The 115,343-nt window shown below is 38.1% G+C and carries 113 protein-coding genes (1 of these 113 only partly in view); 50 read left to right on the top strand and 63 right to left on the bottom strand.

All coding sequences use genetic code 11. From position 1 onward, the window contains the following. Positions 1-715, bottom strand: partial view of a phospholipid ABC transporter ATP-binding protein MlaF gene (mlaF, locus tag H4J62_RS07590; protein WP_182202505.1) — the 5' portion only. Its footprint begins 92 nt before the window's first position; only the first 715 of its 807 coding nucleotides appear in the window; its start codon is at positions 713-715; its stop codon lies beyond the left edge, outside the window. A gap of 316 nt (positions 716-1,031) precedes the next feature. Between mlaF and H4J62_RS07585 the strand changes: the two genes are divergently transcribed. The 12 genes from H4J62_RS07585 (at position 1,032) to mgtE (ending at position 10,438) form a co-directional block, all read left to right on the top strand. Beyond that, entirely contained in the window at positions 1,032-2,015 is a 984-nt protein-coding gene (locus H4J62_RS07585) for a calcium/sodium antiporter (RefSeq protein ID WP_182176370.1), read from the top strand. A 43-nt stretch (positions 2,016-2,058) separates the two neighbouring features. Beyond that, positions 2,059-3,024 (top strand): KpsF/GutQ family sugar-phosphate isomerase, encoded by a 966-nt coding sequence (locus tag H4J62_RS07580; protein ID WP_182176371.1) that lies wholly within the window; start codon positions 2,059-2,061, stop codon positions 3,022-3,024. Position 3,025: 1 nt separating this feature from the next. After that, entirely contained in the window at positions 3,026-3,571 is a 546-nt protein-coding gene (kdsC, locus tag H4J62_RS07575) for a 3-deoxy-manno-octulosonate-8-phosphatase KdsC (RefSeq protein ID WP_182214627.1), read from the top strand. Further along, positions 3,568-4,134 (top strand): LPS export ABC transporter periplasmic protein LptC, encoded by a 567-nt coding sequence (gene lptC, locus H4J62_RS07570; RefSeq protein WP_182214628.1) that lies wholly within the window; start codon positions 3,568-3,570, stop codon positions 4,132-4,134. Before kdsC ends, lptC begins: the two co-directional genes overlap by 4 nt. Further along, positions 4,115-4,657 carry a lipopolysaccharide transport periplasmic protein LptA gene (lptA, locus tag H4J62_RS07565; protein WP_070374881.1) on the top strand — a complete coding sequence of 181 codons (543 nt, stop codon included), beginning with the start codon at positions 4,115-4,117 and terminating at the stop codon, positions 4,655-4,657. Before lptC ends, lptA begins: the two co-directional genes overlap by 20 nt. Beyond that, positions 4,654-5,385, top strand: a complete 732-nt coding sequence (gene lptB, locus H4J62_RS07560; protein ID WP_070374882.1) for an LPS export ABC transporter ATP-binding protein — start codon at positions 4,654-4,656, stop codon at positions 5,383-5,385. The genes lptA and lptB overlap by 4 nt, the downstream gene beginning before the upstream one ends. A 79-nt stretch (positions 5,386-5,464) precedes the next feature. Continuing rightward, positions 5,465-6,973 carry an RNA polymerase factor sigma-54 gene (locus tag H4J62_RS07555; protein WP_182214629.1) on the top strand — a complete coding sequence of 503 codons (1,509 nt, stop codon included), beginning with the start codon at positions 5,465-5,467 and terminating at the stop codon, positions 6,971-6,973. A gap of 23 nt (positions 6,974-6,996) precedes the next feature. Next, positions 6,997-7,284, top strand: a complete 288-nt coding sequence (gene hpf, locus H4J62_RS07550) for a ribosome hibernation promoting factor (protein ID WP_146798691.1) — start codon at positions 6,997-6,999, stop codon at positions 7,282-7,284. A 45-nt stretch (positions 7,285-7,329) separates the two neighbouring features. Then, positions 7,330-7,785 carry a PTS IIA-like nitrogen regulatory protein PtsN gene (gene ptsN, locus H4J62_RS07545; RefSeq protein ID WP_182214631.1) on the top strand — a complete coding sequence of 152 codons (456 nt, stop codon included), beginning with the start codon at positions 7,330-7,332 and terminating at the stop codon, positions 7,783-7,785. A 31-nt stretch (positions 7,786-7,816) separates the two neighbouring features. After that, positions 7,817-8,671 (top strand): RNase adapter RapZ, encoded by an 855-nt coding sequence (gene rapZ / locus H4J62_RS07540; protein WP_182176378.1) that lies wholly within the window; start codon positions 7,817-7,819, stop codon positions 8,669-8,671. A 13-nt stretch (positions 8,672-8,684) separates the two neighbouring features. Continuing rightward, positions 8,685-8,960, top strand: coding sequence for an HPr family phosphocarrier protein (locus H4J62_RS07535; RefSeq protein WP_182214633.1), 276 nt, complete (start codon positions 8,685-8,687; stop codon positions 8,958-8,960). Between the two features lie 119 nt (positions 8,961-9,079). After that, positions 9,080-10,438 carry a magnesium transporter gene (gene mgtE / locus H4J62_RS07530; protein WP_182214634.1) on the top strand — a complete coding sequence of 453 codons (1,359 nt, stop codon included), beginning with the start codon at positions 9,080-9,082 and terminating at the stop codon, positions 10,436-10,438. A gap of 103 nt (positions 10,439-10,541) precedes the next feature. Here the strand turns inward: mgtE and pmbA are convergent, their stop codons facing one another. After that, positions 10,542-11,909, bottom strand: coding sequence for a metalloprotease PmbA (gene pmbA / locus H4J62_RS07525; protein ID WP_404842431.1), 1,368 nt, complete (start codon positions 11,907-11,909; stop codon positions 10,542-10,544). 107 nt (positions 11,910-12,016) lie between these two features. On the opposite strand from pmbA, the gene yjgA reads away from it, so the two are divergent. After that, positions 12,017-12,541, top strand: a complete 525-nt coding sequence (yjgA, locus tag H4J62_RS07520; protein ID WP_182214636.1) for a ribosome biogenesis factor YjgA — start codon at positions 12,017-12,019, stop codon at positions 12,539-12,541. Positions 12,542-12,694: 153 nt separating this feature from the next. On the opposite strand, the gene efp is transcribed toward yjgA, so the two are convergent. Beyond that, complete coding sequence (gene efp / locus H4J62_RS07515) at positions 12,695-13,264, bottom strand: elongation factor P (RefSeq protein ID WP_070374890.1); 570 nt, start codon at positions 13,262-13,264, stop codon at positions 12,695-12,697. A 56-nt stretch (positions 13,265-13,320) separates the two neighbouring features. Between efp and epmB the strand changes: the two genes are divergently transcribed. Both epmB and H4J62_RS07505 read left to right on the top strand, forming a co-directional pair. Next, positions 13,321-14,337, top strand: coding sequence for an EF-P beta-lysylation protein EpmB (gene epmB / locus H4J62_RS07510; protein WP_182214808.1), 1,017 nt, complete (start codon positions 13,321-13,323; stop codon positions 14,335-14,337). Between the two features lie 38 nt (positions 14,338-14,375). Then, the gene (locus H4J62_RS07505; RefSeq protein ID WP_070374891.1) at positions 14,376-14,687 is read left to right on the top strand and encodes a hypothetical protein; all 312 of its coding nucleotides are present in this window, start codon (positions 14,376-14,378) and stop codon (positions 14,685-14,687) included. Between the two features lie 90 nt (positions 14,688-14,777). On the opposite strand, the gene H4J62_RS07500 is transcribed toward H4J62_RS07505, so the two are convergent. The 4 genes from H4J62_RS07500 to H4J62_RS07485 all read right to left on the bottom strand — a co-directional run bounded on the left by H4J62_RS07500 (position 14,778) and on the right by H4J62_RS07485 (position 17,042). Then, positions 14,778-15,287 carry a DUF3016 domain-containing protein gene (locus H4J62_RS07500; RefSeq protein WP_182214638.1) on the bottom strand — a complete coding sequence of 170 codons (510 nt, stop codon included), beginning with the start codon at positions 15,285-15,287 and terminating at the stop codon, positions 14,778-14,780. A gap of 111 nt (positions 15,288-15,398) precedes the next feature. Then, positions 15,399-15,932 carry an RNA polymerase sigma factor SigX gene (gene sigX, locus H4J62_RS07495; protein WP_182214639.1) on the bottom strand — a complete coding sequence of 178 codons (534 nt, stop codon included), beginning with the start codon at positions 15,930-15,932 and terminating at the stop codon, positions 15,399-15,401. Between the two features lie 19 nt (positions 15,933-15,951). Continuing rightward, complete coding sequence (locus H4J62_RS07490; protein ID WP_182214641.1) at positions 15,952-16,776, bottom strand: mechanosensitive ion channel family protein; 825 nt, start codon at positions 16,774-16,776, stop codon at positions 15,952-15,954. Beyond that, positions 16,776-17,042 (bottom strand): hypothetical protein, encoded by a 267-nt coding sequence (locus tag H4J62_RS07485; protein WP_182214642.1) that lies wholly within the window; start codon positions 17,040-17,042, stop codon positions 16,776-16,778. Before H4J62_RS07485 ends, H4J62_RS07490 begins: the two co-directional genes overlap by 1 nt. Before the next feature lie 261 nt (positions 17,043-17,303). Between H4J62_RS07485 and H4J62_RS07480 the strand changes: the two genes are divergently transcribed. The 5 genes from H4J62_RS07480 (at position 17,304) to H4J62_RS07460 (ending at position 23,308) form a co-directional block, all read left to right on the top strand. Continuing rightward, positions 17,304-18,377 (top strand): OmpA family protein, encoded by a 1,074-nt coding sequence (locus H4J62_RS07480; RefSeq protein WP_182214644.1) that lies wholly within the window; start codon positions 17,304-17,306, stop codon positions 18,375-18,377. Positions 18,378-19,231: 854 nt separating this feature from the next. Next, positions 19,232-20,209 carry a DUF1852 domain-containing protein gene (locus H4J62_RS07475; protein ID WP_182214645.1) on the top strand — a complete coding sequence of 326 codons (978 nt, stop codon included), beginning with the start codon at positions 19,232-19,234 and terminating at the stop codon, positions 20,207-20,209. A 54-nt stretch (positions 20,210-20,263) separates the two neighbouring features. Next, positions 20,264-21,298 carry a methionine synthase gene (locus tag H4J62_RS07470; RefSeq protein ID WP_182214646.1) on the top strand — a complete coding sequence of 345 codons (1,035 nt, stop codon included), beginning with the start codon at positions 20,264-20,266 and terminating at the stop codon, positions 21,296-21,298. A gap of 166 nt (positions 21,299-21,464) precedes the next feature. Then, on the top strand, positions 21,465-22,295 hold the full coding sequence (locus H4J62_RS07465; RefSeq protein WP_182214647.1) for a sulfite exporter TauE/SafE family protein: 831 nt from the start codon (positions 21,465-21,467) through the stop codon (positions 22,293-22,295). 128 nt (positions 22,296-22,423) lie between these two features. Further along, positions 22,424-23,308, top strand: a complete 885-nt coding sequence (locus tag H4J62_RS07460) for a LysR family transcriptional regulator (RefSeq protein WP_182214648.1) — start codon at positions 22,424-22,426, stop codon at positions 23,306-23,308. 386 nt (positions 23,309-23,694) lie between these two features. Here H4J62_RS07460 and groL read toward each other — a convergent pair whose 3' ends face one another. From groL to H4J62_RS07445, 3 genes are all read right to left on the bottom strand, one after another. Further along, on the bottom strand, positions 23,695-25,338 hold the full coding sequence (gene groL, locus H4J62_RS07455; protein ID WP_070374904.1) for a chaperonin GroEL: 1,644 nt from the start codon (positions 25,336-25,338) through the stop codon (positions 23,695-23,697). Positions 25,339-25,458: 120 nt separating this feature from the next. Further along, a complete protein-coding gene (locus H4J62_RS07450) occupies positions 25,459-25,752 on the bottom strand; it encodes a co-chaperone GroES (RefSeq protein WP_070374905.1) in 294 nt (97 codons plus the stop codon). A gap of 117 nt (positions 25,753-25,869) precedes the next feature. Next, on the bottom strand, positions 25,870-26,382 hold the full coding sequence (locus H4J62_RS07445; RefSeq protein WP_182214649.1) for an FxsA family protein: 513 nt from the start codon (positions 26,380-26,382) through the stop codon (positions 25,870-25,872). A 158-nt stretch (positions 26,383-26,540) separates the two neighbouring features. Between H4J62_RS07445 and cutA the strand changes: the two genes are divergently transcribed. Continuing rightward, on the top strand, positions 26,541-26,852 hold the full coding sequence (gene cutA / locus H4J62_RS07440; protein ID WP_182214650.1) for a divalent-cation tolerance protein CutA: 312 nt from the start codon (positions 26,541-26,543) through the stop codon (positions 26,850-26,852). 5 nt (positions 26,853-26,857) lie between these two features. After that, a complete protein-coding gene (locus H4J62_RS07435; protein ID WP_182214652.1) occupies positions 26,858-28,684 on the top strand; it encodes a protein-disulfide reductase DsbD in 1,827 nt (608 codons plus the stop codon). A 57-nt stretch (positions 28,685-28,741) separates the two neighbouring features. On the opposite strand, the gene H4J62_RS07430 is transcribed toward H4J62_RS07435, so the two are convergent. From H4J62_RS07430 to H4J62_RS07420, 3 genes are read right to left on the bottom strand one after another with little or no spacing between them, the layout of a single operon-like run. Beyond that, positions 28,742-31,204, bottom strand: coding sequence for a bifunctional diguanylate cyclase/phosphodiesterase (locus tag H4J62_RS07430; RefSeq protein WP_182214654.1), 2,463 nt, complete (start codon positions 31,202-31,204; stop codon positions 28,742-28,744). Between the two features lie 13 nt (positions 31,205-31,217). Further along, positions 31,218-32,402 carry a hypothetical protein gene (locus tag H4J62_RS07425; RefSeq protein ID WP_182214656.1) on the bottom strand — a complete coding sequence of 395 codons (1,185 nt, stop codon included), beginning with the start codon at positions 32,400-32,402 and terminating at the stop codon, positions 31,218-31,220. A 1-nt stretch (position 32,403) separates the two neighbouring features. Beyond that, entirely contained in the window at positions 32,404-32,802 is a 399-nt protein-coding gene (locus tag H4J62_RS07420) for a hypothetical protein (protein WP_182214657.1), read from the bottom strand. Positions 32,803-33,220: 418 nt separating this feature from the next. Between H4J62_RS07420 and aroQ the strand changes: the two genes are divergently transcribed. From aroQ to H4J62_RS07395, 5 genes are all read left to right on the top strand, one after another. Beyond that, positions 33,221-33,676, top strand: a complete 456-nt coding sequence (gene aroQ, locus H4J62_RS07415) for a type II 3-dehydroquinate dehydratase (RefSeq protein ID WP_182214659.1) — start codon at positions 33,221-33,223, stop codon at positions 33,674-33,676. Between the two features lie 79 nt (positions 33,677-33,755). Beyond that, positions 33,756-34,193, top strand: a complete 438-nt coding sequence (accB, locus tag H4J62_RS07410) for an acetyl-CoA carboxylase biotin carboxyl carrier protein (protein WP_182214661.1) — start codon at positions 33,756-33,758, stop codon at positions 34,191-34,193. Between the two features lie 31 nt (positions 34,194-34,224). Beyond that, entirely contained in the window at positions 34,225-35,571 is a 1,347-nt protein-coding gene (gene accC, locus H4J62_RS07405; RefSeq protein WP_070374912.1) for an acetyl-CoA carboxylase biotin carboxylase subunit, read from the top strand. Between the two features lie 137 nt (positions 35,572-35,708). After that, on the top strand, positions 35,709-35,906 hold the full coding sequence (locus H4J62_RS07400) for an oxidoreductase-like domain-containing protein (protein ID WP_182214663.1): 198 nt from the start codon (positions 35,709-35,711) through the stop codon (positions 35,904-35,906). 30 nt (positions 35,907-35,936) lie between these two features. Continuing rightward, positions 35,937-36,107 (top strand): oxidoreductase-like domain-containing protein, encoded by a 171-nt coding sequence (locus tag H4J62_RS07395; protein WP_083277942.1) that lies wholly within the window; start codon positions 35,937-35,939, stop codon positions 36,105-36,107. On the opposite strand, the gene elbB is transcribed toward H4J62_RS07395, so the two are convergent. From elbB to H4J62_RS07380, 3 genes are read right to left on the bottom strand one after another with little or no spacing between them, the layout of a single operon-like run. Next, positions 36,104-36,757, bottom strand: coding sequence for an isoprenoid biosynthesis glyoxalase ElbB (gene elbB, locus H4J62_RS07390; protein WP_182214664.1), 654 nt, complete (start codon positions 36,755-36,757; stop codon positions 36,104-36,106). The two genes, H4J62_RS07395 and elbB, sit on opposite strands and share 4 nt — an antisense overlap. A gap of 1 nt (position 36,758) precedes the next feature. Next, positions 36,759-37,961, bottom strand: a complete 1,203-nt coding sequence (locus tag H4J62_RS07385) for a multidrug effflux MFS transporter (protein ID WP_182214666.1) — start codon at positions 37,959-37,961, stop codon at positions 36,759-36,761. Next, on the bottom strand, positions 37,958-39,406 hold the full coding sequence (locus tag H4J62_RS07380; RefSeq protein ID WP_182214667.1) for a PLP-dependent aminotransferase family protein: 1,449 nt from the start codon (positions 39,404-39,406) through the stop codon (positions 37,958-37,960). The genes H4J62_RS07385 and H4J62_RS07380 overlap by 4 nt, the downstream gene beginning before the upstream one ends. Positions 39,407-39,603: 197 nt before the next feature. On the opposite strand from H4J62_RS07380, the gene H4J62_RS07375 reads away from it, so the two are divergent. The 3 genes from H4J62_RS07375 to H4J62_RS07365 all read left to right on the top strand — a co-directional run bounded on the left by H4J62_RS07375 (position 39,604) and on the right by H4J62_RS07365 (position 42,738). After that, positions 39,604-40,500 carry a DMT family transporter gene (locus tag H4J62_RS07375; RefSeq protein ID WP_182214669.1) on the top strand — a complete coding sequence of 299 codons (897 nt, stop codon included), beginning with the start codon at positions 39,604-39,606 and terminating at the stop codon, positions 40,498-40,500. 218 nt (positions 40,501-40,718) lie between these two features. After that, a complete protein-coding gene (locus H4J62_RS07370; protein ID WP_182214670.1) occupies positions 40,719-41,480 on the top strand; it encodes an ABC transporter substrate-binding protein in 762 nt (253 codons plus the stop codon). Positions 41,481-41,628: 148 nt separating this feature from the next. Beyond that, a complete protein-coding gene (locus H4J62_RS07365) occupies positions 41,629-42,738 on the top strand; it encodes a M28 family metallopeptidase (protein ID WP_220465976.1) in 1,110 nt (369 codons plus the stop codon). Between the two features lie 68 nt (positions 42,739-42,806). Here the strand turns inward: H4J62_RS07365 and H4J62_RS07360 are convergent, their stop codons facing one another. Then, positions 42,807-45,239, bottom strand: coding sequence for a zinc-dependent metalloprotease (locus H4J62_RS07360; RefSeq protein WP_182214672.1), 2,433 nt, complete (start codon positions 45,237-45,239; stop codon positions 42,807-42,809). 222 nt (positions 45,240-45,461) lie between these two features. Here H4J62_RS07360 and H4J62_RS07355 point away from each other — a divergent pair, with 222 nt between their 5' ends. The 4 genes from H4J62_RS07355 to H4J62_RS07340 all read left to right on the top strand — a co-directional run bounded on the left by H4J62_RS07355 (position 45,462) and on the right by H4J62_RS07340 (position 49,628). After that, positions 45,462-46,430 carry a class 1 fructose-bisphosphatase gene (locus tag H4J62_RS07355; RefSeq protein WP_182214674.1) on the top strand — a complete coding sequence of 323 codons (969 nt, stop codon included), beginning with the start codon at positions 45,462-45,464 and terminating at the stop codon, positions 46,428-46,430. A 392-nt stretch (positions 46,431-46,822) separates the two neighbouring features. Beyond that, positions 46,823-48,013 carry a chromate efflux transporter gene (gene chrA / locus H4J62_RS07350; protein WP_182214675.1) on the top strand — a complete coding sequence of 397 codons (1,191 nt, stop codon included), beginning with the start codon at positions 46,823-46,825 and terminating at the stop codon, positions 48,011-48,013. Between the two features lie 152 nt (positions 48,014-48,165). After that, entirely contained in the window at positions 48,166-49,086 is a 921-nt protein-coding gene (locus H4J62_RS07345) for a manganese-dependent inorganic pyrophosphatase (RefSeq protein ID WP_182176428.1), read from the top strand. Between the two features lie 2 nt (positions 49,087-49,088). Continuing rightward, positions 49,089-49,628 carry a GNAT family N-acetyltransferase gene (locus H4J62_RS07340; protein WP_182214677.1) on the top strand — a complete coding sequence of 180 codons (540 nt, stop codon included), beginning with the start codon at positions 49,089-49,091 and terminating at the stop codon, positions 49,626-49,628. A 438-nt stretch (positions 49,629-50,066) separates the two neighbouring features. Here H4J62_RS07340 and fadA read toward each other — a convergent pair whose 3' ends face one another. The 7 genes from fadA to H4J62_RS07305 form a co-directional block, all read right to left on the bottom strand. Beyond that, positions 50,067-51,230 carry an acetyl-CoA C-acyltransferase FadA gene (gene fadA / locus H4J62_RS07335; RefSeq protein ID WP_070374925.1) on the bottom strand — a complete coding sequence of 388 codons (1,164 nt, stop codon included), beginning with the start codon at positions 51,228-51,230 and terminating at the stop codon, positions 50,067-50,069. Positions 51,231-51,245: 15 nt separating this feature from the next. Beyond that, positions 51,246-53,414, bottom strand: a complete 2,169-nt coding sequence (gene fadB, locus H4J62_RS07330; protein WP_182214679.1) for a fatty acid oxidation complex subunit alpha FadB — start codon at positions 53,412-53,414, stop codon at positions 51,246-51,248. Positions 53,415-53,834: 420 nt separating this feature from the next. Then, positions 53,835-55,070, bottom strand: a complete 1,236-nt coding sequence (locus H4J62_RS07325; protein ID WP_182214680.1) for an ABC transporter permease — start codon at positions 55,068-55,070, stop codon at positions 53,835-53,837. Continuing rightward, entirely contained in the window at positions 55,070-56,281 is a 1,212-nt protein-coding gene (locus H4J62_RS07320) for an efflux RND transporter periplasmic adaptor subunit (RefSeq protein WP_182214682.1), read from the bottom strand. The genes H4J62_RS07325 and H4J62_RS07320 overlap by 1 nt, the downstream gene beginning before the upstream one ends. After that, the gene (locus tag H4J62_RS07315) at positions 56,278-57,435 is read right to left on the bottom strand and encodes an HlyD family efflux transporter periplasmic adaptor subunit (protein ID WP_182214684.1); all 1,158 of its coding nucleotides are present in this window, start codon (positions 57,433-57,435) and stop codon (positions 56,278-56,280) included. Before H4J62_RS07315 ends, H4J62_RS07320 begins: the two co-directional genes overlap by 4 nt. Next, complete coding sequence (locus H4J62_RS07310) at positions 57,428-58,399, bottom strand: HlyD family efflux transporter periplasmic adaptor subunit (protein ID WP_182214685.1); 972 nt, start codon at positions 58,397-58,399, stop codon at positions 57,428-57,430. The genes H4J62_RS07315 and H4J62_RS07310 overlap by 8 nt, the downstream gene beginning before the upstream one ends. Then, the gene (locus tag H4J62_RS07305; RefSeq protein ID WP_182214687.1) at positions 58,384-59,067 is read right to left on the bottom strand and encodes an ABC transporter ATP-binding protein; all 684 of its coding nucleotides are present in this window, start codon (positions 59,065-59,067) and stop codon (positions 58,384-58,386) included. Before H4J62_RS07305 ends, H4J62_RS07310 begins: the two co-directional genes overlap by 16 nt. A 173-nt stretch (positions 59,068-59,240) precedes the next feature. Between H4J62_RS07305 and H4J62_RS07300 the strand changes: the two genes are divergently transcribed. Beyond that, a complete protein-coding gene (locus H4J62_RS07300) occupies positions 59,241-60,419 on the top strand; it encodes an MFS transporter (protein ID WP_182214689.1) in 1,179 nt (392 codons plus the stop codon). A gap of 76 nt (positions 60,420-60,495) precedes the next feature. On the opposite strand, the gene H4J62_RS07295 is transcribed toward H4J62_RS07300, so the two are convergent. After that, on the bottom strand, positions 60,496-62,718 hold the full coding sequence (locus H4J62_RS07295) for an EAL domain-containing protein (RefSeq protein WP_182214690.1): 2,223 nt from the start codon (positions 62,716-62,718) through the stop codon (positions 60,496-60,498). A gap of 268 nt (positions 62,719-62,986) precedes the next feature. Here H4J62_RS07295 and H4J62_RS07290 point away from each other — a divergent pair, with 268 nt between their 5' ends. Beyond that, on the top strand, positions 62,987-63,901 hold the full coding sequence (locus H4J62_RS07290) for a TIGR03899 family protein (protein WP_182214692.1): 915 nt from the start codon (positions 62,987-62,989) through the stop codon (positions 63,899-63,901). 408 nt (positions 63,902-64,309) lie between these two features. Here H4J62_RS07290 and H4J62_RS20380 read toward each other — a convergent pair whose 3' ends face one another. From H4J62_RS20380 to H4J62_RS07275, 4 genes are all read right to left on the bottom strand, one after another. After that, positions 64,310-64,438, bottom strand: coding sequence for a hypothetical protein (locus H4J62_RS20380; RefSeq protein ID WP_259364607.1), 129 nt, complete (start codon positions 64,436-64,438; stop codon positions 64,310-64,312). Positions 64,439-64,699: 261 nt separating this feature from the next. Beyond that, positions 64,700-65,476: a phosphoadenylyl-sulfate reductase gene (locus tag H4J62_RS07285; RefSeq protein ID WP_157470904.1), complete on the bottom strand. Its 777-nt coding sequence runs from the start codon at positions 65,474-65,476 to the stop codon at positions 64,700-64,702. Then, the gene (gene cysI / locus H4J62_RS07280) at positions 65,469-67,217 is read right to left on the bottom strand and encodes an assimilatory sulfite reductase (NADPH) hemoprotein subunit (protein WP_220465204.1); all 1,749 of its coding nucleotides are present in this window, start codon (positions 67,215-67,217) and stop codon (positions 65,469-65,471) included. The genes H4J62_RS07285 and cysI overlap by 8 nt, the downstream gene beginning before the upstream one ends. Continuing rightward, entirely contained in the window at positions 67,217-69,016 is a 1,800-nt protein-coding gene (locus H4J62_RS07275) for an assimilatory sulfite reductase (NADPH) flavoprotein subunit (RefSeq protein ID WP_182214693.1), read from the bottom strand. The genes cysI and H4J62_RS07275 overlap by 1 nt, the downstream gene beginning before the upstream one ends. 213 nt (positions 69,017-69,229) lie before the next feature. Here H4J62_RS07275 and H4J62_RS07270 point away from each other — a divergent pair, with 213 nt between their 5' ends. Then, positions 69,230-70,339: an NAD(P)/FAD-dependent oxidoreductase gene (locus H4J62_RS07270; RefSeq protein ID WP_310733504.1), complete on the top strand. Its 1,110-nt coding sequence runs from the start codon at positions 69,230-69,232 to the stop codon at positions 70,337-70,339. A 132-nt stretch (positions 70,340-70,471) separates the two neighbouring features. Here the strand turns inward: H4J62_RS07270 and fkpA are convergent, their stop codons facing one another. Then, on the bottom strand, positions 70,472-71,227 hold the full coding sequence (fkpA, locus tag H4J62_RS07265; RefSeq protein WP_070374931.1) for an FKBP-type peptidyl-prolyl cis-trans isomerase: 756 nt from the start codon (positions 71,225-71,227) through the stop codon (positions 70,472-70,474). A 131-nt stretch (positions 71,228-71,358) separates the two neighbouring features. Between fkpA and H4J62_RS07260 the strand changes: the two genes are divergently transcribed. Together H4J62_RS07260 and H4J62_RS07255 are read left to right on the top strand one after the other, a co-directional pair. Then, positions 71,359-72,357 (top strand): hypothetical protein, encoded by a 999-nt coding sequence (locus H4J62_RS07260; protein ID WP_310733505.1) that lies wholly within the window; start codon positions 71,359-71,361, stop codon positions 72,355-72,357. Between the two features lie 12 nt (positions 72,358-72,369). After that, positions 72,370-72,606 carry a SlyX family protein gene (locus H4J62_RS07255; protein ID WP_182214695.1) on the top strand — a complete coding sequence of 79 codons (237 nt, stop codon included), beginning with the start codon at positions 72,370-72,372 and terminating at the stop codon, positions 72,604-72,606. A 67-nt stretch (positions 72,607-72,673) separates the two neighbouring features. Here H4J62_RS07255 and H4J62_RS07250 read toward each other — a convergent pair whose 3' ends face one another. Next, positions 72,674-72,868 carry a YheV family putative zinc ribbon protein gene (locus H4J62_RS07250; RefSeq protein WP_070374933.1) on the bottom strand — a complete coding sequence of 65 codons (195 nt, stop codon included), beginning with the start codon at positions 72,866-72,868 and terminating at the stop codon, positions 72,674-72,676. A gap of 102 nt (positions 72,869-72,970) precedes the next feature. Between H4J62_RS07250 and H4J62_RS07245 the strand changes: the two genes are divergently transcribed. From H4J62_RS07245 to H4J62_RS07220, 7 genes are all read left to right on the top strand, one after another. After that, positions 72,971-74,878 carry an ATP-binding cassette domain-containing protein gene (locus H4J62_RS07245; RefSeq protein ID WP_182214697.1) on the top strand — a complete coding sequence of 636 codons (1,908 nt, stop codon included), beginning with the start codon at positions 72,971-72,973 and terminating at the stop codon, positions 74,876-74,878. A 67-nt stretch (positions 74,879-74,945) separates the two neighbouring features. Beyond that, positions 74,946-75,668: a tetratricopeptide repeat protein gene (locus H4J62_RS07240; RefSeq protein ID WP_182214699.1), complete on the top strand. Its 723-nt coding sequence runs from the start codon at positions 74,946-74,948 to the stop codon at positions 75,666-75,668. Positions 75,669-75,824: 156 nt separating this feature from the next. Next, positions 75,825-75,953, top strand: coding sequence for a DUF3149 domain-containing protein (locus tag H4J62_RS20375; protein ID WP_157470907.1), 129 nt, complete (start codon positions 75,825-75,827; stop codon positions 75,951-75,953). 442 nt (positions 75,954-76,395) lie between these two features. Then, positions 76,396-78,771, top strand: a complete 2,376-nt coding sequence (locus tag H4J62_RS07235; RefSeq protein ID WP_182214700.1) for a heavy metal translocating P-type ATPase — start codon at positions 76,396-76,398, stop codon at positions 78,769-78,771. A gap of 1 nt (position 78,772) precedes the next feature. Further along, positions 78,773-79,183: a Cu(I)-responsive transcriptional regulator gene (gene cueR, locus H4J62_RS07230; RefSeq protein ID WP_182214702.1), complete on the top strand. Its 411-nt coding sequence runs from the start codon at positions 78,773-78,775 to the stop codon at positions 79,181-79,183. Positions 79,184-79,512: 329 nt separating this feature from the next. Further along, a complete protein-coding gene (locus H4J62_RS07225) occupies positions 79,513-80,496 on the top strand; it encodes a hydrolase (protein WP_182214704.1) in 984 nt (327 codons plus the stop codon). Beyond that, complete coding sequence (locus H4J62_RS07220; RefSeq protein WP_182214706.1) at positions 80,493-80,738, top strand: YheU family protein; 246 nt, start codon at positions 80,493-80,495, stop codon at positions 80,736-80,738. Before H4J62_RS07225 ends, H4J62_RS07220 begins: the two co-directional genes overlap by 4 nt. Before the next feature lie 46 nt (positions 80,739-80,784). On the opposite strand, the gene H4J62_RS07215 is transcribed toward H4J62_RS07220, so the two are convergent. The 3 genes from H4J62_RS07215 to nudE are packed head-to-tail and all read right to left on the bottom strand — an operon-like array spanning position 80,785 to position 82,806. Continuing rightward, positions 80,785-81,363 (bottom strand): YceI family protein, encoded by a 579-nt coding sequence (locus tag H4J62_RS07215; RefSeq protein WP_182214708.1) that lies wholly within the window; start codon positions 81,361-81,363, stop codon positions 80,785-80,787. 28 nt (positions 81,364-81,391) lie between these two features. After that, positions 81,392-82,216, bottom strand: a complete 825-nt coding sequence (gene cysQ, locus H4J62_RS07210; protein ID WP_182214710.1) for a 3'(2'),5'-bisphosphate nucleotidase CysQ — start codon at positions 82,214-82,216, stop codon at positions 81,392-81,394. A 29-nt stretch (positions 82,217-82,245) separates the two neighbouring features. Further along, positions 82,246-82,806, bottom strand: a complete 561-nt coding sequence (nudE, locus tag H4J62_RS07205; protein ID WP_182214712.1) for an ADP compounds hydrolase NudE — start codon at positions 82,804-82,806, stop codon at positions 82,246-82,248. 99 nt (positions 82,807-82,905) lie between these two features. On the opposite strand from nudE, the gene yrfG reads away from it, so the two are divergent. Continuing rightward, positions 82,906-83,580 (top strand): GMP/IMP nucleotidase, encoded by a 675-nt coding sequence (yrfG, locus tag H4J62_RS07200; protein ID WP_182214714.1) that lies wholly within the window; start codon positions 82,906-82,908, stop codon positions 83,578-83,580. A gap of 79 nt (positions 83,581-83,659) precedes the next feature. Here the strand turns inward: yrfG and H4J62_RS07195 are convergent, their stop codons facing one another. The 12 genes from H4J62_RS07195 to gspC form a co-directional block, all read right to left on the bottom strand. Continuing rightward, positions 83,660-84,403, bottom strand: coding sequence for a type II secretion system protein N (locus tag H4J62_RS07195; protein ID WP_182214715.1), 744 nt, complete (start codon positions 84,401-84,403; stop codon positions 83,660-83,662). Continuing rightward, entirely contained in the window at positions 84,403-84,873 is a 471-nt protein-coding gene (gspM, locus tag H4J62_RS07190) for a type II secretion system protein GspM (protein ID WP_070374943.1), read from the bottom strand. Before gspM ends, H4J62_RS07195 begins: the two co-directional genes overlap by 1 nt. Beyond that, a complete protein-coding gene (gene gspL / locus H4J62_RS07185) occupies positions 84,873-86,207 on the bottom strand; it encodes a type II secretion system protein GspL (RefSeq protein ID WP_182214716.1) in 1,335 nt (444 codons plus the stop codon). Before gspL ends, gspM begins: the two co-directional genes overlap by 1 nt. Further along, positions 86,207-87,235, bottom strand: a complete 1,029-nt coding sequence (gene gspK / locus H4J62_RS07180) for a type II secretion system minor pseudopilin GspK (protein WP_259364606.1) — start codon at positions 87,233-87,235, stop codon at positions 86,207-86,209. Before gspK ends, gspL begins: the two co-directional genes overlap by 1 nt. A gap of 42 nt (positions 87,236-87,277) precedes the next feature. Beyond that, positions 87,278-87,886 carry a type II secretion system minor pseudopilin GspJ gene (gene gspJ / locus H4J62_RS07175; RefSeq protein WP_220465911.1) on the bottom strand — a complete coding sequence of 203 codons (609 nt, stop codon included), beginning with the start codon at positions 87,884-87,886 and terminating at the stop codon, positions 87,278-87,280. An 11-nt stretch (positions 87,887-87,897) separates the two neighbouring features. Continuing rightward, a complete protein-coding gene (gene gspI, locus H4J62_RS07170) occupies positions 87,898-88,296 on the bottom strand; it encodes a type II secretion system minor pseudopilin GspI (RefSeq protein ID WP_083277946.1) in 399 nt (132 codons plus the stop codon). Next, complete coding sequence (gspH, locus tag H4J62_RS07165; protein ID WP_182214718.1) at positions 88,286-88,927, bottom strand: type II secretion system minor pseudopilin GspH; 642 nt, start codon at positions 88,925-88,927, stop codon at positions 88,286-88,288. The genes gspI and gspH overlap by 11 nt, the downstream gene beginning before the upstream one ends. 18 nt (positions 88,928-88,945) lie before the next feature. After that, positions 88,946-89,380 (bottom strand): type II secretion system major pseudopilin GspG, encoded by a 435-nt coding sequence (gene gspG / locus H4J62_RS07160; RefSeq protein WP_182214818.1) that lies wholly within the window; start codon positions 89,378-89,380, stop codon positions 88,946-88,948. Between the two features lie 22 nt (positions 89,381-89,402). Further along, positions 89,403-90,626 carry a type II secretion system inner membrane protein GspF gene (gene gspF, locus H4J62_RS07155; protein WP_182214719.1) on the bottom strand — a complete coding sequence of 408 codons (1,224 nt, stop codon included), beginning with the start codon at positions 90,624-90,626 and terminating at the stop codon, positions 89,403-89,405. 13 nt (positions 90,627-90,639) lie between these two features. Then, on the bottom strand, positions 90,640-92,196 hold the full coding sequence (gspE, locus tag H4J62_RS07150) for a type II secretion system ATPase GspE (RefSeq protein ID WP_182214820.1): 1,557 nt from the start codon (positions 92,194-92,196) through the stop codon (positions 90,640-90,642). A gap of 1 nt (position 92,197) precedes the next feature. Then, on the bottom strand, positions 92,198-94,270 hold the full coding sequence (gene gspD, locus H4J62_RS07145) for a type II secretion system secretin GspD (RefSeq protein WP_259364609.1): 2,073 nt from the start codon (positions 94,268-94,270) through the stop codon (positions 92,198-92,200). Between the two features lie 110 nt (positions 94,271-94,380). After that, positions 94,381-95,334: a type II secretion system protein GspC gene (gene gspC / locus H4J62_RS07140; RefSeq protein WP_182214722.1), complete on the bottom strand. Its 954-nt coding sequence runs from the start codon at positions 95,332-95,334 to the stop codon at positions 94,381-94,383. Between the two features lie 232 nt (positions 95,335-95,566). Here gspC and hslR point away from each other — a divergent pair, with 232 nt between their 5' ends. Further along, a complete protein-coding gene (gene hslR, locus H4J62_RS07135; protein WP_070374949.1) occupies positions 95,567-95,974 on the top strand; it encodes a ribosome-associated heat shock protein Hsp15 in 408 nt (135 codons plus the stop codon). Positions 95,975-95,976: 2 nt separating this feature from the next. After that, the gene (hslO, locus tag H4J62_RS07130; RefSeq protein ID WP_182176457.1) at positions 95,977-96,840 is read left to right on the top strand and encodes an Hsp33 family molecular chaperone HslO; all 864 of its coding nucleotides are present in this window, start codon (positions 95,977-95,979) and stop codon (positions 96,838-96,840) included. A gap of 42 nt (positions 96,841-96,882) precedes the next feature. On the opposite strand, the gene H4J62_RS07125 is transcribed toward hslO, so the two are convergent. The 5 genes from H4J62_RS07125 to H4J62_RS07105 form a co-directional block, all read right to left on the bottom strand. Next, positions 96,883-97,455, bottom strand: a complete 573-nt coding sequence (locus H4J62_RS07125) for a hypothetical protein (protein WP_182214723.1) — start codon at positions 97,453-97,455, stop codon at positions 96,883-96,885. Positions 97,456-97,561: 106 nt separating this feature from the next. Further along, a complete protein-coding gene (locus H4J62_RS07120) occupies positions 97,562-101,527 on the bottom strand; it encodes a rhombosortase-dependent M36 family metallopeptidase (RefSeq protein WP_182214725.1) in 3,966 nt (1,321 codons plus the stop codon). Positions 101,528-101,941: 414 nt separating this feature from the next. Next, on the bottom strand, positions 101,942-102,700 hold the full coding sequence (locus tag H4J62_RS07115; protein ID WP_182214726.1) for a TIGR04219 family outer membrane beta-barrel protein: 759 nt from the start codon (positions 102,698-102,700) through the stop codon (positions 101,942-101,944). Between the two features lie 13 nt (positions 102,701-102,713). Further along, entirely contained in the window at positions 102,714-103,706 is a 993-nt protein-coding gene (locus H4J62_RS07110; RefSeq protein ID WP_182214728.1) for a DUF2333 family protein, read from the bottom strand. Between the two features lie 9 nt (positions 103,707-103,715). Beyond that, complete coding sequence (locus H4J62_RS07105) at positions 103,716-104,195, bottom strand: copper chaperone PCu(A)C (protein WP_182214730.1); 480 nt, start codon at positions 104,193-104,195, stop codon at positions 103,716-103,718. 70 nt (positions 104,196-104,265) lie between these two features. Here H4J62_RS07105 and H4J62_RS07100 point away from each other — a divergent pair, with 70 nt between their 5' ends. Next, the gene (locus H4J62_RS07100) at positions 104,266-105,000 is read left to right on the top strand and encodes an enoyl-CoA hydratase/isomerase family protein (RefSeq protein ID WP_182214731.1); all 735 of its coding nucleotides are present in this window, start codon (positions 104,266-104,268) and stop codon (positions 104,998-105,000) included. 54 nt (positions 105,001-105,054) lie between these two features. Here the strand turns inward: H4J62_RS07100 and H4J62_RS07095 are convergent, their stop codons facing one another. The 12 genes from H4J62_RS07095 to H4J62_RS07045 all read right to left on the bottom strand — a co-directional run bounded on the left by H4J62_RS07095 (position 105,055) and on the right by H4J62_RS07045 (position 115,283). Continuing rightward, entirely contained in the window at positions 105,055-105,390 is a 336-nt protein-coding gene (locus H4J62_RS07095; RefSeq protein ID WP_070374956.1) for a hypothetical protein, read from the bottom strand. An 82-nt stretch (positions 105,391-105,472) separates the two neighbouring features. Then, positions 105,473-105,685, bottom strand: coding sequence for a PspC domain-containing protein (locus H4J62_RS07090; protein ID WP_182214733.1), 213 nt, complete (start codon positions 105,683-105,685; stop codon positions 105,473-105,475). A gap of 156 nt (positions 105,686-105,841) precedes the next feature. Next, complete coding sequence (gene pspA / locus H4J62_RS07085) at positions 105,842-106,504, bottom strand: phage shock protein PspA (protein ID WP_182214735.1); 663 nt, start codon at positions 106,502-106,504, stop codon at positions 105,842-105,844. Between the two features lie 292 nt (positions 106,505-106,796). Beyond that, entirely contained in the window at positions 106,797-107,684 is an 888-nt protein-coding gene (locus H4J62_RS07080) for a sulfurtransferase (protein WP_182214736.1), read from the bottom strand. 109 nt (positions 107,685-107,793) lie between these two features. After that, on the bottom strand, positions 107,794-107,925 hold the full coding sequence (locus tag H4J62_RS20370; protein ID WP_259364605.1) for a hypothetical protein: 132 nt from the start codon (positions 107,923-107,925) through the stop codon (positions 107,794-107,796). Between the two features lie 10 nt (positions 107,926-107,935). Further along, a complete protein-coding gene (locus H4J62_RS07075) occupies positions 107,936-108,214 on the bottom strand; it encodes a hypothetical protein (protein ID WP_182214738.1) in 279 nt (92 codons plus the stop codon). Between the two features lie 276 nt (positions 108,215-108,490). Further along, the gene (dusA, locus tag H4J62_RS07070) at positions 108,491-109,465 is read right to left on the bottom strand and encodes a tRNA dihydrouridine(20/20a) synthase DusA (RefSeq protein ID WP_182214740.1); all 975 of its coding nucleotides are present in this window, start codon (positions 109,463-109,465) and stop codon (positions 108,491-108,493) included. Positions 109,466-109,757: 292 nt separating this feature from the next. Beyond that, the gene (maoP, locus tag H4J62_RS07065) at positions 109,758-110,120 is read right to left on the bottom strand and encodes a DUF413 domain-containing protein (RefSeq protein ID WP_182214741.1); all 363 of its coding nucleotides are present in this window, start codon (positions 110,118-110,120) and stop codon (positions 109,758-109,760) included. 177 nt (positions 110,121-110,297) lie between these two features. After that, the gene (locus H4J62_RS07060; RefSeq protein WP_259364604.1) at positions 110,298-111,146 is read right to left on the bottom strand and encodes an alpha/beta hydrolase; all 849 of its coding nucleotides are present in this window, start codon (positions 111,144-111,146) and stop codon (positions 110,298-110,300) included. A 152-nt stretch (positions 111,147-111,298) separates the two neighbouring features. After that, on the bottom strand, positions 111,299-112,525 hold the full coding sequence (locus H4J62_RS07055; protein WP_182214743.1) for an ectonucleotide pyrophosphatase/phosphodiesterase: 1,227 nt from the start codon (positions 112,523-112,525) through the stop codon (positions 111,299-111,301). Positions 112,526-112,727: 202 nt separating this feature from the next. Continuing rightward, complete coding sequence (locus H4J62_RS07050; RefSeq protein ID WP_182214744.1) at positions 112,728-115,037, bottom strand: hypothetical protein; 2,310 nt, start codon at positions 115,035-115,037, stop codon at positions 112,728-112,730. Positions 115,038-115,127: 90 nt separating this feature from the next. Beyond that, on the bottom strand, positions 115,128-115,283 hold the full coding sequence (locus H4J62_RS07045) for a hypothetical protein (RefSeq protein WP_182214746.1): 156 nt from the start codon (positions 115,281-115,283) through the stop codon (positions 115,128-115,130). Positions 115,284-115,343 lie beyond the last annotated feature (60 nt).

Raw genomic sequence — 115,343 nt, 5'->3', positions numbered from 1 at the left:
GTTGCACCAGTGGTGATGTTTGCTTACTTATCTCTGACGGTGTGCCATGACCAATAATTTTCTTTTCAGCAATAATATAAATGTAATCGGCAATACTCATTACTTCTGTAACGTCATGTGAGACCACAACTGAGGTTAAACCTAATGCTTCATTTAAATCTTTTATTAAGCGAACAATAACACCCATTGAAATAGGGTCTTGCCCCGCAAAAGGCTCATCATACAAAATAAGTTCAGGATCTAAAGCGATAGCGCGGGCAAGGGCAACTCTTCGTGCCATGCCACCAGAAAGTTCGCCAGGTGCTAAATTTCGTGCACCGCGTAAACCAACGACCTCAAGTTTCATTAATACCATTTTTTCAATTAACGATTCTGACAGGGTACTGTGTTCGCGCATCGGAAAAGCAATATTGTCGTAAACACTCATATCGGTAAATAACGCGCCACTTTGAAACAACATGCTCATACGTTTACGCGCTTCATAAAGTGCACTGCGTGATAATGTTGGAATATTTTGTCCGTCAAAAAGTATTTTACCTGAATTGGGTCTGAGTTGACCGCCAATTAAACGTAATAAGGTGGTTTTACCAATACCACTTGGCCCCATTATCGCGGTAACTTTTCCTTTAGGGATCGACAAACTAATATCATCATAGATCACTCGTTCATCACGTTTAAACGTAAGGTTCTGGATATCGACCAAGTTTTCAGGCATAAGATTTATATAACGTCACTGGTTGTTATTATTAAAGTCAGGTGAATTTTACCTGAGCAATCAAAAAACGTCATTAAAATTGCGTTAAAAATGTAAATAAAAATCGTAAGAAAGCGTGTAAAAACGTAATAAAGTGTAAGATTTTACTCTCAGAAGATATATTTTTGCTTTAATGAAATTTTTACTTTGGCTATTTTTTAACAATGGCATGTAAAAAAACCGCCTTTTGGGCACTTTTTTACCAAGATCTGATTATTTCTCTTTGTTTTTGCTTCGCAACCAGCGACAATTTACGCTCTTAATATAGGAGCCCTTAATGTTATTACAGATTCTAATTTTACTTGTTTCACTTGTTACTCTGGTATGGAGTGCTGATAAATTTGTTTTTGGTGCCTCATCATTAGCAAGAAATTTTGGTATCTCACCGATGATTATTGGTTTAACTATTGTTGCCATGGGTTCATCTGCTCCAGAAATGATGATTGCAGCGACAGCATCTTTAGACGGTAACAATAATACAGCTATCGGTAACGCAATCGGTTCAAACATTACTAACATTGCTTTGGTACTCGGTATAACAGCATTATTTCAACCTTTAAACGTATCCTCATCAACGGTAAGACGAGAAATTCCATTAATTTTAATTGTTACCGCCCTAGCCTATTGGATGCTTTCTGACGATTACTTTGGCTTTAACGAAGGCTTATCACTGATGATCGGCTTTTTTGTTTATATATTTGCGTTACTTTTTATCACCATAAGAGCCTCTAAAACTCGGCCAATTGATGATCCATTGATCATTGAAGCTGAACAAGAAGTGCCTGACGCGGTTAGCAAACCTAAATCTTTACTTTGGCTAGTCGTTGGTATTATTTTCTTACCTATGAGTGCTAGCTACCTGGTCGATTCATCCGTTTTTATTGCTAAAGCATTTGGCATAAGTGACTTAGTGATTGGTTTGACCGTTATTGCCGTTGGCACAAGCTTGCCAGAACTTGCTGCAAGTATTATGAGTATTATCAAGAAAGAAGATGATTTAGCGCTAGGGAGTATTATTGGCTCTAATATCTTTAATATTTTGGCCGTACTCTCGCTCGCTGGCTTAATTGCACCGGGCGAAGTAGATTCAGATGCCGCAGCACGTGACGCTCCTTACATGCTTGGCGTTACCGTATTATTATTTATACTGTGTTTTACTCGTCGTGCCGGAAAGTTTTGCATTGGCCGCTTAAAAGGTTTGTTATTAATAGGCGCTTTTATCGCTTATCAAGCGCTACTTTTTAGTCAAATAAAGCAATAACAAACACTATAATAGCAATTTACAAAATAAAAACGGGCTAATAATGAACGATTTCAAACAACTAGCGTTAGACGTTATTCACATAGAACAACAGGCTATTGCAGAGTTAGCCCAGTACATTGATGAGAACTTTGAATATGCCTGTCAGTTAATGTTTAACTGTAAAGGTAGGGTTATTATTGCTGGCATGGGCAAGTCAGGCCATATCGGTGGCAAGATTGCTGCAACGCTGGCGAGCACCGGCACACCTTCTTTTTTTGTTCACCCTGGTGAAGCAAGTCACGGTGATTTAGGTATGATAACCGGTGATGACGTCGTGTTAACTATTTCGCACTCGGGCGAAACCAGTGAAGTGTTAGCAATAGTGCCAGTCATAAAACGTATTGGCGCTAAACTTATTGCGATGACGGGGAATCCAGCCTCAACCTTAGCAAAACTAGGCGATACCCATGTCTGTGTTGCTGTTTCACAAGAGGCTTGTCCACTAGGATTAGCGCCAACATCAAGTACCACAGCAACCCTAGTAATGGGTGATGCACTCGCTGTTGCCTTATTAAATGCTCGCGGCTTTACCGCTGACGACTTCGCACTCTCTCATCCCGGTGGTAGTTTAGGAAAACGCCTATTACTACGTCTTAGCGATATAATGCATAGTGGTGAGCGCTTACCAACTGTAAATGCTAATGCTAAAATTAAGGATGCGTTGGTTGAAGTATCATTAAAAGGTTTGGGGATGACGGCGGTAGTCGACGAGAGTGGTCAATTACAAGGCTTATTCACTGACGGAGATTTACGTCGTATTCTTGATGAACGTATTGATATACATCTTGATACTATTGCATCAGTGATGACAAAAAATCCCACTGTGGCTCATCAAGATATGCTAGCCGCCGAAGGCTTAAAAATCATGGAAGACAAAAAAATTAATGGTTTAATTATTGTTAATGACAATAATATACCTATTGGCGCAATGAATATGCACGACTTACTAAAATCAGGTCTTATCTAATATGCAAACACTCTATGGCGAAATTACTGACACAGCATTCAATACCATGAAAAAAATAAAGCTGCTGATATGTGATATTGATGGCGTTTTTTCTGATGGCCGTATTTATTTGGGTAACGATGGTGAAGAATTAAAAGCTTTTCACACTAAAGATGGCTACGGCATAAAAGCATTAGGCGCCAGCGGTGTCGATGTAGCGGTGATCACCGGGAGAACATCAAATATTGTCGCAACACGTATGTCAGCCTTAAATGTTAAATATATAGTGCAAGGTGAAGAAAATAAATTACCCGCCTTGAAAACGATGGCTAAGCAATTAAAGCTATCCCTCGAGGAAATTGCTTATATTGGTGATGATATGCCTGATTATGAGTGTATCAACGCTGTAGGCTTGGGTATTGCTGTTAAAGATGCCCACCCAAGTATTTTATCTATCGCAAATTACACCACTTTTAACCATGGCGGTTTTGGTGCTGTTCGAGAAATATGCGATTTAATCATGCTTAGCCAAAACACCTTAGCAAATGCTTCGGGTGCGAGTATATGAATCGACTTTATAGTTTAACCTTGTTGTTTTTTCTAATTGCGGGAGGCGTTTACGGTATAATTGAATGGAGAAATTCCTCAGCACCACAATTACAAGCGATTGATAAGACGCTGACCCCTGATTTTATTGCCGAAAATTTACACAGTAATGTTTATAAACATCAAGGAAGCTTAGCTTATGTTGTTGATGCCCATCGTATGGAACATTACCCTGAGTTAAGTATTACCAACTTTGAGTTTCCTCAATACACACTTCATCCAAAAAATGATGCGCCCGCATGGAAAATATCTGCCAATGAAGGCATATTATACAATAACAACCGGGTAAAATTAGCAAAGCATGTCCGCCTGTTAGCAACAGATCCCGATAGCTTATTACAAGAAGTTCAAGGAAAATACTTTGAACTTGATCTAAAAACTAACATCATAAGTTCAGAACAAGAAATTAAAATTATCGGTAAAGGATTTACCATCGATGGTAAAGGTTTAATTGTCGACTTAAACACCAACCAAATGACACTAACTAAACATGTGAAATCAATTTATGAAATTGTTAAAAAATAGCCTACTGTGCTTATTGTTATCAACTCCGCTATTTTCGTCAGCTTTCGCTGAAAAATTTGATATAAAACAAAAGATTGAAATTAACGCTTCAAGACAAGCCGTTGATCTTAAAAATAAAATATTCAGCTATATTGATAACGTGGTGATCACTCAAGGTTCATTAGTTATACGTGCTGATTTAGTACAAGTGCTGACTCAATCTGGCAGTGAAGAAAAAACCTATATCGCTAAAGGGAAGCCAGCAACCTTTAAACAAACCTTAGCCGATGGCACTCCTCTTAGCTTACAAGCAGACGAAATAAGATATGAGCCCGCAAATAATTTAGTGATAATTTCAGGAAATGCGTTATTACAGCAAGAAGGTAGTGAGGTTAGTGGCAGTAGAATTACTTACAATATTGCCACTCAGTATGTTAATGCTGAAAGTAAATCTAACGAACGCACTAAAACGATTTTTCAGCCGAAAGAAAAAATTAAAGCGACAACCACAGACGCGAAAACTCAGGAAAAAATTAATTTATGAGCACTAGCACCCTAATGGCAAAAGGCCTTGCCAAAGCCTATAAAGGCAGAAAAGTGGTTAAAAATGTCAGTATGCAAGTTTCAGCAGGACAAATAGTCGGTTTACTGGGCCCAAATGGTGCCGGAAAAACAACTTCTTTTTATATGATTGTGGGGTTAGTTGAAAGTGATAGTGGCGATATTATCTTAAATGACGAAAACCTGACGTTAGCGCCTATGCATGAGCGTGCGAGAAAAGGCATCGGATATTTACCACAAGAAGCCTCTATTTTTCGAAAACTCAGTGTTTACGACAATATTATGGCTATTTTACAAACACGAAAAGAATTATCAGATGCTGAACGCGAAGAAAAATTAGAACATCTTGTTGAAGAATTCAACATAGGTCATATCAAAGATAATTTAGGCATGAGCTTATCTGGTGGTGAACGCCGCCGAGTAGAAATTGCTCGCGCATTAGCTGCTGAACCAAAATTTATTTTATTAGATGAACCTTTTGCTGGTGTTGACCCAATTTCAGTAGGTGATATTAAAAAAATTATTCTACACTTAAAAGAACGTGGCATTGGTGTGTTGATCACTGATCACAATGTACGTGAAACTCTCGATGTATGTGAACATGCGTATATTGTTAGTCATGGTGAACTTATTGCAGAAGGTACTGCAGATCAAATTCTTGCAAATCAACACGTAAGAGATGTATACCTTGGTGAACAATTCACGCTATAGTAGTCAGTAAATGAATAGTATCTTCGTATGAAAAAAACGAAAATATCCCATTAAAAATAATAGGAAGTTAATGACCTAAATGCGCCCTACTCTACAACTCCGCATAGGACAACAATTAACCATGACGCCACAATTGCAGCAAGCAATCAAATTGCTGCAACTGTCTACGTTAGAGCTTCAACAAGAAATTCAGGAAGCCTTAGAAAGTAATCCATTATTAGAAATGGATGAGTCTTCAAATAATCCCGAAGATAAAAGTACTGACAACCTTGAAGAAGCTCACACTGCCGGTAATGGTGACGTTAAAGAAGCCCCTGCTTCTGATGGTAGCGAAGACGCTACGCCTACCATTGATGAAATCACCACCACTGAAGCCATGGACAAGAACGATATCCCTGAAGAATTAAACATGGATACCACTTGGGATGATAACTACACGGCCGGTGCAGCAAGTTCAAGCTCAGGCCCAGCTTCAGAAGATTATACTTACCAAGGCGAGACTCAAGACTCCATTCAAGATCATTTGCGCTGGCAAATGGAATTAAGCCCTTTTACCGAAACAGACCGCGCTATAGCGACAGCAATTATTGATGCTGTTGATGACGCCGGTTACTTAACGGTATCTAGTGAAGACATTTTAGAAAGTGTTGCCATTGAAGGAGTAGAGCTTGATGAAATTGAGGTGGTACTAAAACGTATTAACCTCTTTGATCCTGTCGGTGTCGCTGCTCGTTCTATTTCAGAATGTTTAATCATTCAACTTAATCAATTTGACCCCGCTACACCTTGGTTAGCAGAAAGTAAGTTAGTTTTGCGTGACCATATTAATCTGCTGGGTAGCCGAGACTATCGTACATTAATGCGTAAAACTCGACTGAAAGAAGAGCAACTGCGCGAAGTGGTGCGTCTTATTCAATCACTTGATCCTAGACCCGGCGATAGTGTGATGAAGAGTGACGATCAGTATGTTATTCCTGATGTGTCTGTTGAAAAGAAAAATGGCCGTTGGGTGGTCGAATTAAACCCTGATACTGCGCCAAAACTTTCGGTGAATCAGCAATATGCTTCGATGTCACGTTCGATGAAGTCGACAGCGGACACACAATTTATTCGCTCAAATTTACAAGAAGCTAAATGGTTTATTAAAAGCTTAGAAAGCCGTAATGATACCTTATTAAAAGTGTCAAACTGTATTGTGCAACGTCAAATTGGCTTTTTTGAACATGGTAATGAAGCCATGCGTCCAATGGTTTTAAATGATATTGCCGAAGCTGTCGATATGCATGAATCAACCATTTCACGAGTGACGACACAAAAGTACATGCATACGCCACGTGGAATTTTCGAACTGAAGTTTTTCTTCTCAAGCCATGTTGGCACCGAAAGCGGTGGCGAATGCTCATCAACAGCTATTCGTGCATTAATCAAAAAATTTGTTGCTGCCGAAATCCCAGCAAAACCACTTAGTGATAGTAAAATGGCTGATTTATTAGCCGATCAAGGGATAAATGTAGCTCGACGCACCATAGCAAAATATCGAGAGTCACTTTCTATTCCACCTTCTAACCAACGAAAAAGTTTACTTTAACGAAAAGATGAGGAATTAAGCTTATGCAAATTAATCTTTCTGGCCACCATGTTGACATTACCGAAGCTTTACGAGAAAACGTCACGACTAAGATGGCAAAATTAAGCCGACATTTTGATCATATCAATAATGTTCATGTTGTTCTCACCGTTGAAAAATCAAATCAAATTGCTGAAGCGACTGTTCACGTTAGTGGCTCTGATTTACATGCAAAAGCTGAAAATGCTGACATGTATGCCTCTATTGATAGTCTTGTTGTTAAGCTTGACCGGCAAATATTGAAGTACAAAGGTAAAACGAATCAGCATTAATGCTGTTTATCGCCTGTTCACTCACCAAAGAATCTAAGTAGTATAATGAAGTTGCAAGATATCCTTACCCTTGATTGCACCCTGTGTGCGATTAAGGGTACAAGCAAAAAAAAACTCCTTGAAATAATTAGCACAACTGCGGCAAAAAAATTCGACAATATTGATACTCATCAATTATTCGAAAGCTTAATGGCGCGTGAAAAGGTTGGCTCTACCGGCATAGGAAATGGCATTGCGATTCCTCATGGTCGATTAACCAACACGTCACAAGTTATTGCTGTATTGCTGACCAGTGAACAAGCCGTTGAATTTGATGCGATAGACAACCGTGCTGTCGATATTATTATTGCGTTATTTGTCCCCGAAGAAAACTGCCAACAACATTTAGATACCTTACAAAGTATTGCGCAAATATTTAGTACTAAACAGTTCGCAAAGCAAGTAAGAAAATGCCAAAATTCGCAAGAGCTTTTTACTTTAATAAAGCATGCTAAACGTTAATAAAATCTAATAATAATCCAGGAAAACTCAAATGAAACTCTTGATAGTCAGTGGTCGCTCAGGGTCAGGTAAAAGTGTCGCCTTACGTGTACTCGAAGATTTAGGCTACTACTGTGTCGATAATATTCCGGTGAATTTATTGCCTGCATTAGCGCATACCGTTATTAATGATTACGACAAAGTAGCGGTTAGTTTAGATGTACGTAACTTACCCAATGATCCTAATGACGTTTCAGAAATATTAGATTATCTACCAAAAACAGTAAAACTCGATATTCTGTATTTAGATGCTGATGACTCTGATCTTATTCGACGTTTTAGTGAAACGCGTCGTTTACATCCTTTGATTAAACAAAATATCCCACTCGACCAAGCCATCTCTTTAGAGAAAAAGCTGCTTGAGCCTATTTCCACGCGTGCGGGTTTGTATATTAATACCAGCCAGTTATCACCTCATCAATTATCTGATTTAGTGCGTGAGCGAATTTTGGGCAAAACCTCGGCATCTATGGTGGTGGTGTTTGAATCTTTTGGCTTTAAACACGGTGTACCACAAGACGCAGATTATGTTTTTGATGCACGTTTTCTGCCTAACCCTTTTTGGGAAACAGACTTAAAAGGTTTTACCGGTTTAGATCAACCCGTGCGAGACTTTCTTGCTAGCCAACCGATTGTCACTAAATTTATCTGGCAAATTAACAGTTTTATGATGACATGGTTACCCCACTTAGAAAGAAACAATCGCAGCTATATTACTATCGCCATTGGTTGTACGGGTGGAAAACACCGATCGGTTTATATTGCAGAAATATTAGCAAACAATCTTAGAAAAGAACGCGAAGATGTTCAGTCTCATCATCGCGACATTAAAATACAAAGCACTTAATAACGGTCACTGTATGCCAAAATATAATAAATCATTAACCATTAGCAATAAACTGGGATTACATGCACGTGCTGCCACTAAACTTGCCCAGTTAAGCCAAAAGCTTAATGCTAACGTTACTATTTGCTTAGAGGGCAAAGAAGCTGATGCCAGTAGTATTATGGGGTTAATGTTACTGGCCGGTGGCTTTGGAAAAACCGTAGAGGTGATTACCCAAGGAGAAGATGCTCAACAAGCACTTGACGATGTATGCCAGTTATTTTCTGATAAATTTGATGAAGACGAATGATAAAAAGACTGAATAAAAAATAAAGTTACGTTATCATTCATTACAACACCTTAGCCAGCGCATCTTGACTAAGATATAAACAATATAATTTTCGTATTACTGCGGCACAGGAAAACTTTATGCCGGAAATATCAGAGCAACAACAAAATCATCAACGCCTGCAACAAGTCAATAAAGCACTTGGTAGCGGTATGTTTGTGCACGTTCGAAAATTACTACAGAACATGCCAGCTTATGATATTGCTTTAATATTAGAGTCATCTCACCCGAAAAGTCGTGCCGTTTTATGGCAACTTATCGACGCTGATAATCACGGTGAAGTACTTGAAGAACTCAATGAGGAAGTTCGAAAAGGTATTTTAAAAACTATCCGCCCTGAAAAATTAGCCGCCGTTGCTGAAGGCATGGATGTTGATGATTTAGCTGAAGTTTTACGTACTCTACCCGATAGTGTTTATCAAGAAGTATTAAGTGCTATGGACTCGCAAGACCGAGGTCGAGTCGAAGCCGCGTTATCATTTGAAGAAGATACCGCTGGCGGTATCATGAATACCGATACCATAACAATTCGTCCCGATGTAACGGTTGATGTGGTATTGCGCTATTTGCGCTTACGGGGTGATTTACCTGAAGCGACCGATTCTTTTTATGTGGTCGATGGTAAGAATCACTTTATTGGCGCCGTTTCTCTAGCGGCGATCATTACCGCTAAACCTGAAATTATCGTCTCAACACTCATTGATAAAGATATTGAAGCAATTCAAGTGCATTTGTCTGATAGTGACGTAGCGCAACTCTTTGAAAAATTTGATTGGTTCTCTGCACCAGTTATTGATGATGAAGGCCGTTTGCTTGGTCGTATCACGATAGACGATGTTATTGATATTATTCGTGAGGATGCCGAACATTCAATGATGAGTATGGCGGGCTTAGATGGAGAGGCAGATACCTTTGCTCCGGTTTTAAAAAGCACGCAACAACGCTCTATTTGGCTTGGCGTTAATCTCATTACCGCACTACTTGCCGTTGCTGTATCGAGTATGTTCGAAGGTGTTTTAAGCCAACTGGCTATTTTAGCTATTTTAAATTCTTTAGTGCCTAGTATGGGTGGTGTTGCCGGTAACCAAACCTTAACACTGGTTGTTCGCGCCATTGCGCTAGGCCATGTTGGCGACTCAAATGCGAGAATACTTATTCAGAAAGAACTTGCTGTTGGTTTTCTTAATGGCGTTATCTGGGCGGTATTAATTGCTGGTGTTGTGGCTATTTGGCAACAAAATTTAATGCTTGGTGGCGTTATAGCCTTTGCAATGTTAATGAATTTAACCGCTGCTGGTATCGCTGGTGTCGCTATCCCGCTGTTTTTGAAAAGGATGAATATTGACCCTGCTCTCGCTGGTAGTGTGATATTAACAACGATTACCGATGTGGTCGGAATATTCGCTTTCTTAGGTACTGCAACTTTATTCCTAACCTAAACTAGATATTGGCTTATTGAGATCTTGATACCTTTTCAAGATCTCAATACTAGCCTGTTGGTTTTAATAATCAAATGTACCTTATTAAAATAACACGATTTGATTAATTGCCGCCAACCTGCATCTCTTCAATTAACAATGAACCCGTTAAAATACTGCCTCGTAAGTCAACATCACTACCGACAGCAACTAAGCCTTTAAAGATATCAGATAAATTACCCGCAATGGTAACTTCTGATACCGGGTAAGCAATTTCACCGTTTTCAACCCAGAAACCGGCAGCGCCACGTGAATAATCACCATTGACTACATTAACGCCTTGTCCCATTAATTCAGTGACAAGAAAGCCAGTACCGAGTTTTTTCAACATGGCATTAAAGTCACCGCCATTGGCAGAACCTTTGGCATTAATTTGCCAATTATGAATACCACCGGCATGGCCAGTAGATTTAAGTCCTAGCTTACGTGCTGAATAACTGGTTAATAGATAGGTCTCTAAACAACCATCGACAATAATTTCACGGTCAACCGTTTTGATGCCTTCACTGTCGAAAGCACTACTCGCTAACCCTTTTAAAATATGAGGGCGTTCACTGATATTTAAAAAGTCAGGAAAAACTTGTTTGCCAATAGCGTCCATTAAAAAAGATGATTTACGGTATAAATTACCACCGCTGATCGCCGCTATAAAATGTCCAAAAATGGAATTAGCAATGTCGGCACGAAACATCACCGGCACTTTTCCTGTCGGTAATTTTTGAGCATTTAATCTCGAAAGCGCTTCTTTTGATGCTTGCACACCAATAGCGATGCCATTATCCATTAAATCAAAATCACGATTAACGGTGTAAGCATAATCTCTTTGCATATCATCACCTTCAGAGGCGATCATTACGCAGCTTAAACTATGGCGAGAGCTTGGATAGCCAACAATCTGCCCATTGCTATTGCCATACACTTTATAGCCTTCAAAGCTATCAAGTGATGCACCATCTGAGTTAGTAATACGAGGATCATACGCTAGCGCACTATCTTCACATTCTTTGGCGAGTTGAATAGCTTGGTCTGTTGTTAAAACTTTTGGGTGATATAAGTCTAAATCAGCAGGCGACATTTCAAGCATGTCCTTGTCTGCTAATCCTGAACAGTCGTCAACAGAGGTATACTTTGCAATATTAACCGCCGCTTGTACTGTTTGTTTTAACGCCGCTTCTGATAAATCTGCGGTTGAAGCACTCCCTTTACGACCTTGCTGGTAAACAGTAATACCCAATGCACCGTCATTAGTAAACTCAACCGTTTCAACTTCACCAAACCGCGTACCAACACTTAACCCTTGTTGGCGGCTTATAGAAGCTTCAGCTGCATCTGCTCCTAGCGATTTTGCTAAGTCGAGTACTTGTGCTACACGTTGCTCAACGTCTCTTAATTGTTCGTTCATCGATTGTTTAGCGTTCATCGTTTCAGTCATAATTTATTGTTTTCTTCTATAAATGCAGGAAATTGGAGAATATGCGCTGTATACCATAAGCACTTACGAGTATAATAGCGATAATTATCACTTTAATAACGAATATTATGCCCGACTCTGCTAACGATATCGATGAATTAGATGAAGAATTAAAAAGTAAATCAGAAGTAAAGCGCGAAATGATCCAGTTACAAATCTTTGGACAGTCGCTTATTGATTTATCTAAGCATCAGCGCAGTAAAATTCCTTTTACTGAGGAGATTAAGGACGCCTTAATTTTAGCTGATAAAATTAAAAACAAACATGAAGCATTACGTCGCCATGTTCGCCACTTGGCAAGAATATTATCAGAATCTGATTTAGAGCCAATTAAACATGCTCTTGATGTTATGGCAAATAAGCATCAACAAGAAACAGCTAAGTTTGTTAAGCTTGAAAAGATGCGTGATGACGCTATTGATGAGGGTAATGACTTTGTTGAAGCTTTACTGAACGAGCATGAGTCGATGGAAAGACAAAAGCTACGTCAATTAGTACGACAAGCGGCAAAAGAGAAAAAATCAGAAAAGCTTGGCAAGTATTACAAAGAGCTATTTGATTATCTAAAACTTCATACTAGACAGATAAACTAGTCGTTTATCTATAAAAAAACCTGCATCAGCAGGTTTTTTTAATACTAAATTTTATTCATTGCTAAGTGACAATAAAGCTAAGTAGCCCAAATGCACTGGCTACTTATTAAGACGCTTATTGAAAATAGCACAGTAGATAATCGTTAAAAGTGCTTATTTACTTGCACGCGATACGTATTCACCCGTACGCGTATCCACTTTAACTGTCTCACCAATTTGAATAAATAGCGGTACACGAATAACCGCACCGGTATGTAAAGTTGCTGGTTTTCCACCCGTACCGGCAGTATCACCTTTTAATCCTGGATCTGTTTCTGTAACATCTAGATCAACAAAATTAGGGGTTGTTACTGTGATAGGTGAACCATTCCATAAAGTAATGGTACAAAGATCGCCTTCTTTTAACCATTTAATACAATCTACAACTGCTTTTTCATCAGCGGCAATTTGCTCAAAGGTATCATTATTCATAAAATGCCAGAATTCACCGTCAGCATACAAGTAAGCTAGCTCGGTTTCCATTACATCAGCGCCTTCGCAAGACTCGCCTGATTTAAAGGTTTTTTCTAAGACTTTATTAGAAATAAGTTTACGAATTTTTACGCGGCTAAAGGCTTGGCCTTTACCTGGTTTTACTAATTCGTTTTCTAAAATGTTACATGGTTCGCCGTCAATCATTAATTTAAGGCCAGCCTTAAATTGGTTTGTACTAAAATTAGCCATATGAATGTTCTCTTATACTCAAACAAATAACGCAGAGATTTAAATTGAAATTACAAATGCCGCAGATAATACCCCAAATAAGCGAACAATTGCACATTTCTTGGCAAAAAGAGTTAAGTAATGTCGTTACAGATCCGAAAAAGCTTTTAGATATGCTAGAAATTGACAGCCAAGATTATCTGCAACACTTTTCAGCACGTAAGTTATTTCCGGTCCGTGTACCCCGACCTTTTATTACAAGAATGAAAAAAGGCGACTTTAACGATCCGCTGCTTAAACAGGTTATGCCACTCTCTGATGAGTTTGTTGTCTCTGATGGCTATTCAATGGATCCACTAGAAGAGCACGACACTGTTGCCGAAGGCTTATTGCATAAATATAAGCACAGAGTCTTGATGATTATAAAGTCAGGTTGTGCAGTTAATTGCCGTTATTGTTTTCGTCGCCACTTTCCTTATGATGAAAACAGTCCCAATAAAGTTCGCTGGCAGCCGGCGCTAAAATATATTGCCGATCATCCTGAAATTAATGAAGTGATTTTCAGTGGTGGCGATCCTTTAATGGCAAGTGATGATCACCTACAGTGGCTTATTGAACAACTTGAGCCGATTAAACATTTGACACGCTTGCGTATTCATACGCGTTTACCCATTGTTATCCCGCAGCGCATAACAACATCATTAGTGAACATTTTGTCTGAAACTCGATTAAAGGCAACCATGGTTTTACATATTAATCACCCTAATGAAATCGATGATGAAGTAAAGCAAGCACTCGAAAAACTTCGTTTGGCAAGAATTCCTTTGTTCAATCAAAGTGTATTATTAAAAGGAGTGAACGATGACGCCAAACTCTTATGTCAACTCAGCGAAACTTTATTTGATAGTGGTATTCAACCTTATTACTTACATATGTTTGATCCCGTACAAGGGGTTGCTCACTTTGATATTTGTGAAGAAGAGGCAAAAATAATCGTCCAAAAAATGATGGCGATATTACCTGGCTTTTTAATGCCAAAATTAGTACGAGAAATTGCGGGAGAAGCTAACAAAACGCCCATCAATTTGGCATAATAGCGGTATATCAAAACAATCGTCAATATAGAGACACTATGAGCGCAACTGTTAGTAAGCAACTCGTTGATAATATTTCAATTATTTTAAAAAAATCGCTAGCCGCTGATGCGACTTTAGCCGATTTAAGAAAAAACAAGCAAGCAAGCTTTGAGGCAATATTTAAAGCAGACGCTGGTTTCAAATGTTCGGCAAATACTTTTCAGCCTTATGTTGAAGAAGTCGCGAACGATTTAATTTTTTGGCAAAAAACATCAGATCAACAAACGCTAATAGATACGGTAAAGAAAATAGAAAAGCTTTTTACCGTTTTAGCGAACTTTGAAAACAGTGCAACGGTTACCCATTAACGGTACCGCTTAAAAGTAAAAATAAAAAGGCCATCTTTATTGCACTATAAAGATGGCCTTTTGCTTTATATAACGTTAAAAATGTGACGCTTATTTATCAACATAGTCTGCAAAAGCATCTTTAAACCAATCATCAAGCAATTTTTTTTCATAGCCTAACGCATTATTTCTATATTTTAAGCGTCCACCCATCATAAAACTCATATCTTTTAAATTAACATTGTCGCTAAGTATTATGACTTTCTCAGCATTTATTAATGTAAATGATAGTTTTATTCTTGGAAAATAAAGGTCTTTAATCACTCTAATTTGATGTAGACCGCTGGCGAGAACGTCACCCGCTAAATCAATGTCTGTTACGTCTATATTAAGTATTTGAGATGCGGGTAATGCTTTAGCAAGTTTGGATAAATGTTTTTCAAATTCGTTAAACATATTTTCTCGAAAGCGTTTTCGACCTTCCGTTCCTGAATCAATATCTCGGTATTTATCAGGCTCCGTCCAAGTGATGTTCACCTCAGCAGCTTGTGCTGTAGGAATCGTTAAGATCAGACTGCCTAGTATTAAAGCAGTCAATAAAGTGAATAGTGGTTTAATCATCATATATCCTTAACCATAAAGTTTATTAATGCCGAGTGATTTTTTTATATTTACCCTGAATAAAAACGGCCCTAAAATTATCTTATCCATAGTTACACAGGTTACCAAACTTTACTGCTTTAATCGCTGTTGTAAAAAATCTACAACCCTTTTATGACGCATTTTTACCGCTGAAATATTGAGGTGACAAATATCGGCTATTTCTTGAAATTCCAAACCTGTGCGGTAACGTAGTAGCATAATATTACGATCAGCAAAGGACAGGTTAACCATTAATAATGAAAGTGCTGTCCCAAAATCTTCGTGGCTATTATCATCATTGGTTATACTTTCAAGATATTCATCATTGTGTTCGATAGTATCCCAACGGCGATCTCTTATTTTATTGATACATTCGTTATGGGCAATTTTAAATAGCCATGCTTTAAAAGATACCGCCCACTTAAAGTTTTTTAAGTGGGCGAGTACCTTTATAATTATTTCTTGTACGACGTCTTCGGCATCAGGCTGATGCTTAAGTAACTTTACACAGTATCCTTTTAAAACAGGTAAATAAGGTGTAATTAGTTGCTGAAAAAGACGCGTATCATAAGGTAGGCTTGCTTGCACTAAGGTAACAAGCTCGCGTTCATTAAGCGTAGTCAAACCGTAAAATAAGCCTCAACTATTGCTTAATAACTTTATTAGCTAATAAGAAAGTATTCGGTATCGTCGTTAGCGACTCATCGGCTGCCATCACTTTACTCGCAACACTGCCAATAACAGCTAAGGTACCCTTAATGTCTGTTACTTCAATAACGTCACCTATTTGGTACATCTCTCGAAGGTAAACGCCAGCAACAATTTCTTGGGCCATGGCTTTAGTGCCGATACCTAAAGAAATAGCCGCCGCTAAACCGACACTGCCAATAAGTACTGTCATGATGTTATTTAGCAGAGAAACATCTATGTCTAATTGCGTAATAGATAAAGAAACAGTAATAACGATAATAATACCGCGGCATACTTCGGCAACGGAACGGCCATAGTCAACACCAGTATTCTTAGCGGCTATTTTTACACCATTAAAAACAATTTGCGCAACAAAGAAGCCACAAATTAAGACAGCGAGTGAAGCAAGTAATTTAGGTAAAAACAACACCAAAGTGTCGATTAAGCCGGAAAGTACGGTTAAGCCTAAAATATCTAGAGCCGCTAATAAAAAGATAAGTAAGAAGAATGTCGAAATAAGACTAGCAACAACTTGGCTACCCGTTAAAGTAACATCCATTTTTTTCAGCAGTGAATCTAGACCCAGTTTATTTAAAAACGTATCAAAACCAATTTTAATTAATGATTTATTAAGAAAGTTTTTAATGAGTGTTGAAATAATCCAACCGACAAGTAGAAATAAAATAGCGACAATTAAATCAGGTAAAAAAGTAACCACTTTATGCCAAACAGTTATTAAGCCAGAGTAAGCTTTATCTGTGATGTTTTCAGTATCCATTATCTATTCTCATTATTAGTTATGCTATTGCTTGTTATTTTTGGGCAAGGTGCCATCTGTTTAAATATCGGTTTTAAAACTTTCATAAATAGGCTAATAAAAACAACCCAAAGTGAAGCTAAGCCCAATGCAACAAGATCTTTTGTACCTTGCTGATTATTTGCTGTTAAGGTTGCGCGCTTAAAAAGCTGATCATCTGATGTACTAAAAGCAACATCTGCATCACAGCTTAATTCTTTCGCTAAACTCTTTTCTATGTCTTTCATCTCATCCTCGAGCAATAGTTTTATCGCTTTATTCTTTAACGACTGAGCCGTTAAAAAGTCACATTAAATCTGTATGTTTTTTATTCTTATTTTTATCTATACACATTAACTTTTTTAAATCGGGTGCATTCTACGCTAAACAATTTTGAGTTTTAGCGTTAATTTAGTAAAATTAAGAAAAATTTGTGACTTTTGAGTTTCTTATCCGTTATAGAGCCAGAAATTACATCACATTACCCGAAACTTAATAAGGATTTATCCATGAAAACTTTTAACATGACTCTGATAGCTGCATTAATAAGCTCTCCACTAGCTGCAGAAACTATTGATAAAACATGGGAGCTTGGTGTGTTTAGCGACTACATCAAGTCAGATACAAACAAAGAAAACAATATTGACTGGCAACAAATTGAAGCGGGCAAAAGCCTTGGTATTGATTTACAAAAAATCATTAATGAGCGTTGGGACATTCGTTTAGAATTAGCTAAAACACGTTACGACATTGAAAATGGCAATGATAAAGATTACGGAACACGTGCCGGTATCGATGCGATTTATAAAGTTGAAGATAGCAGCTTTTACCTTTTCACTGGTGTAAAGCGCTTTAACAATGTTAAAAGCTATAATGCGGCTAATGTAGGTGCTGGTTATAACCTTCAAATTAATGATCGTTTCTCTCTATACAGCGAAGCCGCTGTTTATCGCGATCTTGATTACGGTCAAACAGATCAAGGTATTAAACTAGGTGTAAAATATACTTTTGGCGATGTTAAAAAATCACCTGTTGTTAACAAAGCTGTTGTTAACAAACCTGTTATGGAAACGATGAAGTCAACAACGCCAGTCGTTAAAAAAGTGATGATGGTTGATACTGACAACGATGGTGTTAGTGATAACAATGACCGTTGTGCTAATACACCGGCAAATGTAAAGGTTGATTCACAAGGCTGTAGCTTATATTCAGAAAAATCAGTCGAAATTAAGTTAAATGTTATCTTTGAAAATAACAGTTCATTGGTTAAGCCAGCAATGGTTGATGATGTTCAGCGTTTAGCTGATTTCATGAAAGAATACCAAAACACAAGTGTTGTTATTGAAGGACACAGTTCGGCTTCTGGTAGTGAAGAATATAACCTAATGCTTTCGCAAAAACGTGCTGATACCATTAAAGGCTTATTAATTAATAAGTTTTCTATCGATGCTAGCCGTTTATCTGCAAAAGGCTTTGGTGAAACACAGTTGATTGCTAAAGGAACTTCGCCTGCAGACAATAGTGTAAACCGCAGAGTTGTAGCGAAAATAGAAACTGTCGTTAAAAAAGTGATTACCAAATAAGGCTAAATTGCCTAACTAAAAGGGAAGCCATTTGGGCTTCCCTTTTTTATTACTTTCAATGAAAGTCTCTTGATAAATCAGTTTACTCGATGTGTATAGAGCGCAGTATTAAAAGCCTATATAACTTTGGGCTAATTAATTACAATGACTCAGATAAAGTGATTATCTGAAGGACATAAGACCTCGTCAATATTATGCATTCGCATTATTGGCCGTAAAATTTACAGACCTTAATAAACAAATAAAGCCCAAATATTCCAACTCCCCATCAAAGTAACTTTTAGGCTATCTTTGCTAGCGGTTGCCACAAAGTTCGCTAAGTTGAAGTCTTTATTTATTTCGACTCTGCCCCGCTTAGCTATCAAATCGGTCATTCTCGCGATTTATCGGCACGGCTTAAAAGTGCTATTTTAAGTGGTCTAAATTTATCTACCAACTCAACTTATATCGCAAAAGATAGCTGCTCATTAATACTCACATTTTAATCTCTCCAGATGAGCGTGATTCTTCTAAAGCGATGTTTGAACAATAATCAGTTTAAAACGAAATGTGTTCTCGTATAACCTCGAAATTACGAGTAGGAATGATCCAAAGCTTATCAATAAACAAACACATGAACACAGCTCATAAATTAATGAAATAAAATCAATTTTATTCATACAACGAACCAAGTATAAAACACACTCTGCTTTTAACTTTAAACCATATTACAGTTGTTTCTCAATTAAGCCTTTAGGTATATACCCAAAAGACGATGAAGACATTGACTGGGAAAACCAAAAAATAAAATTAAAAGCCTCAAAGATCACGAAATAAATTTAGGTTTTATCTCAGGAAATAGGATTACGTTCACAATGAATAAAGACTTTACATTTACTATTAAGAGCACTTGTCTTGATGAAAATTATCAGCCCTCAGACAATACGCGTATCACGACCAACTTTGCTAATTTAGCGAGAGGAAACAGCCGTCAAGCGAACTTACGCAACGCTTTAAATATGATTGACAATAGTTTCAATGCGTTGGCACATTGGGATAATCACCAAGCAGCACGTTATTCTGTCGAACTTGAAATCATTTCCGTTGATATAGATATTGAAGGCAGTGGCCAAACCTTCCCATCAATTGAAATATTGAAAACGAATATTGTTGATCATAAAAATAACAAACGCATTGAAGGCATTGTAGGAAATAATTTTTCCTCTTATGTGCGAGATTATGATTTCAGCGTATTGTTGTTAGATCATAATAAGGGTCAATCAAAATTTAGCATTCCAGATAATTTTGGCGACCTGCATGGGAAGCTCTTTAAATACTTTGTAAATTCGAGTGTTTACCAGCAACACTTTAAGAAGCCACCGGTAATATGTCTCAGTGTTTCTAATAACAAGACCTATCATCAGACTGAAAACCACCATCCCGTATTAGGTGTTGAATACCAGCCAAATGAATCTTCTTTGACTGAGCAATATTTCAAAAAAATGGGCTTACAGGTTCGCTATTTTATGCCACCAAATAGTGTTGCGCCTTTGGCTTTTCACTTCTTTGGTGATTTGCTTAATGATTATACTAATCTTGAGCTTTTAAGCACCATCAGCACGATGGAAACTTTTCAAAAAATCTATCGACCTGAGATTTATAATGCGAATGCTGTTGCAGGTAAATGCTATCAACCAAATTTAATGAATTTAGATCATTCATTAACCCAAATTGTTTATGATCGAGAAGAACGAAGCAAGATGGCTAATCACCAGGGAAAATTTGCTGAAGAGCACTTCATCAAACCCTACCAAACGGTTCTTGAGCAATGGTCTGCTAGTTACGCTCAATAGCTATATTTAATACTTATCTTTTATAAATATCCTAAAATTATGGCATCAACTATCATGAAAAAATTATTACCTACTTCAACGGCAGGCAGTTTACCTAAACCCTCTTGGCTTGCACAACCTGAGACTCTTTGGTCTCCTTGGAAATTACAAGGTGACGAATTAATTGAGGGAAAACAAGATGCTCTACGTTTATCATTACAAGATCAACAACAAGCAGGTATTGATATTGTCAGTGATGGCGAACAAACACGCCAACATTTTGTTACTACATTTCTTGAGCACCTCAACGGAGTTGACTTTCAAAAACGCAAGACCATAAAAATTCGTAATCGCTATGATGCGAGTGTACCTACGGTTGTTGGTGCTGTTTCACGCCAAAAATCAGTTTTTGTTGAGGATGCCAAATTTTTACGTCAACAAACAAAACACCCGATTAAATGGGCGCTGCCAGGCCCTATGACGATGATAGATACACTTTATGATGACCATTATAAAAGTCGAGAAAAGCTAGCTTGGGAATTTGCCAAAATCCTTAATCAAGAAGCCAAAGAGTTAGAAGCAGCAGGTGTTGATATTATTCAATTCGATGAGCCTGCATTTAATGTGTTTTTTGATGAGGTTAATGATTGGGGTGTGGCTTGTTTAGAGAGAGCAATTGAAGGGCTTAAGTGTGAAACAGCTGTACATATTTGCTATGGCTATGGCATTAAAGCCAATACAGATTGGAAAAAAACTTTGGGGTCTCAGTGGCGACAATATGAAGAAGCCTTTCCCAAACTGCAAAAATCTACTATCGATATTATTTCGTTAGAATGTCATAACTCTCATGTACCAATCGAGCTACTTGAACTTATTCGAGGTAAAAAAGTGATGGTAGGAGCCATTGATGTCGCAACCGATATCATTGAAACACCAGAGGAAGTCGCCAAGACCCTACGAGAAGCCCTCAAGTATGTCGATGCCGACAAGCTCTACCCATGTACAAACTGTGGCATGGCCCCTTTATCTCGTAAGGTAGCAAAAGGGAAATTAAATGCGTTAAGTGCAGGTGCAGAAATAGTTAGAAGAGAACTTTCTAATAGTAACTAACTGATATAATAGTGTTTAGTAAAGTAGGCTATGGCTTTCTCACAATCGAGCAAAATTGGCTATGCTTGAGCTATTATTTACTTAAAGACCTAACAACGTATGCTGCAGTTGCCCGTTTAATTGATAGTAGGGTCTTTAGCGTTATTAAAAATAAAAGTAGTCGTTAATGAATATCATTGAATTTATAACAAATAATATCTCACCGTTTTTTGCATTGGTTGCCACAGGTGTATTCGCAGGTATTTTAGCGGGCTTGTTAGGTGTAGGTGGTGGTATCGTAATCGTACCTGTATTATTTTTCTTGTTTCAGAGCTTTGGCGTATCACCAGAGTCTGCGATGCTAGTTGCTACAGCAACCTCACTAGCCACCATAGTACCCACATCTGTTAGTTCTATTCGTTCTCACAATAAAAAAGGTAATGTCGATTTTGACCTGCTCAAACGCTGGGCTGTCTTTATTCTTATCGGGGTATTGGTTGGTAGCTGGTTAGTGACTCTTGTTGAAGGTACTATGCTTACTATGTTGTTTGGGGTGATAGCGGTTTTATCAGCACTAAATATGTTGTTCCGCACGGGGAAATCAGCTGTATACCAGAAACTACCTAATAAAACAGGACAAACGGTTATGGGGGCATCCATTGGCTTTTTCAGTTCTATGGTCGGGATTGGCGGCGGTACTATTTCGGTGCCACTGCTCACTTTATATAACTATCCCGCCCACAAAGCCATTGGCACAGCAGCGGCAATAGGGTTAATAATTTCATTGCCTGGTGCGCTAACAATGCTGACCTTCGGTAGTACGCCAACCGATGCTCCAGCGGGTACATTTGGTTTGGTCAATCTATTTGCCTTCACTTGTATTGTGCCGCTAACCGTATTATTCGCACCGTTAGGGGCATCATTAGCAGCGAAATTAGATGCGGAAAAACTGAAAAAAATCTTTGCCTTCGTATTACTATTTACGGGCTTACGTATGTTGGCGCAACTTTTCTTATAGATTTTATTGCTGTTCATTGTTGTTGAACAGTAAATGATAATTGTAAATCAACTTATTTGATTGATAAAATGAACAGCATTCATCAATCAATAAAGTTCATCATCAAAGCTAAAAACAGGAGTTAACAGGTGTTAGAAAGGATCCATTTAGAAATACTAACCGCAATAAAAGAGCATGGAACCCTAACTAAAGCTGCTGATTCGTTGCACTTATCTCAATCTGCGTTAAGTCACAGCATTAAAAAATTAGAAGGCCAAATTGCTACTCCAATATGGAAAAAAGAGGGTCGAAACCTACGTCTTACAGCTGCTGGAGAGCGTATTCAAACGCTTTCAAATAGAGTATTACCTCAGTTTTTACATACAGAATTATTACTGAGTCAGATTGCAAAAGGTGAAATGGGGGCTCTACGAATTGGCATGGAATGTCATCCTTGTTATCAATGGTTACTTAGAGTCATTCAGCCTTATTTAGAACAGTGGCCGGACATTGATATGGACGTGAAGCAGGAGTTCCAGTTTGGTGCTTTAGGTGCATTGCTTAGCTACGAAATAGATGTACTTATTACACCAGATCCACTCTTTAAACCTAAAATAGTCTACATACCCGTTTTTGACTATGAACATAGGCTGGTCGTTTCAGCGTCTCACAAACTTGCAAAGCAAGCTTTTGTTTTACCCGAGCAATTAAGCGAAGAGGTACTGTTTAGTTACCCTGTTGAGCCGCAAAGGCTCGATATCTTTAGTCAATTTCTTAATCCAGCAAAGTGTTCAGTAAAAAAACACAAAAACATTGAAACAACTGAGATCATGTTACAAATGGTCGCTGCTGGTCGAGGTATTTGTGCCTTGCCGGGCTGGCTAGTAGATGAGTACTCAAAATCAATGCCTATTAAGAGTCTTCGTTTTGGAGAAAAAGGTATTAATAAGCAAATCTTTGTAGGTATTCGCAAGACCGACCAAAATATTGACTACTTAAATGATTTCATTGCTCAAGCTAAAAAAACAAAATAATTAGTTAATCCGGTTTTAGAGGGGCTGCATAAAATTAAACACCTGCAATAGAAAAGACGGCGAGCTTGTCGCTAATCTATGAGACTGCCTCTTGCTCACCCAGATGGTATTTTGCTCACGACAACAATGAGCTTAAATCCGATTTAACACAAATCAATAAGCTAAGGCTGGCAATTCGTATAATTAAGAGCATAAACATGTTCTTGCATAGTAAATAAAAAAAGCCCGAATATCGCTATTCAGGCTTTTCAATTTTGAGCTATAAATGGTTTTGACTATTTATGCGCAGGATAAACGGTTTACTTCAAGGCGCTTTATTGTGTCGTTTAGTGTTTCTTAAACGAACGATAACGCAACGAAGAAATTAACAGTTTAGACAAGCACAATTACATCATACCGCCCATTCCACCCATACCGCCCATATCAGGCATGCCACCAGCGCCAGCATCTTTTACTGGTGCATCAGTGATCATAGCTTCGGTTGTTAACATTAAGCCAGCGACAGAAGCAGCAAACTGTAATGCACTACGCGTTACTTTAGTTGGGTCAAGAATACCCATTTCTAACATATCACCGTAAGTAGAGTTACCAGCATTGTAACCAAAGTTACCTTTACCGTTACGCACTTCGTTTAATACGACTGAAGCTTCATCACCACAGTTAGCAACGATTTGACGTAGAGGTGCTTCCATTGCGCGAATTGCAACATTAATACCATGAGTTTGGTCTTCGTTGGCACCTTCAAGATCTTTGATAAGGTCAGCAGCGCGAACTAATGCAACACCACCACCAGCAACAACACCTTCTTCTACCGCGGCGCGAGTTGCATGCAATGCATCTTCAACACGGGCTTTTTTCTCTTTCATTTCGATTTCTGTTGCTGCGCCAATTTTAATAACCGCAACACCGCCAGCTAATTTAGCTAAACGTTCTTGTAACTTTTCTTTATCGTAATCAGAAGATGAGTCTTCGATTTGACCACGAATTTGCATTACGCGACCTTGTATATCAGCTTCGTTACCAATACCATCAATAATCGTTGTATTGTCTTTAGTGATAACAACACGTTTAGCTTGACCTAAATCTTCTAATGTTGCTTTTTCAAGCTCCATACCGATTTCTTCAGATATTACCGTACCACCCGTTAATGTCGCGATATCTTGTAACATTGCTTTACGACGGTCACCAAAACCAGGTGCTTTAACCGCTGCAACTTTAACGATGCCGCGCATGTTGTTTACCACTAATGTTGCTAAAGCTTCACCTTCAACATCTTCAGCAATAATTAATAATGGCTTACCTGATTTTGCAACCCCCTCTAAAGTAGAAAGTAATTCGCGAATGCTGCCTACTTTTTTGTCTACTAATAGAATGAATGGGCTTTCTAATTCAACAGTGCCACTTTCTTGGTTGTTGATAAAGTAAGGAGATAAATAGCCACGGTCGAATTGCATACCTTCAACAACGTCTAATTCGTCAGTTAACGCTTGACCTTCTTCAACAGTAATTACGCCTTCAGTGCCCACTTTTTCCATCGCTGTTGCGATGATTTTACCGACAGTTTCGTCAGAGTTAGCAGAGATAGTGCCTACCTGCTCAATCGCTTTGTTATCGCTACATTCTTGTGACAAACCTTTTAATGCTTCAACGGCGGCAATAACTGCTTGGTCGATACCACGTTTTAAGTCCATTGGGTTCATGCCGGCAGCAATTGATTTCAAACCTTCATTTACAATAGCTTGCGCTAAAACAGTTGCAGTAGTTGTTCCGTCACCAGCTTCATCATTGGCTTTAGAAGCAACTTCTTTAACCATCTGTGCGCCCATGTTTTCAAATTTGTCTTCTAATTCAATTTCTTTTGCAACAGTAACACCATCTTTGGTGATGATTGGACCACCAAAAGATTTGTCTAATACAACATTACGACCTTTAGGGCCTAATGTTACTTTTACCGCGTCAGCTAAAACATTTACACCACGTAGCATTTTTGCTCGTGCGTCATTTCCAAATAATACGTCTTTTGCAGCCATGTTGTTTCTTCCTATATTTTGTTAGTTTGTCGAACATCGTTCGACTACAATAATTAATACACTGTAAGTTGAGGCTTAGCCTAACGAATTCCTACAGTTTATATAAAGTCAGTAGCGTTACTATGACTCAACAATCGCTAAAATGTCTGATTCAGAAAGGATCAAAACTTCTTCGCCATCAATTTTTTCAGTTTTAACGCCGTAACCTTCACTAAAAATAACTTGGTCACCTACTTTTACGTCTAAAGCACGTACTTCGCCATTTTCTAAAATGCGACCGTTACCGACAGCGATAACTTCACCGCGCGTTGATTTTTCTGCAGCACTTCCTGTTAAAACAATACCACCAGCTGATTTTGATTCTACTTCTTTACGTTTAATTATTACGCGGTCATGTAATGGACGAATGCTCATTAATTTTCTCCTGAGAGTTTATTCACTCTCAATAAATTTAAATAAAAGGTTATAAAACTTTGTTGCAATTAAAGATGGGGCTAATTTAAAACTTCACAAGCCCCGTTAAAAAATTTTTTATTCTTTGCGCTCATACTCACCTTCAAGCGTTTCACCTTGGTGGTGTTCAATCGGCTTCTTAGTGCCTAAACCCTGCTCAAATGGATCAGACGTAACTGGCTGTTCTTGCTGAGTATGCACCGAACTTTGATAAGTAAAACCAGCCGCGCTTTGATTCATGACTAAATGTGACTGCACTGACTTTATCAACAGACTTCTCACACTAGGGATCAGGAGAGATAGCCCAAAAATGTCAGTAACAAAGCCAGGCGTTACTAAAAGTATGCCCGCAACCAGTAAAAGTAGTCCTGCAACTATTTCATCTGAAGGCATTTCTCCTTGCGCCATTTTAGTTTGTACTGAGTTTAAGGTCGCAATCCCCTGCTGTTTAACATTTCTCGCACCCAGCCATGCGGTAATAATAACAATAGCAATTGTTGGCCATGCGCCAAGCCAAGTACCAACATTGATCAGTACCATAATTTCGATAATAGGAACGACAATAAAAAGGATAAATAGAAATCGAAACATTTAAAGTCTCTTCATTAAAAAATTTTATATAAGATGAAACATATATGGGGTTGTGCAGGTCTTTTTCAAGCATCAGGTAAATACAAGCTAGTTCATATGGTAATAAGCTATTAATTGTCATTTAAATAGCTTAAGTTTTTGTTAAGGAAAATACGTTAATGTTTCAATTAATAATGTGCACTTGTCCTGATATTAGCAATGCGAAATTGATTGCAAAACACTTAATACAAGAGAAACTGGCCGCTTGTGTCAATATTATTCCTAACGTTATCTCTGTTTATCGCTGGCAAGATAATATTGAATGTGATGAAGAAATACAGTTAATGATAAAAACACAAACCAATAAGTTTAACGATGTAGCTAGTGAAATTAAACGCTTACATCGTTATGATACCCCTGAAATTATCGCCATGAACATCCAGCAAGGCGACGATAGTTATTTAAACTGGATCACTGAGTCTTTAAAATAGTTGTTATGAAAAAAATTGTCTTACTTTTTTGGTTAGTTTTAACCAGTATTTTTTTGCAAGTACCCAATGCTCAAGCTCAAGATTCAATTTTTGATACTTCGTCCGCTTCGTTATTCAGTAACGATGATGAGTTTCTTAGTGTCGAAGAAGCCTTTGAATTTAATTTTCACCAGAAGGATGATCAATTATCTGTTTCCTTTACCATAGCTGAGGGCTATTACTTATATCGTCACCAGTTTAAGTTCAGTGTTGAAAACGCAGAAATAATCCCTGTCGAACTGCCTAAAGGTGAAGACCATGAAGATGAATTTTTTGGTGTTCAGCAAATATTTACCGAACAGCTTAACTTCACTATTAAGCTTGTTAACGCTAATAGTAATGCCAGCATTAAAATACGCTATCAAGGGTGCGCAGCAAAAGGCTTATGCTACCCACCTAAAAGTAAAGTTGTAGCACTATCAAAAGTTAATAATGAAGAAGCCATTAACACCAACAATGTTTTGGCGGCGATATCACCTGATAATGAAACGGGCAATACATCTATTGCCGCTGAAAATGCCAGCGAACAACATCAATTAGCCGATATGCTCAAAGGTGATAATATTTGGCTAACACTACTCGCTTTTTTTGTTGGAGGCTTACTGCTTTCATTTACGCCTTGTGTATTTCCTATGTACCCTATTTTGACCGGTATTATCGTTGGGCAAGGCGATAAATTATCAACGTCAAAAGCCTTTCGTTTATCGTTTGCTTATGTACAAGGCATGGCAATAACTTATACCTTACTGGGCATTGTTGTTGCACTGGCCGGCGCTCAGTTCCAAGCAATGTTTCAACATCCTGCCGTTTTAATTGTGTTGAGTGTTTTATTCATCTTTTTAGCACTTTCTATGTTTGGAGTTTTTAACCTTGCCTTGCCAAGTAGCTGGCAAAATAAATTGAATAACATCAGTAATAGCCAAAAAGGTGGTTCATATTTCGGTGTTGTTGTTATGGGTGCTATTTCTGGTTTAGTGGCGTCTCCATGTACTACCGCTCCTTTAACCGGTGCTCTGCTATATATCTCGCAATCGGGTGATATTTGGTTAGGTGCATCAGCCCTCTACGCATTAAGTTTAGGTATGGGTGTACCCTTACTTGTTTTGGGTAGTTCTGGTGGTAAATTATTACCAAAAGCAGGTACATGGATGACGGTAATTAAAAATGTATTTGGCTTATTACTACTCGCTGTTCCGATATTTTTAATGGAAAGGTTTTTACCTTCAGTGGTAACACAAGCCATGTGGGCAATATTGGTCTTATCAAGTGCAGGCTATTTTTATACCGTCAATCAACAGACCCAGAATAACTTTTGGTTTGGTGTTAGAAGTGTGGTGATATTTGTAATGATATTTTTTGGCGCCAACCAAGCTTTTCAACTGATAAGTCCTAGCCAAAACGTTGCTACAAGTAATCAAGAAGCTCCACAACAACACTTTACTAAAGTAGCAACATTACCAGAGTTGTTAGCAGCAGTAGACAATGCGAATGCACAAGGGAAGACTGTAATGGTCGATTTGTATGCCGACTGGTGTATCGCCTGTAAAGAGTTTGAAGAATACACCTTTAATGCCCCGCAAGTACAAAAAGTGCTGAGTAACACAGTATGGTTACAAATTGATATGACTGACTTCGATTCGACTGACAATGCTGAGTTTGCGGAAAAGTATCAAGTACTTGGCTTACCGAGTATTCTCTTCTTTGACCAACAAGGTAAAGAATTAACTCAGCAGCGCGTAACGGGTTTTATGGGGGCAGAAGAATTTACTGAACACCTACAAAAAATCCTTTAACCTTTAACCTTTAACCTTTAACAAACAAGTACACTTTAACTCGCGTAACTCTGCGGGTTAAAGTGCTGATACTTTCCAATAGCCATTAACAATTTTTGTATCAATAAATTCCATTAGTTTGGTTTCAGGAATAGGTTTAGAAAAGTAATATCCTTGAATAATATCACAATCGTTTTCTGTTAAACTGCGTAACTGCGCACTCGTTTCAACACCTTCTGCGATAACCTGCAAACCTAAGTTCTTCACCATAGCAATGGTTGACATAATAATTTGATAATCAGCTCGATTTTCTAACATGCCAAATACAAAGCTTTTATCTATTTTAATAACGTCGACTGGCATTTTTTTCAAATAAGCTAATGACGAATAACCGGTACCAAAATCATCAATGGCAAAACTAAACCCTACATCTCTCAAGCCATTCATCATTTCAATTGCACTATCGATATTTTTTACTAAGGTTTGCTCAGTCAGCTCTAGTTCGAAGTGACTTGCCTCAAGCGAGAACTCATTAAGTAAATCGGTTAAATAAGGGGTTAGATGAGGATCGGCAAATTGACCTGCTGACAGATTTATCGCAATACGGACATCAGTTAAACCCTTATCAATAAAAGTTTGGCAAAGTTCAAAACAGCGTCTGATCACCCAATAACCCAGTTCAACCATGTGCTGAGAATTTTCAAGGAGAGGAATAAAATCTTCCGGCGAAACCATGCCTCGTTCGGGATGCTGCCATCGAAGTAACGCTTCAAAGCCGTATAGTTTTTTTGTTTTTGCATCTAACTGAGGTTGTAAACTTAAGCTAAATTGATTTTTAGCTAAAGCCTGTCTAACTTCACTTTCCATCATCACCCGAAGGGCAACTTTTTTATACATCTCTTCATGGTAAATATGATATTTGGCGCCACCATCATCTTTAGCTTCATACATAGCGATATCGGCATAACTGATCAGATCTTCTGACTTAGTCATTTCTTCAGGAGCAAAGGCTATTCCAATACTGGTACTTACATAAAAAAGGCTATTTTGTATTTTAATTGGTTCTTTAAATGCTTCTAAAATTTCTTGTGCGACAAGCACTGCATCATTTTCATTATCGATATGACCAAGTACCACAACAAATTCATCACCACCAAATCGACAAGCCATATCAACTCTCCGAATACTGGAGCGCAAACGATTAGCCGCTTGAATTAACAACTTGTCGCCATCAGTATGACCATGACTATCATTTACTTTCTTAAAGTCATCGAGATCTAAAAATAAAACGGCAATTTGTCCGTCACTGCGTGACACATTGAGAAACGCTTTACGCAGTTGATAGTTAAGCATATTGCGGTTAGGCAATCCCGTTAACAAATCATACATGGCAATATTTTCGAGCTCTTTCGTTTTTTGTTCAATTTCAATATTTAACTGTTCAAGTTCAAAACTTAACTCGGTGGCCGCATTGGCTAAAATATCTAGTTCATCAATATATTTACCATTTCTTTGTAGGTCTGTTTGACGAAACCGATCAAATTCTTTTTTCGCCAATAGAGGTAAAACATCTGACAAGACTAGTAAGCGACGAGTAAAGGGGCTAGCAACAAAATGAACAACAATCACTAAAGCAATAAGCACAACTAAGGTAAAAATTAAAAATTGCCAACGATTTTGCTGATACTTATCTGTAAAAATAGTGGCGTCATCAATCAGTGCCAGGTAATAAAAATCATCACGGGTATTTGCGATGGGAATTAAGTTAATCAGATAACTGCTATCGTTGGCTGTAGCTTTTATACCTTGAAAATTAATCATCTCGCTGTTGATAATTTCTTGGTTCGACATAAATAATTCACTGACTAGTTGAGTATTTGTTGAAGAGATAAATTTAGCGTCAGCAAGTATAATAGCCTCTTCGTTACCTGTTATTGATACAAGCTTATCTACACGAGAAAAACTTACAACGGCCAACTCATTATCAAGCGCTTGATTTATATAAAAAATCATATCAACAAGTGAAACTGTCATCGCGACAACCGCCATATCACCCTTACCGTTTAATACTGGTATGGTGATCAACTGAACACATTGACCCTCGCAGTACAAAGTGTGTTCAGGTTGCTGATGTCTTAGTACATTTTCAATACTCAGCTGAACAAATTTAGGAATAGCATTAGAAAGGTATAACTCTTCATTACTTGCTGAAACTAACCAAACATTTTCAACATTTTGATTCATTTGTAGGGTATCAAACTGCGCGGCAAACTCTTGTGCTAAAACGTCAAAATCAGCTTGCTCTTTTAACCGCACAATATCAGAAAACGACTCTAGCCACGTCAGTATTTTTTGACGTAATACGTTATTTTGCACAGAAAACTGTGCCTGGCCTTTACGTAAAGTATCACTTTGATATTGGGTGAACTCTTGATTTAACCTTGATAAAGACAAATAAGAGAAAATAGCCGTTAGGAGCAATAACGCCCCCATAACTAGCACTAATAATTTAACAGGAACGCTAACAAATCTTTTTCTCATCAAGTTAGCCCCACTAGAACCAGTACATTAGTTGTAAGGCCCACATTTTCCAATGCTCACTGTTCGCCTCTGGGTTGGGCAACACAACAGGATTAACGCGGGCAGCGCCTTTTACCCAATGGTACTCCGCATTGACCCGTAAATTATCAGAAAAATCGTATGAAAACCCTAGCATTTTATCGTGCTGATAAGCAAAATAATGAGGTATGGTGCCAAAACTTTGTTGTTGTAATTCACGGCCTTTTTTATCATCCTTATTTGCATAGAAATTTTCAAAACGACTAATAAATTTCAATCGTTGATTTACCTTGTAAACCGCTTGAACATAACCACCTTGACCAATATTGTCTTGGTTAAACTGAGCAGCGTAAAACCCTTTGGTTAAAAACCTTGTTTGTAAAACTTCACTAGTAAACTCCCAGTGTTCACCTTCATATAAAGCATTTATCGTATAAAACTGAAAAACAAATCGTCCATCAACAAAAAAATCAGGACTCTCATTTTTATAGTTAAATTCTGAATCCAATAAGGTTAGACCAAAGCGCCATTGTGAAAATACTGGCCGCCAATAAACACTCGCCTGCGTATCAAGCTCATGCTCGATATCTCCCTGTGCTAACTTACTGAGAATGACTTCTGCATCTTCACTATCAATCGGACTTTTACCACGGCTAAAATTGAAATCAAATTCGCCATATTTATCATTATTGTAAGTCAATTTTAATGCAGCACCATCGCCACCAACAGCGATATCACGAAAGCCATCAAAATATGTCCCTTGCGGTAACAAGATTGAGGGCCGTGCAAAAGGAATATCACGGGTACTTGAATGCAACCAGTGGGCATTTTTAAAACGGCCAACAAATAAATTAGCTTGCCACTGCTCTGAACTATAAGCGCTCCAATCCATTAAGAAGTAATCAACACGCAAACCTTCCTTGTAGCGATTCCCACCGTTTAAATAAACAGCTTGTGCCGCAAAGCGATAATCGTCAGATAATTGATACGAGGTATTAAGTCCTATTTCTGTTAACTTTAACGATATTTCGCCGTTATCATTAACAAAGTTGCTATTGTCGACGTCAATAACGCCTTGCGCAACAAAGCCATGTATTTTTAACGGATCTGCCGAATGCCCTTCCTGTGCGTGCGCATTAATCGCAAGTAATGCTGATAAGCACATTACTTTATAACTCATTTTATTGATCGATTTTAAGCAGATTGACATCACTTACCTCATTAATATTTTCAATGTAACCAATGGCACCTGTGGTTGATTTAACGGCTTCAATTAACTCTTCTTCAGTTAACACCACAGTTGGCGCAATCCCCATACCTGAGAAAGTCAACTTGTCCCATATATGGTCAAGTTGATATGGAAATAAGCGTAAGGTGTCTTTACAAAATTTTTGATGGGTGGGATTAGTACTTGATAAAACAAAAACAGTTATGGGTAGGCCATTGGCCCATTTAGTTTGACGCATTGAATATATACGACGTAACTGAGTGGTTGTTATTGACACAGTATCAGTTGTGATATTGGTAATAACTTCGACCGCATGAGTTGCCGGACTGCCAATTAATATGACAAGAACCATTAATCTGATTAGAATTTGGCTGATAACTAAATCCTTGTTAATGAGAAATAAAGAGCACTTTGTGTATCTAACAAAGTGCTCCGTAGCCACTAGTAGTAACCGAGTAAAGGAGACCACGCAACCCACTGCTATATGTTAACCTGTATATAAAAACCGCTAAACCAATGAATTGATTACTAAATATAGATAATAATATTGTAGTAAATTTTTCCTAAAATACAAAACTTTATTGTCAACTTATTGATAAAAAGTTAACAACAACAGATCAGACCAGTATTTTGCTGCTATATTCTGCGAAAACACTATAATAATCGCTTAACAGCAGAAATGCTCGATTTTGTTATTAGCTGTTCCATCACTCTAGCTTTTATGTGATGATATTTGTAATATTTGCTATTTAATAGGTTTTTCTCAGAAAATGACTACAAAGTTTAAAGTTTTAGTGATAAATGGCCCTAACTTAAATATGTTAGGGAAACGCGAGCCTGAAATTTATGGCGCGCAATCATTAACCGATATTATTGACGATTTAACATTGCAAGCTATACCACTGAGAATTGAATTAAGTCATTTGCAATCAAATGCTGAACACCTACTAATAGAAAAAATACATCAAGCTCATAATGAAATAGACTTTATTGTCATTAATCCTGCCGCATTTACCCATACTAGTATAGCGATACGTGACGCACTCCTTTCTGTGGACATTCCATATATTGAAGTTCATCTTTCAAATGTCCATGCTAGAGAGTCGTTTAGACATCATTCGTATCTATCAGACAAAGCTATTGGTGTTATTTGCGGCTTAGGTGCCGATGGTTATAAATATGCGTTAGCGTCGGCTTATACTTGGTTGACTGACCATAAAAGTTAATGAAAAAACAACAGAGAGTGGCTTAACTTTAGCGGCTCTATTTACAACATAAATTACACATTGATAAAAAGGTATTCAAATGGATATTCGTAAAATAAAAAAATTAATTGAATTAGTACAAGAATCAGGGATTAACGAATTAGAAATTTCTGAAGGTGAAGAATCAGTACGTATTTGTCGTGGCGGTACTATGGTACAAGCTGCTCCAATGATGCACTCTGCTCCTGCTGCTGCACCTATTGCCGCACCTGTAGTCACTGAAACGGCACCTGCTGTTATTTCAGGTCACGTTGTTCGTTCGCCAATGGTTGGTACTTTCTACGCTTCAGCATCACCTGATTCACCTGCATTTGTCGAAGTAGGTAAACATGTCAATGCTGGTGATACTTTATGTATTCTTGAGGCAATGAAAATGATGAACCAAATTGAAGCTGATAAGTCTGGTGTTATTAAAGAAATTCTAGCGGGCAATGAAGACGCTATAGAATTTGACCAGCCGCTATTCATCATTGAATAATCCTATAGATATCAAACAAAAGGATCATTCCATGTTAGATAAAGTTGTTATCGCCAATCGAGGCGAAATTGCACTAAGAATATTACGTGCATGTAAAGAACTCGGTATAAAAACTGTTGCAGTGCACTCTACGGCTGACAGAAACTTAAAACATGTTTTATTAGCCGATGAAACTATCTGTATTGGCAAAGCGCCAGCGCCTGACAGCTACCTTAATATTCCTGCCATAATAACGGCAGCTGAAGTCACTAACGCAGTAGCAATACATCCTGGCTATGGTTTTCTAGCTGAGAATGCTGATTTTGCAGAACAGGTTGAAAAGTCAGGCTTTGCCTTTATCGGCCCAAAAGCTGAAAGCATCCGTATTATGGGTGATAAAGTTGCGGCAATTAAAGCAATGAAAATAGCGGGTGTTCCTTGTGTTCCAGGGTCAGATGGCCCGCTTAATGATGATGAAGCGGCCAATAAAGCTCATGCTAAACGTATTGGCTACCCGATTATCGTCAAAGCGGCTGGTGGCGGCGGTGGTCGTGGTATGCGTGTTGTGCGCAGCGAAGAAGATTTAGTCGACGCGATTGCATTAACCAAAAGAGAAGCCGGTACTATTTTCAAAAATGATATGGTTTACATGGAAAAATTCCTTGAAAATCCTCGTCATGTTGAAATTCAAATAATGGCTGATGGTCAAGGTGCTGCAATTCACTTAGGTGAGCGTGATTGTTCTATGCAGCGTCGTCATCAAAAAGTGGTAGAAGAAGCTCCCGCACCAGGTATTACTCCAGAAATGCGCGCCAAAATTGGTGAGCGTTGTTGTAAAGCTTGTATTGATATTAATTATCGTGGCGCCGGCACTTTTGAATTTTTATACGAAAACGGTGAATTCTACTTTATTGAAATGAATACCCGTATTCAAGTTGAGCATCCAGTTACTGAAATGATCACCGGTGTTGATTTGATCAAAGAGCAATTACGTGTTGCTGCTGGTCAACCATTATCTTATACCCAAGATGATATTAAAATCGCTGGCCATTCAATTGAATGTCGTATCAATGCTGAAGACCCACGTACTTTTGTTCCTTCACCGGGCAAAATCACTCGTTTCCATCCTCCAGGAGGATTGGGGGTTCGTTGGGATTCTCATATCTACGCTGAGTATACGGTACCACCAAATTATGACTCTATGATCGGCAAACTGATCACTTGGGGTGATAACAGAGATGTTGCAATCGCACGTATGCGCAATGCCTTAGCCGAATTAGTGATTGATGGTATTAAAACCAACATTGCCTTACATCAAAATATTTTAAATGATAAAGGTTTTGTTAATGGCGGTGCCAACATCCATTATCTAGAAAAGAAATTAGCTGAAGCTGAATAAGTTTCTACAAATTTAACAATCAAGCCCTGCATCGCAGGGCTTTTTTATATCAGGGATAACGGTATTAAACGTTTACATAAAAGTGAAATTCCTACACCCAAATAGCAATGATGTCGTGTTACCATAGATAATAATATATGGCTTATACTTTACTCATTGAATTTAAAAATATGACTGAATTACTTGAAAAACCTTTACCACCTGCCGATGGTGAATGTTGTGACAGCGCATGTACACCATGTGTTTGGGACAATTTCTATGCAAAGCGTAAAGAATGGCGCCTGCAACAAGTCGCACTAAAAGAAAAACAAGCCCAAGACAACGAGTCAAATTAAGACTAAGCGACTTTCTAAGCGATACTGTGTATGACTGAATTACTTAAAGAACCTTCCCTTCCCGCCGACGATGACTGTTGCGGCGGCGGCGCTTGTTGCCCTTGTGTATGGGACCACTACTATAGCGAATACGAAAAGTGGCGTTTACAGCAGACTGAATTACAAGCTAAAGAGCAAGCAGTAAACGCTGAACAACCTTAGCTCAAGGCAATCACTTTTTTCACTAATTTATTAATACCACTGGCCGCCTCAACAAGTGATGTCGCTAGCATGTAGGCCGGTGTTGAAACCAGTTTTCGTTTTCCGTCAACAATAATATCGCCCACTTCACAATCAACGTGTGCTAAACCACGCTTTATTAACGACTCCGCGATATCACGGTCTTTACCAATCGTTGCTTGAACATCCTCACCGTAAATAAGGGGGATCATTGCCGGAGCAATACACATAAAGCCAAGCGGTTTGTCCGCTTTAATAAAGCGTTGAGCAGCAACAAGTACTTCAGCATTTATTTGATAGTTTTCTGCATCAAGCGCGAAGCCACAGAGGTTCTTTGCTGCGCCAAAGCCACCAGGGAAAATTAGCGCATCAAATTCTTCATGATAGAGCTCAGTAATGTCTTCAATGTCACCACGGGCAATGCGCGCAGATTCAACCAAAACATTACGTGTTTCATCTTCACTAACCGCGCCAGTTAAATGGTTAATCACATGATGTTGATTAATGTTTGGCGCAAAACAACGATAGCTTGCTCCTTGCTGTTCAATCGCTAATAACGTTAAAACACTTTCATGTATTTCACTGCCGTCATAAACGCCACAGCCAGATAAAATAATCGCTATTTTTTTCATGTTAATCCTTTATTCCTATATTCTTTGTCATATTAGGTAACTGACATAATAAAACAACTATTATCGAGCACCACATCAATAATGCAAACGGTAAAGCACTACCATCATAAAAATACGCTAATATTGGTCCTGCTAATGCGCCAATGCCAAAGCGAAGAGTACCTATTACCGCACTAGCTGTACCTGATTCCCGGGTAAATTCTTGCATAATAAGTGCATCAGCATTGACCGCTATCATCGATAAACTGCCCATCAACGGCAATACCGCAACTGCCGTGAACATTAATGGTAGCTGCAAAAAGTTTACCACCACCAACAATGAAGAAAAACATAACGCAACGATTAAACCGTAGGTCAACATTTTAAATGACCCTTTACGACTAACTAAGCGGGTATTAATAAAATGGGCGGTCATTAACGCCAAAACATTAACGGCAAATAGTAGGCTAAATTCAAATTCCGAGACCTTAAAAACCGTTAGATAGACAAAAGGGATCGCGGTAATATAAGCAAAAAAAGCTAATGAAATAACCATAGACGTAACAATATTTAGTTGTGACTTTTTATTAGATAAGACAATTTTATAGCGTTGCAGAAAACTAACCGGTGCTAAATTTTTCTCACGCTTTACTTCAGGTAAAAATCGATACACCAAGAGTAAAATAATAAAGCTGTAGGCCGCTAAACTTAAAAATATAAGCTGCCAACTATGCAGCAGTAACACTGAGCCAATAGCGGGCGCTATCATAGGCGCTATCATCATAATCATAGATACATAAGAAAACCCTTTGGCGGTATCTTTGCCATATCGCTCTTTTATTGTTCCCGGCACAACAACCGTTGCCGCACTACTAATAAATGCCTGAAAAAATCGTAAGGATAAAAACTGTTCAATACTCGTGACAAACGTTATCGCTATACTCATCACGATAAAACCTGAGATACCGAGCATCACTAATTTTCTTCTGCTGTGTTTATCCGCTTGTGGGCCAAAAAATAACAGACCTAAAGCATAGCCTAGTAAATATATACTCAGGCTATTTTGTACCATTGGCATATCAGTTGACAAATGCTCCGCCAGTATTGGCATTGCCGGCAAATACATGTCGATTGCCAATGGTGAGATAGCAATAATGGCTGCTAATAAGGGTAATAATAATTTTAGTGAAAGCTCTGTTTGTTCACTAACTTTTAGGTTTCTCATGATTTTTCCGGATAGTCGTAAACAAGTTTGCCAAGGTCAGCAATCGCTTTGTCTATTTTTTCACACCATTTCACCCCATAGCTAATGCGCATAAAATTTTTATATTGCCCGGTTGGGGAAAAAATTTCACCGGGAGCAAAACTCACCCCCTTAGCAATAGCCTGAGTAAAAAATTGGCTAGTATCAACATGAGAACGGCAACGTATCCATAAGACACTGCCACCTTGTGGCTGTGAAATGCAGACTTCTTTTGGAAAATGACTAGCGATTAAGGCGCGCATCCGCTCGCAGTTATAACGTAAGGTTTTTCTTAACACTTGTAAGTGACGATCATATTCACCACTCATCAAATAATCAGTTAATGTCCATTGCTGTAACATTGGTGTTGAGCAAGACTGGGCGCGTTTAATACGTTTTGCTGCTTCTTCATATCTGCCTGGTAATAGCCAACCGACCCGATAACCTGGTGCAGCGGTCTTTGAAAAAGATGAGCACGTTAGCACTAGGCCTTTTTTGGAGTAAAGCTGCGCGGGTACTGGTCTATCTTTGCTGAAATATAAGTCACTGTAAACTTCATCTTCGATAAGTGGAATATCATGTTTTTCTAATAAACTGACCATATTCTGGCGCTGTTGATTAGTCATCATAGAGCCAAGTGGGTTAGAGATAGCGGTAGAAAACAAACACGCTTTTACCGGATGTTGCTCAATAACTTTAGCCAGTTCTTCAACACAAATCCCCTCTTCAGTGCAGGTATAAACTTCCAGAGCTTTCATACCCAAACTTTCAATTAATTCAATCAAACCAAAGAAACACGGTGATTCTACAGCGATAATATCACCACGTTCTGCGACACACTGTAAGGCAATTGATAGTGCTTCTTGGGCACCACTAGTGATAATTATATCGTCATGATTAATGGCTACGCCTTGCTCATGATAACGAAAAGCAAGGTTTAAACGCAGTTTTGGATCACCATTTACCGGTCCGTAACTAACCGCTTTTTCAGCATTCTTACTCAATACCGAACGCATTAATCGTGCTAAGGCTTTATCTGGTGGGTGTGCATTGACCGGGTTAGAAATACCCAATGCGACAGTATCGGGTAAATGAACAGCTTCATAAACTTGTTCTATTATGCTTCGACATGAGATTTCAACGGGCTGACAACTTGCCCATAATGACCGCATAGGTTTTAAGGTTCGTGCTTGCTTAGCTTTTAAATAATAGCCTGATTGTGGCCTTGCAGAAATACTACCCTGACGCTCTAGTTCAATATACGCTTGTTTTACTGTCGGTATACTTATTTCAAATTGTCTACTGAGTTTACGTAGGCTAGGTAGCTTGTCTCCCGCTCTTATTGCACCACTTTTTTCTTGGTCTTCAACAAAGTCAATGACTTGCTGATATAAAAATTCTGAAGAAGATTTATCTAAAAGTTGCATTTTATTTCACCTCAACAAAAACTGTATAGGTTACATTTTATATTTTTTGTATCTGTTACACAACAGAACTATCTATAAACTAGTGTTTTAGAAATAAGTCGACCTTAAGAAATAGTACTTCATATAAGAAATGCTGTTACAGTGATTTAGTCAAAATTAATTGAGAAGATTGCGCTTAAATTTTTCAGGAAAGAATAATGAACAACACACTATTATATGTGATCACCGTACTTATCTGGGGAACAACTTGGATCGCCATTAATTATCAATTAGGTGATGTTCCCGCCGAAGCATCTATTGTTTATCGTTTTGGCTTAGCAGCACTTCTGCTATTTGCTTATTGTCGTTTTAAAAAGCTCTCACTTGCCTTTAACAAAAAACAGCACCTACAATTTTTGTTCTTTGGTTTGATGTTATTTGGCTGTAATTACTATTTTTTATATTCAGCTCAACAGCATATAAATTCTGCGCTTGCCTCAATCGCTTTTTCAATGATTATGTTTTTCAATGTGGTCAATGCCCGCATTTGGTTTAACACTAAAATTACTCAACAAACTTATCTAGGCGCTTTTCTAGGTTTAACCGGCATTGTGGTTTTATTCTGGCCACAAATTAACGATACCGAGTTAGGCGCAGAAACATTACTAGGTTTATCACTTTGCTTCGTTGGAACATTGTTCGCATCAACGGGCAATATGGTCTCAATGAAAAATAAACTTATGAATTTACCTATGATGCAAGCCAATGCTTGGGGCATGTTTTATGGCTCAATATTTATGACTATATTGCTATTAATACAAGGAAAATCATTTAGTTTTTCATATACCTTACCCTATATTAGTTCGCTAATTTACCTATCGGTTTTCGGCTCTATTATTGCATTTGCCAGTTACTTAACACTTTTAAATAACATCGGAGCCCATAAGGCCTCATATGCAAGCGTGATGTTCCCTGCTGTTGCCGTCGTTATCTCAACGATATTTGAAGGTTTTAGCTGGAATATTTATACTGTCATTGGCTTATTAATTATTGTCGCCGGGAATATTGTTGTGTTAACTAAACCAAAAAAGAAAAATATAATAATAACACCATAAAAGCATCCTACTTTTAAATATATTTATGTTAAATCAGCTTGTTAATCCAAAATGACTTTACCAAGTAATTTATAGGTAATAACATAAGCAGCGTATAAAAACGCTAAGTGACGCTGTTATTTTCAATAAAAACCGAGTTAAAATAAAGGCATAATTTTATTGAGATGCTACTCTTTTTAGAGTGATTAATTTTTATAAAATCATTAATTAGGGGCAAGATGTTAAATAACTCATGGGGTCAATTGTTAATACTAGCGCTATCGTTACTTATGACGACGAGTGCCGCTTGCCAAAAAATAAATAATAATCATTATTTACCCATAGTAACGTTAAAGTTTGACCCTTCTGGCTCAAATGCTTGGTATCCCTATTATATTAATACTGGTGAAAAACGTGGCATTGTCGTTGACGCCGTAGCCATAATACTCGCCACTGCCAATATAAGTGGTAAGGAAATAATTTTACCGCCAAAACGCACCAATTTATCATTGAAAAATGGTCTCGTTGATTTTGATTTAATTAATCCTGATTGGTTATCTAAAGAGCAACAGTCTGACGACTATGTCTTTAGCGATAGCGTGATCCCAATTAAAGAGCATATTATCTATTTGGCCGGTACCGTTATTCCTGAAAACTTAGGGGAAGATCAACAATTAACCGACCAAGATATAGGTACCGTTCGAGGTTACTATTATCACAATGATAATTTATTTAATCGCCTAGATTACCCTTCAGAAAAAGAGTTAATAAAAGCACTTTTTAGAAAAAGGATCACCTTTGCTATTAGTGGTGATAAACCAGCACAATATTGGGCAAAAATATTATCAGTACCCATTATTTTAGGCCCCGTCCATTCTGATGGTTACTTAAAAATTAGACTAAGAAAAGAGCTAAAATATCTTTTACCCCAAATCAATGATGCCATTCAACGATTAAAAATAAATGGTAGTCTCGAAAGTATTATAAAAGCTTATATATAATGCTCATCGACTTAATTTATAACTAAGTACTTTATAAGGTTAGTTGTTGCGCATTTATTATCGCGCGTAGTTGTTAATAACAAGTGACTCCATTATCCTATTACCTTAAAATAATCCGCTTTATCTCGTCTTAAAATTTAAGGGTAATATGAAATATTTCCATCGCTCAGTGCTACCTTGTTTGCTTTCTAGCTCTTTATTGCTCGTAACATCTTGCTCGTTATCAAGCGAACAAGCCAAAACAGATAACAATGAAACTGCTGCTTATACCTATCTTAAAGAACTTGTTTCACCCACCGAAGGTATAGGTGCTCGCGAAGCTGGAACGATAAAAGAACAGCAAACAGCCCGCTATATTAAAACTAAATTTGAAAAGTTTGGTTATCGAGTTACCGAGCAAAAATTTTCCTATAACAGTAGAAAAATGGTCGGTGAATCAAAGAACATTATTGCTGAATTTGGTGACGTAACAAAGCCAACCATCATACTTGGCGCACATTATGATTCAACGGCAATGAAAACGGGATCAATGGGCGCCACAGATAACGGCGCAGGTGTTGCGGCAATGTTAGCGATAGCCCAAGCATTGACCACAAAAATGCCAAATAATTATAGTATTCGCTTTATTGCCTTTGGCGCAGAAGAAATTGGTTTGCAAGGTTCAAACTATTACGTCAACGACTTATTAACCCATAACAAATTAGATAATATCGCAGCGATGATTAATTTTGACACCATAGCAGGTGGCGATAAGGTTTATGTACATAGTGCGCATACACAAGCTTATGATAATTGTAAAAATGAAACTTATAACAGCGACACTTTTATGCGAAATGCCTTACTCAAGGCATCAATTAAGGTGTTAGGCGAACAAAACAAGTATGTTATTCATCCTGACTATGAAGGCTATCCTGAAGGTGTAACTGGCTCTTGGTCTGATCATGCTAGTTTTGCCTGTGCTGGTATTCCTATTGCGTATGTAGAATCAACCAACTTTTCAATTAATGGCCAGAATGGCTTTGATGGTTACTCTCAATCAACCGCAAAAAAATTGTGGACTTGTTATGATAAAAAGAATTCAACAGCTTGTGATAATAAAGCCGAGAAAAACTGGGGAAATATTTGGCATACTCAATTTGACCGTTTAGATAAACTTGATGAAATATTTCCGGGACGTGTTAAGCAGCAGCTTAATAATAATGTTGAGGTGCTAATTGAATTATTAGCTAATCCTGATAAATATTTACCGTCAAAGTAAAAAATAAAAATAATATTTTAAAGGTGTGGGCGGTTTTATTAAGACTCAAGCCACCCACACTTCAATAATTAACTACCAATAGGTGAACCCGGCGGCATAGTGATACTAGCAGCAGGATGAACAAGTTTTCCTTGCTCAAGACTATGGGTAATCTGCGCTGCTAACAACATAAACTGAGCAGCTAAGCGCTTGTACTTTTTAGAGTCATAATTATCATTTAACCATTCATTTATATTAAGTAAAGCCATATAAACTTCTGCACGCACCTCTGTTACTAAATTTTTGTTATGCCAAAGTGCTAATAAATGCTCAATAACTTGTTGATTGACCCGCTGTTGAACCAGCAAAGCCAAGCCCTTTTCAGCCGGTACTTTAATTGACTGTTCTATTAAAGCGTTAATCAATTCTTGCACACTCAAAATACGCTTATCCATTACTGACTGTTGCTGTAAACGTGCTAAACGTTGTTCATTTAAAAGCAAAGACACCGTGTGTTTAGCACTAGCCTGCGCAGCAGAAACCGGATCAAAAGTAAGCCCCGTATTACCAGCAAAACTTTCGCGATTACGATAATAACCATAAGCTTTTGGTGGAATAAGTTTCACTATGTGTTCTGGCAAGGTTAATATTTTTGTATCTAGAGTGGCTAATAAAACCTGCAGCGCTTTTCGCTGCTGTTTACCTGAGACTACCTCCAATGGCTTTAGAACATTTTCTTCTCGCAGTTGATAGCGATAGTCTATACCTGAAATTAATTTTGCTGCGGCGGTAACTTGAAAACGATGAAAATTATAGATGGGCACCAAAACCTCTTCAATTTCTGACAAAGGTCGCCCTAGAGGAATACTATTTAAACCAAAGTCTGTTAGCGCTTTTTCACGTATTTTTAAGACTCTATTAAGCTCATCGGCGGCATCTACTCCGTTGTCCCACAAATGTGCGCGACTATGTGCACTCGAAGAAGAACGCGCATCTGAGTCTGACATATACAGCAAATCTGCTTGTTGCGCGCTTGCTATAACTTTCGCTAAGTACTCGGCTTCTTTATCAGCCGTTATATCAGCATAACCATAAGCAATAACTGATTTGTCCCAGCGACCAATATCTGTAGCGTAGGCATTTGATAAATCAATTTCACCATTTTTCAAGGTAATTAACGGGTGAGGATAATCCATTACTGAAGCGCGATTATTAGCACTTGCGGCAAAATTATGCGCGATACCTAAAGTGTGCCCAACTTCATGAGCCGACAATTGACGAATGCGTGCTAAAGCCATTTCTTTCATTGGTGAAGTGTCTGTTATAGATGACTTAAAAGGAGATGTTAAGCCCAAAGCAATGAGATAATCTTGACGAACACGTAGAGAGCCCAATGTTACATGCCCCTTTAATATTTCTCCTGTTCTTGGGTCTATCACTGATGAACCATAAGACCAACCTCTTGTCGCTCGATGTACCCATTGAATAACGTTATAACGAACATCCATAGGGTCTGCATCGGCTGGTAACATTTTTACCTGAAAAGCATTTTTATAACCGATGGCTGAAAATGCTTGGTCCCACCAACGAGCGCCATCAAGTAAAGCACTTTTTATAGGTTCAGGTACGCCGGCATCTAAATAATAGATAATAGGTTCAATTGCTTCGCTGACCTCAAGATTTCTATCTTTTTTGTTTAAGCGATGACGTGGAATATTACGCTGAATTAACGGTTGGTCGATAGCACTGGCGTAATCGGCATAACTATTTGACCAAAAGCCACTGTAAGGATGAAAAGTACGTGCTTGGTATTTGTCGTCAGGTAATTTAATCAGCGAATGATGTAAGTTCACTGTAACAGCTGTTGAGTCTGGCGTTACTGAGCGTAAGTATTTACCTGCATCGGTTCCTTGGTAACTCACTGTTGCTTCAAGCTCAGTATTATTAGGAAAGGCCTTGCTGCGTTTTATATAGATACCACTTCGGCTTTCATCAATTTTGAAGTTACCTTGTTGACGTTGTTTAAGTTTACTTGATAATTGATGAATATCAGATAAAAGAAAGGGTGTATAATCAATTAATACTTTTTTACCGTCCTTACTTTCTTTGGCAACTTTAAACCCCCAAATAATAGAGCTGGCAAATGCCTCGCTAACGGCTTTTTTTTCTAAGTTGTTTTCAGTATCCGCTCGATAATAAGTATTAAGTTGGCGGAGAAAGACCTTCTCTCCTACTTTTTCAAAGCGTACTAGACGGGTATCACCTAACTGGCCTCTATCAAGTCCAATATCATTAGAACCGACTCCTTGAGGTAAACCGCTTTGAAATAAAAAGTCTTGTTCAAATTGCTGGATCTCTAAATAAACATTGCCCTTTTTTTTATCATGAAAAAAAGAAAAATAGCCTTGCTGGTGATCTTTATCTTTAACAAAGTCATTATAACTAAGAATTTCTTCGCTGAGCGCGGCTATTGAAAAGGTACTACAAATAAATATTAAAAAGACACCTAGCGTCAGTTTCATCGTTTTTCCCTATTTGATTTTTGGTTCTATAAATATATATTCAAGTCATTCCATTATTTTTGTTATCATTAGCCTTACAGGTGAGGTGATAGCTTTCATCGTCACCTCTAATCGTAAAATAATGTAATATGTAGCTGCTATTATTATTTTACGACATTAAATAACCAACAATTTTATGACTCAATTTTTAAGAGTCTTACTCTAAATCAATTAGGTAACCCGATGCAACGACTAGCACCAGCTTTACGTCAAGATAATGTTCCACTCGATTTAATTTCGCTGATCAAAACGATTTTAGCGGCAACTAAAGAAATTTCATTTCGTGTTAGCCAAGGTCACTTAAGTGATTTGATGGGTTCAACTTTGGATGAAAATATTCAAGGTGAAGTTCAGAAAGAATTAGATGTCGTTGCAAATGAATTACTTAAAGATATTTTATTAGAGTCTGGCTTTGTTAAAGCGATTTCTTCTGAAGAAGAAGATAGCTCTGTTGCAGGTGAAAAAAATGGCAAGTATCTGGTTTCTTTCGATCCACTTGATGGCAGCTCTAATATCGAAATCAACTCATTAATTGGCACAATTTTCTCTATTCATGAAGCACCAAGTGATATGGATGCTAGTGATCCAGACATGTTTAAGCAAGCGGGTAACAAACAACTTTGTGCGGGTTATGTCTTATATGGTCCGTCAACTATGTTGGTAATGACTACGGGTAGCGGTACCCATTTTTATGTACTTGACCGTACTCATGGTGGTTTTTTATTAGTTGAACGTAATGTTCAAGTGCCTGCGGACACACAAGAATTTGCTGTTAACATGTCAAATCAACGTTTTTGGCAAGCGCCTATGCAGAATTACATCAGTGATTTACTTGCAGGTGATACCGGCCCTCGTGGCAAAAATTTCAACATGCGTTGGATTGCCGCTATGGTTGGTGACATTCATCGTGTATTAACACGTGGTGGTATTTTTACTTATCCACAAGATAGTAAAAACCCGCAACAACCACACAAGCTACGCTTAATGTATGAAGCGAATCCAATGAGTTTTCTCATTGAACAAGCGGGTGGACTGGCGATGACCAGTGAAGGACGCATTATGGATATGGAGCCGAACAGCATTCATCAGCGTGTCGAAGTAATTATGGGCTCAAAAAACGAAGTAGAAGCCTGTTTAGCTTATTACAAATAATCGAAAATTAGCATGTATCAACGTGTATAAGTCCAATTAACAGGTTTCTAAAAACAAAGATGAAGCCTGTTTAGCTTATTACAAATAATCAAAAATTAGCATGCATCAACATGTCGAAGTCCAATTAACAGGGCTCGAAAAATGAAGTAGAGGCCTGTTTAGCTTATTACAAATAATCGAAAATTAGCATGCATCAACATGTCGAAGTCCAATTAACAGGTTTCTAAAAACAAAGATGAAGCCTGTTTAGCTTATTACATGTCACTAACACTTTTCTTATGTCGGTAACAAAGCTCCATTCATTGAGTTTTTTTACTGTTAAATTTAATATTCCCTTCATCGTTTTACGATATAATAGTTAATATAATTGACTGGCTTTTAACGACATTTTTATGAAAAAACTATTTGAAGTATTTTGGCGTTTTCTTTTTTTAGGTTGTATCAGTTTTGGTGGACCTGCCGCACATATTGGCTATTTCCAAAAAACATTTGTCGATAAACTAAAGTGGTTAGATCAAACAAGTTATGCAAATTTAATCTCATTAAGCCAATTTTTACCGGGTCCTGGCTCTAGTCAATTAGGTTTTGCTATTGGATTGAGACAAGCTGGACTTCCTGGCGGCATTGCTGCATTTATCGGTTTTACCTTACCGTCATTTATTCTTATCTATTTACTCGCCACTAATATTAGCGGTGCTGAACAACCTTGGGTTTTTCATGTTATAAGTGGTTTGAAATTACTGGCTGTGGTGGTAGTGGCTGACGCTTGTTTAACTATGTTTAAAAGTTTCTGTAATAATTACACCCACAGACTTATTGCGGTTATAACAGCGATTGCTTTAATCACTTTACCGAGTTTAACGATGCAAATTTTCATACTGACTATCGCAGCAAGCTTTGGTTTTTTTGTTAATCCATCGTTAAAATCAGTTACCACTGAAGTCACCCAACCTTCAGCTCTAACCTCAAGACAGTTTAAAATACTGCCATTGATGTTGTTCTTAATCATCCTCTTTGCTTTACCACTAGCAACCGTAGTTGGAGCACCGATTAACACAGCCGATATCATGGTCTTATTCAATCAGTTTTTTCAAGCGGGCAGTATGGTCTTTGGTGGCGGACACGTTGTCTTGCCACTATTACAACAAACAATTGGTGAAGCGTTATCGAACGATGTTTTTCTTACCGGTTATGCCGCAGCGCAAGCAGTTCCTGGCCCAATGTTTACCCTAGCGACTTTTCTGGGTGCAGAGCTATTTCCACAAGCCCCTTTAATAGGAGCGACAGTCGCAACCTTAGCAATATTTTTACCTGGATTTTTATTGGTACTGACCTTTGAAAGTACTTGGCAATCATTAGCAACAAAGCCCAAAGTCGCCGGTGCGATTATGGCGGTAAATGCCGCTGTGGTTGGTCTATTATTTTCTGCGCTTTATCACCCTATTTTTACTAGTGCTGTTAGTTCACTATTTGACTTATTTTCTGTGCTTATTGGTTTTTATTTATTACGGATAGTCAAACTGCCTATTATTGTTTTAGTGGTGACATTTGTTGGCGTTGGTTTATTAACGCAATTCTACTAAGTCGGTTATCGCAGAGTAATAAGCGCCTTAGTGCTATTGATATGATTTAGTGCCGATAATGTGAGCTTTAACTTTTCACCGCCATGGTTTGTTTGCTAAAATATCGCCAATTTAAAATATAGCCTCAATATAAACGCTAATACGAGAAACTTATGCCTAATTACGCTGTTGGACACAAAACACCTGATTCAGATTCAATCTGTTCAGCTATCGCCCTTTCCTATTTAAAAACCACGCTAGGTGAAGAAACCGTCCCAGCCCGTTTAGGGGAGCTTTCACCAGAAACTTTATTTATTTTAGACAAGTTTGGTTTTGAGCAACCTGAATTAAAAACAAGTTTTGCTGGCGAAGGTATCTATATTGTTGACCATTCCGACCGTATTCAAGGACCCGATGATATCGATGAAGCAACAATATTAGGTATTATTGATCATCATAAATTAGGCGATATTACTACCTCTACCCCATTAGAAATTTGGGTTCGTCCTGTTGGCTGTACCAATACCATCATTAAAATGATGTACGATTTCTATGATGTAGAAATTCCAAAAAATATTGCTGGTGCAATGATGTGCGCTATTTTGTCTGATACGGTTATTTTTAAATCACCCACCTGTACCACTGCTGATATAAAATGTGTTGAAGCATTAGCTGAAATTGCAGGCATTAGCGACGCAAAAGCCTTGGGTATGGAAATGTTTGAGGTGAAATCTGCCGTATTAGGTACGCCTATACGTGACCTAGTTTTACGTGATTTTAAAGACTTTAACATGCATGGCAACTTAGTGGGTATCGGTCAGTTGGAAGTACTTGACCTCGCCATCTTTGATGATATGAAGCTTGAATTATTTGCTGACATTGCAAAATTAAAAGCCGAAGGTAGCCGACACACGGTTTTATTATTACTGACAGACATTATGAAAGAAGGCTCTGAAATGTTAGTTATTAGCGACAATGCTGATTTAACAGAAAAAGCTTATGGCAAACCACTTGTTGACGGTAAAGTATGGTTAGACGGCGTATTGAGTCGTAAAAAACAAGTTGTTCCACCTCTCCAAGATTCATTAGCTTAAAAATGAAAATCAATAACTCTGCACGACTAAGCTACAAATTAATGTCTGCTGACGATGCAGAGTTATTGTATCAACTTGACCAAGACCCAGAAGTGATGCGTTTTATCAGTGATGGTAATCCGTCGTCTCGCGAGACCATTACAAATGTGTTATTGCCTCGTATGCAAAAATACCTAAGTCCAACTAAAGGTTGGGGATTGTGGCAAGTTAATATCACTGAAACTGATCAATATATTGGCTGGGTGCTTGTGCGGCCGATGAATTTTTTCTCTGCCTTACCTGAGTTTAATAACCTAGAGCTCGGTTGGCGATTTTTTCAAACATCATGGGGCAAAGGTTTTGCCAGTGAAGCGGCTCAACATATTAAAAATGCTTTAGCCATGAATCCTGAATACGAAAAATTTAGCGCCATTGCCGACGAAAACAATCTAGCTTCAATAGGTGTAATGAAAAAAATAGGTATGTCATATCTTAAAACATATCTTCATGTTGACCCATTATTTGAATGTACCGTCGCTTACTATCAGCTTCAAAATACCTAACGGTTAATGTTCTACATTAGCAGTCACCGAGCTTATGTCTTTTCCTGAAAGGGTATTTTTAAATAGCCTGTTCTTACTCGAATAAACCTGAGTATATTCTGTTGATTTATCTGTTCATTTTTATATGCTAATACCTTAGCTAAAGGCATAATTTTAATGGGTTGATCATCATAAAACCGATAACAACGACTATACGTTGAGATATCTAACTCAACTTTAATCGTTTCTGACCAAGTATGGTCCCGTTAATTCGTTAATATTGTAAGCAATCGTCCCCCATCATTTTCTGTATCTTCCCTTTATAATCAATTAATTTATGCACTGAGTAATTAGCACAGATAAAGTACGATTTTGTCGAGATGCTCTTCAAAACAGGCATAAAAAAACTCACCGAAGTGAGTTTTTTTTATCTTGATAATATGCCGTTAAATTTTACAATTAAACGCGTTCAATTACCGTTGCAATACCTTGTCCTAAACCGATACACATAGTCGCTAAACCTATGCTGACGTCTTGACCTTCCATTAGGTTCAATAAAGTACCCGTGATACGCGAGCCAGAACACCCTAATGGATGACCTAAGGCGATAGCGCCACCGTTTAAGTTAATCATATCTTCAGCACGGTCTTCTAAGCCTAGAGATTTAACACACGATAAGGCTTGCGCCGCAAAGGCTTCATTAAATTCAGCTAATTCGATATCAGCTAAAGATAAACCTGCACGTTTCAATGCTTTTTTCGTTGCTGGAACAGGACCAAAGCCCATAGTAGACGGATCACAACCTGCAACTGCCATACCACGAATACGCGCACGAGGGGTTAAACCAAGCTCTTTTGCACGATCAGCTGACATCACTAACATTGCTGATGCACCATCAGACAAAGCTGAAGAAGTACCGGCTGTTACTGTACCGTTAACTGGATCAAACACTGGGCGTAAACCGGCAAGCGTTTCAATCGTTGTTTCAGGACGAATAACTTCATCATGTTCAACTAAGGTTAACGCGCCCATTGCATCGTGTCCTTGAGTGGCAACAATTTCATTGTCCCAACGACCAGCAAGTTGTGCTTCATAAGCTTTTCTGTGTGAACGTGCCGCAAAAGCGTCTTGTTGTTCACGGGTAATACCGAACTGCTTACCGAGTAACTCAGCGGTTAAACCCATATTGCCAGCCGCACGAGAAATGTACTTACTCAAGGCCGGATCAAAGTCTACATCATACATCATAGGAACATGTCCCATGTGCTCAACACCACCGACGATGAATACATCACCTTGGCCACACATGATGTTAGTTGTTGCATCATGCAAAGCTTGCATTGATGAACCACATAAACGGTTAACTGTTACCGCGCCAACTGTTTTTGGAATGTCTGTTAACAACTGTGCATTACGCGCAATGTTAAAACCTTGCTCTTTAGTTTGCTTAACGTTGCCCCAGATAATGTCTTCAATTAATGAAGGATCTAAATTAGGGTTACGCACTAATAGTTGCTGCATTAAATGCGCTGATAAACCTTCAGCACGAACGTTACGAAAAACGCCAGCTCTAGAGCGTCCCATTGGTGTACGAATACAATCTACAATGACTACTTCTTTCATGTTCTTCTCCTTAGCTTATGCTGTTTTTACGTCGGTGTTGAAATAAGATTTACCTGATTTGGCCATTTCGCGTAATCCATCAGTTACCTGATAAATTTCACCTAAATGCGCATACTTATCAGCCATGGCAATAAAGTTAGTTAAACCTAACGTTTCTAAATAACGAATTGCACCACCTCTAAACGGTGGAAAACCAATACCGTAAATTAAGCCCATATCAGCTTCAGCGGCAGTATCAACAACACCTTCTTCTAAACAACGCACCACTTCATTGACCATAGGGATCATTAAGCGAGCAATAATGTCTTCACTACTAAATTCTTTTTTGTCTGCACAGGTACTTTCAAACAATGCGTAAGCATCAGCTGAAGCTACTTTTGTTGGACGACCACGCTTGTCTTGACCGTAATCATAAAAGCCTTTGCCATTTTTCTGACCAAGACGTTTATTACTGTATAGAGTGCTTACTGGGTCATTATCAATTTTTGCCATACGCGTTGGGAAGCCAGATGACATAACACCCGTACAATGATCAGCGGTATCAACACCCACCACATCAAGTAAGTATGCTGGGCCCATTGGCCAACCAAATTGTTTTTCCATGATTTTATCAACAGCAGCAAAATCAACACCTTCAAGCATTAATTGGCTAAAGCCAGCAAAGTATGGGAATAAAACACGGTTAATATAAAAGCCAGGACAATCGTTAACAACAATCGGTGATTTACCCATTTTAGCCGCGTAAGCAACAACAGCCGCAACGGTTTCTTCAGAAGTTGCTTTACCACGAATAACTTCAACCAATGGCATTTTGTTTACCGGGTTAAAGAAATGCATACCACAGAAGTTTTCTGGACGTTTTACACTTTGCGCTAACAAATCGATAGAAATCGTTGAGGTGTTAGAGGTTAAAATGGCATCTTCAGAAAGAAAGCTTTCTACTTCAGCAAGGACCATACCTTTTACTTTAGGGTTTTCGACTACCGCTTCAACCACGATATCAACATCTTTAACACTATCGTAGCTAAGGGTTGGTGTGATGTTATTTAACACGCCAGCCATAGTCTTAATATTCATACGACCGCGTTCAACTTGCTTGGTTAAAATGCCAGCAGCAGTATTTAAGCCTAAATCAAGTGCTGCATCATTAATGTCTTTCATAATGATTGGCGTGCCTTTATAAGCAGACTGATAAGCAATACCACCGCCCATAATACCCGCGCCTAACACAGCGGCTTTATTCACTTGTTTAGTCGCCATTTTAGCGGCTTTTTTTGCTTTGCCTTTAACGACTTGATCTGCCATAAACAAACCAATTTGCGCCGTAGCCGCATCAGTTTTAGCAAGCTTAGCAAAGTTTGTATTCTCAATAAGCATGGCTTCTGTTCTACCGAGTAAAGCAGCAGCTTCGATAGTTTTTACCATCATCATAGGTGCAGGGTAATGTTTACCGGCTTTAGCGGCAATCATACCTTTACAGGTATTAAAGGTCATAATTGATTCAACAGGGCTAAGCTTTAACGCTTCAAGTTTCTGTTGACGTTTAGCTTGCCAATTTAACTTACCAGACATTGCTTGTTTAAGCATGTTAATAGCGGCTTCGCGTAAATGCTCTGGCGCAACGACCGCGTCAAGTAAACCAACAGCCATTGCTTGTTCAGGCTTAAACGCTTTACCCGTAGACATCCACTCAACAGCATTATCAGCGCCAATAATTCTTGGTAAGCGCACTGTGCCACCGAAACCAGGAATCAGGCCTAATTTAACTTCAGGTAAACCTATCGAACATGTTGTATCAGCAATACGGTAGTCACAAGCTAAGCTCATTTCACAACCGCCACCTAAAGCAAAACCATTAAGTGCAACAATTGTTGGTAGCTTAATGTCTTCAAATGAATCAAAAACGTCTGAGCCGCCTTTTATCCAAGGGATAAGTTCCGCTTCAGGAAGTTTGAACATTGTTAAAAATTCAGTGATGTCTGCACCAACAATAAAGTTAGATTTTCCAGACGTTACAAGTACGCCTTTAGCATCTGCACAATTGTTAATAGCAGCAACCACTTCGATATATTCTTTAAAAGTTTGCTGATCAAACTTATTCACTGAGCCTTGTGCATCGAATTTAAATTCAACAATGCCGTCATTCAGTAATTCGGCAGAAAGGTTTTGACCTTGAAATAACATGCCTAGTTTCCTCGTTTAGTGGGATAAAAATAGGGTCTGAACTCAATTAAATGATAATTTAACTGATCAGTTTTTATAATAATAGACGATTGAGTGTGCCTTGAAAGAAAAATAAATGCAAATTTTTTAAACAGGTGTTTTAATTAGGTGTATTAATCTATGGTTTTTTAACTAAGACAGAAAGAATGGCTCGCGGTATAAGCTGATTAATAGGGCCTAAAAGACGATAGACACAAGAGACTAAACTTAATCCTAAAAGCCCGTGCTAGATAAATAAATCGATAAAATAAATTTAACATTCGCCGCTTAGCACTATCGACTAAAAAGCGGCGATAATCTTCAGATAAAAATAAAGAGCAAAGCGTCATCAAATACTAATGACGCTTTAAGCTATAATAACGGGGGAATAGGTTATCTTAACTAGTCACTTTGTAAGGCATCAATAGGGTCAAGTTTGGACGCTTTAATGGCTGGATAAACACCAAAGGTTAAACCGACTAAAGCACAAATACTAAAAGACAAAATAATGGCACTTGTTGACCATGACACCGCCCATTCAGAATAAAGTGCAATAAGCTCTGAGAGCATAATCCCAAAAAACACCCCCAAGATGCCACCCATAATTGAAATAGTAAAACTCTCAGCAATAAACTGTAAGCGAATATCTTTTTGTGTTGCACCAACCGCACGCAACAAGCCAATTTCTTTGGTGCGCTCTAATACAGTAGCAAGCATTATATTCATAATACCAATTCCGCCCACTAATAAAGAAATACCGGCAACACATGACATGACAATATTAAATATTTGCTGTGTTTGTTTTTGCTGGGCCAATAATGCGGCAGGAATAACTAAGTTATAATCATCGACTTCATTATGACGACGATTAAGCAAGTGACTCACGGCTTGCGCTGCACTAATAGGATCAACACTCTCATCAAGCTTAAGTTTAATACTGGTGACTTCACTCGCTAGCTTTTTACTAGCAAATTTATGTATTGCGGTTTTTAATGGAATAAAGACCTGACGTTGGTCACCACCGAGCTTTATGCCTTGAAACTCTTGTTTCTTTAAAAATGGCGCTTGTAATACGCCAACCACCTTAAACCACAGATGATTAATTTTAATATTTTGACCGATGGCATTGCCTTTTGGAAAGAGCTGTTTGGCGGTTGATGAACCCAGCAGTGCCACCTGAGAAAAGTTTTTATCGTCACTGTCGTTGAGTAAACGCCCTTGTGCTACATGGAATTTAGACAATGCAAAAAAGCTAGCACTCACCCCTGTTGCTTCACCATCACTTTTCCCTTCACCACTGAAAATACTGTAAGTATCGATAAGTTTTTGCGCGCTAAAGGCAGTAACAAAAGGTAATGAACGCGCACTAATCTCACCGTCTCTGATACTTAAACCCGGAGAGTGTTTACGTTGTTCTTGTAGTTCTTTTTCTTCAAAAACTTTCCCTTCAATGATTAAATTATGTAAGCCCATCGAGTCGATCATTTTCATCGCTTCAGCTTCTGCACCTTCACCAATATTAAGCATCGCGATAACCGCACCAACGCCAAAAATCATGCCGAGTAAAGTTAACAACGTGCGTAACTTATGTTGAGCAAGCTCGGAAAAAGTATCCAAAAAAATCGCTAAATATTTCATTAACTATGCTCCTTGTCGGTTAATGCTATTTTCTGACCTACTTTAAGCCCTGATAAAACTTCAACATGGCTTAAACTCGCCTGCCCCAAGGTAACGGGTAATGAAGTGTAGTCGCCATTTTTATACAAGTAGACAAACGTCTGCTTTGCTTCGACAAAAACACTTTGCAACGGAATAATAATTTTTTGGCGGGTGGCGATAATTTCAATATTAGCTTCTAACTTTCTTCCGGGTACAAATAGCTCACTATTTTGCTCGGCTAAAATAACAATAACTTCAAAATATTTTTGTGGATCACCACGCTTTATCGAGGTAGGAAACGGGGCAACTGTCTCAACTTTTCCTTTAAACGGTTTATCCGCATAAGCATTTAAAAAGAAGATTACCGATTTATCTACGGCTAAATTTACCGCCTCACTTTCTAAAACGAATAACTTAACTTTCATGTTACTGATATCAGGTAACTCGGCAATTTTTTGCCCCGGCCATAATGACTGGCCTTCACGTGGTTTTTCTCCACGCCAATTAGCTTTATAAGCAAGTAAGCCATCGTGCGGTGCTTTAACTTCAAGTTTTGCTAGGCCTTCACTTAACTGTTTTAATTTACTTTTGCTTTGCGCTTGCTTCATTTCCAGCAAGCCCATATCTCCCGCTGAACTGCTACTGAAACTATCATTTTTCCAATAAAGATATTCTTCTTTAGACCCTAAGTACTGGGTGTTTTGTAATGAATCAAGGATGTCTAATTTCGAACGTATTTGATCATCATTGATTGAAAAATTTTCTGCAAAATTTTTCTCTTGACCTACCACGCCAATATCTTTGTTAATTGAGTTAAGTGCTTGAGTAAGCATGCCAGTTTTTTCAATAATTTCTTGTTCGGTGATCGACAATTCACTTTGTCTATCTTTACTTTGAATTTCCATCGCTTCACCGTCAAAGCGGGCAATAACATCACCTTTTTTAACGTGTGAAAATTCTGGTGCTAACCATGAAATGTTTTGTGGTCCTTGTCGACTCATTGGCGCATTTATTACCGTGGCTTTTGCTGCAAACAGTTCGCCTTTTGCCGGGACATTAACGATAAAGTCTTGTTTGGTCACCTCATATAACAAAGGAGCGTTTTCTTGCCCAGAACAAGCGGTTATTGCAATAGATAATAAACTAACGATAAAAGATTTTTTCATTATTGATTGTTGTGAATATTTCATAAAGCCACTATATCTCCTTGTGATAGGCCACTTTTAATGACCACTTTATCTCCGACTATATGAGCAACCTCAATGGTTTCTTCATGATCCGAAAAAAGACCGGTGATTCGAACACTCCCTTGGCCATTTTCTAACTTAACCGCCTGCGATGGCAAAGTTAACGCGTTATCAATCATGGCGGTAACAACCTCAATACGCGCCGTCATGCCTGGACGTATCACCGTATCTTTAGGTTGTTCAAAAGCAATGATTGCATCGAAAACACGGCGTTTATCTTGTGATGACTTATCACGAAAAACACGTCCTAGTTCAACAATACTACCTTGTAAAACAATTTCTTGAGTACCATCAATCATAATTTTAACTTTTTGATTAAGTTTGATTTTACCACTGTCAGGTTCAGCAATTTGTGCTTTTAATTGCATCTGTTCAATAACAGCAAGTTCAACAACCGGTTGGCCAAATTGAATACTCTCACCCACCGCTGGTTTTTCTCCTTGCCAATTAGCTCGGTAGATAACCATACCATCAATCGGTGCTTTAACTTTCAAACGCTCAATGTCACTTTTAAAATCATTTACCTCTGCGGTTAAACGGTTTACTTTTCCTTTAGCTAACTTTAAATTAAGTGCTTTATTGTTTTTATGAAAAGTCAGTCGCTCTTTCGCAAGAAACAAATCATTTTCGGCAATAGTAAAATCAATCACAGACTTTTTACGATCATTTTCAGCGCGACTGTTATCAATAATATCGGCTTTACGCTCCGCTTTTTCATATTCCATTTGCTTTTCAGCAATACTGAGAATAAGTTCTTGCTCTGATTCTTCTTCCTTAATTTTCTTATTTTCTAATTCTTTTTGCGCCCGGTCTAAGTCAGCTTGTTTATCAACCAACCTATCCACCACCTTTTTACTGTCAAAGGCAACGATCACTTCGCCTTTTTTTACACGGGTATTCTCCGGTGTTAGCTGCTTAATTTGATACTGCCACATACCAGAAACTGACGGTGGTGCTATCATTGCCGTTTGTTTTGACTCTAATTCTCCACTAGCGGTAACAATTAGACGCACTTGTTCTAACTTCACGGTTTCGCTAGGTGCTTTTTCACAAGCACAAAGCAATACTAACAACATGATTGCAAAATATTTATTCACTTGGGCTTACTCCTGTAAATTCTAATTGAGCGCTCATGCCCGGTAATAACGTTAAGGCTTCATCAAGCGTAAAAGAAAACACAGCGCGATAATAAACATCGTTGCCCCATTCTTTACGTTCTTCGGGTTGGCTCGATATTTCGGTTAATGTAGCCACAAGGTTATATTGTCGAAAAGCATCTAGCTTAAAATCGACAACGCTATCCACACGCATATTTTTATAGTCAACTTCATGTACCCAAGCTTCAATATATAAGCCATTTACCGAAGGAATTTTTGCAATTTCCCAAGAAGGTTGCGCCGTCATACCGACAAATACTTTTTCACCACTCCAAGGATGGATCCCATAAAGTACCGGACCACTTCGCTCAGCATAGCCACTCATCTGCTTGAGTTTGTACTCATTGTATTGCAATTTATCCTGATGCTTTACAATCGTAATTTTTTGCTTAGTCACGGCAACCTGATTAGCGACCTTGACTTGCTTTAAATTTTCGAGTGATTTCGCATTAGCAACAACCGCTTTTTCAAGCTGAAGTTGGTTTTTCTGATAATCATATTCACTTAAATGAACAACAGCAATACCGGCATCAATTCGTGCTTTATCAAGTAATAAAGCCGTTCTCTTTTGTCCGTAAGTCGCTTCTAAAAGTGATTGCTTAGCGCTGCTAGTCAAACGAAATAACTCTTCATTCGCGGCAATCAAACTTACTTTTTCTTGTTCTATTTGACTTTGAATTGAGCCACTGTCAAAGACGACAACTAGATCGCCTTCTTCAGCTATATCACCCTCTGGTAGTAACCATTGCACTTGAACATTCCAACTATCTGTTTTAGGTGAGTAAAACGTTTGATTGTCGCTGGCTTTAATTTGACCGGATAAAATCAAGGGAGTTTGACCTTCGGCTAAGGAGAAGCCGCTAAAAGCAAGTATAGCGATTGATAATATTAGTTTTTGATACATAATCGGTCCTCAATGATATTACCGTCTTTCATGCGGATCATTCTGTCAGCATACGCAGCAATATCTTCTTCGTGAGTCACCATAACAATAGTTTGTCCTTGATTATGTAACTCACAGAGTAAATCCATAATTTCATAAGAGGTTTTAGAATCTAAGTTACCGGTCGGTTCATCTGCAAAAATCACTTCTGGACGATTTACTAGCGCCCGAGCAATAGCAACACGTTGACGTTGCCCACCAGACATTTCAAAGGGTTTATGGTGCCAACGCGAAGATAAACCTACTTTATCAAGCATTTCCATACCACGTTTTTTGGCGTCTTCTTGATCGGCATTACTGTAACGTAGTGGTAAAATAACATTATCAAGGGCAGTTAAACGAGGTAGTAAATGAAAGGTTTGAAAGATAAAACCTATTTTACGATTGCGGATCTTAGAAAGGCTTTCGTCATCAATATTTTTTATTGACTCACCAGATAATAAGTATTCACCAGAAGTCGGTGTATCGAGACAACCTAAGATACTCATTAAGGTTGATTTTCCTGAGCCCGAAGTGCCCATTATCGCAACGAATTCATTGTTTTCAATGGTTAAAGAAACATTATTTAAGGCTATGACTTGAGTTTCACCTTCACCATAAATTCGACTGATGTTATCGATTTTGATCACTTATTACGCTCCATAAAAATTAATCCCTGTTGATGCCATTACTTTTATCTAACAAATAAAGGTAAAATAGCCCGCGTAACAATATATAGCTTTAAATTTTAATCACATACTGCTGAACTGTAATAATTTGTTTCAATTAAGACTGCATTTACAGCCTCAAATATTGGAAAATAATGTCAATTAAAGAACGCTTCAACAAACCAGAGAATTTATTGCTCGCCATGGCATTTATTATGCCGCTAATATTTAGCGTTTGGATGGTTTTACTCAATAATTTTGTTATCGAAAAAGCCAGTTTTACCGGTAAAGAAATTGGCATTTTACAAAGTCTCCGTGAAATACCTGGATTTCTAGCCTTTACCGTTATTTATGTACTACTGTTTATTAAAGAACAAAAATTAGCCATTATTTCATTAGCCGTTACCGCTATTGGGGTAATAATGACCGGATTTTTTCCTTCTGTTTTAGGTTTGTATCTCACCACTGTTATCATGTCTATTGGCTTTCATTATTTTGAAACCGTGAACCAATCGTTAACCATGCAATGGATTGATAAAGATAAAACAGCCCATTTTTTAGGACGTCTATTATCGGTAAAATCAGCGGCATCACTACTCGCTTTTAGCAGTATTTGGTTGATGATGGAAAAGTTCTCGTGGTCTTATCAAAGTACTTATGCCTTATTTGGTGCACTCGGCCTAGTGCTCACTATTTGTTTGGCACTTTCTTTTAAAGAGTTTCCCGTTAAGGTCGAACAAGAAAAAAGCCTGATACTACGTAAACGTTATTGGTTATTCTACGCTTTGACTTTCTTTAGTGGTGCGCGCCGCCAAATATTTACCGTATTCGCGGGTTTTTTAATGGTAGAAAAATTTGGTTATAGCGTTGCTGATATCAGTGCATTATTCTTAATAAACTATGTTTTTAATTGGTTATTCGCAGCAAAAATAGGCAAGTTGATTGGCATTATTGGTGAACGTCGGGTACTTAAATTTGAATATATCGGTTTAATTACTATTTTTATTGCCTATGGCTTTGTCGAAAACTCGACGATCGCAGCAAGCTTATATGTGATAGATCATTTATTTTTTGCTTTAGCTATTGCGATTAAAACCTACTTTCAAAAAATAGCCAAGCCTGAAGATTTAGCATCAAGTGCTGGCGTTAGTTTTTCAATTAATCATATTGCCGCTGTGGTTATTCCGGCGTTGCTTGGTTTAGTGTGGATTTATAACCCGTCATGGGTCTTTTATATTGGTGCTGGCTTTGCTTGTTGTTCTTTGATTTTATCGCACTTTATTCCATGCCAACCAAGGGAAGGCGTCGAGTTTAGATACCAAGAAACATCTTAACTATATTAGCCGATAAAAAAGCCGAGACATTATATCTCGGCTTTAATTTATTCAAGCTAGCAACAATCAGTATTTATTACTTATTGTTACGTAAGAAGGTTAAAAACTCATCAGCAGGCATAGGTTTAGCATAAAAGAAACCTTGTACTTCGTCACACCCTTGAGCGATTAAATGCGCTTGTTGTTCTTCCTCTTCGATACCTTCAGCAATAACTTTTAAGTTCATTTGCTTACCGAGGTTAATAATCGTATCTGCAATCAATGACTGCCCTGGCTCTGCAATACCCGTAATAAATGAACGGTCGACCTTTAAACGGTCAAGCGGTAGTTGTTGTAAATAGCTCATTGATGAATAGCCCGTACCAAAGTCATCAAGCGCAATGCTGATACCTTCAGCTTTCAACTTAACTAATGCATCAATAACAACTTGTGGTTCATCCATTAAAATATTTTCAGTGATCTCTAATTCGAGCTTACTTGGTTTAACATCATGATTAATCGTCGCTTGAATGATACTGTCAACGAAGTTATCACGTTTAAATTGTGGGATAGAAACATTAACAGAGATACCAACATGATCAAATTTCTGTTGCTCTAATACTTTTATTTGTTTACAGGCTTGGTTAATAACCCAATCACCAATTTCTACAATCAACCCTGAATATTCTGCTAAAGGAATAAACACAGCCGGTGAAATAAATTTTCCTTCGGCGGTTCGCCAGCGCAATAATGCTTCAGCGCCAATAACCTTGCCGGTAATTAAGCTAAGCTGAGGCTGATACCAAAGCTCTAAACGATTATCTGCAAAATCAGTACGTAATTGCCTGATCATACCTAAACGCCAAAGTGTTTCATCTTCCATTTCTTTTTTGTAATAAACAAAATTTTCGTGATTACTTTTCTTGGCTAAATTCAAGGCGATATTTATTTGATTAAGAACCTTTACCCCTTGCGAACCGGCACTACTTTTTGAGCACAGCCCAAAACATGCCGTGACAGGTAATAGTTGTTCTCCCGCGGTAAACGAACGATGAAATAATGACATTAATTTATCAGGGTTTACACTTTCAGCCGGACCAATAACACCAAAAACATCGGCACCCATTCGAGCAAACTGACAATGTTTTCCTAATTCTTTCATGCGCTCTGTAACAGCGAGCAACAGCTTATTACCTAAATCTTGTCCTAAGCCATCATTAATATCACTAAAGTGATTTATATCTATTAAAGCGGCAACAAGATTGGGTTCTTCTGATTGACTAAACTTGTCGAGTAAATTAACAAACTCTAAACGATTTGGCAGCTCAGTCAGCCAATCACGATAGGCAGCATTACGTAGTTTTTGAAAAAGGTGAACATTTTCATAACCGATGGCGACATTGGCTAAAAACACTTCGATTAACTGTATTTGAATATCAGTTAACTCTTGCTCAACTTCAAGGTAAATAACCGCGCGATAACCACCGCTTGCTAAATACAATACCGCAAAGTCACTACCATAATTATTTTGTTTTTGAGTGAAACAGCTACTCATGCGATCTTGTGCTGAATCTCTGTCGAAGCAGGAAATTTTTTGATTAATCAGTTCGGCGTCATGACCGATTTGACCTAAGATATGTAAGCTTAAATCGTCAGAACCCTCAATAATACCTTGCCCACGCGCACAAAAAACACTGCAATGGCTCTTACTCAACTTAATTAATTGCGACAACACACCTTCTGCATATTCATGAATACTGTGCAGTTCAAGTAAGTCAGCAGTAGCACTAATTATTTTTTCGAGGCCCAAGCGGTTTTGATTAACCGAATGAATTTGTTGATATGAACGAATAGCGGCATAAACGGTAGTCACTAACTTGCGACGAGTTAACTCTGTTTTGGTTTTATAGTCATTGATATCATAATCTTTGATAACACTTTCTTCAGGAGCATAGCCTGGTTGACCGGTTCTCAAAACAATACGTATATCTTGACGAGATAAAGTTTCTCGAATATGTTTTACAACATTTAAGCCCGCATCATCCGTTTCCATAACAACATCGAGTAATACCAAAACGATGTCCTCGTGCTCTTCAATAAGCAGACATGCGTCACGCCCAGAGTAAGCATGTATATACTCTAGATTTTTACCTAAGACGACGAGATCTGAGAGTGCTAACTGAGTAACAGAGTGAATTTCGGGATCGTCATCAACAATCAGAACCTTCCACGTTTCAGCACTGCCATCATTTAGAATTTCATCTTCATCACTATCATCAATAAATAAAAAGTCGTCATTATTATTTTCAGAAGCCTGCATATCGTCCTCATTTAACCAGAAAAATACTACTGATTAAGGTTTTTTTATCACATCAAATTTTATTATGAATCATGTTTCCAATAAACTACATAATAAGAGTCAGTTAAATAATATTCAACCTAGAATTACAATTATATTCATAATTTCAATTGCTTCCTTAATTTATGTTAAGTTTAGATGAATAAAGAGAATATTGCTGATTTTAATTTTCCAGCGTATGCTTAGAAAAAATAGTAATGAAAATAATATATTAGTTACGGTAATTTTTATGAAAGACATCAACGAACCCTCAACTGCACCGCTGGTTATTGCTGAGGAACCGGTTAACACTGAAGTAATAAAAACAACAGAATCTACGGCTAAAAATAGCGGCAATAAAAAAAATGCTGGTGTTTCTTCCCAAATGCAACTGCTTGCCTTGGCTAAAAACTTTGTACTTGATGGTGGCTTAATTTCTTCAGAAAAACAGATGCCATTAGAAGAAAGAACCCAAAAAAGAGCACGGATTGCCGCATTACGAAAACAAGAGAATCTTGAAGCTATTATAAAAAAGTCAGTAAATTACTGCTCTGCTACCGAGTTTACCCATAAAGCAGATGCTGATTGGTTTAGTACCTTTACCGAACTCGCCGAAGATGTCAGTAATACCACCATGCAAAATTTGTGGGCAAAAATACTAGCAGGGGAAATATCACAACCCGGTTCATTTTCCACTAAAACCCTCAAGGTTTTTCGTGCCATGAGTATCACGGAAGCGAAATTGTTAGCAAAGGCCTGTAGTTTAGCGGTGACAGAACAAACAAAAAGAAATATACGTATTATTTCAGGAGCCTATCAGACACCTGGCTTACTAAACTTTTTTAATAAAAATAGAGAACAGAATATACCCTTCAACCAATTTTCATTGAGCTATGCTGATTTATTAATTCTAGCTGATAATCATCTGGTCTTTATTCAAGAGACAGAATCTAGCCCAATGAACAAGTCAGAGTCGTTCCATTTTAACTTTAACGGTAAGCCATTAACGCTTACCGCAAAAAAATCATCTTGTGTACTGAAGTTTTATAAATTTACGCCAATAGGCAGCGAGCTAGCACGTCTGATCAGCGATAATATTGATGATGTTTATTTACAGCATTTAAAAAGTGCATTAAGCGAAAATTTTTCAATTATAGAGGGATAAGGATAAGAATTGGTGGTTTGAGAGCCAGCAATGTAGATACTGATACAAGCCCCTCTGACTGCTACAGCCCCGTCATCCTGCTATAAGCAACGTCATATAACTGCCAACCCCGTCATCCTGCTACCACCCCCGTCATCCTGAACTTGTTTCAGGATCTATACTTCCTCCCCAAATACAGATACTGAAACAAGTTCAGCATGACGACAAGAGTGGGCATCAAGCCCTACCACTATCGACCTGATCGCGTTACTAAACTTCAAGGTCCCAATACAGATACAAGCCTATTCATACTGCTACCAGCAACGCCATCCTGCTATAAGCCTTCATTCTGCTGTAACCCTTCATTCTGCTATAAGCCCGTCATCCTGCTATAAGCCCGTCATCCTGAACTTGTTTCAGGATCTGTACTTACCCCCAAAATACAGATACTGAAACAAGTTCAGCATGACGACAAGAGTGGGCATCAGACCCTGCAACTATCGACAAAATCGTGTCACTAAACTTCAAGCCTCTCAATAAAGATACAAGCCTATTCATACTGCTACCAGCAACGCCATCCTGCTACCAGCAACGTTATCCTGCTATAACCCTTAATTCTGCTGTAACCCGTCATCTTGCTATAAGCACCGTCATCCTGCTATAACCCCCGTCATCCTGAACTTGTTTCAGGATCTGTACTTACAAACACGAAAACAGATACTGAAATGCAGTTTTTTCCCGACAAAAAGTACCCAACATAAAAAAGGACAAGCATCTAAGATGTTTGTCCTTAATAGTAAACGTTAAGTTGGGCGTTATTTAAATACCGTCACCGTCAGTATGTAGACCACATTCTCTGGCCATGCCAGAAAAGCGAGTATCACTTTCATTCATACCTAACGTTAATGGCCGTGTACTGTGTGTGTCGCCAACCGATACATAGCCTTGGTCCCATAGAGGATGATAGGGCAAGTTATGCTTAGTTAGGTATTCATGTACATCCTTATTACTCCAATCAATAATAGGATGTACTTTAAAACGACCGCGTAAAATACTGACTACAGACAAGCCTTCACGATGCTCTGATTGCTGACGACGCACGCCAGAAAACCATGTTGCTGCATTGAGCTCATGTAAACCACGTTCTAGCGGCTCAACTTTATTACGGCGATTATAAGCTTTGAGTGATGTTTCATCTTTTGCCCATTCTTCACCATATTTTGCTTGTTGCCATGCCGCACTTTCTGTCGCGCTATAAACGTGTAAATTCAATTTCAAACGTTCGTTGAGCTGTTCAATAAACTGATAAGTTTCAGGAAACAAGTGTCCAGTGTCGGTAACAATCACCGGGATATTCGCATCGACTTGCGTCAACATATGCAACATAACCGCAGATTGAATGCCAAAGCTAGAAGACAAAACGAACTGCGATGGTAAATTTTCCATCGACCATTCAACTCGTTCAGTCGCGGTTTGCTGCTCTAATAGCTCGTTCCACTGGTTAAGCCAAGGCTTAGGTAAAGACGCAGGAAAACGGTTATTAATCGGTGCTTTTGCCGCAGCGATATCAGCACTATTAATAATAGGTTTAGTCATGAAAATCTCGCTTACTATTTTTCACTTCTGCGATAATGCCGGTACGAATAGTAAAATCACCAAACGCTTCATTGCTGTTTCTTTCCGATGACCAGCGAGCCACTAGCATATCCATTTCATCAAGAATATCTTGTTCGCTTAAGTTTTCTTTATACATTTTAGGTACTCGCGTTCCTGCCAAGTTGCCGCCTAAATGCATATTGTATTTACCTGGACCTTTACCAACTAAACCAATTTCTGCCAACATCGCACGACCACAGCCATTTGGACAACCAGTCACACGTAAAATAATACTTTCATCACTCATATCATGTTTGGCTAAAATGCCTTCTACGTCGGTAACAAAACCCGGTAAATAGCGTTCTGCTTCAGCCATAGCTAATGGACAGGTAGGAAATGCTACACAAGCCATAGAATCTTTACGTTGCTTTGAAACCGTGTCGTTCATTAAGCCATATTCACGGGCAATTTTTTCAATTTGTGCTTTATCTTCAGTTGCTACACCCGCGACAATTAAGTTTTGGTTAGCAGTCATACGAAAATCACCTTTGTGTATTTTCGCTAATTCAGCAACACCTGACTTAAGGGGTTTACCCGGGCTATCTAATAAGCGACCATTTTCAATAAATAAGGCTAAATGGTGCTTACCGTCAAAACCTTCAACCCAACCAATACGATCGCCACGTTCAGTGAACTCGTATGGACGAGAGGTTTCAAAAGTAATACCGGCACGTTTCTCAACTTCCGATTTAAAGGTTTCTACACCCACTCGGTCAAGTGTGTACTTAGTTTTAGCATTTTTACGATTAACTCGGTTTCCCCAGTCACGTTGTGTTGTTACAACAGCGGTCGCAACATCTAAGGTATGTGCTAAAGACACATAGCCGAAATCGTCAGCCTTGCGAGGATACGTTGACTTATCGCCATGAGTCATCGCTAAACCACCACCAACAAGTACGTTAAAACCAACTAATTTTCCATCTTTAGCAATAGCGATAAAGTTGAGATCATTAGCGTGAACGTCAATATCATTTTGTGGCGGAATAACAACAGTCGTTTTAAATTTTCGTGGTAAGTAGTTGCTGCCTAAAATAGGCTCTTGTGTTTCTTTACCTTCAGGGCCTTCAAGCTTTTCGCCATCTAGCCAGATCTCTGCATAAGCACGTGTTTTAGGCAGTAAATGTTCACTAATTTTAATAGCCCATTCATAAGCTTCTTGATGAAGTTCTGACTCAATAGGGTTAGAAGTACACAGAACATTACGGTTAACATCGCCAGCAGTCGCAATTGAGTCGATACCAATACTATTTAATGTTTGGTGCATTAATTTAATATTGGGCTTTAACACGCCATGAAATTGAAACGTTTGACGTGTTGTTAAGCGAATACTGCCATATGAAGTGCTCTCTTGAGCAAATTTGTCAATAGCCAACCACTGCTCTGGTTTAATGATACCGCCAGGCATACGAGCTCGTAACATAACATTATGCAAAGGTTCTAATTTTTGTTTACTACGCTCAGTTCTAATATCACGGTCATCTTGCTGATACATACCATGAGTTCTGATAATATGATAATTATCTGCAGTGAAACCACCGGTGACTTGGTCTTTTAAGTCATCAACAATTGTCCCTCGTAAAAAATTACTATCTGCTTTTAAGCGTTCGTTATCAGCCTGTTTACCTTCTACAATTAACGGTCCGGGACCTGTTAATACGATTTCTTTATTTGTTGTAGTCATTAGTAAACATCCTTTTGGAAACGCTTGGCGTTACGCAATTCTTTTAAATAATCTTGTGCTTGTTCTGTACTCAACTTGCCATGCTCAGCAATAATATCCACCAAGGCAAGCTCAACATCTTTTGCCATACGGCTCATGTCACCACAAATATATAAATGCGCGCCACGTTCTAACCAAGTAAAAATCTCACTGGCTTTTTCACGTAAACGGTCTTGCACATATATTTTTGCCGCTTGATCACGAGAAAAGGCTAAATCAAGGTGCGTTAACAAGCCTGATTTTAAATAGCCTTGCCATTCCACTTGGTATAAAAAATCTTGAGTGAAGGTTTGATCACCAAAAAACAGCCAGTTATCACCACTTGCTTCGCTTGCTTCACGTTCTTGCATAAAGGCTCTAAAAGGAGCAATACCAGTACCTGGGCCAATCATGATCACAGGCGTATCGCCATTTTCAGGTAAGCGAAAGTTATCGTTGTGTTCAATGAAAACCTTAACTGTGCCGCCTTCTGCTAAGCGTTTACCTAAAAAGCTTGAGGCACCGCCACTTCTTAACTGATCATTTTCGCTGTATTCAACTAAGCCCACCGTTAAGTGTACTTCTTCTTCAACCTCAGCTTGGCTCGAGGCTATAGAATATAAACGTGGAGTAATCTTTCTAAGCGCATCAACAAAGTCTTGTGCTGTTACTTTCGCCGGAGCTGCTTTAACTACATCAATAATTTGATGGTTACCCGCATATTCACGCGCAGCATTTTTATCTTCACTCAAGGTAAGTAAAGCTTTATCTTGTGATTTATCCGCCCAAAAGCTAATAAAATTAGGCGCTGTTTGAGTAATTTCTAATGTTGAAATTAATGCTTGTTCCAGTGATAAACGTTCACCGCCAACATCAATATTTTCATTACCTGACAAACCAAGTATTGCAATAAGTTCGGCGACTAACTCAGTGTCATTTTCAAACCACACACCTAAAGCGTCACCGGATTGATAGGTGATACCTGAATCGGCTAAATCGATTTCAATATGACGAACATCTTTTGCTGAATCACGACCGGTGATCTTTTGGCTTAAACTTAACTCAGCAGCATAAGGCGCCTGTTTAGTATATTCGCTAGACGCGCCAAGTGTTGGCATTACCACAACATTATGGCTATCAATCTCATTACCCAACAAGGCTTTTACATCTTTAACAATAGTCTCTGACCATGCTTTTACTTCAGCTTCGTAATCAACGTCACAGTCAACGCGTGCGGTAATCTGTTTTGCACCAAGCTTACTTAAGTAATCATCAAAGTCTTTGCCCGTTTGACAAAAGAACTCATAGCTAGTGTCGCCCAAGGCTAAAACGCTATAGCGTAAATCATCGAGCTTTGGCGCTTTTTTCGAGCCTAAGTATTCATGTAAAGCAATCGCATCATCGGGTGCTTCACCTTCGCCATTAGTACTGGCGACAATTAATAGGTGAGTCAGATTTTTAATGCTTTTTGGCTTAAAGTCACTCATGCTTTTTAAGTCGACGGTAAGACCTTCTGCTTGTGCTTGTGCGGCTAACGCTTTAGCAACACCTTTAGCATTTCCGGTTTGAGAACCAAATAAAATGGTTAATACAGGCGCAGGAGCTGCAACAGCTGAAGCTGTAGGGCTAACGCTTAACGATGCTCCTTCAGATTTAGCCGCTAAGTAACCACTTGCCCATGCAAGCTGCAACTGAGAGTAACTGCCAATAGCGTTTTGTAATGATGAAAGTTGGTCAGCATCTAGCATAGTTTTTTGTAAGTTCTGTTGGTTTGGCAACATAATGTCAATTCGCCCATTTAAATTTAGTAAAATAATAATAGACTGACTTTGCATATAATAAAAAGAATAGAAAAGGCTTTTTTATTCCAAAATAGAATAAGTCAGTTCTTTGAACCTTTACCCACACTCTTATCTAAATTTTAAGACATTCTTTTTCTTGAAATTTAGATAAGGGGCGACCACACTTAATTCAAGCTAAAAAGAATAGATAAAATGATGGAAAAAGTAGACGCAATAATTATTGGCGCTGGTGTCGTGGGTTTAGCCATTGCGGCAAGACTTAGCAATAAGCTCAATAACGTGCTCATTATTGATAAAAATGCTAGCTTTGGTGAAGAAACCAGTAGTCGTAATAGTGAAGTTATTCATGCCGGCATTTATTATCCTCAGCACAGTTTAAAAGCTAAGCTATGCGTGCAAGGAAAAGAGAAGCTTTATCAATATTGTAAAGATCGAGGCATTCCTCATCAACGCCTAGGAAAATTACTGGTTGCCCACGGCGAGGAAGAAGAGCAATGTTTAGCGAAAACCATAAAACAAGCAGCACTTAATGATGTTAATGATCTCGTCTGGTTAACGGCAGACGAGCTTAACAAGTCAAATCCAGCATTACATGCCACCGCTGCCTTACTTTCCCCTTCAACAGGTATTATTGATAGTCATCGTTATATGCAGGCTTTACTGGCAGAAATTGAGCATAATAATGGTCAGTTTGTTGGAAAAACCACCTTTATAAAGGCAGATAACAATAATGATGGCTTTGTTGTTACTTTAAATAGTCAAGATGAAATAATGCAGCTGCATTGTGATTATTTAATTAATTCAGGGGGATTACACAGTACTAAAGTTGCCGAAAATATTAGTGATTTAAAAAAGTCACATATTCCAACGCTTTATTATTGTCGAGGCCATTATTTTTCATACCAAGGAAGAAGTCCTTTTACACAACTCATTTATCCCTTACCCGAAGCGCATGGTTTAGGTATTCACGCCTCATTAGATATTGGCGGACAATTAAAATTTGGTCCCGACACACAGTACATAGATGATATTGATTATGAAGTCTCTCCGCTTCTAAAAGCTAAATTTGTTGCCGCGATTCAACGCTATTACCCTTCATTAGATAGCGAAAGATTACAGCCTGCTTATTCGGGTATTCGTCCGAAATTAGAAGGTCCGAATGATGGTTTTAAAGATTTTGTCATTCAAAGTGAAAAAGTGCATGGCTTGAAAGGATTAGTGAATCTGTTTGGTATTGACTCACCCGGCTTAACTTCTAGTTTAGCTATAGCTGAATATGTCGACGAAAGGCTAGCCATATAATGCTTATATATTTGAAAGTGAGTAAGGTATTTATGGCGAGTGAAAAATGAGTGTTTATATTTTGAGTTTCTAAAATGAATTAAAAAGCCAATTGCTTACACAATTGGCTCCTTTAACACTAAAGTAATAATATTACTGAGTGATTTCTTCTGGTTCAGCTGATTTTTGAATGTCTAATAATTCAATTTCAAACTGTAATACTGAGTTACCAGGAATACGTGGCGGGTTGCCATTTTTTCCGTAAGCTAAATCAGATGGAATAGTAAAAGTGTACTTTGAGCCCACTGACATTAACTGTACGCCTTCTGTCCAACCGCTAATAACACGATTTAAAGGGAATACTGCTGGTTCATTGCGTTCATATGAACTATCAAAAGTTTCACCGTTTAAGAAAGTACCTTTATAGTGAACCGTTACTGTATCAGTAGCGCTAGGTTTATCACCTTCACCTTCAGTTACAACAAGGTATTGAATACCTGATTCAGTAACTTGTACACCTTCTTTCTTAGCATTTTCTTCTAAGAATTTCATGCCTTCAGCAATTGCCGCTTCAGATTCAGCGTCTGCTGCTGCTAGTTGTTTTGCTTTCATTTGTTCATCAAGGCTCATTAATAGTGCTTGGATCTCTTCTTTCTCAATGATTGATTTGCCAGCAAGACTGTCCATGAAACCACGAGTAATTAATGCTTGGTCAAGTGGAACACCCAACTTCTCATGTTGATCAAGATTCTTTTGCATGTACATGCCAATTGAAGCACCTAAACTGTAAGCTTGTTTTTGCATTTCAGTTTCTAAAACAGGCGCTGTTTCGGTTGGTTTTACACTTTCTTGACAGCCAAACACTGACACAAGTGCAATAGCTAACATAGTTGGCTTAAATAATTTCATTTTTTCTCCGTTAACGTAACCTAGTACTCAGTTGGAGGAAGTCCCCCTAAGCCATTGATTAAATATTATGTATTGTTAGACAATGCGGCTTATACTAACGATAAATTAACTAAGAAAAAAGTATTAATATTGTGATTAAGTGTAATAACAAGCTAACACTGCTTTTCATCTGTCTATTTTCCTTATTGAACAGTGCTTGCCAGCCTGCAGAGGACAAGCCTGTACAGCGTTGGCAACATGCTACAGATGGTGCTTATGCAGCTAATATTTCTAATGATGGCAAATACAGTGTTGTCTCTTCTATTTATCATGGCTTAAGTTTATGGGACATAGAAGAGAATGCATTAAAATACAGCTGGTCACAACAGCAAGATAGTAGCGATAACTTAGTGCTGTTAGCCGATATATCCAATAATAATAGCCATGCACTGACCGCAAATCGAGAAGCGTTTTCGTTGTGGAATATAGCAACAGGGCAATCAGAAGGTTATTGGAAAGTACGTGAGTCAACGATTCGTGATATTGCCTTGTCCAATAATGGTGACTTTATTTTACTCGGTAAGAGTAATGGCACCGTTGTTCACATTACTATGAGCAATGGCCGTCGCTTAGAGTTCTTAGGTCATACAGAAAAAATTAATGCTGTTGATATGCTCCCCAATGGCCGTATCGCTATTTCAGGAGGCAATGATTACGTCGCTTATGTATGGGATACAGAAAGTGGGCAGGTTATTTATCGATTTAATCATCCCAGTCGCGTTACTATGGTGGCTCTAGACCCTAAAGGTCGGTTTGCTTTTACTGCCGACAGTAAAAAATCTTCAAACATATGGGATTTAAAAACAGGTAAACGCATTAGCCAACTTCAATACTATAACCGTCACGAAATATTTAGCTCAGTAAGGTTTTCTGATGATGGTACTCAACTATTAACAGGAGCCCCAACTCGAAAAGTTAGCCTATGGAGCATACTAACCGGAGAGCGGCTTGACAGCTGGCGAGTTACGCCAAAAGAAAGTATACGTGCTGCAGGCGCGGTAGTGTATAGTGTCGCCTTTCGAGGAAAGAACCAAATAATCACCGAAAGTTCATCAGGATACGCTGAGCTTTGGCAAAGAAAGTCGCGTTAGGTACCCCAAATTATGACAACAGAAATACAAAAAACAATCATCGAATTACAAGAAAACATTGAAACGCTGCAATCTCGTAATGCCTTTCAAGACGATGTTATTGAACAGTTGAATAATGAACTTGCTGTTCATCAATTAGAAATTTCAGACATTAGGGCACAGCTAAAGTTAATCGCAAGTCGTGTTCAAGATAATAATCCGGGTCAAAATCAGTCGCAAGATATCGAACCGCCACCACCACATTATTAACTCTTAACCTGAGCTTTCATTCAAATAAATACCAAGCTGAAATATTTCAGCTTGGTAAAATAATGATTTATTCTTGCTTAAAAATACCAATCACTTGCTCTTGCGGACGGATTTCTTTAACGACATGCTCTTCTGGCTGTGACATTTGATGCCCACAGCTAACACAAGTAACTTTTTCAACATTATTTTCTTTTGTTAATCCCATGGTGTCCATAGCATTACATTTCGGGCAAATAGCGCCAGCAATAAATCTTTTTTTCATGTGTTTCAATCCAAATAAAATCGAGTTGTATTATTTTACCTTGAATCTTGTCGATAGGAAAAGGACAATAGCGGCCTGAATTAAAATGAGTAATAACACACAATGATCATAGCCACCGATTTAAGCTTAGATAGAGGCGCTAAAAACCTCATAAAATCATCAAGCTTTACTATTCATCCTAATCACAAAGTCGGCTTAGTTGGCGCTAATGGCTGTGGAAAATCTTCTTTATTTGCGGCCTTATTAGGTGAGTTACAGCCCGACAGGGGCGATGTAAATATGCCTTCAGGCTGGGATGTCGCGACAGTAAAACAAGAAACTCCCGCCCTCGAGCAATCCGCCTTAGATTATGTGATGGACGGAGATAAAGAGTTTCGTCAACTTGAGCAACAACTTGAGAAAGCTCGATTAAATGATGATGGCAACCAAGAAGCGTTAATTCTCAACCATATTGACGCCATAAATGGCTACAGTTTACCCGCCCGTGCCAGCGAGTTATTGCATGGTTTAGGTTTTTTACAAGAACAACTAGGTGATGCCGTAAAGGATTTTTCTGGTGGTTGGCGCATGCGTCTTAACTTGGCTCAAGCGTTAATTAGCCGCGCAGATTTACTTTTACTCGATGAACCCACTAACCATCTAGATTTAGATGCGGTAATTTGGTTACAGCGTTGGTTAAAACGCTTTACCGGTACTTTAGTGCTTATTTCACATGATCGTGATTTTCTCGATGACGTTATTGAACAAATTCTTCATATTGAACATCAACAAGCAAAATTATATTCGGGTAATTATAGCGCCTTTGAGCGTCAGCGCGCGGAACATTTAGCACAACAAGATGCTCAATTTCAAAAACAGCAAAAAGAAGTTGCTCACTTAACCTCATTCGTCGATCGCTTTAGAGCAAAAGCCAGTAAAGCAAAACAAGCACAAAGTCGTTTAAAGCGTTTACAAAAATTACCTGACTTAGCACCCGCACATGTTGATAGCCAATTTACCTTCAGTTTCAAAACACCGGAAACATTGCCTTATCCGTTATTAGCGTTAAAAGAGACAACCTGTGGCTATAATCCAGAAACCATTATTTTACGTGATGTCGGTCTCACACTGGTACCCGGTAGTAGAATCGGTCTTTTAGGACGAAACGGTGCGGGTAAGTCGACATTAATAAAGTCATTAGCCGGCGATATTGCCTTAATTAAAGGCGAGCGTTATTGCGCCCAAGACTTAACTGTTGGTTACTTCTCTCAACATCAGCTTGAACAATTACATATGCCAAGTAGTGCGATTGATCATATTGTTCGTGCTAAACCTGAGACTACAGAGCTACAAGCGCGCAATTTTTTAGGTAGCTTTGGTTTTACTGGCGACCAAGCACTCTCTCCGGTAAGTACCATGTCAGGTGGAGAAAAAGCACGTCTGGTATTGGCGTTAATTGTTAATGAAAAGCCACAATTACTTCTCCTCGATGAGCCCACTAACCATCTTGATTTAGAAATGCGTCAAGCACTTGTCTTTGCTTTACAAGACTTTGAAGGGGCTATTATTTTGATTGCCCATGATCGCTTTTTATTAGAGTCGTGTGTTGATGAGTTTTTCTTAGTTGCCAATGGTCAAGTTAGCGAGTTCTCTGGTGATATTGATGACTATCAACAATGGCTTAATGAAGACAAAAAACAAACACTGAAAAATACTAAACCCGCAAAGTCTCTTGAGGTTGTTGATAAAAAACAATTACGCAAAGACCAAGCTGAATTACGTAAAAAAGCATCCCCACTGCGTAAACAAGCCGATAAATACGAGAAGAAAGTGCAACTGCTGCAAACTGAATTAGCTGAAGTTGAAGGAGTATTAGCCGAAAGTGAGATATATCAAAGTGAACATAAAGCACGCTTAGCCGTACTCATTAAGCAACAAGCTAAGCTCAAAGCAGATGTTGAAGAAAATGAAATGTATTGGCTCGAATTAGAAGAACAAATTGAAGAAATTATGTTGCAAGCTTCACTGTAAAAATTAATCATTAAATTATATTACTTGCTACACTTAATAATCATACGATTAAAATAATGAGAACGTTATGAAAAAAACAATATTCGCCCTTTTTTGTCTATCTATAGTAAGTAGTGTTTCGAGCTTTGCTTATCAAGGTGATCTTGACCAAGGCATTTATGAATTAAACCGTGGTGCTTTTAAAGCGGCTATAAATGAATTTGAACCCTTAGTTGCTCAGGAGTATTCTCCTGCGCAGTATCAAATGGCGCTTATTTATTTAAATGGTTACGGCGTTACAAAAGATCCCAAAAAAGCGTTGGAATTAATGTCCTTAGCCGCTTCACAAAATCACCCCGACGCACTATTTAGTTTGTCACTGATGTATTCTGACGGAGTCATCGTTAAAAAAGATTTAAAAACCGCTTTTGCACTGATGGAAAGAGCAGCGATAAGAGACTCCGTTGCCGCACAATTTAATCTTGGTGTTATGTATTTCAATGGCACGGGTACATATAAAGACTATCCAAAAGCCGCACGTTGGTATGAAACTGCGGCAAAGCAAAACTACGCCCTAGCCCAGTTTAATTTAGCACTGATGTATTTTGAAGGATTGGGTGTTGAGAAAAGTGTAGAGATGTCTTTTATATGGAATATTATTTCCGCAAGTAATGGTTATCAAAATGCAGGAAAAAGTCGCGATATGGACTCCTTAAAACTCAGCAATGTAGAAATAGCTCAAGCAAGGGAAAAGGCTGACCGACTTTATCAACAAATTATCGAACAAGAAGCATTAAAAGCTAAACAATAAAACCTTAGCTCTAAAAAATAAGACAATAATCTAAGGGATAAATTTAAGGTTCATTGATCTATATCACAACCATAAAGTAACCCACGATTTAAAATGGCTATAACATTACGTTATAGCCATTTTTGTTATAACTCAATTATTTTTATGGAGTCTATTATGAACTTTTTCGATATGATTATTAATGATCCCGTTGTACTTTATTCTTTTGGCGGATTAGCAATTCTTTTAGGTATTGGTGCTTTTTATGTTTATTATTTTCTTAAAAACATCAATGAAAATAATTAGGTAAAAACCTGTAGAAGTTGATTAAAGTTGCAACCTTCTAAATTAAGGTGGAAACCGTTAAATAAAGTCAGCAACTGCAATTATTACGTTTAAGCACCGAAAATATCTTTCAAAAAATTTAATTAAACGTTGAAGTAGTTAATTTCTACAATATAACCCTAAGGGCAATAGCTGCCAAAGAGGAGTCTTTAGCAACCTAAAATTTTGCAGGCGTATATTTTACTGTTTGATACGAATATAGACATTAAAGATTTAACCTCAGGTATCGCTGATCTAAAAAAGCAGTCATTAAGATTATTGTACTCCTCCTTAAAATACGGTGTTCACCGTTAAATTATAAATTGTTACTTATAACACTTTTTATACTAAAACAGTTGACCCTACTACCGTGGTAAGCTTTAACCTCAACTTAGTTCTACAATTCAATTAAGATGAGAAGCTTATGAATATAACTACACAATTTATAATTGACGGTATGACCTGTGCTTCATGTGTCGGTCGTGTTGAAAAGGCCTTACACAAAGTGGTTGGCGTGACAGATGTTACCGTTAACCTAGCTACAGATACGGCTACTATTCAAGGCACTGCCAGTCATAGTGAATTAATTACCGCTGTTATTGAGGCTGGTTATCAAGTGCCCGTAAAGGTAAAGCAATTTGGTATTGGAAAGATGAGTTGCTCCTCTTGTGTGACGCGGGTCGAACAGGCATTGTTAAAAGTAACCGGTGTGGTCGATGCATCGGTCAATTTAGCCACCGAGCACGTACAAGTAAAAACTTTATCCTTTGTAACGGATGAACAACTAACCCAAGCCGTGACACAAGCCGGTTACCTTTTTATCCCGTTGAACAATGACAGCGTGATAGAAAAGCCCAGCCAACATCAGCCTTTTTATACTAAAGCATGTTGGCCCGTATTGGGAGCAGGCCTACTTACCTTGCCACTGGTGTTACCCATGTTAGGCATGTTGTTTTCCCAACAGTGGATGTTACCGCCAGTTTGGCAATGGCTATTAGCTACGCCAGTACAGTTCTATTTTGGCGCTCGCTTTTATCGTGCAGGCTGGGGAGCATTAAAAGCTGGCATGGGCAACATGGATCTTCTTGTCTCCATAGGTACCAGTGCAGCCTACGGACTATCTTTGTATTTGTGGTGGAGCTTTAATAGCGCTCATGGCATGCCGCACTTGTATTTTGAAAGTAGTAGCGCAGTAATAACCTTGGTTCTGCTGGGTAAATATTTAGAACACAAAGCAAAACGCCGAACAACTGATGCACTTAGAGCATTGGAAAATTTGAAACCTGTTGAGGCAACAGTGCAGCGCTTAGGTAAATGGCAAAAAGTGGCCGCTTCATCAGTAAAATCAGGTGAAAAAGTTAAAGTAATACCGGGCGAAAGCATCCCTGTTGACGGTGAAATTTTGCAGGGCCAGAGTCATCTGGATGAGGCGTTAATTAGTGGTGAATCAATTCCGTTAAGTAAAAAAGAAGGTGACGTTGTCACGGGTGGCTCACTTAATTTGGACGGTATTTTGGAGATCCTTGCCACGAATGTTGGTAGCGAATCTACTTTATCTAAAATTATTGAATTAGTAGAGCAAGCCCAAGGTGCAAAAGCTCCCGTACAAGCAATAGTAGATAAAGTCAGTAGTATCTTCATTCCTGTGGTGTTATTGGTCGCACTTACCACCTTATTGGTGTTGGGTTTAGTATTTGATGACTGGACCAATGGCATTCTCAATGCGGTAGCCGTTTTAGTGATTGCCTGTCCATGTGCACTTGGTTTAGCAACTCCAGCAGCCATAATGGCAGGTACAGGAACCGCTGCCAGATTAGGCGTATTGGTTAAAGATGCAGTGGCGTTAGAGCAGGCAAAAGAAATAAATTTAGTGGTATTTGATAAAACAGGCACCTTGACCCAAGGCAAACCCGTTGTAAATGAGATGAGGGTCATCAGTGGTAGTGAAGAAGCAGTATTGCAGCTGGCCTATTCCTTACAAATAAATAGTGAGCACCCATTAGGCAAAGCTGTGGTTGAAAAAGCATTAGCCAGCGAAACACAACCAATACCTGTCGCTGAATTTCAAGTTGTCGCGGGTTATGGTGTCAAAGGCAACATTGGTGACAATTTAGTCTTGATGGGCAGTAGTCATTGGATGCAGGAGTTAGGGGTAAAACTTCCAACCGAACACATAAAAATACCAGGTGCCTCTGTTTCTTGGTTGGCTAGTCAGCAGCAAGATAAGATCACATTACTTGGGCTGTTTTGTTTTAGTGATAAATTGAAGTCTGATGCGCTGCAGGCTGTGAAGCTACTGCAACAACAAGGTATAAAGGTTGCTATGCTTACCGGTGACAATCAAGCGAGTGCAACATCGGTAGCGACAGAATTACAGTTAGACGATTTTAAAGCTGAGGTGTTGCCTGCAGATAAAGCAAAATATATTCTGCAATATCAAGAGCAAGGTTATCAGGTTGCTATGGTTGGTGATGGCATTAATGATGCGCCAGCGCTAGCCCAAGCAGATTTGGGTATGGCAATGGCGTCTGGTACTGATGTTGCCGTTAGCGCAGCTTCTTTCACGTTAATGCGCAGTAAACCAAGCCTAGTACCCACGGCATTGATCATTGCAAGGCTAACTTATCGTAAAATACAGCAAAACCTTTTTTGGGCATTTATCTTTAATGCTGTGGGAATTCCACTAGCAGCCTTTGGGTATCTTGACCCTATTATTGCCGGAGCTGCGATGGCATTTAGTAGCTTATTTGTCGTCAGTAACGCATTGTTATTGCAACGTTGGACTCTTAAGGAGAAATAACATGGCGAAACTTGTCACCATAGGTAAAGCCTCTAACTTAACAGGGGTGTCGGCCAAAATGATCCGATACTATGAAGAAATTGGCGTATTAAAAAAAACGAGTCGTACAGATGCAGGTTATCGACTTTATAACCAAGCACACATACAACAATTGGGGTTCATCCGTCGTTCTAGAAACTTAGGTTTTTCCATGATTGAGATTCAGTCACTGCTCAAGTTCTGGCTCGATACTGATAGAGAAAGTCGGCACGTGAAGCAACTAGCGGTGAGTCATTTACAGGAGATAAATGAAAAAATATTGGAGCTAGAGCAAATGAGAGCAATATTACAAAAACTAGCTGATCAATGTGATGGTGACGATAACCCTGACTGCCCTATTTTAGAAGGTTTAGCTCAACTTTCATCTGAATAACGAAGGATAATTGTTTTTTGTTATACTAACAGCACTTGTCTATGTTGATTGTCATGCATTATCTGCACAATTAATCTTAAATACTGAGGTGTGCTTATTAACTTATCTATTAATCAATCTTCCTCTACGCTCAATGTAATTGAGCGTCAAAACAAATCACATGAAGAAAATGATGAAAATGTATACTCATTAATCAACGAATATAAGACAACAAGTTTATGATGGCGTTTAGCCTTGTAAGCTTTTTTTTAGCCTAAAAATATCTATTTATTTTCAATTCACATACAATAATAAAACTGATAAACCACAACAGACCACTATAACTTTAAATGTTTACTCAAAGTCAATTCACTCCAGCTTGGTGGCTACACAATCCTCATTGCCAAACTATTATTGCAAAATTTTTAAGATCTAGAAAACAGCTAGAAACTTGCAATGAAACAGTGGAGTTACCTGATGGCGACTTTATTGATTTAGCATGGACCGATAAACCTAAACTTAATGAAACTCGTCCTTTAGTAGTTGTTCTTCATGGTTTAGAAGGTTCAGTTAACAGTCATTATGCTAAAGGAATGTTATCGGCTATTAAAGAGAAACAGTGGATCGGAGTGCTCATGCATTTTAGGGGCTGTAGTGGACGAGTCAATAGAAAAGCTCGTTCGTATCATAGTGGCGATACTGATGATATTAGTTATTTAACGCAATTTTTAAAGAAAAAATATCCACAGCTTCCAATGACAATTATTGGCTTTTCTTTAGGAGGTAATGTACTAGCGCGCTATTTAGCAAAAGAACCTAATAATCCTTATCAAGCCGCTGCAATCATTTGTGCCCCTTTACATTTGGCCAGTTGTAGCAAGCGGATTAACAAAGGCTTTTCGCGTATATATCAGAAATATCTAGTGGGCATGCTCAAAGACAGTATTAAGGATAAAATGGACAGTAATCTACTCTCTGCTCCGCTATCGCAAAGACTGGCCCATAAGCTCGATGAAATTAAGACCATTTGGCAATTCGATCAACTGGTGACAGCCCCTATTAACGGTTTTGAGAGCGCTGAAGATTATTATCATCAGGCAAGTGGACGTTTTATTTTGGATAAAATTAAACAACCCTGCTTAATTATTCATTCAAATGACGACCCTTTCTTATGTGATGAAAATACCCGTGATATTAGCAGTATTCCCAGTAACATATGTTTTGAGGTCAGTAAAAAAGGGGGGCATGTTGGCTTTATCAATGGTAATAATCCCTTAAGACCAAAGTTTTGGCTAGAACATCGTGTTCCAAATTTTTTAGAGAGCTACCTATGATAATCCCCTACAAAGATCTACAACCCGATACGTTAACAGGTATTATTCGAGAGTTTGTTTTACGTGAAGGTACCGAATATGGTGCGGACGATGTGTCTTTGTCCGAAAAAGTGGCGCAAGTAAAAATACAACTTGCTGATGGTAGTGCGTTTTTAGTTTATTCAGAGCTTCATGATACGGTAAATATTTTACCCATTGATCAGTTTGAACAACAACAAAACGAACAAGAACAAACGCAATAGTTATTTTATAACAACGAACACCCTATGGATGTTCGTTTCTCATTTGCTATTGAGTGAAAGCTAATACAAAACTTACCGGCACGGCATAAGCAATGCTTGGTAGATTTGCTAATGATTTTAATTTATTAATGCCTGCCACTAAAGCAAAGTCTTCGGCCTTAATGATAGCCGGCTTTAAGGTGCTCACTAACATATGATTTGCTGATAGCTTAGCCACCATAACATTCAATGTAAGTTCTTGCTGGTGACCATGTAAATTCAGGCTACCCGTAAGTGACATTTTCTGACTTGAACCGATAGTTATCGCATCAATATCTACACGATTAAGTTGCGCACTAAAGCTCGCTTGTGCAAAAGTTGCTGTTTCAAAGAGAAACTCCGCCATTCTTTGATCACGTATCGCAATATTGGTGTCAACACTGCTTAGGTCAATGGTCACATTTGCCAGGCCGCTATTGTTGATAACACCCGTAAATTCTTTAAAGCTATGACTTTCAGCCACAGTGCCTTTTTTAATCGACACAAAAGTTAACGATGAATTTTTAGAGTCCAACTGCCAAGCACTATAGGCTGGTGCCGTAAGCAGGAGTGAAAGGCTTAAAATAAAAGTAGATATAATACGCATAATAGGTCCTTTGAAAATAAAATAAAAATTAAGAGCGTCGCGCTCGATGAGGGGTCACAATACTTTGCCACGGAATATTACTCGCACCTAAAGTCATAAAGTCAGGATTCATTAATCCTTCCCGTTGATTATAAGTTAACGGTAAAAACTCACTATCAATTATTGAGCCTCCCGCTTGTTCGATAATACAATGACTCGCTCCTGTATCCCACTCACCTGTAGGACCAATACGTAAGTAACAATCTGCACCACCTTCAGCAATTAGACAGTTTTTCAGTGAGCAACTGCCTAATGCCACATATTCAAAAGCAAAGTTTTCGTTGTTAAGGTATTGCCCCATTAGGCTGAGCTCTTGTCGGCGGCTTACCGCCACTTTGATTTTTCGTTTGCCATCATATTTAGCGACATGAATTTGCTGGCTACCGGTATGGCTTTCTTTAAAAGCGCCAAGCTTATTTTGTCCATAGTAGGTAAGTTGGTGATCTGGTGCGTGAATAACACCAATACTTGGCCAGCCATTTTCCACCAAAGCGACATTAACAGCAAAATCGCCACTGCCTTTAATAAACTCACCTGTCCCATCAATAGGGTCGAGTAGCCAATATCGTGACCAATTTTTTCTTTGATTAAGCGCTAATGCACCAACTTCTTCAGAAATAATAGGAATGCCAGGTGCCAAGCGTGACAGCTCTTGCATCAATACATCGTTAGCCGCATAGTCAGCACTAGTAACGGGGCTATTATCTTCTTTAATTTCTGACGTGTAATTGCCCGACTTGTAATGCTTAGTAACTTCTAGGCCTGCTTTTTTTGCACTTTCTATCGCGATGGCGAGTAACGTTTCATTGTTCATTAATCTTCACTTACTTTTTCTTTTGAGTGTTATTTTAAAATATTCTTAACTAAATCTTTTACCAGCATTAGAGCAGCTATGCTTCTTGCTTCATTAAAGTCAGGTTGGGCAAGTAATGATTGATAGTCGGCAAGTTTCCATGAGACAACTTCTAGCTCTTCAGGTTCATCACCGGGGAGTTTTTCTGCATATAAACTTTCAGCAAGAAATATTTCCATTGAGGCAGAGAAAAAAGCCGGTGCTGTTGCGACTCGATGCACATGGGTGAATTTATTCGCCCCATAGCCGACTTCTTCTTTTAACTCACGATTAGCAGCATGCTCTGCACTTTCGCCTTCATCAATAAGTCCTTTCGGGAAGCCAAGCTCATATGTATGGGTGCCAGCACAATACTCGCGTACTAATAAAAACGTTTCATCGTCTAACATAGGTACAATTAATACAGCGCCTCGACCGTAGCCTTGCATGCGTTCATATTCTCGCTCTACGCCGTTACTGAAGGTGAGATCTACTTGTTCTATAGCAAACAAGCGACTCTTGGCAACTTGCTTACGTTGAGTGACTTTGGGAAGTGTTAAACTATTGCTCATGGTAGCTAAACCTAAGAGTAAAATATTAATAATATAGTTTTAGAATAGCACGTTAACTTTAGATATAATTAATAATTAATCGCTCTTAGGAAAAATAATATGCTTAATTGGTCAAAAATTTCTACCGTACTTTTAGATATGGATGGAACGATTTTAGATTTACATTTTGACAACCATTTCTGGCTCCATCATTTACCACTACGTTACAGTGAGCATGCAAAGATTTCACTTGAGCAAGCAAAAGAAAACTTAGCAAGCCACTATGAAAGAGTTGCTGGGACCATTGACTGGTACTGTTTAGACTACTGGGCTGAACAAACCCAATTACCGATTCAAGCATTAAAACGTGAAGTACAACACTTAATTAACTTACGCGATGATGCTCATGATTTTATGGTGGCACTACGAGAGAGTGGACGAGAAATAATACTGGTTACTAATGCTCACCCAGATAGCTTGTTGCTTAAGATTGAACGCACGCAACTCGATAAATATTTTGATGTTTTATATTCTACGCATGAATTTGGTGTTACCAAAGAATCACAATTATTATGGCAACGTCTTCAAGAGAAACAAGGTTTTAGCCTAGAGAATACTTTGTTTGTTGATGATAGTATCAATATTTTAGCATCGGCTCAACGCTATGGTTTTGAACATTTATTAGCGGTTGAAAACCCAGATAGTCAGAAAACGCCACATATTGTTAACGATTACCCATCTACATCAGACTTTAGAACATTAATTGATGAAATAAAGAAATATCCCATTAAGTAATGGCTATTATTCATCCTGACGTAAAGCCAGGATGAAATAGGTTTAGCCTAAGTAACGATTAATCACCGTATTAAATGGCTTAAAAATTCAATCGATAGCGCCCTTGGTTATCAGCTTTGCCAATAAAGGACAGCAGTGGCTTTAATTTTTCAGGGAAGTTCGCACCTGGCTTTAAATAACCATTTCCAGAAGCTCTATTGGTATTATGCAGATAAGCGGTAAACGTGAGTCCAAGATCGTTTTCAGGGGCAATGATAAACGCAAGCGCCCCTTTTTCACAAGCCAACTCAGCAGATAACGTACCTAAATTTGCTTTTTCTGATAATGCGGTGATAGCTGCCTTGTTCCATTTTATTAAGCCCTTCATTTGCTGACATACAGGCTTGCCGAGTATAAATTCATCAACACTGAGTTCAATAAGGTTGTGGGCTTGCATCGGGATAGCTAGATTAAGCTTTTCCGTAATTTGTTGTGCAGCTACTGTGATATCAACATTAGTAATTTTTATCTGCTTAAGCAATTGGCTTGCTGTCAACCTACCTTCTGGTCCACTGACTAAGGCACCGCCAAAAGTTAACTTAATTGTCGGGTCAAGCATCAATAATGAGAGGAAACTTAACTCACTACTGACATTGTTAATGTCGACATTATCAATGCGGACTTGTTTTGCATAACTTTGCCACACTGTGCCAGAAAGTTGAGATACTTGGCTGTTTTTTGGTAAATTAATAAAGCTAACCACCCAAGCTGCAGGCATAGTTGCAATTAAAAAAATCAAATATAAACTAAAGAACATTGCTCCGTAAGCAAACCACTTTTTCATTAACCTTTTCCTAATTGTAAGCGACGAACTCTAACAACACCGTTGCGATCGGCTTTACTTAAATCAATACTTTTCACTAATAAACCTTCATTATTGGCTAAAAATTCAAGCCAACTAAGTAACTGTGTAAAGGGGACTTCATCAATCCATACTTGTAAGTCTTCACCTTGAGGTTGCAAGCGAGCTATCGAAATATTATTACGACCGGCACTGCTGTTAACAATACTAGAAAGGCTGGCATTGCTGGCTGATGATGCCACTCTTTTTTGTGACTGTTGATAGCGCAGGGTATTTTCTTGCACCCAGGTATAAAGCGCTTGTTGGCGCATGATTTTTTGTTGAGTTTTATCAGTATTAGTAACCAATGGTTGCCACACTGCGCTGTAAAATAAAAACAGCACTACAACAAAGCTCATCATAGCAACGAGTCGTTGCTCAGAGCTTTTTAATTGTTGCCACCACGTTTTCATTATCGCCCCTTACTTGTGTTTGTTGATTGCTGATTATCATCATTACTGGTTATGCTGAATGAGCCAGAAATTTGATCACCTTGATTATTTTGCGCGCCCATAGATACCGTCAGATTACTCTCTTCAAGAGCGATTTTTAACTTATCAAAATACTGATAATCACTAGCAATTGCCTGCATACGAATCTCGTTGCGCTTACCATCAAACTTCAACGTTTGGGGTTTTATTTCAGGCACTAAAGCTAACGCTGGTTGCACTTGAGTTAAGATAGCTAAAAAGCCACTTTCTCCACTAGCCCCTCCTACTTCTTTGAGTTTCTGCTTAAGTTGGGAGCGAATAGTTGAGACTCGAACTCGCTTAGTTTTTGGAAAAGCCTTTTTATAGGTACTAATGATTTGCTGTTCAATTTCAGCCTGTTGACTATGAAGCTGTATTAATTCGGCACCTTTAATACCGACATTAAGCAATAAAGCGAACATGGCAATACCTGCGGCCAAAAACCAACTTTTTAGCACGGGTGAGCGCTGTTCTTTAACTTTGAAGTCACCCTGTAGTAAATTGAACTTACCCGCTTTTTCATGATTATATGTAGCGGCTAATAACGCCAAAGGCAGCTCTTCTGGCATCGCATTGATGGTCAGTGTAGCGATGGTTTCAGGTAATATTGAATAAGCATTTAATGAGAAACTGTTGGGTACGTCATTATTGCTATCATTGTCCGCTACTGATTTTTGCTCACTGCTAATTTTCTCTACTGTTTGAGTACCGCTAAGTGACTGACTAATTAACGGCCAAGTGTTGCTGTCTATGGTGATCCCTTGCCATTGTCCTTGGCGTATCAGTATTTGCTCACCTAAGACAATTGCACTACCAACATTCACTTCATTAGTCAGTGGCATTGCAAGTACATCTGGGATGATTTTTTTACAGGTAATATCTGCACTTTTTAACCACCCTTGCCATAATGCCAACTGAGCAGATTCGATAATTGCAACAAAGCAATTGTGTGCACTACCGACAATTTTGATATCACTATAAGCGAAAAATAACTCTTCAACATCTTGTGCTAATTCATCTTCAAGCATATACGGCACAGCTAAGCGCATCGCTTTTGAAGATTTACTGGGTACCGTTAAACTTTTCAAACTGATATCACTGGCTGGCACAAACGTAATGACTTCACGTTGTTTGGCTTTCTCAGCTAATTGCTCTAACGCATTGGCATTGGGGAGTTCACCACTGGCAATGATGCCTTCTTGATCGTCACTAAATATTACCCAGTGCACTACGTCTTTTGCGTTAGTACCTAATCGGATATATAACTTTTCGGTCATTACTCTCGTCCTATGGTACGACTCACTACGGAGATATTATTATTGCTTTCAACTTTCATTAAAGTGCTCAACGCGAAGTAGCTGTCATTAAAACTAGCGATACTTTTTAGTTTAAAATAATGGCTAACAACATCGAACTGCTCTTTTTGATCATTGGTTATTTTTGTATGTTTTGATATATCGGCTAAATTAAAAAACTCATCTCGTGTTTTAAAACCAGCACCCTCTCGGCTAGCCAAGGCATTTTCTGCATCCGCTAAAGGAATACCTAAAAAAGCCTCCAACAATTCAGGTTGGTCGCTTCTTATGGTGTTTATATTCATTTTATGAAGATTATTATTAGGTATTACGCAAGCATACTCTTTTAATTTATTAATAACCGGCACAGTAAAGTGTTCAATTAAGCGTAGTTCGGTAATACTGGCCAAATAATAATTAGCGGGTAAATAAGGAAACTCTTTTGCAGAGTAATCATTATCTTCAGCACCACCAGCACTGGCTATAGCGCTGTTTTGATCAAGCCAGTCAACCAATGCATCGGTCATGTATTCAGCATCAAACTGACTAACACCTTCAACATTAAGCGACATAATTAATTTTTGGAAAGCGTCTTCTATTGGGCGCCTTTGAGTGCCCGTAGGAGTAGCATTATCATCAGGCCTTAAAGCATTTAAATTAAAACAGGCTTGCATATCAAAAATTTCGCCGGTAATTTGTCCAAAGTCAACAGGATAACTTGTTTCGCCTTGAGCCCAAATTTGTTCTAAATGCGTTACGTCTTTTTCATCTTTAAAAACATTGATTAATATTCTTTTTGCAAACGCTTCTGCGCCCATCGCATACCAATAAGCCTGCTGATTTAGCGTAACATTATTAGTACGTTGCATCTGCAACTGCAAGCGCGCAGTCATCTGTGTGGCTAATACGGCGGCTAACGCGACGATAAGCAAAACAGTAATTAACGCCACACCGGTCACTTTTTTAGCGGTCGACTTACTCATATCAGTACGGCACTGAGAGTTCTTCATTAGACCTCCCATAACGAACAGCACAATACGTAGGCTTTAAATTTAGACATCATCACCCGCCACTAAAAATTCTCGTCTTATAAGCCCATAATCTTTAGTTATTAGCTCAACAGCAATCGCTCGAGGTAAACTTTTATTTATAATTTGTTTTTGCCATTTTTTGTCATAAAAAAACTCAAAATTTAGCGCTTCAATCTCGGTGATTAACTTTCTTCTTTTAGGCTCTTGCCCTTGGATAGCGTCAACAAAATTAAAATGAAGTCGCTCAAAGGTTCCCTCATTTAATTGATAAGCGACTGATTGCATATTGCTACGCGGTAATAGTAGACCTGGATTTGTCCATCCGTTGCGAACAAAAGCTAAGGTACTTTCGCCATTTGAAAAACTATTGCTGTCAGTATATAAAAAATCTTGCTGGGGAGCTTCGCCATTTAATCGAATACTGCGTTTAGCAATTTGCAGTAAATCACGCTCGATAAGTAAAAAGCCTCGCTGTAATTCATTAACGCGTTCGGTACGAATTTTAGATGACTCATTACCTTTTAATACCGTATTAAAAATAGTGAAACTACTCATGCTGATCATTGAAAAAATAGCGATAGCTATTAAAACTTCTAACAAGGTAAAGCCATTATTCGTTGGCTTATTCAAGCAAATCTTCACTACGGCTGGCTCTTTGAGATATAGGTAACCATACTAGTGATCGCTAACTTTTCATCTTCTTTATTACGAATTTCAATCGTTATAGCACGCATATTCTTATTTTCTGTTTTAAGCACTTTTTGTAGCCAAAACCATTCTTGGCCAGCCATTTCTACGGTGCCTTTTTTATTGTTTTTTGGTGGCCATGTTGGGTCTAATGTCATCGCAACTAATTGATTTGAGGCCACCCAATTGGCTAATACTTTATTTTCTAAATGACTTAAATTCTTAAAGTTATTGTCTGCTGCACTTAACAACGCAATACCCGCGATTGAAAAAATAGCCATCGCTAACATGACTTCAATTAAAGTGAAGCCTAATGAAGCCGTTTTAATGACCCGTTTCACCTTATTCATCATCAAAGAGTGGCCCTTCAACGGTTATCGGTGTGGTGTATAAGCCGGTCGCCTTAAAATAAAGCTTTGCTTCAGTGTAATTATTTTTAACGAATTGAAAACGCAGACTAAACGGTGTTATTTCACCGCCTGAGAGTATGTAAATTTGGGGAATAAGTATTTTTTTTTCTATATTATTACCGTCATCATCTTTACCTACGTCTTCATCTAAGTCGTTCTCTTTATTAGCCGCTTGCAACTCATTAAATACTTCAGTATCAAATAATTGTGGTTCTTCAATTGGCAAGTCATCAAGTTGTAAAATCAACTCAACACCTTCAGGTAATTTATAGCGACTGAATAATTCATTATCAGAGATATCCGACCACGTTATACCGTCGTACCCTAAAAACTGATAACCTTTTTTGCCAATAACTAAGCCTAATTCAATATTATTTAGCATGCCATATTCAGCAGCAATATTAAAAACGCCAGCAAAACGTTTACTCGAGAGTTCAAGTGTTTCTTCGGCTTTATCACCTGAAGCACTAAACTGAACGACCGAAACCATTAAACCCACCAGCACAATAACCAACATCACTTCAATTAAAGTGAAACCGTTAACTACTGTGCTGTTTTTGGAATAATGCTTCATATTAAGAGTTCACCAAAACTACTGGTAGTCGCCAAGGTTCCAGTTGCCAATATCGTCTTCTGTACCAGGTTCACCGTCGGGTCCCATGGTAAAAATATCAATATCACCATTTTCGCCTGGATTTAATAGTTGATAGGCGTTGCCCCATGGATCGTCAGGTAAACGTTTAACATAACCCCCGTTTGGAAAACGACGCGGTAAAGGTTCAACGTCAGTTTCTTCAACTAAAGCTTCTAAGCCTTGTTCAGTCGTTGGGTAGTTATAGTTATCCATTTTGTACATACTTAACGACGTTTCTAATGCATTAATATCTTGTACTGATTTTTGAAGTTTTGCGGTATCCATATTGCCCATCAAGTTTTGGACAACAACACTGCCTAACAAACCTAAAATAACAATAACAACCATCACTTCCAATAAAGTAAAGCCACGTTGTTTATTTTTCACTTTCATTGGTTGAATTTTTTTGTGCACATTAACCTCCTACTAAGGTATTTAACTGAAGAATTGGCTGTAAAATAGCCATAACTATAAAAAGAACGATACCGGCCATAGCGATCATCAAGGCGGGTTCAAAAGCTTTTAGCGATATATTCATCAACGCTTCAAACTCCCTGTCTTGGTTGTCTGCTGATCGACCAAGCATATGTTCTAACTTGCCACTTTTTTCACCACTAGCAATCATATGAAGCATCATCGGTGGAAATAATTTCGTTTGCTCTAAAGAAACTCGTAAACTCGCGCCTTCGCGCACTTTATCGGCCGACTCTTTAACGCATTGCTTAATGTATAAATTTTCTAAAACTTCACCTGATATTTTCATGCTTTCCAGCAAAGGAACAGCACTGGCGGTTAAAATACTTAAGGTACGAGCAAACCGAGCGGTATTAATACCACGAATAATTTTGCCCAGCCCTGGAAAACTAATCACCTTGCGATGAAAAGCAAACTTGAAGCTGGCCTTTTTCATTAAATGATTAAAGCCACCAATCAGTAAGGCAATCAAAATAAGGATATACAAACCATTATCTCTTAAAAAATCACTGGTACTAATTAAAAACTGAGTCGTTGCAGGTAAGTTTGCGCCCATGTGATCAAACTGGCCAACAATTTTAGGGACTACCGCCGTTAACAGTATTGCGATAACGCCTATGGCTACGACCGTCATAATAACGGGATAAATAAGCGCTTGAATGATTTGTGAACGTAAGTGTTCCCGTTGCTCGGTGTAATCGGCTAAGCGGTTTAAAACCGTATCTAAGAAACCGGATTTTTCACCCGCTGCAACCATTGCTCGGTATAAGTGACTAAAGACATGCGGAAACTCGGCCATACTCTCCGCTAAACCATAACCTTCGGTTACTTTTGTTCGCACCGCCATGATCATACTTTTCATGCTGTTTTTTTCACATTGTTCGCCAACGGCAAGCAAAGATTCTTCAATCGGTAAACCCGACTCGACTAATGTTGCCAACTGACGTGTGATTAAAGCAAGTTCAGCAACAGATACTTTTGTTCGTCCGCCAAACCGTGATTTATTCGCGGCTTGCTTAGTTTTTTGTAAGCTTGGCGTTACTTCAGTGGGCATTAAGCCTTTGTCACGTAATAAGCCACGCGCTTGTCTGGGTGTATCACCTTCGATAACACCCTTTACCGTTTTACCACGGCTATTTACTGCTTGATAATCAAAAGCTGCCATAATAAAACTCTAGTTAATCTTCTTTGGTAACACGCAAAACTTCTTCGAGTGTCGTTTGTCCGGTCAACACTTTATCAAAGCCGTCACGGCGTATGCTTGGCGTATTTTGGCGAATAAACTTTTCAATAGCCTGCTCACCCTTACCATTATGAATAAGCTCGCGTACTTTATCGTCGACAACAATAAGTTCATGAATACCCATACGTCCTTTATAGCCCTTTTGGCTACATTCACTACAACCAACTGCGCGATAAATATGCTGGGTGTTGTCTTGAGGTAACTCAAGTAATTTTAGCTCTGGGCCATCAGGTAAATGGCTTTCTTTACAATGCGGGCACAATGTTCTCACGAGTCGTTGTGCTAAGACTCCCAAGAGACTCGATGAGAGTAAAAATGACTCTACGCCCATATCTTCCATACGAGTAATGGCACCAGCGGCACTGTTAGTATGCAATGTCGACATCACTAAGTGACCGGTTAAACTCGCTTGCACGCCAATTTGAGCGGTTTCTAAATCGCGTATTTCACCAACCATAACAACATCGGGATCTTGGCGAAGTATCGCCCGTAACCCGCGAGCAAAGGTCATATCAACTTTGGTATTAACTTGCGTTTGTCCAATACCTTCAATGGCGTACTCGATGGGATCTTCAACCGTTAAAACGTTACGCTCTTTCGAATCGATTTGGCTCAGTCCCGCATAAAGCGTGGTACTTTTACCCGATCCCGTAGGACCCGTAACTAAAATAATACCATGGGGTTTTTCGATGAGTTTTGAAAACTTTATTCGGTTGGCAAGTGTCATGCCTAAATCTTCTAAATCGAGACGAACCGAGTTCTTATCAAGTAAACGAAGTACCACACGCTCACCATGGCCCGTTGGCATTGTTGAAACACGTACATCAACAGCACGACCGGCAATGCGCAAAGAAATACGACCATCTTGTGGTATGCGTTTTTCAGCAATGTCAAGTTTTGCCATAACCTTGATACGAGAAACTAATAATGAAGCAAGTTTACGATTAGGCTTTAATACTTCACGTAAAACGCCATCAACACGAAAACGAATTTGTAGCGCTAATTCAAAAGTTTCAATATGAATATCAGAAGCATTTTCTTTTATTGCTTCACTCAACATCGCATTGATCAATTTGATGATTGGCGCATCATCTTCATTTTCTAGCAGATCTTCTGTTTCTGTCATCTCGTCAGCGAGAGAATACAAGTCAACTTCGTTGCCAATATCTTCCATCATCTGTTGAGCTTCTGAAGAGTCTCGTTGGTATGAAATAGTTAATAACTGTTCAAATTCATCTAACGAATGAAATTCAATAGCAAAGGGGCTTTTTAAGACCCTACGCACTTCTAATACTGCCGCACTTTTAACATTGGCTAAGCAATGTAAGGTGTATTGGTCGTTACTTTTACTAATGAGTACATGATGACGTTTGGCAAAATTAAAAGGCAAACGGCTGATCTGCACTTTTACTTCTTCTGCCTCTTGACCATTACCTGCAACATTTAAAGTCACTACGCTGTCGATGTCTTCTCTCTTTTCAATATCAGCCATATTATTGGTCTTTTTGGTCTGAAGTTGATGAGTCATCACCCTCGCTTTTAACGACAGGCGGTAATAAGCTAGAGTCTTTAGACTGACTTTCTTTCATGTATTCATCGAATGAAGGAGGTAAGGTCAGTTGGTCATTCCATTCAGGTAACAATGGCATTTTTTCATCGCTCATTAATGACAAACCTTCTTCTTGCTTACGTATTTCAGTCGCACGAATATAGTTATACTTTTCTTTACTAATTTCATTCATCAACTTGCCATCACGAATAATCGTTGGGCGAATAAATACCATTAAATTACGTTTACGCGTTGATGTTGTTGTTGATTTAAATAAGTGCCCAATAAAAGGTATGTCACCTAATAAAGGTACTTTTTGTTCACTTTCTTGAACGTCTTCATCAATCAAGCCACCCAGTACCACGGTTGCGCCAGAATCGGCCATCACTACCGTTTTAATTTCGCGTTTGTTGATAGAAATATCTACCCCTGTAGCGCCACTCACCGAAGAGACTTCTTGCTCTATGGTTAACTGCACACCACTGCCCTCATTCACTTGTGGGGTAACGGTTAGTTTTATACCAACTTCTTGGCGTTCAACGGTTTGAAATGGATTACCGTTATTGCTACCGGCAGTAGAGCCAGTAAGAATAGGAATTTCTTGTCCAACTAAAAAGTGCGCTTCTTCATTATCGAGTGTAGTGATACTTGGCGTAGCAAGGATATTGGAATTAGTGTCATTACTCACCGCTTGTATGATTGCGCCCCAGCCATTTTTCATAATACCAAACATACCACCGCTAACTGAACCGAGTAAGGTTGCGGCTAATGAATAGTCTCCTTTAATATCGTCTTGATTAGGGTTAATCGTTGTGGCACCATTTTCAGAAGTAACGGTAGAACCTTTAGTACCTGGTGTTGATTGAGCTGCCTCAGCAGCCGCTGCTACAGCACTTATAGGCGCAGGACCATTATTGAACTGGGTAAAACCACCATCTTCGCTGAACCATTGCACACCTAAACTAATACCATCACTTTCAAAAACTTCGACGATTATCGCTTCAACAAGCACTTGTGCACGACGAACGTCTAATTTGCGGATGACTTCCTCAAGTGAACGTAACATGTCTTGCTGAGCGGTAATAACCAAGGTATTGGTGTCTTCATGAGCGTCAATGCTGACATTACGTTTTTTACTGCTTTGTTTACTCGTTTGTGCGCCAGCGTTTTCGGCTTCAATTGATTTACTGACCCCTTCAAGTACTTTGACTAAGTCTTCGGCTTTTGAGTATTTCAAATAGTAAACACGGGTATTACCATTGGTTTCTAATTCACTGTCTAAGCGGGAAATTAACTTAGCGACACGCGAACGGGCTTGAGATTCACCGCTAACAATTACACTATTGGTGCGCTCATCAGCAACTATTTTAGGGATAAGGAAGGTTGGCGTACCAGATTTTCCTTGATCAGATTTATGCATGGCTTCAACAATACGCACCATTTCTGCCGCCGATGCATATTGCAGTTTAATAATTTGTACGTCTTGATCGCCAGCTTTGTCGACACGCTCAATAATATTGACTAAACGATTAACAACCGCAGCAGTACCCGTTAGCATGATGACATTAGCGGGATCATAATTGACCACGTTACCGCCACCGGCTTGATCTGAAAGTTGACGAAGTAAAGGGGTTAATTCACGTACTGTGACATTTTTAACTTCAACAACTCGTGTCACCATTTCATCACCCACACCAGGGTTTTCGTTACCAACAACCGGTATTGATGAAGTTTTAGCGTCTTTATTACGAATAACTTTTACAACATTATTATCCATTTCAACAGCAGAAAAACCATAGACTTCAAGCACATTTAAGAACACTTGATAATATTGTTTTTCGGTAAGTTGATCTTGGGTACGTAATGTCACTTTACCTCGAACGTTAGGGTCAACGATCATGGTTTTTTTCAGGTTTTTACCGACTATATTAATGAATTCGTCAATTTCAGTACCTTTAAAGTTTGGCGAGTACTTAGCCGCATGTATATCAGCACTAAATAATAAAGTATTCATCATCACAACAGTTAAACCTGTTGCTAACAATCCTTTATACCAAGGGGCGCGAAGAGTCTTGCGCAAGGAAAAATTTTTCATAACTTAATTCTCAATTTTGGTCAGTAAAGGTATTAACCACCGATACTAAATAATATTTCGTTCAATTCACCATTACGATCGATTAATAGTGATACTTCTTTATCTTGTTTTAATGCAGCAAGTGCCTGTGCGGCTTCGCTTGGCACCGTTAAATCATAACCATTCATTTGAATCGCGATATCACCAGATTTCAGCCCTGAATTTTGAAAAAAATCTGCGTTTTTACCCGGCAACAATCTGTAGCCTACTATTTTGCCACTTTTACGTTTTGGCGATATTTTTAAATAATCAGTAATTTTACTTGGGTCGGTATTAATTTCGTCTTTAAATGACTCTGCACTTTTACTCAACATCTTATTTGTTCTTTGATCAATAACATTAGGTGATGTTAGTCGACTATTTAATTCTCGAGTTTTAGCCGGAGATATTGCCGATTTATTTACCACGTTTTGTTGTATTTTTTCATTGTAATCAAATCCATCAAGCATCAATGTTTCAAGTTTTCCGGCATGCTTTAAAAGCACTCGATCACGAAAGACACTATCGAGCACGGCACGTGTTCCGGTAATGGTTTCACCAGGACTATAGGTGTCTTGCTTACCAGCGTTTTCAATGACCGCCGCAGACGTAGTTTTGTCATCACTTGCTACTGCCCCTGATAGCGTTAAACGTAACTGTGTTTGAGGTGCACTTTCCACTTCAACCGTTTCAATTGTATCTATACTGTCTGTATATAAGCCAAATAAGTTCAATGTTTTTAAATTTGTTAAACTGATATCAGCTTTTTCAGTGTTCTGTATTGCTACTTTTACGCTAACATTTGAAGATGCATGATATTGGCCACTTGGCGCAACAAGCCAAGTGATTTGTGCAAAAACATACGCGATGTAAGCTAACAAAAATACACTGATCACCTTAGCTATTTTTTGCTGAGGTAATTGTGAAGAGAAGTCGACTACACTAGAAAAATTTGAAGGTAATTGCATGGTTATCTTTATAGAAATTTAAATTAATTTTCATTATTATACCGTGATAGTACTTGAGCTAGACATTATCAACAAGGGTAAGATGATGATTAAAATATTTATTAACAATTTAGTGCTGTTATGTGCAAACTAATATTGCCAGTTCAGCGATACACTTAGTTAAAAGACTAGACATTATAAGCAATTATGATATTTTCGCCGCGACATATATTTATAGGAAGATGGTAAGTAGATGAAACATAATTCACCTCTCACTGAAAACACTTCAACCCGTCTCGATAAGTGGTTATGGGCTGCTCGTTTTTACAAAACACGTGCCATTGCCAAACAAATGATTGATGGTGGTAAAGTGTTCTATAATGGTCAACGAACAAAGTCGGGTAAAGTCGTTGCTTTAGGAGATAAAGTTGTCTTACGCCAGAGTTATGAAGAACGAGAAATTATTGTTGTGGCGCTGGCAGATAAACGTCGAGATGCGAGTTTTGCGCAAACTCTTTACCAAGAAACACCCAACAGTATTACCACTCGTGAAAAAAATGCCTTAGCACGTAAACAAGGCACTTTACTTAGCCCCGCTAGTGATACCAAACCCGATAAGAAACAACGTCGACAATTAATACAATTTAAAGAAAGGATCTAACTGTGACTGTTAAAACTGATGTTTTAAATCGCTACTTATTTGATGGTAAGCATGCTCGTGGAGAGCTTGTACAACTGACTAAAGCTTATCAAGAAATTATCGCTTTGCATGAATACCCTCCCGGCGTGCAAGCCTTGTTAGGTGAATTAGTTGCCGCCACTTGCTTGCTTACAGCTACTTTAAAGTTTGAGGGCGAAATTACCGTTCAATTACAGGGCGATGGCCCCATTAGCTATATGTCAGTTAATGGTGACGATAAACAAAATATGCGTGGCATAGCTCGTTTAGCTGAGCCAACTGCTGGTATAGGCTTAAAAGAACTAATAGGTAAAGGTACGATGGTTATTACTATACGTCCTGAAAAAGGCGAACCTTACCAAGGAGTTGTTGCACTAGATAAAGATAATTTAGCTGATTGTTTAGCACACTACTTTGAAGTTTCTGAACAAATACCCACAAAAATTTGGTTATTTAATAATGCTGATAATACTCAAGTTGCTGGTAGCTTAATACAACTGCTCCCTGATAGTGATAGCAAGGAAACTCAGCTTAGTGATTTCGAACACTTGTGCCAACTAACCAATACAATAAAAGCAGATGAGATTTTTTCACTAGACGCTGAAGACTTATTGTATCGTTTGTATCATCAAGAAGAGGTTCGTTTATTTGAACCTCAATCGGTTAATTATCAATGCAGTTGTTCTGAGGAAAAATGTTTAACGGCTATTTCTCAAGTTTCACCAAGCGAATTGATAAGCATTATAGAAGAGCAAGGTTGCGTATCGATGACTTGTGAATATTGTTTAACAACGTATAAGTTTGATGAACCAAAACTTGCACACTTTATTCATGAGCCCAAGCACTAGTTTACCCTCAGACTTAACGTCTTAATTCTACCTGTTCGCCTTTTAGCGCTCTTCTGCTAATGGGCGACCCACTTTACCACTGTAATCTATTTCTATTTCTACGCGCTCAAACTGTTTTGCTGCTACAAGTGATTTATAATAACTTAAGAGATCGACACCCTCTTTTGGCGTTAATCGATAGGTACTTTTAGCTATTTTATTAATATTTGCGGTATTGTCATAGCTTGTTAGGCTGGCTAAGTTGTTAACGATAACCACAAAAGTGCCCTTTACCGTGCCCGTTTCTGACATTAATAAATTAACAACTTTAGCGCCATTAGTCAGCTTATCTGCTTGTAATTCAAATTTCTGTTCGTTGAGCATTAAGTATTTATTTTCTGAATTTGTCAGTTTTTTAAAAACGTTGTTATTTTGTAAACTTCCATTACGTTCACTTAAACCGCTACTAGTGGCCCGTGCAAGTGTTTCATTAGTTGTAGCAACTGATGTGTTTGGCTTTAAAGAAGCAGCTTCTTTATCGCTGGTTTTTTTTTCTAGTGGCTGTACGACTTCTCTTTTATCTGAACAAGCCATTAAAAAAGTTACACTAAGGGCGATGACACTAAGGTTACGCATATTTACTTCCTTTTTTATTTCCAGTCATAATTAAGTGATAAACGTTTAGTTATAAAAAAAGCTGATTGAATGACCAATCAGCTTTATTTTTACTTGTTGTTACTACTTACTTTTTACGGCGACGTAATAACGCTAAAGGTAATAGCAAGAAGGCTAATAAGCCAGTTGAACCACCGCTAGAATCTTTCCTAGCTGGAACCATACTAGGCATATCATTAACCACTACAGAGAAACTCTGTGTAGCATCGACAGTACCATCATTAACACTTGCTACAAATGTTAGTGTTTCACTACCAGATTCAATACTAGGAGAAGTGAAAGATATAGCTGCTGTGTTTGAGCCCGCTAATGTCACTGTTGGACCAGAGGTTTGTTCCCAGCTGTATGTTAATGCATCACCATTAGGATCTGTAGCTTCAACACTCATGCTAACAGAGATACCTTCTCTAACAATTCGCTCTACATCAGTAACGGCTGTTACAATCGGTGCACGGTTATCACAAGCAACACTATCACCTGCAACTAGGTCTGAATATACTGATGATGTAATGTTACTAAATTGAACATTATCAATCCACCAACCAAAATCATTTGCATATGAATCAGTACCAACGCGGAATCTTAGTTTAACTTCACTTCCGTTTAATGTTGTACCAAAGTTAACACGTTCCATGTTGCCCCAAGTAACATCATTATTTCGACCAGTGAATACTGGACGTCCAGATAATGCTTGGGAATCTTGTGATACTAGCTCTACTGCTACTTCATTATCATCATCATCCAGAGTAACTGTATAACCAACATCAAATCTTCCGCCCATTTCAGTAACGTCTGCCCAGTCACCGCCATTTACACTGATCTCAACAACACCACCATCCCAGCCTTCTTCTAAGCCATAAAAGTGCCAAAAACTCATTTCAAAGTTACCAGCATAGCCAACTTGAATTGCTTTAGTTTCTACTGCAACGTCTGATTGAAAGCTATTATTGCCCAAAACCATTGTTTGTTCGCCTAAATCGAAACCAAAACTAGCAAAGAAAGGAATATTACCGCCATTATCAAATGACTGTGTTCCGACTGCGAATTCTCCGCCTGTCATTACATTTTCAGTCCAGTTCTTAAATAATGAAATATCTTCCATGGTATCTGTTGATGAACTACTTACTGGTGCACGATCTGCAAAATCATAATTAACGGTTGCCGTAAATGAGTATTCATTTGAAACATCGTCTTCAAGTTCAGGGAATGTGACTTTTAATTCGATTGAATCAGACATCATCGCATCATTTAGTACTAGTTCAATAGGGACACTAGTAGAAAACTCAGTTGGATTTAAACGAGCAAAAGTCGTCATGCCCTCATTTGCTAAAGTAATGTCATGATCACCAACAACTTCAATTTTAGCAACTACATCAGTATAAATTTCACTACCTCTATTTTGGATAGTAAAGCTTACTGTACCTGTTTCACCTTTATCTAAAATGTTGTCATTAGAACAATAACCTGAAGTAAGTCCTTCATAATTTGAGTTTAATGTATGAGAAGTAATAGCAAATTCAGAGTACTTAACGTCGTAAGATTCTACTACGCCAGTATGGTCTATAGAATCACGGGCTGGAGATACAGCACCTAATCCCATGCCTCTTCGAGCGAATGCAGCTAAGATAAGATCGTAATCCGCTGGATCATTAGCATAAGCTGCAGCAAGAACGGCATCACGTGCTTCCGTATATGTTGGTGCAACTGGTGTCATTTTGTAACCACCAACCAAGTAGTCTTTCATCAAACTTTTTGCTTCTGCAAAAGTATGACGTTCATCGTTGATTAATGCTACATATGAATCCCATAACATTGCTGCCCAAGGTTCACCTGCGTCATGTACTTCTGCTGTACCCTCTGGAAACTCAAATACACCATTACCTAAAGTAACATTGTCAAAGGTGAGTGGGTTAATTTCCATATCTGTAGAGTATGGGTAGTTACGGATTCCTGTTTGGAAATTTGCAACATATGATGTAGCAGAATATGCAGTACCAAACATTTCATTGCCTGCAATCATTGCATCGTCAGCGTCAGACAATAACAACAACGCATGGAAGTCACCCCAACCTTCGCCCATAGAGCGACCTTGGTTATTACTTAATCCTGAACCGTTACCAACTAAACGGTTACTGATGTAGTGACCCCATTCGTGAGCCACAATACCATTATCAAATGAACTACCTTTATAAGGCTTATTATTAAACATAGAGATAGTAACATCTTCAGCAGCAGTTAATTTAGCGTAAATTGCTGCGCCTGTTGCAAAATTAATCCCCATATTAGGAATTGTTACTGCATCATCACTTCCGCCCATAGATGGAGTCGCACCATCGTCAACATTATTCACGACAATAACGGCAATAGCACCTACATCTTGTGCATTTTTAACTTTTACAGTGAAGTTACAAGTGCCGCGATCAATAATCGCTATTTTTCCCATTAACGCATCAGGGTTTGCAGCCGCTTGACAACCATCAGTAATCACATCCATTGCATCATCAATACGAACTACACTGCCAGCAATATTGAATTGACCTTGACCGAACGACGAACGTTTTGAAACGCCAGCTAGACCGATATCGTCATGAGATGTCACAGTTACACCGTAATCAGTGCCATTTACTGCATCTTTGCTGTCAAATAAGTACATTTGCATGCGTGGCGAACCACCATCAGCAGGAGTCGACATATTCGCATTATTGAAGCCAGAGTTATCCTGAACTTCAGCTAGGAGTGCATCCCCTTCAACACCACCACGTTCATAGTTAAAATTCTGGGCATTACCAGATGCTTCATCAAAACCATGATCGTAAAAATCATCATGCAAATAGTTATTTAAGTAAAATAAATTAACTGTTGCAGCTTTTCTATTATGAATTGAATTTTCAACTAAATCTGTATCGTATTTATAATCAAATGTATTAGTGCTTGTTAATTCGGCGATTATATCACCATTAGTAAATCCATCAGGTGCGATAGCATCTACATAAGCTTTTACATTATTACCATCTGTTGTTGTTGCATCATCAGCTAACCATGCATCACCAGTACTTATTCCCGCAGAAACTAATGAAAGCATTGGGGCATCTAAATAAGCAGTGGCGTCTGGAGTGTCTGCGCTAACTGCTGGAATTACATTTCCATGAGGGCTATCCCAAGGTTTTTTAGTATCTTCATCAGCGTATACACGATAATTAAAGTTATCAGCGTGGCTGGAAAGATCGTTTTTAAACAAAACTTTGCCGTTATTAGCAGAGATAACATAACTAAAATATTCTGAATCTACACTGTCTGCCAATGCAGATTCAACTTCAACATAATATGCAGGTATAAGCTGACCTTTCTGTTCGAAGAAAACTTGTTTTGCGCGTGGTTCACCTAGTGCTTTTTCACTATTTGAAACGTTAAATTTAGTATATTTACCAGCGGTTTCTTTTACAGAAAGATTAATATTACTTGAGTCACCAGATAAATCAGTAAAAGCTGCTTTAATGGCTTCAACAGGGCTTCCAAAAGCGTTTAAATACAAATCACTTTTAAGTCTTTGGCTTGATGCTTTATTTGCTAAATAACCAGATGAAGCAACTAAGTTAAACTCAGCATCCATCATGATATTATATTCACGATTGAAAACTTCTACGCCATTAACTTCTTGTTTGTATTTTGCTATTTTCGCGCCAACACCTTTATCATGCACACTTGCTAATACGGCTTGTACACCTGATTTTTTTACAGTAGAAATACCTGTAAGTTGATTTAAATAGAATTCAGAGGCGTAGGCAACTTGATGTTCCGATGAAATAGCACCGATATTAGGGGCTTTATTTTTAACATTTGCCCACTGAAAAGTATTTTGACCTAATTGAGCATCATATTGATTGCTCATGCCACTTACTGAAGCTACTTGATTTGATACAGATGGTACGGAAAATTTTACAACAGTACTTGCATCTGAAGCTAAAGCTCCCATAGAAGCTGAAGCGATTGCAGACCCTACGAATGTTGCTATGATTGATTTATTAAAGTTCATACGATTCCCTAAGTATATTTTATTATTAACCCACTAAAGTGGACTCTACGGTAATTTATTACATTTATGTAACAATAAAGCAATCATTTAGCTTAAAAAACACAAACAAAAAGTAAAGCATACGTTACGTTAAAGTAATAAACGCTTATAAGGCAACCACTTGTTACAAAAACGTTAACGTCGCGCTTAATAATGGATAATAACGGATAAATACATATATTTATAATATCTCTAGCAAGTAACTGATTGGATAGTAGAAACTTATTTATACTAAATTTACCATAACGTCACTAAGTGGATTTAACAGATGAGTGGCATAAACTCTTTTTTCGTAACAAAAAAGGCGCTAATTTTATAATTAGCGCCTTTATCTGTTAAAAAATTCAGCTTTGTGAAACAGGTCCAATTAAAACCTTAAAAGTGGACAACAACACCTGCAAAAGCACCTTTAAATTCAATGTTTGTATACAAATCATCTAAATCTTCAAGTTCAAATTTAACCGCTTTATAGCCAAGTGTTAAATTTACATCAACCGCTAAGTTATCAATAAGCTCGTAGCTCAAACCGACTTGGTAGTCGTATATAGTATGATCGTCAATCGATAATAAATTACCATTGGCAAAAAGATTAAAACTCGTGCCGGGTAAGCCGACAATCGTTGAAACATAAAGCATAGGTACGATTTCTGTAACGGCTAATGTTCCTTCAACTGATGTACCACCAATTGCTGATGCAACCGTAATATCGCCATCAAAATCACGACCGGTTAAACCAATATCAAAAGAGAAAAGACCGTTATCAAAAATTTCATAATATAACGTATAGTCAATATAACTAATATCGAAGGTGCTACCGACAGCGGTACCAGCGTCGAATGTTTTACCAGAAAAGTCAAAATCCTGCGACAAAACTGTTGCGCCATCAGTATCTAACGTTGTTGAGGCTATCATTAGATTGGGGATTAAAGGGATCGGATGTTCTAGAGCGATATAAAATGAACCTTGCTCTTTATCTTCTAAATTAAAATCAACTAAGCCAGTTTGTTCACCAAAAGTACCTGTTGCTTCATTACTCCATATTGAGCCACCAATATAAAGTCCGGCAATAGTATCAGCCATTGCTGATGTTGAAAGTAACCCGGTAACAAGTAATGCTAATGCTGTTTTTTTCATGTTGAACCCTTTATTATCCTTGACTTAATAAGTCATTTAAATCGATTAGTGCTGCGTTAGCACGAGAAATATAATTTGCCATTACTAAAGAATGATTAGCTAATAAACCAAAACCATCACCATTAAGGATCATTGGACTCCATATAGATTCTTGGCTTGCTTCTAATTCTCGAATAATTTGCTGTACGCTTACTTTAGCATTTTTCTTCTCTAATACATCATTAAAATCAATTTCTACGGCGCGTAAAAAGTGAAGTAACGCCCAACACGCACCACGTGCTTCATAAAATTCATTATCAATTTTCCACCAGCTGGTTTTTAAGACAACGCTTGACTGTGCAGATGTTGATTGCTGGGCAACGCTATCGCCAGCTAAGTCGGTATTTAATTGTTCACGGCCAACACTTGCACTTAATCGTTGAGAGTAGCTGCCTAAACGTTTATTCACTTCTTGGATCCAGTCACGTAAATTATCTGAGCGAGCATAAAATTGCGCTGTTTGACTGTTAACATCGCCTAACGCTTTGCGATAGGCATACAATTCGTTAATTGCTTTATTGTATTCACTTTCTGCACTTGGCATCGCCCAGCTTTTGTGATCGATATTGTATTGAGGCTGAGCAACTTTTAAGTGCTTATTTTCTACCGATTGTGACTGAGAGCGGCTAAATTCCTGACGCATAACAAGCGCCATATCACGCGACATTTCAAGCGCACCAAGCTCCCAAGCTGGGATATTGTCTAAAAATACTGAGGGTGGCAAAGCATCATTTGACAGATAACCGCCAGGTTTATTTAATAATGTCTCGGTTACTCTAATAAGTGCCGTTGTTGTGGTGTAACCGACAACAGGTTTTATACCAGCTGCCGTTGCATCTTTCGTTGCTTCAGCTCTAATATCAAGCTGCTCAGGTTCAAAGCTCCAATAAACGCCGAGAAAATAGCCTGAGAGGATGATAGCAAAAAAAATGGTGACAAAAGTTTTGCCTGAAAAATTAGTCGTCATGTTGAGCTCCTAATGGTGTTGTTTTTTAGCTGGGTTTTCTTGTTTAATACTTCGCACCGGAATGGTTACGACAAGATCCTTTTGCTGCTTAAAGTGCAATGTTAATGAAAGTTCCTCTTCAGGTAACAAGGCTTTTTTAACGTTAAATATCATTAAGTGATAGCCCATAGGCTGCAATACCACTTTATTATTCCCTTCGATTGTCAATTGTTCAACTTGACGCATCTTCATCATACCATCACTCATGGTGTGTTGATGAATTTCAATTCTATCGGAAAACAAGCCACTGACTCCTGTTAAAATTAGCGCCTCATCATTTTTATTTTCAATCGACATATAAGCTGAAGTTATACTGGTTCCAGGTATGCTAGCTCTCACATAAGGCCCGTCAATAATAATATTACTATCGTGTTCAACAGCAAAAACATCGCTATTGATACTGAGTAACGTAAAAGATAATACAATGGCTATAAAACATATTTTATTCATTTCTCGCTATACTTCCTTTTTTAGACAGATTATTTTTATTGCCTTAACATTGTAACTAAGCTGGAGCAAAATGGATAACTTAATTATTAGCCAAGAAAACAATCATGTTTTCACCGTGACTATTAACCGTAAACATAAAAAAAATGCACTTAATCAAAGTATGTATATCGACTTATGTGCTGCTCTAAAATATGCGAGCGAAAATTCAACTATCCACTGTGTGCTTATTCAAGGCGATGAAAACTGTTTTTGTGCAGGTAATGATTTGGATGACTTTTTACAATGCTCACAAGATGATGAATTAGTAGCATTAGATTTTGTACAAGCACTAACAATATTTGATAAACCTCTTATTGCCGCAGTTGCTGGCCCGGCAATAGGTATTGGTACTACCTTGTTGTTACATTGCGACATGGTCATAGCGGCAAACAATAGTAAATTTAAATTACCCTTTACTCAGTTAGGTCTATCACCTGAAGCTGGCTCTAGCCTGATGTTACCCCTGCGTATTGGTCATAACAAAGCGTTTGAACTTTTAGTACTTGGCAAGCAATTTACTGCCGAACAAGCACTAGATTACGGTCTTATTAATCAAATATGCATACCGGAAGATTTACTAAAAATAGCTAGCGATATTGCTAATACTATTGCTAAATTACCTCATGATTCTGTCATGACCAGTAGAAAATTGATGAAACAACATGCTCAATTGACTATGCAACAGGTCATTGATAACGAAGCTAAAGAATTTAAACGTTTAGTAAAAACGCAGCAATGTAAAAATATTTTAGCGCAATTTTTTTAAAAAAATAAATCTTAAAGGTGAAATAGTCAGCCAAAATTTGCGGGGGGTTCATCTTTAGGCGATTTGTTTTTTGTCCCCTGCCATTAACCAAATAACAACAGCAATAAAAATAACGGGCCAAAATATACCAATCATCACAAAGGCCGCCGCACCAAAAATCATCATACCGATAAAAATTAATGAACCAAACACACTCATAACAATTGCAAATGCCACCATGACAAGAATAACCATAATAATTGCTGAAACACTAATCGCTTTTAAAGGATCAATGAGTTCATCACCAACATGAAGGTCGACATTAAACATTTCTATAAAACTTATTCCTAATGCATAGGTTAAAAATAAGGTTGCAAAAATTGCTAATGTTAATGATTTAAAAAATGACATAATTCCTCCTGCTTACTTAGTTTTACGCACAGCTATCGGTAAATATTATTTACTCGCTATCGCTTTAAGTTAATACTGCCCATTAATGCTTGGTGGGTAATAGTATCGCCGCGACCACATAAGCAACACCGCTAGCTAACGGAAATATAAGCAAAGCAGCAATAGCGGCAATACGAACAGCTATTCTTGGTAAGTCATAATATTTTGCGATGCCCGCACAAACGCCTGATAATTTTTTATGGGCAACATCTTTTGTTAAAGTTTTTTTCACTGAATACTCACGTTGATAGCTCATCATTTATTCCTTAATTCTAACCGCTGTTTTGTAAAAAAAGTTAATAGTCCTGCGCCAACAAAAAAAGTTAATACGGGAGCAAGACACATGATCATTATGAAATAGCCACTATGATGTATCATGTAATGCCCCCTAGTTTTTTGTCGCTTAGCCATCTTAGCCATTAACAACTTGCTTTTTTAAATCGGCTAATTCTTGTTCAATAGATTCATCTGTTTCTAAATCACGAAACTGGCTGGCGAGATCTTTATTCTCGGTAAAGTCATAAGACTCTAATTCAGCTTCTACTCGGTCAATTTTTTGTTGGTAGCGTTCAAATTTATTAATGGCTTCATCTATGTTGTAGACAATCGCTCTTTCACGCACTTTTAAACGTACTTCAACTGACTCTTGGCGTAATGCAAAAGCGTCTTGCTTACGTTTAGCTTCTTGAAGTTTTTCTTGTAAACGTTGACCGTCTTCTTGTACTGCACTCAAAAAAATCTCTAGCTGCGCTAAGTCATCATGGAATTCACTGACTTGTACTGAACATTTTTGCTTTTCATGTAGCGCAGACTTCGCAAGATCATCACGCCCTTTATTAATGGCTAATGCGGCTTTTTCTTGCCAATTATTAATACTAGCTTCTAGTGATGCTATTTTACGCATTAAGGTTTTCTTTTCTGCTATATTTTTTGCTGCAGTAGAGCGTACTTCAACCAAGGTTTCTTCCATTTCCTGAATGATCAATTTAACCATTTTCTCAGGATCTTCAGCTTTATCTAACATATTGTTTAAGTTAGCGTTAATAATATCGGTAAAACGTGAAAACATGCCCATAATCCATTCTCCTGCGCAAATGCGCTGCTATTAGTATTTTAATTTAATGACTCATTAAGTATTAACCAAAATGTTAATGCTTAACTTGCTACTGTGTTTTCTATTACAAGTGACATGCCAACTCAGCAAAACAAATTAAACTACTGTTTATTAAGGGATTTTATAAAGACATCGATTACAGAAAGAAAGGTGACATAATATGTCAGACGAAAATATAGTCAAATTCACAAATTAATTAGTTAATTTGACTATACCCATAACATGGTGGAATTTTATTAAAATGAGCGTTGAATTATTGAGTAACCACTACCGGAAAATAATCACCTGCGCCCCACTCACTCCATGAGCCGTCATAAACTTTTACGTGCTTATAACCGCACATTTCGGCGGTTAACGCTAAAACACAGGCGGTTACCCCAGAGCCACAGCTCATCACCATTGGTTTATTTTCGCTATTAATAGCGTTAAATTTTTCTTTTAAAATATTTTTGGCGAGCAAGCAGCCATCATGCGATAAATCACTAAAGGGTAAATTCACAGAAGAGGGAATATGACCGCTACGAATACCTTCGCGTGGCTCAGCAACTTTGCCCTCAAAGCGTTCTTTAGCCCTAGCATCAACAATAAGGTGTTCTTGAGAGTTAAGGTTACGTTCTATATTTTGGCTGCTATAAAAGTATTTTTTACAAAATGTAGCGATAAAGTTACCACGGCTAGTAACGGAAGATGTCGCTGATGAAACACGATACCCTGATGCCAACCAAGCGGGTAAGCCGCCATCAAGTACGGCAACATTTTCATGTCCCATTGCTCTAAACATATACCAAGCACGCGCTGCAGAAAATAAGCCTTGGTCATCGTAAACAACAATTTGACTGTCTGTCATTACCCCTAACGCACGCGCTTGCTGCTGAAAATGTTCAGCACTTGGCATAGTGTGGGGAAGTGGATTTGATAAATCAGAAAAGTTTTTATTTAAATCGAATCGCTTGGCATAAGGCAACGTAAAATCTGGCCATTGTTTTTCTGGCGAGCGCATATTACCAACGGGTGGGATACTCGCATCAAGCAGTATTATATTTGATAATGGTTTTGCAGAGTCTCCGGTTAAATGGAGTGTAGGAAAAAGCAAATCATGCAGCTGACGGCACGATATTATTTGCTGAAAAGTCGAAGGCATAGTTAGCGTCATTCATTTTTGAATAAGGCTTAAAAAATAACGAATAAATCGATAGTTGTACAGTCGAAAAAAAAATATAAATTGGCAGGGTACAACAAATTCCCTGCGTTTAGCTTGCGGCTTGTTTTTCGGCTGATGATTGTTCACGGTTATTTTCTACTAGGCTTACCACTAAAGACGCTGCCAATAAAAATACAGCAGGTAACATCAATAACGTAAAAATTAGCTCTAAGCTCGGCATAATCAATTCCTTACTCATCCGCTACTTGAACGGTATTCTTTTGTTGAGTACCCTTTTTGTTACTAAGCTTAGCCACTAAAATTTGGGAATATTTGTTGTTGGCTAAAGCTGACATCGTGATATCTGGCTGAACTTTATCTTTTACGCTACTCGTTAATTTTGTATTGAGTTGTTCAATGCCTGTTTTAACCATCAGATTAGCGATAGTTTTGATGTCTGTAGTGTTGTCTGCAAAACTGTTAAAAGATAATAAAGCGGTAGTTAATGTGGTGATCAATAACGTTTTCATGTTGTTCTCCAAGTTTTATAATAGTTAAGTCGTAATATCTATTACAAAGGTTGTGCCAGAGATCAAAAAAAAATTAAGTAATTGAATTTTATAGGATTAATTAATCTATGCTTTTATCATAAAAATAAAGTTTAAGACTAAATAAAAGAAAAGTGGTCAAAAAAGCCAATTATTAATAATTATAGCGATAACATTATATTTATCGCTAAACGGCAAGATAAATAGTATTCCGATTTAGGGATACAATTTCCCAAAATCGGTACACAAAACAGAAAATTACTCGCCTGCAGGAAGGGTCACTTGTGCGAACGCATCAAAAAGAACTTGGCTGGTAACTTCATTACCACTGCATTGCTCACTTAAATAACGACGAAACTGCCTAGCACCCGCTAAACCATTGCAGAGTCCAAGCATATGGCGAACAACATGCCAAGCACGCCCGCCGTTGGCAATATGAATATCAATATAGCGCGCCATCTCGGCAACAATTTGCTCACGAGAAAGAATATCCGTGTTTTTTTGATAAATCGCGTTATCTGCTTCAACTAACATATAAGGGTTTTGATAAATTTCACGGCCTATCATCACACCATCAATATGAGCTAAATGCTCATTGGCTTCATCATAGGTTTTAATACCGCCATTAATTGAAATTTGTAACTGTGGAAAGTCTTTTTTGATTTGATAAACACGACCATAATCAAGCGGGGGAACTTCCCTATTTTGCTTAGGGCTTAAACCGCTTAACCAAGCTTTACGTGCATGAATAATAAAATGTTTACAGTCAGCCTGAGAGACCACATCAACAAAATTATGTAAAAACTCATAACTGTCATGGTCATCGATACCGATACGCGATTTAACAGTAACCGGAATATTGGCTGTCGCTTGCATCTCATTGACACAGTCAGCGACCAAAGAAGGTTCAGCCATTAAGCAAGCACCAAAACGACCATTTTGGACACGATCAGATGGGCAGCCAACATTAATGTTAATTTCATCATAACCATACTGTTCAGCCATTTTTGCACACTCTGTCATGGCTTTAACATCACTTCCCCCCAGTTGCAGTACAACAGGATGTTCTTCTTTGTTAAAGGATAAATAATCACCTTTACCAAATATAATTGCGCCAGTAGTCACCATTTCGGTGTATAGCACGGTGTGCTTTGACATAACACGATAGAAGTAACGGCAATGGCGATCAGTCCAATCGAGCATGGGTGCAACGGAAAGTTTATGTGAAATCATAAAGTTATAAAAAACCTTTAAGTTTAAAGCGAATGTAGCTGTTGGAAACAACAACAAAAAATTTCGCTGATTATAAAGGCTTTAGCGATGTTAAACAAAAGAAATAATGTCAAGTGACAGCACCGAAAGCCTCGATAGCTTTCAGCTATTTTTATGGTATAAAGATGGGTGAATTTTAAATAACATCACTTAATAATTTGGCGAATTAACGCTTAGTCAATTTAAACCTAAATCGGGGCTAAGTTATAGCAAGCCTTTTGCATAAACAGCCTAATAAATTGACAAAAAAAAGTTAATCTAGGTCGTCAGGATCTGACTCAAGTTCTTCGTCTGTTTCAACTTTAGTTCGACCAAATAAGGTGTGGAATTGCTTGGGTGTTAAAATTATGTTTTGATATTTTAACCATGCCTTCTCGATGGTATTGCTTACAGCAGCATTACCACGACAAACTTCAACAAAATGTTGCTCTTCTTCGGTAACAGGCAGACGACTTCCTAAAGAAAGTGCCATTAATGCAACACCATATTTTTCTAATGCCTCGGCCTCGGCCAAGTTAAAGTCACCGGAACGCTTTATGCCGCGCGGATAATTTCTATCATCGTAAAAATTTCTATTTACCTTAAAACTTTCTGCTGATATTGCTAAATTAGCCATTTTATAAACTCTACTAAAATATAAATACACTGATAATCGCATTTTTAACTCAATATCGATTAATTGGCAATTATTTTTTAACGTTAATTAGAATATTTTACTTAATGTATATTATTTACCATTATATACACTATTTTTGACTTTTTTTTAGGCTAAAAATACAAAACTAGCATGAGGTTATATTTTGTAAATCCAGTGTAGTCCTTGAATGACCGTCGTAGGAAAAGCGGTTTGATGATTGGCTTCTGGGATAATAACAATTTTTGCTTTTACATGAGTTTGCTGCCAATTAAGTATTTTTTCATAAAAATCTTCAGCATCTTTGACCATGTCATGGCTGCTGTCTAATGCTTTTGATTCACGTTCGCCAATAGCAATAAAAATATTAGCATTAATGGTTAACTGCCGCTTTCGATGCGCCTCTTCTAATGTAAAAACAACCTTATTATCAAACCAATAAGAAGGACTACCCAGTATGTAATGATTAAATAATGTCGGTTTAGTTAATAATATATATGTACCAAATAATCCGCCAAGTGAGTTACCGACAAAGGTTCTATCTTGTCGATCCGTTCGATAATTTTTATCGATATAATTGATAACACTAGCTTCGATAAACGCCATATGCTGTTGAGCACCACCTGTTGTTTGTTGCCAGGATTTATTTATTGACGGGGTATAGTCTCGCACTCTGCTAGCATCTCGCTTCGACCCTTTAGCATATGAAATGCCAACGATAATAGCTTCTTTCATTTTTTGTGCATTCATTGGATAACGGGTTGCCCCAGAAACAATCTGAAAAGTATACCAAGCATCGGTTAAGTAAATAACGGGATAAGTTTTATCATCATTTTTAGCATAAGATTTAGGTAACTTTATAAATAATGGGTAAACACGTTGACTGTCGGGATCTTTAATTTCAACGACTTTACTTCTTGGTATTTGAAAAGGCGTAGTGGTAAAAGCCATTGATAGCTGGCTGGTCAATATTAATAGCAGCGTTAAACTATATATTACTAGTTTCAAGTGAACTCTCTTTCTTTACTCAATGACAAGTCGTTATGTTTACATAACCATAACGAGTTATTTATAAAACCTTAAGGATAAGTAAAGCAATACTCCAGCGAATAAATCACCGGTGTATTACTTTTAGTGTGCAATTGTTATTGGCATAATATTTATTTAAGTAACGGCTTCATAATCGCTAATTTACCATCAATTGGGGTGGTGATTTCTAGGCCTAAAATGTCTGCAATTAATGGCATAATATTTATGTTTTCAGCCGTATCTAACTGATATGCTTTTTTAAATGCGGGCCCTTGTGCATAGAATATTCCGTCCATGTCTGTAGTGTCAAACTGACTCCAACCATGATTTCCTTTACTGGTTTTTCCGGTAAAACCTATCGACCAATCGTTATCGGTTAAACAAGCTATATCACCGATACGACTGGATTTTGAGGCGTTAAATTTTGCTGGAATATCTTGGTATTGATAACATTTATAATGTTTAGCTTGTTGATTTAATTGTGCAACAGTTTGAGCTAATGTGCGGGTAGACTTACCCTCATCGTATATAAGTGTAATAGGGTTGGTTGCCAAAACTTTATATTCATCATTTAACCAATTAGGTAAATATTCATAATTCTTAGCAGGATAATCAGCCATACCATGATCAGAGACAATAATAATATTTACTTCAAAATCTAACGTTCGTACTTTTTCAACCATTTCACGAATGGTGCTATCTACACGGTTAATAGCGGCAATAAGCTCAGGTGAATCTTGACCAAAACCATGCCCTGCACTGTCTATATCATGAAAATAAGTGGTTATTAATTGCGGCCGTTCGCTTGAAGGAAGCTGATACCAATTTAATACACCATCTATGCGTTCTTGATGTGAGGCGTTGTGATCATATTTTTTAAAATGAGACGGATAAATACCCGCAATAGCGGCTTCGGAGCTTGGCCAAAAATAGTTAGCCGTACGCATATTTTGTTCTTCCGCAATAATCCACAAGGGTTTACGTAAATAAAAGTCGGGATTGGTCACCGCTTCCGAGTCTCTTATGCTGTAGGTTTTATTTAAATCGCGAGCATAGAAACGGTTAGACACTATGCCATGATTCTCAGGGTATGACCCCGTAACAATACTCAAATGGTTAGGAAAGGTTTTTGTCGGGAAAGTAGGACGTAATGATGTTAAATGAGCAGACTCTTTAGCAAATTGAGACAAGAATGTAGGCTGATATTTATCAACATAATCCCACCTAAAACCATCCAGTGAAATTAACAACACATAAGGTTTAGGATTAGGGTTGGATGCTATACCTAGTGACTTTTTTGATTCTGATGTGCATGCATTTAAGGCAAATAACATGCCTATTATAAATAATTTATTCACGGTAATTTCTCATCAATAATTAGTGTTTAAGGGCTTTCTAGCATTGTTTTTTTACTAACATAAAATCGTTATTGCTTTATCTTAAGACGAGTATTTATTGACTCAACGCGGGCGTAAATAAGACAATCGCTTCAATTAAACATCAGCATAATAATTATATATTTTGTGCTGATGCCTTTTTATAATTGAGCGCTCGATAAAATTAGTAGAGCTTTACTCGGTAAATACTATCCATTGATTGAAGGACTACAGATAATCTATCATCATTATCAACAAACCAATAGCTTGCCGCAGGAATCGACGGAAGTGCTATAAGCTCAACAAAAGTTGAGGCGTCATAAACCGCAAGATTAGTAACGATAATATTATGCGCTTCATTATGATATCTGATATGTTCATTTTTCTTAGGAAAATAAGTTTCTTCGCCCGTAAAGGTATGCAGTACTTCAGAAGTGTCATTTATCTTAATAACAGTGTTTCTAGCAAGCAGTGTTTCATTGACGCCATCAATGAAAATAGCCCGTTCTTGGTTACCAGAGTAATTGTAAGTATCGCGACTATCCGCCAGTGGAGTCGCAACAGCTTCAATCGCGAAAGGATCTAATGTTAATGAGAACAATTCATAACCACTGCTATCTGTATCCGACACATATAATAATTTATTGTCGTTTAATGGAAATTGAACAATGTTATTGACGTTAGCTAAAGCGGTGTTGGTAAGCGCAAAGTTTGTCGTTGACAAGTTAAATTGCTCAAGTGAATCATCATTTACAAATATAAGTTGATTAGCCGCGCACTTTTTAAGGCTATGAGCAGAGCCCGTTTGCTGATACGACTCAATAAGCCTTAGCGTTTGGTGGTCATATGAAAATATTTGGTAACTGTAATCGTCATAGTTTAGACCCGTTAAAAATATACGTTCTTGATCAGCCGAGAAACAAATATGGTCAAAAATAATATTGGTTTCATTAGAAGCCTTAATTAAGTGACCTGTTTCAAGATCAAAGACTTTTATTACGGTATTAAAATCATTTATTGCAATAAGATGGTTGAACACAGATGAGTATCGAACCTGCTCTACGGTATGATCTAATGTAACTGCCTCACCGACAATGCCAACGATTTGTTTAACTGAGTGTCCGCCTGAACTTTGTTCAACATATTTTTCACTGGTTTTCAGTTTATAGTTTCCGTCGTAATAAATATTATAAAAACCTTTAGATTCATTGGTATCGAAAGAAAGGGTAATCTTGTTTTCAGTCGCTAAAATAATAGGTCGGTAAAAAGAATTAGAGACCGAAAAAGTTGAAACTTGTATCGGAGTATTCGAATAACTACTATCAATGGATACTTTTTTATTAAATTTTATGATTACTTTTTCAACGGGATCATTTTCAATCGTCTCTTTAGTAATTGAAATAGCTTTAAACGGTGTTAACTCTTGGATAAAAGCTAGTGCTTGGGCATTATCATGTAAATTAAATAAGGCGGATGAAGTCCATGCTACTGTTTCTGCTTCACCTATAAGTTCTTGGTTAAGGTGCAATTGCATATATTTATTTGTGATAAATGTTAGCAATATTTCTTCATTTTGAGCGTTGGTCAGTCTAAAGGTTCCAGCAGGTGATTGTGATGCATAACCTTTACCTGAATATGGCGAGGTAACGTTAGAGGTTAAAGTGGTCTCAAAGGCAAATAGTTCACTCGTTATTGTACTGGTAATATCGACTTGGTAATGCGGATATTTATTACTACCTGGCGCGTTAATATGTTGATTAATTGTCGTTTGCTTTAGAGAGTCAGTAACAACCATTAAATCATCAGTTTTAACTTTAAAGTCGATTGCTTTTATATCAAGTTTTCTGTTTTTACTTTGATAATTTAAAACGAGATCTCCTTCTAAATCTTCAGTACTTGCGCTCCACGTTTGGTTGCTTGTTAGCAAAAGCTCAAACATTAACTCTAATGAAAGTGAAGGCTCTTCTATTGTAGAAATAATAAAGCGCGTAGAGGAAAACTTTGCACTTAGGTCCTTAATAAGGAAACTATCCGAGTAAGGATTCTTGCTGTCATCAAGTTGAATATACTGCTGGGTAATATTCACTAAGGCAGTCACTGTTGTGGTTGAACTTTCTCTATCAATAATATCGGTTTGGTAACTACAGTTTGTAAAAACTAATTGGTAGCTATTTTCTGTATCGTCAATAATTTTTTCAACGGTACCTGTGCTATTACAGTCTCTAATTAAGATGTTTTCAGGTGCATGATGAAACCAAATAATTTCCTGTTCGATGATGTCTGCGGCATTAATACTCGCTTCGGTTAACACCGTACTCCAGATGGCAATATCACCGGCATTATCTTCTGTAAAAATCGCGTCGACAACAGGTGGTGTTGGAACAGTAGGCTGCGGTGTCGTTATTTTTTCTGAACGTTCACCACTGCCTCCACCACAAGAAGCTAAAAGAGCCATTGATATTAAGCTCACAAAAAGAGAAGCAGTATAATTCATTCAAAAACATCCATTTGTTATAATTTATCCTAAATAGGCGAGACATTTATACCTAAAGATCAATATATTTACAATTGAAACGTCTATTCTTTATTGGGGTAAATCAATAACTAAATTGAATTTTTCAGAGCTTTTCCATAGGTTAAGTAATACAGTAAATTCTGCTATTTCATGGACAGATGCGGTTGAGCTGAGGATTTTTTCAGAGAGGGTATTCATTCGATCAAATTCATTGACATTCATCATTAACATTCCTTGTTATATGTCAATGAATTATGACTTAAATAATGAAAAAGGTATAGCTTT

Origin of the sequence: Colwellia sp. BRX8-5, from assembly GCF_014077325.1 — a bacterium.
Lineage (GTDB): Bacteria > Pseudomonadota > Gammaproteobacteria > Enterobacterales > Alteromonadaceae > Colwellia_A.
The sequence above is the reverse complement of the archived record's forward strand: the minus strand, read 5'-3'. Positions and strand labels throughout refer to the sequence as shown.

Bases quoted from the DNA above. Each gene is read 5' to 3' on its own strand.
- nudE (WP_182214712.1), bottom strand. From the start codon at position 82,806: ATGAGCAATAGTTTAACACTTCCCAAAGTCACTCAACGTAAGCAAGTT.
- H4J62_RS20370 (WP_259364605.1), bottom strand. From the start codon at position 107,925: ATGCCGAGCTTAGAGCTAATTTTTACGTTATTGATGTTACCTGCTGTA.
- H4J62_RS07475 (WP_182214645.1), top strand. From the start codon at position 19,232: ATGAATAAAGACTTTACATTTACTATTAAGAGCACTTGTCTTGATGAA.
- gspF (WP_182214719.1), bottom strand. From the start codon at position 90,626: ATGGCAGCTTTTGATTATCAAGCAGTAAATAGCCGTGGTAAAACGGTA.
- H4J62_RS07375 (WP_182214669.1), top strand. From the start codon at position 39,604: ATGAACAACACACTATTATATGTGATCACCGTACTTATCTGGGGAACA.
- ptsN (WP_182214631.1), top strand. From the start codon at position 7,330: ATGAAGTTGCAAGATATCCTTACCCTTGATTGCACCCTGTGTGCGATT.
- H4J62_RS07320 (WP_182214682.1), bottom strand. From the start codon at position 56,281: ATGAAATATTCACAACAATCAATAATGAAAAAATCTTTTATCGTTAGT.
- H4J62_RS07240 (WP_182214699.1), top strand. From the start codon at position 74,946: ATGAAAAAAACAATATTCGCCCTTTTTTGTCTATCTATAGTAAGTAGT.
- H4J62_RS07245 (WP_182214697.1), top strand. From the start codon at position 72,971: ATGATCATAGCCACCGATTTAAGCTTAGATAGAGGCGCTAAAAACCTC.
- epmB (WP_182214808.1), top strand. From the start codon at position 13,321: ATGCCGCAGATAATACCCCAAATAAGCGAACAATTGCACATTTCTTGG.
- H4J62_RS20380 (WP_259364607.1), bottom strand. From the start codon at position 64,438: ATGAATAGGCTTGTATCTTTATTGAGAGGCTTGAAGTTTAGTGACACG.
- H4J62_RS07110 (WP_182214728.1), bottom strand. From the start codon at position 103,706: ATGACGACTAATTTTTCAGGCAAAACTTTTGTCACCATTTTTTTTGCT.
- H4J62_RS07340 (WP_182214677.1), top strand. From the start codon at position 49,089: ATGAAAATCAATAACTCTGCACGACTAAGCTACAAATTAATGTCTGCT.
- fadA (WP_070374925.1), bottom strand. From the start codon at position 51,230: ATGAAAGAAGTAGTCATTGTAGATTGTATTCGTACACCAATGGGACGC.
- H4J62_RS07450 (WP_070374905.1), bottom strand. From the start codon at position 25,752: ATGAGCATTCGTCCATTACATGACCGCGTAATAATTAAACGTAAAGAA.
- H4J62_RS07585 (WP_182176370.1), top strand. From the start codon at position 1,032: ATGTTATTACAGATTCTAATTTTACTTGTTTCACTTGTTACTCTGGTA.
- efp (WP_070374890.1), bottom strand. From the start codon at position 13,264: ATGGCTAATTTTAGTACAAACCAATTTAAGGCTGGCCTTAAATTAATG.
- kdsC (WP_182214627.1), top strand. From the start codon at position 3,026: ATGCAAACACTCTATGGCGAAATTACTGACACAGCATTCAATACCATG.
- gspK (WP_259364606.1), bottom strand. From the start codon at position 87,235: ATGAAGAACTCTCAGTGCCGTACTGATATGAGTAAGTCGACCGCTAAA.
- H4J62_RS07325 (WP_182214680.1), bottom strand. From the start codon at position 55,070: ATGAAATATTTAGCGATTTTTTTGGATACTTTTTCCGAGCTTGCTCAA.
- H4J62_RS07385 (WP_182214666.1), bottom strand. From the start codon at position 37,961: ATGAGAAACCTAAAAGTTAGTGAACAAACAGAGCTTTCACTAAAATTA.
- H4J62_RS07425 (WP_182214656.1), bottom strand. From the start codon at position 32,402: ATGAGTTATAAAGTAATGTGCTTATCAGCATTACTTGCGATTAATGCG.
- H4J62_RS07215 (WP_182214708.1), bottom strand. From the start codon at position 81,363: ATGCGTATTATATCTACTTTTATTTTAAGCCTTTCACTCCTGCTTACG.
- accB (WP_182214661.1), top strand. From the start codon at position 33,756: ATGGATATTCGTAAAATAAAAAAATTAATTGAATTAGTACAAGAATCA.
- aroQ (WP_182214659.1), top strand. From the start codon at position 33,221: ATGACTACAAAGTTTAAAGTTTTAGTGATAAATGGCCCTAACTTAAAT.
- H4J62_RS07115 (WP_182214726.1), bottom strand. From the start codon at position 102,700: ATGAAAAAAACAGCATTAGCATTACTTGTTACCGGGTTACTTTCAACA.
- H4J62_RS07480 (WP_182214644.1), top strand. From the start codon at position 17,304: ATGAAAACTTTTAACATGACTCTGATAGCTGCATTAATAAGCTCTCCA.
- H4J62_RS07285 (WP_157470904.1), bottom strand. From the start codon at position 65,476: ATGACTAAACCTATTATTAATAGTGCTGATATCGCTGCGGCAAAAGCA.
- H4J62_RS07250 (WP_070374933.1), bottom strand. From the start codon at position 72,868: ATGAAAAAAAGATTTATTGCTGGCGCTATTTGCCCGAAATGTAATGCT.
- gspL (WP_182214716.1), bottom strand. From the start codon at position 86,207: ATGACCGAAAAGTTATATATCCGATTAGGTACTAACGCAAAAGACGTA.
- dusA (WP_182214740.1), bottom strand. From the start codon at position 109,465: ATGATTTCACATAAACTTTCCGTTGCACCCATGCTCGATTGGACTGAT.
- H4J62_RS07310 (WP_182214685.1), bottom strand. From the start codon at position 58,399: ATGTATCAAAAACTAATATTATCAATCGCTATACTTGCTTTTAGCGGC.
- groL (WP_070374904.1), bottom strand. From the start codon at position 25,338: ATGGCTGCAAAAGACGTATTATTTGGAAATGACGCACGAGCAAAAATG.
- lptA (WP_070374881.1), top strand. From the start codon at position 4,115: ATGAAATTGTTAAAAAATAGCCTACTGTGCTTATTGTTATCAACTCCG.
- cysQ (WP_182214710.1), bottom strand. From the start codon at position 82,216: ATGAACAATGAAACGTTACTCGCCATCGCGATAGAAAGTGCAAAAAAA.
- gspD (WP_259364609.1), bottom strand. From the start codon at position 94,270: ATGATGAATACTTTATTATTTAGTGCTGATATACATGCGGCTAAGTAC.
- H4J62_RS07470 (WP_182214646.1), top strand. From the start codon at position 20,264: ATGAAAAAATTATTACCTACTTCAACGGCAGGCAGTTTACCTAAACCC.
- H4J62_RS07235 (WP_182214700.1), top strand. From the start codon at position 76,396: ATGAATATAACTACACAATTTATAATTGACGGTATGACCTGTGCTTCA.
- H4J62_RS07445 (WP_182214649.1), bottom strand. From the start codon at position 26,382: ATGTTTCGATTTCTATTTATCCTTTTTATTGTCGTTCCTATTATCGAA.
- cueR (WP_182214702.1), top strand. From the start codon at position 78,773: ATGGCGAAACTTGTCACCATAGGTAAAGCCTCTAACTTAACAGGGGTG.
- yrfG (WP_182214714.1), top strand. From the start codon at position 82,906: ATGCTTAATTGGTCAAAAATTTCTACCGTACTTTTAGATATGGATGGA.
- H4J62_RS07535 (WP_182214633.1), top strand. From the start codon at position 8,685: ATGCCAAAATATAATAAATCATTAACCATTAGCAATAAACTGGGATTA.
- H4J62_RS07270 (WP_310733504.1), top strand. From the start codon at position 69,230: ATGATGGAAAAAGTAGACGCAATAATTATTGGCGCTGGTGTCGTGGGT.
- H4J62_RS07360 (WP_182214672.1), bottom strand. From the start codon at position 45,239: ATGAAACTGACGCTAGGTGTCTTTTTAATATTTATTTGTAGTACCTTT.
- fkpA (WP_070374931.1), bottom strand. From the start codon at position 71,227: ATGAAATTATTTAAGCCAACTATGTTAGCTATTGCACTTGTGTCAGTG.
- lptC (WP_182214628.1), top strand. From the start codon at position 3,568: ATGAATCGACTTTATAGTTTAACCTTGTTGTTTTTTCTAATTGCGGGA.
- H4J62_RS07120 (WP_182214725.1), bottom strand. From the start codon at position 101,527: ATGAACTTTAATAAATCAATCATAGCAACATTCGTAGGGTCTGCAATC.
- lptB (WP_070374882.1), top strand. From the start codon at position 4,654: ATGAGCACTAGCACCCTAATGGCAAAAGGCCTTGCCAAAGCCTATAAA.
- gspC (WP_182214722.1), bottom strand. From the start codon at position 95,334: ATGCAATTACCTTCAAATTTTTCTAGTGTAGTCGACTTCTCTTCACAA.
- H4J62_RS07485 (WP_182214642.1), bottom strand. From the start codon at position 17,042: ATGAAAGACATAGAAAAGAGTTTAGCGAAAGAATTAAGCTGTGATGCA.
- H4J62_RS20375 (WP_157470907.1), top strand. From the start codon at position 75,825: ATGAACTTTTTCGATATGATTATTAATGATCCCGTTGTACTTTATTCT.
- rapZ (WP_182176378.1), top strand. From the start codon at position 7,817: ATGAAACTCTTGATAGTCAGTGGTCGCTCAGGGTCAGGTAAAAGTGTC.
- gspH (WP_182214718.1), bottom strand. From the start codon at position 88,927: ATGAAGCATTATTCCAAAAACAGCACAGTAGTTAACGGTTTCACTTTA.
- H4J62_RS07125 (WP_182214723.1), bottom strand. From the start codon at position 97,455: ATGCGTAACCTTAGTGTCATCGCCCTTAGTGTAACTTTTTTAATGGCT.
- yjgA (WP_182214636.1), top strand. From the start codon at position 12,017: ATGCCCGACTCTGCTAACGATATCGATGAATTAGATGAAGAATTAAAA.
- H4J62_RS07465 (WP_182214647.1), top strand. From the start codon at position 21,465: ATGAATATCATTGAATTTATAACAAATAATATCTCACCGTTTTTTGCA.
- H4J62_RS07275 (WP_182214693.1), bottom strand. From the start codon at position 69,016: ATGTTGCCAAACCAACAGAACTTACAAAAAACTATGCTAGATGCTGAC.
- H4J62_RS07365 (WP_220465976.1), top strand. From the start codon at position 41,629: ATGAAATATTTCCATCGCTCAGTGCTACCTTGTTTGCTTTCTAGCTCT.
- H4J62_RS07095 (WP_070374956.1), bottom strand. From the start codon at position 105,390: ATGTCATTTTTTAAATCATTAACATTAGCAATTTTTGCAACCTTATTT.
- H4J62_RS07300 (WP_182214689.1), top strand. From the start codon at position 59,241: ATGTCAATTAAAGAACGCTTCAACAAACCAGAGAATTTATTGCTCGCC.
- H4J62_RS07045 (WP_182214746.1), bottom strand. From the start codon at position 115,283: ATGATGAATGTCAATGAATTTGATCGAATGAATACCCTCTCTGAAAAA.
- gspI (WP_083277946.1), bottom strand. From the start codon at position 88,296: ATGATGAATAAGGTGAAACGGGTCATTAAAACGGCTTCATTAGGCTTC.
- H4J62_RS07080 (WP_182214736.1), bottom strand. From the start codon at position 107,684: ATGCCTTCGACTTTTCAGCAAATAATATCGTGCCGTCAGCTGCATGAT.
- pmbA (WP_404842431.1), bottom strand. From the start codon at position 11,909: ATGACTGAAACGATGAACGCTAAACAATCGATGAACGAACAATTAAGA.
- H4J62_RS07430 (WP_182214654.1), bottom strand. From the start codon at position 31,204: ATGAGAAAAAGATTTGTTAGCGTTCCTGTTAAATTATTAGTGCTAGTT.
- H4J62_RS07370 (WP_182214670.1), top strand. From the start codon at position 40,719: ATGTTAAATAACTCATGGGGTCAATTGTTAATACTAGCGCTATCGTTA.
- H4J62_RS07090 (WP_182214733.1), bottom strand. From the start codon at position 105,685: ATGAGCTATCAACGTGAGTATTCAGTGAAAAAAACTTTAACAAAAGAT.
- cysI (WP_220465204.1), bottom strand. From the start codon at position 67,217: ATGACTACAACAAATAAAGAAATCGTATTAACAGGTCCCGGACCGTTA.
- pspA (WP_182214735.1), bottom strand. From the start codon at position 106,504: ATGGGCATGTTTTCACGTTTTACCGATATTATTAACGCTAACTTAAAC.
- gspG (WP_182214818.1), bottom strand. From the start codon at position 89,380: ATGAAAGTGAAAAATAAACAACGTGGCTTTACTTTATTGGAAGTGATG.
- H4J62_RS07505 (WP_070374891.1), top strand. From the start codon at position 14,376: ATGAGCGCAACTGTTAGTAAGCAACTCGTTGATAATATTTCAATTATT.
- H4J62_RS07105 (WP_182214730.1), bottom strand. From the start codon at position 104,195: ATGAATAAAATATGTTTTATAGCCATTGTATTATCTTTTACGTTACTC.
- H4J62_RS07225 (WP_182214704.1), top strand. From the start codon at position 79,513: ATGTTTACTCAAAGTCAATTCACTCCAGCTTGGTGGCTACACAATCCT.
- H4J62_RS07220 (WP_182214706.1), top strand. From the start codon at position 80,493: ATGATAATCCCCTACAAAGATCTACAACCCGATACGTTAACAGGTATT.
- H4J62_RS07355 (WP_182214674.1), top strand. From the start codon at position 45,462: ATGCAACGACTAGCACCAGCTTTACGTCAAGATAATGTTCCACTCGAT.
- H4J62_RS07395 (WP_083277942.1), top strand. From the start codon at position 35,937: ATGACTGAATTACTTAAAGAACCTTCCCTTCCCGCCGACGATGACTGT.
- H4J62_RS07380 (WP_182214667.1), bottom strand. From the start codon at position 39,406: ATGCAACTTTTAGATAAATCTTCTTCAGAATTTTTATATCAGCAAGTC.
- H4J62_RS07295 (WP_182214690.1), bottom strand. From the start codon at position 62,718: ATGCAGGCTTCTGAAAATAATAATGACGACTTTTTATTTATTGATGAT.
- gspE (WP_182214820.1), bottom strand. From the start codon at position 92,196: ATGGCTGATATTGAAAAGAGAGAAGACATCGACAGCGTAGTGACTTTA.
- H4J62_RS07435 (WP_182214652.1), top strand. From the start codon at position 26,858: ATGAAAAAAATTGTCTTACTTTTTTGGTTAGTTTTAACCAGTATTTTT.
- H4J62_RS07490 (WP_182214641.1), bottom strand. From the start codon at position 16,776: ATGGATACTGAAAACATCACAGATAAAGCTTACTCTGGCTTAATAACT.
- H4J62_RS07255 (WP_182214695.1), top strand. From the start codon at position 72,370: ATGACAACAGAAATACAAAAAACAATCATCGAATTACAAGAAAACATT.
- mgtE (WP_182214634.1), top strand. From the start codon at position 9,080: ATGCCGGAAATATCAGAGCAACAACAAAATCATCAACGCCTGCAACAA.
- hpf (WP_146798691.1), top strand. From the start codon at position 6,997: ATGCAAATTAATCTTTCTGGCCACCATGTTGACATTACCGAAGCTTTA.
- H4J62_RS07195 (WP_182214715.1), bottom strand. From the start codon at position 84,403: ATGAAAAAGTGGTTTGCTTACGGAGCAATGTTCTTTAGTTTATATTTG.
- fadB (WP_182214679.1), bottom strand. From the start codon at position 53,414: ATGTTATTTCAAGGTCAAAACCTTTCTGCCGAATTACTGAATGACGGC.
- gspM (WP_070374943.1), bottom strand. From the start codon at position 84,873: ATGAAAACGTGGTGGCAACAATTAAAAAGCTCTGAGCAACGACTCGTT.
- H4J62_RS07050 (WP_182214744.1), bottom strand. From the start codon at position 115,037: ATGAATTATACTGCTTCTCTTTTTGTGAGCTTAATATCAATGGCTCTT.
- H4J62_RS07345 (WP_182176428.1), top strand. From the start codon at position 48,166: ATGCCTAATTACGCTGTTGGACACAAAACACCTGATTCAGATTCAATC.
- cutA (WP_182214650.1), top strand. From the start codon at position 26,541: ATGTTTCAATTAATAATGTGCACTTGTCCTGATATTAGCAATGCGAAA.
- H4J62_RS07100 (WP_182214731.1), top strand. From the start codon at position 104,266: ATGGATAACTTAATTATTAGCCAAGAAAACAATCATGTTTTCACCGTG.
- H4J62_RS07420 (WP_182214657.1), bottom strand. From the start codon at position 32,802: ATGGTTCTTGTCATATTAATTGGCAGTCCGGCAACTCATGCGGTCGAA.
- H4J62_RS07400 (WP_182214663.1), top strand. From the start codon at position 35,709: ATGGCTTATACTTTACTCATTGAATTTAAAAATATGACTGAATTACTT.
- H4J62_RS07500 (WP_182214638.1), bottom strand. From the start codon at position 15,287: ATGATTAAACCACTATTCACTTTATTGACTGCTTTAATACTAGGCAGT.
- maoP (WP_182214741.1), bottom strand. From the start codon at position 110,120: ATGGCTAATTTAGCAATATCAGCAGAAAGTTTTAAGGTAAATAGAAAT.
- chrA (WP_182214675.1), top strand. From the start codon at position 46,823: ATGAAAAAACTATTTGAAGTATTTTGGCGTTTTCTTTTTTTAGGTTGT.
- H4J62_RS07580 (WP_182176371.1), top strand. From the start codon at position 2,059: ATGAACGATTTCAAACAACTAGCGTTAGACGTTATTCACATAGAACAA.
- hslR (WP_070374949.1), top strand. From the start codon at position 95,567: ATGAAACATAATTCACCTCTCACTGAAAACACTTCAACCCGTCTCGAT.
- accC (WP_070374912.1), top strand. From the start codon at position 34,225: ATGTTAGATAAAGTTGTTATCGCCAATCGAGGCGAAATTGCACTAAGA.
- H4J62_RS07075 (WP_182214738.1), bottom strand. From the start codon at position 108,214: ATGAAAACGTTATTGATCACCACATTAACTACCGCTTTATTATCTTTT.
- elbB (WP_182214664.1), bottom strand. From the start codon at position 36,757: ATGAAAAAAATAGCGATTATTTTATCTGGCTGTGGCGTTTATGACGGC.
- H4J62_RS07290 (WP_182214692.1), top strand. From the start codon at position 62,987: ATGAAAGACATCAACGAACCCTCAACTGCACCGCTGGTTATTGCTGAG.
- H4J62_RS07555 (WP_182214629.1), top strand. From the start codon at position 5,465: ATGCGCCCTACTCTACAACTCCGCATAGGACAACAATTAACCATGACG.